86 protein-coding genes, 1 tRNA gene and 4 pseudogenes (2 of these 91 running past the window's edge) are annotated in these 115,343 nt (G+C 37.9%); 37 read left to right on the forward strand and 54 right to left on the reverse strand.

The window, feature by feature from the left end; translation table 11 throughout:
• Both J7R07_RS02975 and J7R07_RS02980 read right to left on the reverse strand, forming a co-directional pair.
• Nucleotides 1-745, reverse strand: partial view of an ABC transporter permease gene (locus J7R07_RS02975; protein WP_208435459.1) — the 5' portion only. Its footprint begins 152 nt before the window's first position; only the first 745 of its 897 coding nucleotides appear in the window; it begins with the start codon at nucleotides 743-745; the stop codon falls past the left edge of the window.
• A 62-nt stretch (nucleotides 746-807) separates the two neighbouring features.
• Nucleotides 808-1,776, reverse strand: a complete 969-nt coding sequence (locus J7R07_RS02980) for an ABC transporter substrate-binding protein (RefSeq protein ID WP_208435460.1) — start codon at nucleotides 1,774-1,776, stop codon at nucleotides 808-810.
• Nucleotides 1,777-1,970: 194 nt separating this feature from the next.
• On the opposite strand from J7R07_RS02980, the gene J7R07_RS02985 reads away from it, so the two are divergent.
• Nucleotides 1,971-2,045, forward strand: a tRNA-Gly gene (locus J7R07_RS02985).
• Between the two features lie 321 nt (nucleotides 2,046-2,366).
• On the opposite strand, the pseudogene J7R07_RS02990 reads toward J7R07_RS02985, so the two are convergent.
• The 3 genes and pseudogenes from J7R07_RS02990 to thiD form a co-directional block, all read right to left on the reverse strand.
• Nucleotides 2,367-2,750: pseudogene (locus J7R07_RS02990) on the reverse strand (hypothetical protein).
• Nucleotides 2,751-3,023, reverse strand: a pseudogene (locus J7R07_RS02995) (hypothetical protein); the annotation flags it as partial.
• A 434-nt stretch (nucleotides 3,024-3,457) separates the two neighbouring features.
• Nucleotides 3,458-4,315 (reverse strand): bifunctional hydroxymethylpyrimidine kinase/phosphomethylpyrimidine kinase, encoded by an 858-nt coding sequence (gene thiD, locus J7R07_RS03000; RefSeq protein ID WP_425489181.1) that lies wholly within the window; start codon nucleotides 4,313-4,315, stop codon nucleotides 3,458-3,460.
• A 149-nt stretch (nucleotides 4,316-4,464) separates the two neighbouring features.
• Here thiD and J7R07_RS03005 point away from each other — a divergent pair, with 149 nt between their 5' ends.
• The 3 genes from J7R07_RS03005 to J7R07_RS03015 all read left to right on the forward strand — a co-directional run bounded on the left by J7R07_RS03005 (nucleotide 4,465) and on the right by J7R07_RS03015 (nucleotide 8,072).
• The gene (locus tag J7R07_RS03005; protein ID WP_208435462.1) at nucleotides 4,465-5,259 is read left to right on the forward strand and encodes a lysophospholipid acyltransferase family protein; all 795 of its coding nucleotides are present in this window, start codon (nucleotides 4,465-4,467) and stop codon (nucleotides 5,257-5,259) included.
• Between the two features lie 639 nt (nucleotides 5,260-5,898).
• Nucleotides 5,899-7,005 (forward strand): D-alanyl-D-alanine carboxypeptidase family protein, encoded by a 1,107-nt coding sequence (locus J7R07_RS03010; RefSeq protein WP_208435463.1) that lies wholly within the window; start codon nucleotides 5,899-5,901, stop codon nucleotides 7,003-7,005.
• Between the two features lie 5 nt (nucleotides 7,006-7,010).
• A complete protein-coding gene (locus J7R07_RS03015; RefSeq protein ID WP_208435464.1) occupies nucleotides 7,011-8,072 on the forward strand; it encodes a CobW family GTP-binding protein in 1,062 nt (353 codons plus the stop codon).
• 424 nt (nucleotides 8,073-8,496) lie between these two features.
• Here the strand turns inward: J7R07_RS03015 and J7R07_RS03020 are convergent, their stop codons facing one another.
• The 3 genes from J7R07_RS03020 to J7R07_RS03030 all read right to left on the reverse strand — a co-directional run bounded on the left by J7R07_RS03020 (nucleotide 8,497) and on the right by J7R07_RS03030 (nucleotide 11,257).
• Complete coding sequence (locus J7R07_RS03020) at nucleotides 8,497-9,246, reverse strand: L,D-transpeptidase family protein (RefSeq protein ID WP_208435465.1); 750 nt, start codon at nucleotides 9,244-9,246, stop codon at nucleotides 8,497-8,499.
• A 36-nt stretch (nucleotides 9,247-9,282) separates the two neighbouring features.
• A complete protein-coding gene (locus tag J7R07_RS03025; protein ID WP_208435466.1) occupies nucleotides 9,283-10,239 on the reverse strand; it encodes an acetyl-CoA carboxylase carboxyltransferase subunit alpha in 957 nt (318 codons plus the stop codon).
• A 79-nt stretch (nucleotides 10,240-10,318) separates the two neighbouring features.
• The gene (locus J7R07_RS03030; protein WP_208435467.1) at nucleotides 10,319-11,257 is read right to left on the reverse strand and encodes a site-specific tyrosine recombinase XerD; all 939 of its coding nucleotides are present in this window, start codon (nucleotides 11,255-11,257) and stop codon (nucleotides 10,319-10,321) included.
• Nucleotides 11,258-11,511: 254 nt separating this feature from the next.
• On the opposite strand from J7R07_RS03030, the gene J7R07_RS03035 reads away from it, so the two are divergent.
• The 4 genes from J7R07_RS03035 (at nucleotide 11,512) to J7R07_RS03050 (ending at nucleotide 14,465) form a co-directional block, all read left to right on the forward strand.
• On the forward strand, nucleotides 11,512-12,144 hold the full coding sequence (locus J7R07_RS03035) for a shikimate kinase (RefSeq protein ID WP_208435468.1): 633 nt from the start codon (nucleotides 11,512-11,514) through the stop codon (nucleotides 12,142-12,144).
• The gene (gene aroB / locus J7R07_RS03040; protein ID WP_208435469.1) at nucleotides 12,119-13,252 is read left to right on the forward strand and encodes a 3-dehydroquinate synthase; all 1,134 of its coding nucleotides are present in this window, start codon (nucleotides 12,119-12,121) and stop codon (nucleotides 13,250-13,252) included. Before J7R07_RS03035 ends, aroB begins: the two co-directional genes overlap by 26 nt.
• A gap of 407 nt (nucleotides 13,253-13,659) precedes the next feature.
• Complete coding sequence (locus J7R07_RS03045) at nucleotides 13,660-14,055, forward strand: MliC family protein (protein WP_208435470.1); 396 nt, start codon at nucleotides 13,660-13,662, stop codon at nucleotides 14,053-14,055.
• A 17-nt stretch (nucleotides 14,056-14,072) separates the two neighbouring features.
• Nucleotides 14,073-14,465 carry an MliC family protein gene (locus J7R07_RS03050; protein ID WP_208435471.1) on the forward strand — a complete coding sequence of 131 codons (393 nt, stop codon included), beginning with the start codon at nucleotides 14,073-14,075 and terminating at the stop codon, nucleotides 14,463-14,465.
• Between the two features lie 18 nt (nucleotides 14,466-14,483).
• Here J7R07_RS03050 and mnhG read toward each other — a convergent pair whose 3' ends face one another.
• The 7 genes from mnhG to J7R07_RS03085 all read right to left on the reverse strand — a co-directional run bounded on the left by mnhG (nucleotide 14,484) and on the right by J7R07_RS03085 (nucleotide 21,254).
• Nucleotides 14,484-14,894, reverse strand: a complete 411-nt coding sequence (gene mnhG / locus J7R07_RS03055; protein ID WP_208435472.1) for a monovalent cation/H(+) antiporter subunit G — start codon at nucleotides 14,892-14,894, stop codon at nucleotides 14,484-14,486.
• Entirely contained in the window at nucleotides 14,891-15,172 is a 282-nt protein-coding gene (locus tag J7R07_RS03060) for a K+/H+ antiporter subunit F (protein WP_208435473.1), read from the reverse strand. The genes mnhG and J7R07_RS03060 overlap by 4 nt, the downstream gene beginning before the upstream one ends.
• Complete coding sequence (locus tag J7R07_RS03065; RefSeq protein ID WP_208435474.1) at nucleotides 15,169-15,654, reverse strand: Na+/H+ antiporter subunit E; 486 nt, start codon at nucleotides 15,652-15,654, stop codon at nucleotides 15,169-15,171. Before J7R07_RS03065 ends, J7R07_RS03060 begins: the two co-directional genes overlap by 4 nt.
• Nucleotides 15,651-17,273 (reverse strand): monovalent cation/H+ antiporter subunit D, encoded by a 1,623-nt coding sequence (locus tag J7R07_RS03070; RefSeq protein ID WP_208435475.1) that lies wholly within the window; start codon nucleotides 17,271-17,273, stop codon nucleotides 15,651-15,653. Before J7R07_RS03070 ends, J7R07_RS03065 begins: the two co-directional genes overlap by 4 nt.
• 2 nt (nucleotides 17,274-17,275) lie before the next feature.
• On the reverse strand, nucleotides 17,276-17,614 hold the full coding sequence (locus J7R07_RS03075) for a Na+/H+ antiporter subunit C (protein WP_208435476.1): 339 nt from the start codon (nucleotides 17,612-17,614) through the stop codon (nucleotides 17,276-17,278).
• Nucleotides 17,614-20,535: a monovalent cation/H+ antiporter subunit A gene (locus J7R07_RS03080; RefSeq protein ID WP_208435477.1), complete on the reverse strand. Its 2,922-nt coding sequence runs from the start codon at nucleotides 20,533-20,535 to the stop codon at nucleotides 17,614-17,616. The genes J7R07_RS03075 and J7R07_RS03080 overlap by 1 nt, the downstream gene beginning before the upstream one ends.
• Before the next feature lie 236 nt (nucleotides 20,536-20,771).
• Nucleotides 20,772-21,254: a BA14K family protein gene (locus J7R07_RS03085; RefSeq protein ID WP_208435478.1), complete on the reverse strand. Its 483-nt coding sequence runs from the start codon at nucleotides 21,252-21,254 to the stop codon at nucleotides 20,772-20,774.
• A 169-nt stretch (nucleotides 21,255-21,423) separates the two neighbouring features.
• Here J7R07_RS03085 and J7R07_RS03090 point away from each other — a divergent pair, with 169 nt between their 5' ends.
• A complete protein-coding gene (locus J7R07_RS03090; RefSeq protein ID WP_208435479.1) occupies nucleotides 21,424-22,521 on the forward strand; it encodes a carboxynorspermidine decarboxylase in 1,098 nt (365 codons plus the stop codon).
• A gap of 45 nt (nucleotides 22,522-22,566) precedes the next feature.
• A complete protein-coding gene (locus J7R07_RS03095; RefSeq protein ID WP_208435480.1) occupies nucleotides 22,567-23,808 on the forward strand; it encodes a saccharopine dehydrogenase family protein in 1,242 nt (413 codons plus the stop codon).
• Nucleotides 23,809-23,939: 131 nt separating this feature from the next.
• Here the strand turns inward: J7R07_RS03095 and lpdA are convergent, their stop codons facing one another.
• The 8 genes from lpdA to J7R07_RS03135 form a co-directional block, all read right to left on the reverse strand.
• On the reverse strand, nucleotides 23,940-25,346 hold the full coding sequence (lpdA, locus tag J7R07_RS03100) for a dihydrolipoyl dehydrogenase (RefSeq protein ID WP_208435481.1): 1,407 nt from the start codon (nucleotides 25,344-25,346) through the stop codon (nucleotides 23,940-23,942).
• Between the two features lie 32 nt (nucleotides 25,347-25,378).
• On the reverse strand, nucleotides 25,379-26,608 hold the full coding sequence (gene odhB, locus J7R07_RS03105) for a 2-oxoglutarate dehydrogenase complex dihydrolipoyllysine-residue succinyltransferase (RefSeq protein WP_208435482.1): 1,230 nt from the start codon (nucleotides 26,606-26,608) through the stop codon (nucleotides 25,379-25,381).
• 32 nt (nucleotides 26,609-26,640) lie between these two features.
• A complete protein-coding gene (locus J7R07_RS03110) occupies nucleotides 26,641-29,640 on the reverse strand; it encodes a 2-oxoglutarate dehydrogenase E1 component (protein WP_208435483.1) in 3,000 nt (999 codons plus the stop codon).
• A 157-nt stretch (nucleotides 29,641-29,797) separates the two neighbouring features.
• Nucleotides 29,798-30,700, reverse strand: a complete 903-nt coding sequence (sucD, locus tag J7R07_RS03115; protein WP_208435484.1) for a succinate--CoA ligase subunit alpha — start codon at nucleotides 30,698-30,700, stop codon at nucleotides 29,798-29,800.
• Nucleotides 30,701-30,703: 3 nt separating this feature from the next.
• Nucleotides 30,704-31,900, reverse strand: coding sequence for an ADP-forming succinate--CoA ligase subunit beta (sucC, locus tag J7R07_RS03120; RefSeq protein ID WP_208435485.1), 1,197 nt, complete (start codon nucleotides 31,898-31,900; stop codon nucleotides 30,704-30,706).
• A gap of 93 nt (nucleotides 31,901-31,993) precedes the next feature.
• Nucleotides 31,994-32,956, reverse strand: a complete 963-nt coding sequence (gene mdh, locus J7R07_RS03125; protein WP_208435486.1) for a malate dehydrogenase — start codon at nucleotides 32,954-32,956, stop codon at nucleotides 31,994-31,996.
• Between the two features lie 297 nt (nucleotides 32,957-33,253).
• Nucleotides 33,254-34,426 (reverse strand): cell division protein ZapE, encoded by a 1,173-nt coding sequence (zapE, locus tag J7R07_RS03130; protein WP_208435487.1) that lies wholly within the window; start codon nucleotides 34,424-34,426, stop codon nucleotides 33,254-33,256.
• A 99-nt stretch (nucleotides 34,427-34,525) separates the two neighbouring features.
• A complete protein-coding gene (locus tag J7R07_RS03135; protein WP_208435488.1) occupies nucleotides 34,526-35,071 on the reverse strand; it encodes an AprI/Inh family metalloprotease inhibitor in 546 nt (181 codons plus the stop codon).
• Nucleotides 35,072-35,304: 233 nt separating this feature from the next.
• On the opposite strand from J7R07_RS03135, the gene dapF reads away from it, so the two are divergent.
• From dapF to J7R07_RS03165, 6 genes are all read left to right on the forward strand, one after another.
• Nucleotides 35,305-36,156 carry a diaminopimelate epimerase gene (gene dapF / locus J7R07_RS03140; RefSeq protein ID WP_208435489.1) on the forward strand — a complete coding sequence of 284 codons (852 nt, stop codon included), beginning with the start codon at nucleotides 35,305-35,307 and terminating at the stop codon, nucleotides 36,154-36,156.
• The gene (gene mtaB, locus J7R07_RS03145; protein WP_208435490.1) at nucleotides 36,156-37,439 is read left to right on the forward strand and encodes a tRNA (N(6)-L-threonylcarbamoyladenosine(37)-C(2))-methylthiotransferase MtaB; all 1,284 of its coding nucleotides are present in this window, start codon (nucleotides 36,156-36,158) and stop codon (nucleotides 37,437-37,439) included. The genes dapF and mtaB overlap by 1 nt, the downstream gene beginning before the upstream one ends.
• A 14-nt stretch (nucleotides 37,440-37,453) precedes the next feature.
• The gene (gene ftsY / locus J7R07_RS03150) at nucleotides 37,454-38,701 is read left to right on the forward strand and encodes a signal recognition particle-docking protein FtsY (RefSeq protein WP_208435491.1); all 1,248 of its coding nucleotides are present in this window, start codon (nucleotides 37,454-37,456) and stop codon (nucleotides 38,699-38,701) included.
• Nucleotides 38,698-39,387 carry a septation protein A gene (locus J7R07_RS03155; protein ID WP_208435492.1) on the forward strand — a complete coding sequence of 230 codons (690 nt, stop codon included), beginning with the start codon at nucleotides 38,698-38,700 and terminating at the stop codon, nucleotides 39,385-39,387. The genes ftsY and J7R07_RS03155 overlap by 4 nt, the downstream gene beginning before the upstream one ends.
• A gap of 69 nt (nucleotides 39,388-39,456) precedes the next feature.
• Nucleotides 39,457-40,218, forward strand: coding sequence for a hydroxyacylglutathione hydrolase (gene gloB, locus J7R07_RS03160; protein ID WP_208435493.1), 762 nt, complete (start codon nucleotides 39,457-39,459; stop codon nucleotides 40,216-40,218).
• Nucleotides 40,219-40,220: 2 nt separating this feature from the next.
• Nucleotides 40,221-40,697, forward strand: coding sequence for a hypothetical protein (locus J7R07_RS03165; protein ID WP_208435494.1), 477 nt, complete (start codon nucleotides 40,221-40,223; stop codon nucleotides 40,695-40,697).
• Nucleotides 40,698-40,747: 50 nt separating this feature from the next.
• Here J7R07_RS03165 and J7R07_RS03170 read toward each other — a convergent pair whose 3' ends face one another.
• The 6 genes from J7R07_RS03170 to rho all read right to left on the reverse strand — a co-directional run bounded on the left by J7R07_RS03170 (nucleotide 40,748) and on the right by rho (nucleotide 47,740).
• Nucleotides 40,748-41,653, reverse strand: a complete 906-nt coding sequence (locus J7R07_RS03170) for a ParB/RepB/Spo0J family partition protein (RefSeq protein WP_208435495.1) — start codon at nucleotides 41,651-41,653, stop codon at nucleotides 40,748-40,750.
• Between the two features lie 48 nt (nucleotides 41,654-41,701).
• Complete coding sequence (locus J7R07_RS03175; protein ID WP_208435496.1) at nucleotides 41,702-42,502, reverse strand: ParA family protein; 801 nt, start codon at nucleotides 42,500-42,502, stop codon at nucleotides 41,702-41,704.
• A gap of 6 nt (nucleotides 42,503-42,508) precedes the next feature.
• Entirely contained in the window at nucleotides 42,509-43,156 is a 648-nt protein-coding gene (rsmG, locus tag J7R07_RS03180; RefSeq protein WP_208435497.1) for a 16S rRNA (guanine(527)-N(7))-methyltransferase RsmG, read from the reverse strand.
• A complete protein-coding gene (mnmG, locus tag J7R07_RS03185; protein WP_208435498.1) occupies nucleotides 43,156-45,024 on the reverse strand; it encodes a tRNA uridine-5-carboxymethylaminomethyl(34) synthesis enzyme MnmG in 1,869 nt (622 codons plus the stop codon). The genes rsmG and mnmG overlap by 1 nt, the downstream gene beginning before the upstream one ends.
• A 109-nt stretch (nucleotides 45,025-45,133) precedes the next feature.
• A complete protein-coding gene (mnmE, locus tag J7R07_RS03190) occupies nucleotides 45,134-46,441 on the reverse strand; it encodes a tRNA uridine-5-carboxymethylaminomethyl(34) synthesis GTPase MnmE (RefSeq protein ID WP_208435499.1) in 1,308 nt (435 codons plus the stop codon).
• Nucleotides 46,442-46,474: 33 nt separating this feature from the next.
• The gene (rho, locus tag J7R07_RS03195; RefSeq protein WP_208435500.1) at nucleotides 46,475-47,740 is read right to left on the reverse strand and encodes a transcription termination factor Rho; all 1,266 of its coding nucleotides are present in this window, start codon (nucleotides 47,738-47,740) and stop codon (nucleotides 46,475-46,477) included.
• 637 nt (nucleotides 47,741-48,377) lie between these two features.
• On the opposite strand from rho, the gene J7R07_RS03200 reads away from it, so the two are divergent.
• The 6 genes from J7R07_RS03200 to polA all read left to right on the forward strand — a co-directional run bounded on the left by J7R07_RS03200 (nucleotide 48,378) and on the right by polA (nucleotide 55,225).
• Nucleotides 48,378-49,199, forward strand: coding sequence for a pyruvate, water dikinase regulatory protein (locus tag J7R07_RS03200; protein ID WP_425489178.1), 822 nt, complete (start codon nucleotides 48,378-48,380; stop codon nucleotides 49,197-49,199).
• Between the two features lie 12 nt (nucleotides 49,200-49,211).
• The gene (locus J7R07_RS03205; RefSeq protein WP_208435501.1) at nucleotides 49,212-49,808 is read left to right on the forward strand and encodes a Maf family nucleotide pyrophosphatase; all 597 of its coding nucleotides are present in this window, start codon (nucleotides 49,212-49,214) and stop codon (nucleotides 49,806-49,808) included.
• Nucleotides 49,801-50,682: a shikimate dehydrogenase gene (locus J7R07_RS03210; protein WP_208435502.1), complete on the forward strand. Its 882-nt coding sequence runs from the start codon at nucleotides 49,801-49,803 to the stop codon at nucleotides 50,680-50,682. The genes J7R07_RS03205 and J7R07_RS03210 overlap by 8 nt, the downstream gene beginning before the upstream one ends.
• Nucleotides 50,679-51,266, forward strand: coding sequence for a dephospho-CoA kinase (gene coaE / locus J7R07_RS03215; RefSeq protein ID WP_208435503.1), 588 nt, complete (start codon nucleotides 50,679-50,681; stop codon nucleotides 51,264-51,266). The genes J7R07_RS03210 and coaE overlap by 4 nt, the downstream gene beginning before the upstream one ends.
• A 4-nt stretch (nucleotides 51,267-51,270) precedes the next feature.
• Nucleotides 51,271-51,978 carry a DNA polymerase III subunit epsilon gene (dnaQ, locus tag J7R07_RS03220; RefSeq protein ID WP_208435504.1) on the forward strand — a complete coding sequence of 236 codons (708 nt, stop codon included), beginning with the start codon at nucleotides 51,271-51,273 and terminating at the stop codon, nucleotides 51,976-51,978.
• A gap of 340 nt (nucleotides 51,979-52,318) precedes the next feature.
• Nucleotides 52,319-55,225 carry a DNA polymerase I gene (polA, locus tag J7R07_RS03225; RefSeq protein WP_208435639.1) on the forward strand — a complete coding sequence of 969 codons (2,907 nt, stop codon included), beginning with the start codon at nucleotides 52,319-52,321 and terminating at the stop codon, nucleotides 55,223-55,225.
• On the opposite strand, the gene J7R07_RS03230 is transcribed toward polA, so the two are convergent.
• The 7 genes and pseudogenes from J7R07_RS03230 to ihfB form a co-directional block, all read right to left on the reverse strand.
• A complete protein-coding gene (locus J7R07_RS03230) occupies nucleotides 55,222-56,091 on the reverse strand; it encodes an endonuclease/exonuclease/phosphatase family protein (RefSeq protein ID WP_208435505.1) in 870 nt (289 codons plus the stop codon). The two genes, polA and J7R07_RS03230, sit on opposite strands and share 4 nt — an antisense overlap.
• A gap of 116 nt (nucleotides 56,092-56,207) precedes the next feature.
• Nucleotides 56,208-56,981, reverse strand: a complete 774-nt coding sequence (locus J7R07_RS03235; protein ID WP_208435506.1) for a Bax inhibitor-1/YccA family protein — start codon at nucleotides 56,979-56,981, stop codon at nucleotides 56,208-56,210.
• 865 nt (nucleotides 56,982-57,846) lie between these two features.
• Entirely contained in the window at nucleotides 57,847-58,350 is a 504-nt protein-coding gene (lspA, locus tag J7R07_RS03240; protein WP_208435507.1) for a signal peptidase II, read from the reverse strand.
• Nucleotides 58,347-59,195: a TrmH family RNA methyltransferase gene (locus tag J7R07_RS03245; protein ID WP_208435508.1), complete on the reverse strand. Its 849-nt coding sequence runs from the start codon at nucleotides 59,193-59,195 to the stop codon at nucleotides 58,347-58,349. The genes lspA and J7R07_RS03245 overlap by 4 nt, the downstream gene beginning before the upstream one ends.
• 2 nt (nucleotides 59,196-59,197) lie before the next feature.
• Entirely contained in the window at nucleotides 59,198-60,130 is a 933-nt protein-coding gene (locus J7R07_RS03250; RefSeq protein ID WP_208435509.1) for a class I SAM-dependent methyltransferase, read from the reverse strand.
• 165 nt (nucleotides 60,131-60,295) lie between these two features.
• Nucleotides 60,296-60,612: pseudogene (locus J7R07_RS03255) on the reverse strand (DUF1049 domain-containing protein).
• An 8-nt stretch (nucleotides 60,613-60,620) separates the two neighbouring features.
• Nucleotides 60,621-60,899: an integration host factor subunit beta gene (gene ihfB / locus J7R07_RS03260; RefSeq protein ID WP_035009128.1), complete on the reverse strand. Its 279-nt coding sequence runs from the start codon at nucleotides 60,897-60,899 to the stop codon at nucleotides 60,621-60,623.
• A gap of 197 nt (nucleotides 60,900-61,096) precedes the next feature.
• Here ihfB and lptC point away from each other — a divergent pair, with 197 nt between their 5' ends.
• The 6 genes from lptC (at nucleotide 61,097) to rlmN (ending at nucleotide 67,682) form a co-directional block, all read left to right on the forward strand.
• Nucleotides 61,097-61,741: an LPS export ABC transporter periplasmic protein LptC gene (gene lptC / locus J7R07_RS03265; protein WP_208435510.1), complete on the forward strand. Its 645-nt coding sequence runs from the start codon at nucleotides 61,097-61,099 to the stop codon at nucleotides 61,739-61,741.
• A gap of 85 nt (nucleotides 61,742-61,826) precedes the next feature.
• Nucleotides 61,827-62,435 carry an LptA/OstA family protein gene (locus J7R07_RS03270; RefSeq protein ID WP_208435640.1) on the forward strand — a complete coding sequence of 203 codons (609 nt, stop codon included), beginning with the start codon at nucleotides 61,827-61,829 and terminating at the stop codon, nucleotides 62,433-62,435.
• Between the two features lie 6 nt (nucleotides 62,436-62,441).
• Complete coding sequence (gene lptB, locus J7R07_RS03275) at nucleotides 62,442-63,236, forward strand: LPS export ABC transporter ATP-binding protein (RefSeq protein WP_208435511.1); 795 nt, start codon at nucleotides 62,442-62,444, stop codon at nucleotides 63,234-63,236.
• Nucleotides 63,237-64,433: 1,197 nt separating this feature from the next.
• Nucleotides 64,434-64,898, forward strand: a complete 465-nt coding sequence (gene ptsN / locus J7R07_RS03280; RefSeq protein WP_208435512.1) for a PTS IIA-like nitrogen regulatory protein PtsN — start codon at nucleotides 64,434-64,436, stop codon at nucleotides 64,896-64,898.
• 1,003 nt (nucleotides 64,899-65,901) lie between these two features.
• Complete coding sequence (locus J7R07_RS03285) at nucleotides 65,902-66,411, forward strand: invasion associated locus B family protein (protein ID WP_208435513.1); 510 nt, start codon at nucleotides 65,902-65,904, stop codon at nucleotides 66,409-66,411.
• A 41-nt stretch (nucleotides 66,412-66,452) separates the two neighbouring features.
• Nucleotides 66,453-67,682 carry a dual-specificity RNA methyltransferase RlmN gene (gene rlmN / locus J7R07_RS03290; protein ID WP_208435514.1) on the forward strand — a complete coding sequence of 410 codons (1,230 nt, stop codon included), beginning with the start codon at nucleotides 66,453-66,455 and terminating at the stop codon, nucleotides 67,680-67,682.
• A gap of 2 nt (nucleotides 67,683-67,684) precedes the next feature.
• Here rlmN and J7R07_RS03295 read toward each other — a convergent pair.
• Nucleotides 67,685-68,321 (reverse strand): annotated as a pseudogene (locus tag J7R07_RS03295) (LysE family translocator).
• A gap of 182 nt (nucleotides 68,322-68,503) precedes the next feature.
• Between J7R07_RS03295 and J7R07_RS03300 the strand changes: the two are divergent.
• The 3 genes from J7R07_RS03300 (at nucleotide 68,504) to J7R07_RS03310 (ending at nucleotide 73,313) form a co-directional block, all read left to right on the forward strand.
• Entirely contained in the window at nucleotides 68,504-69,724 is a 1,221-nt protein-coding gene (locus tag J7R07_RS03300) for an argininosuccinate synthase (protein WP_208435515.1), read from the forward strand.
• 350 nt (nucleotides 69,725-70,074) lie between these two features.
• Entirely contained in the window at nucleotides 70,075-71,736 is a 1,662-nt protein-coding gene (locus J7R07_RS03305) for a lysine--tRNA ligase (protein ID WP_208435641.1), read from the forward strand.
• The gene (locus tag J7R07_RS03310) at nucleotides 71,736-73,313 is read left to right on the forward strand and encodes a peptide chain release factor 3 (RefSeq protein WP_208435516.1); all 1,578 of its coding nucleotides are present in this window, start codon (nucleotides 71,736-71,738) and stop codon (nucleotides 73,311-73,313) included. Before J7R07_RS03305 ends, J7R07_RS03310 begins: the two co-directional genes overlap by 1 nt.
• Nucleotides 73,314-73,413: 100 nt before the next feature.
• Here J7R07_RS03310 and trxA read toward each other — a convergent pair whose 3' ends face one another.
• The 14 genes from trxA to gyrB form a co-directional block, all read right to left on the reverse strand.
• Nucleotides 73,414-73,737, reverse strand: coding sequence for a thioredoxin (trxA, locus tag J7R07_RS03315; RefSeq protein ID WP_208435517.1), 324 nt, complete (start codon nucleotides 73,735-73,737; stop codon nucleotides 73,414-73,416).
• 109 nt (nucleotides 73,738-73,846) lie between these two features.
• Nucleotides 73,847-77,317: a double-strand break repair helicase AddA gene (gene addA, locus J7R07_RS03320; protein WP_208435518.1), complete on the reverse strand. Its 3,471-nt coding sequence runs from the start codon at nucleotides 77,315-77,317 to the stop codon at nucleotides 73,847-73,849.
• Nucleotides 77,314-80,436, reverse strand: a complete 3,123-nt coding sequence (gene addB / locus J7R07_RS03325) for a double-strand break repair protein AddB (protein ID WP_208435519.1) — start codon at nucleotides 80,434-80,436, stop codon at nucleotides 77,314-77,316. Before addB ends, addA begins: the two co-directional genes overlap by 4 nt.
• A gap of 553 nt (nucleotides 80,437-80,989) precedes the next feature.
• Entirely contained in the window at nucleotides 80,990-82,483 is a 1,494-nt protein-coding gene (tsaE, locus tag J7R07_RS03330; protein WP_208435520.1) for a tRNA (adenosine(37)-N6)-threonylcarbamoyltransferase complex ATPase subunit type 1 TsaE, read from the reverse strand.
• Between the two features lie 51 nt (nucleotides 82,484-82,534).
• Nucleotides 82,535-84,946 (reverse strand): sensor histidine kinase, encoded by a 2,412-nt coding sequence (locus tag J7R07_RS03335; RefSeq protein ID WP_208435642.1) that lies wholly within the window; start codon nucleotides 84,944-84,946, stop codon nucleotides 82,535-82,537.
• Between the two features lie 84 nt (nucleotides 84,947-85,030).
• Nucleotides 85,031-86,428, reverse strand: coding sequence for an adenosylhomocysteinase (gene ahcY, locus J7R07_RS03340; protein ID WP_208435521.1), 1,398 nt, complete (start codon nucleotides 86,426-86,428; stop codon nucleotides 85,031-85,033).
• A gap of 757 nt (nucleotides 86,429-87,185) precedes the next feature.
• A complete protein-coding gene (locus tag J7R07_RS03345) occupies nucleotides 87,186-88,184 on the reverse strand; it encodes a complex I NDUFA9 subunit family protein (protein WP_208435522.1) in 999 nt (332 codons plus the stop codon).
• Between the two features lie 43 nt (nucleotides 88,185-88,227).
• Nucleotides 88,228-89,547 carry a bifunctional folylpolyglutamate synthase/dihydrofolate synthase gene (locus J7R07_RS03350; RefSeq protein WP_208435523.1) on the reverse strand — a complete coding sequence of 440 codons (1,320 nt, stop codon included), beginning with the start codon at nucleotides 89,545-89,547 and terminating at the stop codon, nucleotides 88,228-88,230.
• A 4-nt stretch (nucleotides 89,548-89,551) separates the two neighbouring features.
• Entirely contained in the window at nucleotides 89,552-90,472 is a 921-nt protein-coding gene (gene accD, locus J7R07_RS03355) for an acetyl-CoA carboxylase, carboxyltransferase subunit beta (protein WP_208435524.1), read from the reverse strand.
• A gap of 595 nt (nucleotides 90,473-91,067) precedes the next feature.
• Nucleotides 91,068-91,787 (reverse strand): sulfate transporter family protein, encoded by a 720-nt coding sequence (locus J7R07_RS03360; protein ID WP_208435525.1) that lies wholly within the window; start codon nucleotides 91,785-91,787, stop codon nucleotides 91,068-91,070.
• 731 nt (nucleotides 91,788-92,518) lie between these two features.
• Nucleotides 92,519-93,916: a bifunctional phosphopantothenoylcysteine decarboxylase/phosphopantothenate--cysteine ligase CoaBC gene (gene coaBC / locus J7R07_RS03365; protein WP_208435526.1), complete on the reverse strand. Its 1,398-nt coding sequence runs from the start codon at nucleotides 93,914-93,916 to the stop codon at nucleotides 92,519-92,521.
• Nucleotides 93,917-93,985: 69 nt separating this feature from the next.
• Complete coding sequence (gene ubiB, locus J7R07_RS03370) at nucleotides 93,986-95,572, reverse strand: 2-polyprenylphenol 6-hydroxylase (protein ID WP_208435527.1); 1,587 nt, start codon at nucleotides 95,570-95,572, stop codon at nucleotides 93,986-93,988.
• A gap of 2 nt (nucleotides 95,573-95,574) precedes the next feature.
• On the reverse strand, nucleotides 95,575-96,357 hold the full coding sequence (gene ubiE, locus J7R07_RS03375; RefSeq protein ID WP_208435528.1) for a bifunctional demethylmenaquinone methyltransferase/2-methoxy-6-polyprenyl-1,4-benzoquinol methylase UbiE: 783 nt from the start codon (nucleotides 96,355-96,357) through the stop codon (nucleotides 95,575-95,577).
• Between the two features lie 117 nt (nucleotides 96,358-96,474).
• Nucleotides 96,475-98,907, reverse strand: a complete 2,433-nt coding sequence (gene gyrB / locus J7R07_RS03380) for a DNA topoisomerase (ATP-hydrolyzing) subunit B (RefSeq protein ID WP_208435643.1) — start codon at nucleotides 98,905-98,907, stop codon at nucleotides 96,475-96,477.
• An 866-nt stretch (nucleotides 98,908-99,773) separates the two neighbouring features.
• On the opposite strand from gyrB, the gene J7R07_RS03385 reads away from it, so the two are divergent.
• On the forward strand, nucleotides 99,774-100,658 hold the full coding sequence (locus J7R07_RS03385) for an ABC transporter substrate-binding protein (RefSeq protein WP_208435529.1): 885 nt from the start codon (nucleotides 99,774-99,776) through the stop codon (nucleotides 100,656-100,658).
• 12 nt (nucleotides 100,659-100,670) lie between these two features.
• Here the strand turns inward: J7R07_RS03385 and J7R07_RS03390 are convergent, their stop codons facing one another.
• Nucleotides 100,671-102,203: a YifB family Mg chelatase-like AAA ATPase gene (locus J7R07_RS03390; RefSeq protein WP_208435530.1), complete on the reverse strand. Its 1,533-nt coding sequence runs from the start codon at nucleotides 102,201-102,203 to the stop codon at nucleotides 100,671-100,673.
• Nucleotides 102,204-102,616: 413 nt separating this feature from the next.
• Here J7R07_RS03390 and J7R07_RS03395 point away from each other — a divergent pair, with 413 nt between their 5' ends.
• Nucleotides 102,617-104,578 carry an autotransporter assembly complex protein TamA gene (locus tag J7R07_RS03395; RefSeq protein WP_208435531.1) on the forward strand — a complete coding sequence of 654 codons (1,962 nt, stop codon included), beginning with the start codon at nucleotides 102,617-102,619 and terminating at the stop codon, nucleotides 104,576-104,578.
• Nucleotides 104,578-109,224, forward strand: coding sequence for a translocation/assembly module TamB domain-containing protein (locus J7R07_RS03400; protein ID WP_208435532.1), 4,647 nt, complete (start codon nucleotides 104,578-104,580; stop codon nucleotides 109,222-109,224). Before J7R07_RS03395 ends, J7R07_RS03400 begins: the two co-directional genes overlap by 1 nt.
• Before the next feature lie 1,293 nt (nucleotides 109,225-110,517).
• Here the strand turns inward: J7R07_RS03400 and J7R07_RS03405 are convergent.
• A complete protein-coding gene (locus J7R07_RS03405) occupies nucleotides 110,518-112,284 on the reverse strand; it encodes an ABC transporter ATP-binding protein (RefSeq protein ID WP_208435533.1) in 1,767 nt (588 codons plus the stop codon).
• A gap of 225 nt (nucleotides 112,285-112,509) precedes the next feature.
• The gene (gene infC, locus J7R07_RS03410; RefSeq protein WP_246464835.1) at nucleotides 112,510-113,028 is read right to left on the reverse strand and encodes a translation initiation factor IF-3; all 519 of its coding nucleotides are present in this window, start codon (nucleotides 113,026-113,028) and stop codon (nucleotides 112,510-112,512) included.
• Nucleotides 113,029-113,217: 189 nt separating this feature from the next.
• On the opposite strand from infC, the gene J7R07_RS03415 reads away from it, so the two are divergent.
• From J7R07_RS03415 to dapE, 3 genes are all read left to right on the forward strand, one after another.
• Entirely contained in the window at nucleotides 113,218-114,021 is an 804-nt protein-coding gene (locus tag J7R07_RS03415; RefSeq protein WP_208435534.1) for an alpha/beta hydrolase, read from the forward strand.
• A 9-nt stretch (nucleotides 114,022-114,030) separates the two neighbouring features.
• A complete protein-coding gene (locus tag J7R07_RS03420) occupies nucleotides 114,031-114,831 on the forward strand; it encodes a M48 family metallopeptidase (RefSeq protein WP_208435535.1) in 801 nt (266 codons plus the stop codon).
• A 158-nt stretch (nucleotides 114,832-114,989) separates the two neighbouring features.
• Nucleotides 114,990-115,343 carry the 5' end (the start) of a succinyl-diaminopimelate desuccinylase gene (gene dapE / locus J7R07_RS03425; protein WP_208435536.1) on the forward strand. 819 nt of this gene lie beyond the right edge of the window, so the window shows 354 of its 1,173 coding nt (coding positions 1-354); it begins with the start codon at nucleotides 114,990-114,992; its stop codon lies beyond the right edge, outside the window.

A 115,343-nucleotide genomic window follows, 5' to 3' on the forward strand; every position in this document is an offset into this window, starting at 1 on the left:
CCACAATACAGCTCACAATAATCCACAAAATATTACGCGTACGAAAAAGAGTTTCACCAATAATAACCGCTGCCAAACCGAAAACAATCGTACCAGTTCCACCGGTAATATCAGTGGCAATCGCAGTTTGAATATAAAGAGCACCACCAAGCGCAACACACGCATTTGAAAGCCCCATACCAAAATAAATTAAAGCTGATCTATGAATCCCTTGCGCCGTAGCCATACGTGGATTAGTACCCATTGCTCTCATAGCAAGGCCTATTTCACTCTCCAAAAAGCGCCAAATCAAAAATGCCAAAACCAGCAATACAGTACCAACAAAAAGAGGACGCACAAAGATATCAGACAAGCCAAACAGATTATAAAAGGGTGTTAAAGCAGTATCAGAAAGAGCCAAATTAATATTAGACCCTCCCATAATTCCCATAACACGAAGATTGATTGTATAAAGTGCTGACATTGTCAAAATGGAAGCCAAAAGATTCAAAATGCTAAAACGCAAATTGAGCAAAGCTGTTAATAAACCAGCCACCATACCTGCAAAAAAGGCGCATGCCATAGCGATCCACGCATTGAAACCTAAAAGAATCAAAACGCCACAAACACATGATCCAAGAAGAAAAGAACCATCAACAGTTAAATCAGGAAAATCCAAGACGCGAAACGAAAGATAAACACCTATGGCAACAAACGCATAAATAAGACCCAATTCTACAGCGCCAGAAAACGCAAATATACTCATTCAAAGACCACTCCATGAAAACTTAAGATACTTTCATTGTATCAACATCATATAATAAAAGACTATTGAATAATCTCTGTCGCACGTTCGATAACTGTCTGTGGGATAACAATACCAGCTTTTTTGGCTGCGTTCATATCGATTCTAATGTCATTATTAGCGGCCTGTATAATATCAATATCACCAGGTTTTTCACCCTTTAGAATACGTACGACCAGTTTCCCAGCTTCAAACCCTACATCGTAGAAACTCACACCCTGTGTCATAAAAGGACCACGTCCAATAGAATTAGCATCGACAGTAAATAAAGGTGTATTCGCTTCCCGTGTGACCTTCACTGCACCCTCTAAAACAGAAAGAACTGTATTATCAGCGGGAACAAAAATGATATCCACTTTCCCAACCAAAGCTCGTGTTGCCGCCTGAACATCAGAAGGTTTAGGTGCAGATGAAGGAATAACTTCAACTCTAGCTTTTCTTGCCGCTTCTTTTAGTACCTTAAGTGTTGAAACAGAATTAGCTTCCGAAGCATTATAAAGATAACCAATTTTTTTTAAATCTGGCTTTACTTCCTGCAAAATTTTAAGACTTGCTGCAACATCTAAATGATCAGAAGTCCCCGTCACATTGCTACCGGGTTTGGTAAGCGAAGACACTATTTTTGCTCCAATAGGGTCAGAAATTGCAGCAAAGACGATAGGAATTGTTTTTGTTGCTGCAAGCATTGTTTGTGCTGAAGTTGTACTAATCGCGACAATGACATCAGGTTTATCACCAACAAATTTACGTGCAATTTGCGTTGCTGTAGCGATATTGCCCTGTGCTGGTAAAAAAGTGAGTTCGAAATTTTCATCTTGCTTATAACCATTTTCTGCAAGTGCATCCATAACCCCTTTGCGGACAGCATCTGCAGCGGGATGTATCATAATTTGTGTAATCGCAACTTTAATGTGATCGCCTGCCTTTGCAAAACTATTCATGATAAAAATAGCTGCAATTGCAATCCATAATAAGTTTATTTTTTTCGACATTCTACTCCCCCCTCTTTTGCAATAATATAAAGAGGAAGCAATTTATTGAAGAGTACTTTTAAAATCAATCTTTACTTTTATTTTTGAAACATTTGCAAAATAAATCAAACTGAAATGTTATTTTTTTGTTGCAATTCAGAGAAGCCTACGCCATACAGGCAACATCTGAAGCAAAATATGTTTCGAATCAGTGAGCGGGTGTAGCTCAGGGGTAGAGCACAACCTTGCCAAGGTTGGGGTCGTGGGTTCGAATCCCATCGCCCGCTCCATGTAATCGGTTCATATGATTTTTTATTTATTGGTGTAGCTTGTCATCAGGTTTTGCACAATTTGACAGCAGGTTTTGCATCAGTTTATTTTTTTTCGAAGGGTTTTTAAGGGGCTCTCAAAGGGTCTTCAAAAATCATTTAAAACCTTTTTAATGAGTTTTTATTTTTCTCTCTTAAAGGTCGCAATTTTTGATGATAAATCATTGAGCTGGAATCATATTATTTGAGAAGCAGCGTATATAAGATGTGTTCACCTCTTTTAGCATAAATTGACTGAGAGTTTTTCTGTCTCAGCCAATTCAGCAATACGAAACCATTCCTTCATGGTTGTCCCTGTTTAATTTGCACTGGTGTTGCACGCATAGCTTTCAATCGCGCTGCAATCTCACGCTGTTCCTGCTGGAGCCGCGCAATCTCTGCTAAACGCGCCTCATCCCCTTGCAACAACAACAATCCATCTTCACTCACAACCTCGTCCTAGAGCCAATAGGCTTTTGTTGCCCGCACAAAGGCTTTAAAACGCGGCAGGGAAATATCAACCTGCTTACTTTCAGCAACATACGCATCCAAACGCGCCTTACTTAAGCAATCAATCCCTAAATAATGCGCCATACACTCAGCAATCTTACTGCGCTCATGCTGGTATTCTCTTAAAGCCCGTGCCATGGCTCGTTTGATGCGAGAGCAAAACCGCCCCAAATCAATCTACGCCACCGGTTCACGGCAAGGAAAAACAGGCTGTTGAGAACCATGCATCTTCGTGCCTACTCCACCCCCCCGTTCTCCTGCAAGGTAATCACAAAACCACGCCTTTGTCTGCGCATCTGCTCTCTGCCACACCCCCAACAATTGAGCAAAAATCCATTCCTGTTCATTGATTTGCGGTGGCGTATTAACTCCATTGACCAAATCAACAGCCCGCCGTAAATCCCTCTCAACCTGTTGCAAAGCAATCGCTACCCACCGTTGCGAAACCGGTCTTTTTTGATTTTTGGGCCATTTTTAATTGATTTTGGAGTCAATTGAACTTTTGGTTTGATTTTTTTCAAAGGGGATTCAAAGGCGGTTTTTTGGGCTTTCACAGACTTTTTAAAAATCTTCAAAGGATTTTTAAAGGCCTTTCAAAGCTTTTTTTCATTTTTGCTACAAAATTGCGATTTTTGCCGATTTTCGGTAATTTTCGCAATTTTAGGTTCAAAATCTAGTTTGACAAAACGCGCATTGCATTGAATAATAAAAATATAATGTAATAACAATGAATTATCACAACTTTTACCTAATCCTACTTTTTGTCACTGCATACAAAACTGCCAAACGACAGCCAGCCTTTGTCAGTATCGGTATAATTGCAAAACAACGCAGAACGATTCAAGAAAAAGCCGCAGAGTGAAAAGTTTTTCACATGAGTCGTTTCACGGATTCTTCCATAATGCATAAAAATGGTGCAATGGCCCTCGACCATTCCCCACATGTAAAGCGCTTGAAGCAGATAAAGCACCATTCAAATAGTCTTTTGCTTGTTTAACCGCCCAAAGCAAAGGCTGTGTAGGCAACAAAGCTGCAATCGCAGCTGAAATGGTACAACCTGTACCGTGATCATGCGTGGTAGTGAGGCGAGGCGCTTCAAGCATGACAAGATCTTCACCATCACAATAAAGATCTGGACTAGAAAAATCGTGATTCCCTGTACATTTGCTTGCAAGAGCACTCAAATGCCCTCCCTTCAAGAGAACTGCATGACACCCCAGCGCCAAAAGCTGGGGAGCATATTGATACAGAGCGTTTAACGACCATTGTATTTTACGTCCCAACAACAAAGCTGCTTCAGGTAAATTTGGCGTAATCAAAGTTGATATTGGCACAAGAACATCACGCATAACTTCAATCGTATCAGGCTTTAAAAGAATATCGCCACTTTTTGCCACCATAACGGGATCAAAAACAATAAAGCGCGCTTTGTGGTAAACAAGGCGTTCTGCTATAACCTGCGCAATCTGAGCATTTGCTACCATACCAACTTTAACGGCATCAACATGAATATCCTCAAAAACAGAATCAATTTGGTCAGCAACAAAAGAAGCATCTAACACCTGAAAAGCACGCACACCTTGTGTATTTTGTGCAACAACAGCTGTAACCACACTCATGCCATAGGTTTTCATAGCTGAAAATACCTTTAAATCCGCTTGCATTCCAGCGCCACCAGAAGGATCCGTTCCCGCAATCGATAAAATTCGTGGAATAAAAAGTTTGTCTTGGCCAACTTGCATTTTCATTAGCCTTTTTCCTTATGTTTTTAAATATCAGAAAATAGGTTTCTGAAAAAATAGATATTTGAAAAAACATAAAGATAGATGTTTTCTCATGTAAAGTACGTTATATACACGGTCTCTTTGCAGATATAAAATGGAAAATCATAGTGCTTATTCTTCGTTCTCTTCTTTTTACATTCGCTTTTTATATAACGACTTTTATACAAATGATTCTTTACGCTCCCTTCTATTTTCTAATGCCACGCAAAAAAGCGTGGATTATTCCTAAAACATGGGCGCGCGTTACTCTCTTTTTACAAAAATACATTGCTGGCACAAACTACGAAATTGAAGGATTAGAAAACCTCCCCAAAGGAGCCTATATCATTGCTCCAAAACATCAATCTGCATGGGAAACCTTTAGCCTTGTCCCCTATTTTGATGATCCTGCTCTTATCCTAAAACGTGAGCTGACGTGGATTCCATTTTTTGGCTGGTACATGGCAAAAACACAAATTATTCCCATTAACCGAACAACACCCATTAAAGCCTTAAAAACCATCATACAAAAAGCGAAAAAAAAAGCAAAACAAGGACGTCAAATTCTCATCTTTCCCGAAGGAACACGTCGACAGCCAGGTCAAGAACCAGATTATAAATCAGGGATTGTAGCCCTTTACAATGAACTAGAACTTCAAGTTGTTCCCATTGCACACAATGCTGGTTTATATTGGCCACGAGGCAATTTTCGCCGTTACCCTGGAACAATCCGCGTTCGTATCCTTCCTCCCATAGAAGCAGGTTTGAGCAAACGTGATTTCCTAGACCAACTCGTTGAAAAAACAGAAAAAGCTTGCGATGAATTGCTTTTATTAGCAGCCCAAGATCCTAGCCCTCCACCCATGCCCCCTTGTGCTGTTAAAAAGCTTGAAAAACTAAATCATCATGAATCAACACAGTGATATATAAAAATAATTTACCACTTTTTATACCGAATTGAGAATATAAAATAGGGAATATCTCTTTTCCTTTTTAGTAATAAAACCTCAAAAAAGTTTGTTTACAGCTGACAACAGAGAACAGCATGTATACAAAAAATATTTAAAAAAGAAATGAATTTACCTCTTATGAATGTTTTCAAATACACAAACAGTTGAAATATTGAAAGTTTGCAAATAGAGCACGATACCAATTTATACCTTTATAAACATAAAAAATGGTGGTGCCCTCATAGACTTTTGTTATACTATTTTCAGGAAGTAATAAAAGATAAAACTGGGGGAAGTAAAATATTTCTCTAAAAAATGTATATATAAGCAACATACTGGCATGTTGTTCTTTAAGAAAAGAATAATAAACAAAAAGTAAAATACTACATAATATCTATTATGGAAAAGATATTGCTGTAGAGATTTTTGCAATCAGCAAAGTTGTATTCAAGGGGGGGAAGTAAAAATAATCTTGATTTCATCACAAAATAAAAACCAAGACAGTATTAATTGTATTAACTATCTGCTCTCTACATCATAGACTTAAAAGTTTTGTGTCCTAAATGAGAACAGTTATTACTCACTAATCAGAATGAATTGAATTTAAACTTAATGCAACGACTCTTTATTTATCTATTTTTATCTTTTATTTTGAGTTTTAAAAGCACTCTTGCTTTGACACAACCTTTTATCTCTGTTGATGTTACAACTAAACGTATTTTAGAGCACAATCAAGCTTTTGAGCGTTGGTACCCAGCATCTTTAACAAAATTAATGACTGCTTATGTCATTTTCCGCGCCATGAGCCAAGGAGAAATTTCACCCAACAAACACATCACCATTAGCGAATATGCAGCAAAAGCTCCTGCGCACCGATCAGGTTATAGAGCCGGTTCTGTCCTTACACTTGATACAGCACTCAGTATTACTTTGGTAACTTCCACCAATGATCTAGCCATTGCTATGAGTGAAGCAGTTGCTGGTTCACAAGAAGCGTTTGTAAAAAAAATGAATGCTGAAGCTCAACGTTTAAGAATGTTTGGAACCCATTTTGCCAATGCAAGTGGATTACCAGACTTACAAAATTACTCTACAGCACGCGATATTGCTCTTTTAGCTATTCAGATTCGTCGTGAATTTCCTCAATATGCTCATTATTTTTCTATTCCTGCTATTGATTTTGGTAACAAACGAAAAATCCAGCCCAATTCAAACAATCTCATTGGTCGTTTTAATGGAATAGATGGCATGAAAACAGGCTTTATCTGTGCCTCTGGCTTTAATCTTGTCGCCTCTGCAACCCGCAATAAACGCACAATTATTGCTGTTATTTTAGGAGCTAACAATATAAGTGAAAGAGAAGAAAAAGCCGCCCAATTGCTTGAAACAGGGTTTTCACGTAAAGGTATGCCCCAATTAACACTGGCAACACTCAAACCCTATGGTACCAAGATGACACAAGTAAGTGATATGAGACAACAAATGTGCACTCCTGAAGCCATAAAAATTCATGCGAACTCTTATGATGATCAAGGAAAAATTATCCTCACCTCTCCTTTTATCACTGCTTCACCCTCTTTCGTACTTCCCTTACAAGTACGGCTCATTAGTGCACCACAGGAACCCAAAATCATAGTAAAACCACTAAAAAAACTTTATATTCCGCATAAAAAACCAACAAATAGCTCTATAAAAAAGGCAACAAATAGCAGTCGATGAGAAATATGAAAATAAAGCGCATTCCACTCACACTTATTACCGGCTTTTTAGGCTCTGGCAAAACAACTTTGCTTAACCGTATGCTGCGCGATCCTCTTTTGGCTGAGTCTGCTGTTATCATCAATGAGTTCGGCGAAATAAGTATTGACCATCTTTTGGTTGAAAAAACAACAGAAGGAATTATCGAACTTGCAAATGGTTGCTTATGCTGCAATTTGCGCAGTGATCTTATTGATACATTGACTGATTTAATAAATCGCATTCAAAAGGGCGATCTCAAACAACTCAATCACATTATCATTGAAACAACAGGGATGGCTGATCCAGCCCCTATTTTACAAGCTCTTTTAAGCCACCCACTTCTAACTCAAACAGTGTCTATCCACGCTGTTCTTGCCACATTTGATACATTAAATACGCTTTCCATACTCGAATGCTATCCTGAAATACACAAACAACTAGTACTTGCTGACAAAATTCTCCTCACAAAAACAGACCTTATTGATCCTAAAACGCTTTCAAACACACTCTCTAATACACTCAAAACAATAAACCCTACAGCGCAAATTATAGATCTTCACTCTGAGAATTGCTGTTCAAATGCATTAATAAGTAAAACATTATGGGATAAAAAAGAAGAAAACACACACCTTAAACAGTGGGGCGCTTTTGTTCCCCATGAGCATGCTCACAACTGGAGCATTCGTACTTTTTCATTAGACTGTGAAGAACCTATGGATTACGCTACGCTTGATGCTTTTCTTGACCTTTTAAAAAATCTTTATGGCGCAAAATTGTTACGTATTAAAGCAATTATCGCATTGCATGATAACCCGCACCGTCCTCTTGTACTACATGGTGTACAAACGTTTTTTCATCCCCCAAAAAGACTTCCAGCATGGCCGAAAGGAATCACACAAACGCGCTTCATTATCATTGCCGATGGTGTTGAAAAAGAAGAGATACAAAAACTCTTCAATGCTTTTTTTAACAAACCAGCAATAGATACAGCAGACAAAACTGCTATATTGAACAATCCCCTGATTATTCCAGGGATAAAATTCTAATTTTTCCTTCAATTTTCAAGGAAGAAAAATCTTTTATGAACAACATTTCTGTCTTTCGAACAGATCTTTATAACTTTTCACCACAAACGTTCATATACTATTTTAGCTTCTCATTACCGGCGAGGATTCTTACCTCCATCAAGTCTATAATCAGACTAATTAAGTTCTACCCGTTAACCACCATGTGACTCATTTCAGAGTCTCACTCAGCAAACATACCCTGCATATTTCATTTAACTACACATTTTGATATTTGGTTGATGCCAAAAAGAACATCAGACAGAAATGACATAGTATTTTCCAATATGTGCAAACGCACCTTCCATTGCCTTACTGAAAGACAACAATTAAAGACCTCATAAATAAAAGGCACAAAATACTCTAAAGAATTAGAGAGTACTCTACTTTTACGATAAAATGGTATTCATGGCATCAGAGCACGTGAAAACTTACCAAGGCCCTTATTGAAAACGTAACGTTTTTCATAAACATCAACTGTTGGAGGCACACGATTTTCTTCAAAAAAATCATAACCTTCCTTAAGCATAACCCAAAATTGATAATGAGGATCAGAGCGATGGTGCTCCATATTCGCATCAGTCATGCGGAAAGGAAAAGCCTGTAACTGAAATTCTTTCTGTCCACCTCTAAAAGCATCCCGTGCAAAAGCATAAATCTGTGCCATATTTTTGTCACTCATAGAATAACAGCCAGCGGAAAAGCAAGAACCATGTACCATAAGATTACTTCCTGTTCGACCATTGGCTCGATCATAAAAGTTAGGAAATCCTATATTAAAAGAAAGGTAATATTTTGAATAAGGATTCATTTGGTTTGCACGAATGGTATAAAAGCCTTCTGGTGTTTGAAGATCCCCCTCCTTATATTTAGGTCCAAGCTGGCCAGACCATTTGCAAATGCCGTAACGCGCTACCAACACAAAAGGCCCTGAACGGGACTGTTTCCAAATTTCAGCAATATTTTCTTGCTTAAAAAAGCGCATCATAATCGGCGCATATGGATCAATATTATAGTAGACCATTCTATTTTTGATTTCTTGAGGAAGTGGCTGCTCAACTTTAGCCCGGACAGAAGCTGGCAATCTTCCCTCACATGCTGTTAATATTCCCACTGCAAACAAAACACACGCTGTAAGAAACCTGTTGAATATCATCGAATAAAACTCCAATCGCCCCCTACAAAAAGTGAATTATGCTAAAGATCTACCAATTTGAAGATATTTTTCCCAACGATCTCGTTTAAGAGCTTCACCATCTTTTCCAGCCATAGTTTTTAAAGCCTCTGAAATAACATTACCTGCTTTATCAATCACAATTTCTTTACCTCGATGTGCTCCTCCTAAAGGCTCAGGGATAATGCCATCAATAATCTTTAACCGATATAAATCCTGAGCAGTGATGCGCATATTCATTGCGGCATCTTTTGCACGGGTTGGATCACGCCATAAAATAGAAGCCGCTCCTTCAGGAGAAATAACAGAATAAATCGCATGTTCTAACATATACACTTTGTTAGCCGCTGCAATTGCTATCGCTCCCCCTGATCCGCCTTCTCCAATAACAACCGAAACCACAGGAACTTTTAAGCGCAAAGTCGCTGCCGTTGATTGAGCAATTGCTTCTGCTTGACCACGTTCTTCAGCGCTCACACCAGGATAAGCACCTGCGGTATCAACAAAAGTAAGGAGTGGCAAACCGAAACGATCAGCCATTTCCATAATACGTACAGCTTTGCGATAACCTTCTGGACGCGCAGAACCAAAATTATAGCGCAAACGTGTTTGCGTATCATGACCTTTTTCTTGACCTATATATGCAACGGCTTCTCCTTGAAAACGTGCAAATCCGGCTTGAATAGCCTCATCTTCAGCAAACTTGCGATCTCCTGCTAAAGGTGTAACATCACTGAGCAAACGTGCAGCATAGTCCATAAAATGGGGACGATCAGGATGGCGAGCCACTTGTGTTTTTTGCCACGGCGATAACTTTTTATAAATATCATGCAATGCCGTTTGAGAACGTTTTTCAAGACGTGCAATCTCGTCTCTCATATCAAGACTGCCTTCCTCTTGAGAAATCTGTTTTAATTCAAGAATTTTCCCATCGAGATCAGCAACTGGTTTTTCAAAATCAAGATAATTATACATTGTACCTAACTTATTTTGTGTTATTTATACGCTTATATACTGTTTTATAAAGCATTTTTAAAAAACATCTCCTTTTTCTTTACTGAGCCTTCTGCTCATCGGCAAGTGGATGATGCTCATGAACTAAACGATAAAGGCCTGCTTCCAACACATGGGTATAAATCTGGGTGGTGGCAATATCAGAGTGACCTAACAAATGTTGAACGGCACGCAAATCAGCCCCGTGTTGCAAGAGATGACTCGCAAAAGCATGACGCAAGACATGTGGAGAAAAACTTTTACTTTTTATTCCTGCCCTTGTGGCAAGACTTTTCAACTCCCGTGCAACAAGTTGTCGAGCGATATACCCTGTCTCTGAATGTGCAGGAAAAAGATAAGGGCTTGCTGCATTTTTTCTTTGATCGCGCAAGTCCAACCACTGCGAAAGAACTTGGCATGCTTTTTTTGATAAAAGTACCACTCGTTCTTTCTTACCCTTACCGCGAACCAAAATACTATATCCTTTTCCTCGGACAACCTGTACTGGAAGACTCACCAACTCACTAATACGTAGCCCTGTTGCATAAAGCATTTCAGCTAATAGCTGAAGACGCAATGCACGAAAATGATCTTTTGACCCATAATCTGTTTGGTTCACTTCTAACTGTGCTAAATCAAGCAATTTTATCACCGCATCTTCACCGATAATTTTTGGCAAAGGACGTCCTTGACGCGGTGCATCAATATCATGAGAAGGATCATCCACCCTCAATCCTTCCGCATAAAGAAATTGATAAAATTGACGTAAAGTCGATAAACGACGCGCCTGTGAAGATGCTTTAAAACCAAGAGTATGCATAAGTGACAAAAGGCCAATTAAATCTTCTTTTTGTGCTGAAAAAAGTGAAACAAAGCGCAAAGACAATGCCTCTTGTGCCCACTGCAAATCACGTCGATAAGCCTCAAGCGTGTGAGCAGCAGCGCCTCGCTCAGCACTCATCATCTCAAGAAAACGATCTATCACAATATCACTTTTCATTGATTTACTTTCGAAGAAAGGCTCAATGAATCCAAAGGGACATCGATATACATATCCACGGTTACTGGTTTAACAAAAATCACAAGAGCGATCATTATACAGAAAAGGATAACAAATGAAATGAAAAGAATCATTAAAAACCTAGTTAATGTTGGCATAAGACAATAAACTCTCCCCCGATACTCAATTTTTTATTATGCTTTATAAAGATTAACAGGAATTGACTTTAAAACAGATAAATGCCGAAATAAGCTATGAAAAATAATCAACCTAAACATATTCCGATGACACAGATAAAAAATCAACTTTTATCATCTCTTAATAAACGCGCACTTGTATTTATTGGTCTGATGGGTGCAGGTAAATCGGTAATCGGAAAACGCGTCGCCACTATGCTCCATTTGCCGTTTTATGATTCTGACGAGGAAATTGAAAAAGCTTCAAAAATGACCATCATGGAACTCTTTAAAATTTATGGTGAACCCGAATTTCGCGCTCTTGAACAGCGTGTTATTCTGAACCTTATAAAAAAAAGTCCTCTTGTTTTAGCAACAGGAGGCGGTGCTTATATAAATCAAGACATCCGAAAAACTATTGACCAAAATGGTATATCTATCTGGCTCAAAGCCGATCTTGATATCCTCATGCAACGTGTTTCAAAGCGCAAAACGCGACCACTCCTTCAAACAGCAAACCCTCAAGAAATCATGCAAAAACTCATGGAACAGCGTTATCCTATCTATGCAAAAGCAAACTTAACAATTAACAGTCACAAAGAAAGCCGCCATACCGTAGCAAAAAATGTCATACGGTCTGTACAGTATTACCTGAAGACAGAAAATAACGATAGGAATAACAAGCATGCAAACCAAGACCGTTACAGTTAAACTAAACAAGCACTGTTATGATATCATCATTGGCCCAAATCTTATTACACAAGCTGCTTTGCAAATTAAACATTCTCTTCACCAAAAAGAGTATCATGAGATGCGTTTGGCAATTGTTACAGATACAAATGTTGCATCCCTCCATTTAGATAGATTGCAAACAGAATTTGAAAAAAATAAAATCCATACTGTTCCAATTATTGTCGAAGCAGGGGAACAATCAAAATCATTTCCCATTCTACAAACTGTTATCGATAAAATTCTTTCTGCACGTTTAGAGAGAGGTAATTGCGTTATTGCTTTTGGTGGTGGCGTAATTGGCGACCTAGGAGGATTTGCCGCAAGCGTTATACGGCGTGGCATGAATTTCATTCAAATGCCCACAACACTGCTTGCACAAATTGACTCCTCTGTTGGTGGAAAAACGGGCATCAACAGCAAATATGGTAAAAATCTTATTGGTACTTTTTATCAACCACGCTGCGTTATTGCTGATACTGGTATCCTTGATACACTGCCACCACGCGAATTTCGTGCCGGCTATGCAGAAATGGTAAAATATGGTCTCATTAACCAGCCTGATTTCTTTGAGTGGCTTGAAAAAAACGGGCAAAAAATCTTTTCCAATGGCTCAACACGAACGGAAGCTATTGTTCGCTCATGCCAATTTAAAGCCGGCATCGTAGCACGCGATGAATATGAAACAGGAGAACGTGCACTTTTAAATCTTGGTCATACATTTGGGCATATGCTTGAAACAGCAACTACTTATGATTCAAACCGTTTAATCCACGGTGAAGCCGTAGCAATTGGGATAATTCTAGCGCATCAATTCTCCGCTCAACTAAATTTAACAGATCCTGCACTCACACACCGTATAGAAGCACATTTCAAAGCCGTGGGTCTTCCTACACAACTAAAAGATATCCCAGGCCAACTACCAAACGCTGAAATGCTAATGGCTTTCATTGCCCAAGATAAAAAAGTTTCGCAAAACAACCTAACGTTCATCTTAACACGTGGACTTGGACAATCATTTATTGCAAAAAATGTTTCACCAGACGCAGTTTTAATCTTTTTGGAACAAAAATTAGCGGAAATTCGTTAATTCATATTGAATATAATTGATTCGTTTTTATACTTCCATTAAAGGAGTAAGTATGATGATGTCTGCGTAGCTCAGTAGGATAGAGCACAGGATTCCTAAAAATTGGGCGCCTTAAGGAGAAATCCTCAAAGTGGATCTGCTCAAATTCGGGGAAAGCTTCATAGGAAACTATATGCCAATCCCGAGCCAAGCCTCTCTTTAAATAGGAGGAAGGTGTAGAGACTGAACGGGCAGCACCTAAAGAGCACGAGCTTCAAGGTGAAGAGACAGTCCAGACCACGAACAGTCTATAAAACTGGCGGTGAAAATCGAAGTGGTATGAATCCTGGGGTCGCAGGTTCGAATCCTGCCGTAGACGCCATCGCATAAGTAAAATTATTTTTCTGCACAATATATAGGGAAGCATTATGAAAAAAACTCTACATATTTTAGGATTTTTAGCCGCTTCAAGTCTATCACTCTTTAGCTCAAGCAATGCTTTAGCTGGTTCTTTAATCCTTGAAGTACCAAACAACCCAGAACCACAAACACGAACTATTGTCTATCAATGCGATACCGGAATGAGCAAAGAGCGAGTTGAAGCAATCTACCTAACAGCTAATAATATTTCGTTGGTTGATTTCAAATGGAAAGGCGATCGCGTAATTGCTGCAAATATCATAGCCAACTCGGGAGTAAAATATGCAGGAGCCCAGTATATCTGGTGGGAAAAGAACAATGGGGTGACTCTTTACGATCTTATTAATGATCCAGAAGAGAAAAAGCCTATTCTTTGTAAAGATGAAAAAATGTTATTATTCTAAAGAACAAAGGAAATATTATGAAACAAACTTCTTTTACTCTGCGATTTTTCGCAATTTTAAGTTTATTATTCTTTGGTTCAGTCAGTGCTTTTGCGAATTCTTTAATCATTGAGGTGCCAGATGATCCAGTACCAACAACGGAAACTGTTGTCTACCAATGTGATATGGGAACAAGTAAAGAGCCTTTTGAAGCAACCTATCACAATGCAAACAATATCTCGCTTGTTGATTTAAAATGGAAAGGGAATCGTATCATTGGTTCCAATGTTATTGCCGCTTCTGGAGCAAAGTATGTAGGAGGGCCATATATTTGGTGGACACAAAGAAACGAAGCCATATTTTATGATCTCATAAATGATCCAAAAGAGGAAAAACCAATCAGCTGTGTAGAAAAAAAAGACGCGCAATAAAATAAAGACCATTGCATGTCAAGAATCGCGCTGGCTCTTATCGCATGATATTGTTTCTGATGTAGAAGTATGTTTTTGCGTTTGTTGCGATAGAAGAGTCAGCGGTATTTCTGGTTTGTTTTCTGAATGGTGTCGATAAGCTGCCGCTTGTGATATCAGTATGGAAGCTATGGGTATTGTTACGAGCAAGAAAAGCATTAACAATATTTCATGAAACACAAAATGATGGTCTACAAACGTGGAATAAAGAAACGAAGCAATGAGAATACTTCCAGCACCCCAACTTGTACTAAGTGAAAGCATATGTAAGCGTTTATAAAAATTGGAAAGACGTACTAACCCTATCGTTCCAATTAATGTGAGACCGGATCCCAATATCAAAAAAACTGTGACAGCAATAGCAACCACAAGCGATACATCATCATTCATTCAATAATTTCTCCGCGCATTAAAAACTTTGCCAAAGCAATACTTGAGACAGGACCTAACAACCCAATAATGAGAGCTGCGACAAAATAAATGGTTGTTCCTGAACGAATATCAAATGTAAGGAATAGCAGAATAGTTATTATATAAAGGGCATCTAAGCCTACAATTCGATCTTGCGCCCGTGGACCACGAATCAATCGAAACAACGCGAGAATCATTGCCAAACTCAAAAAAAACTGCGAAAGAGAAATTCCCCAATAAAGGATTATCATACTCATGAGAAGATCTCCAAAAGCAATTGCTCATACCGTTGTCTAATAAACTGTTGATAATTATATCCATCTTTAAAATTTAAAATATGAAGCAAAATTTCACTATTTTTTCTATTATAGGCAATCCAAACAGTCCCTGGAGTAACAGAGAAGATACATGCTAAAACAGCCAAAGCTGTACGACTCTCAAGCAAAAGAGGCATCACAATAAACCTAGACTGCTGCTTTTGAGATCTTTTTGTTAAAACAAAGCAAGCTACCGCAATATTTGAAATTATAGAATCGATTAACACGCGAAAAATCAGACAAAAAATTGCATGCCAACTTTTAATAGTGATCTTTTCCGGTTCAAGAAACCGCATTATCCAACCACTAAACAAAGCGATTATAATCCCTAAAAGCAATTGGCCTAAACTAAAACCATTTAAGGTCAACCACATAAAAACAATTGCCATACTAAAAAAGGGAAAAGGACAAAAATAATTCATTTCTTAATCTTTCGCTTTTCAAGAGAAAAATCATCTAAAACGCTTCCAATATAGTTTTGAGGATTATACAAAACTTTAGCTGTTTCAGACATATAATGGCTCACGGGACCAGCCATAATTGTTATAAGAAAGCACAGAGCAAGGAGGGTGGCAATAGGTGCAAATTCAATCACCAACACACGCGGAATTCTCTCTTCAAGAGAAGCCCAAAAAGTTCGAATACCCATTCGTGTCAAAGCAATTAAAGCAGCAAAACCAGATAAGATGACAAAAATAATAAAAAGCCAATCCTGATACACCGGTAGAGAATCAGACAAATTTTCCTTACTGTGGTTTAAGACCGCCATAAACATCATAAATTTAGCAACAAAACCGGAAAAAGGTGGCAAACCAATAATTAAAAGAGCACCGACACCAAAACAAGCGCCAAGAATTGCCAAAGTTACCGGTAAATATGTACCCACTTCATCTTCTTCTTCCTCTTCATCATCCCCATACACTTCCATTGTCACAGTCAAAACATTAGCAGCAACACCTTGACAACGTTCAACCAGTTCCACCAAAAGAAAAAAAGCGCCAAGTGCTAAAGTTGAAGAAACAATATAAAAGAGTGCGCCTGCTATCAGTGCTGTATGACCAATCCCTATTGCTGCTAACAACGTACCAGAAGAAACAAGTACACTATAAGCTGCCACACGTACTAAAACTTGGCTAGCCAAAATCCCGATAAAACCAAAAGCCATAGTAGCCAGTCCACCATAGAACAAAACCATATGACCAAAATGGCTAAAATACCCATTCTCAGGACCAAACCATAGCAATGTCAAACGCAGAATAATATAAATGCCCACTTTGCTCAAAAGTGCAAAAACAGCTCCAACGGGTGCTACTGCAGTACTATATGTCGGCATCAACCAAAAATTAAGTGGCCACATACCTGCTTTGAGTAAAAATGCGATACCCAAAAACGCAGCACCTATTTCAAACAAAACAATATCCGTCGAGGCTATATGCTTTATTTTTACGGCCAAATCAGCCATATTAAGAGTACCAATAACTCCGTAAATGAGTGCTGAACCAACCAAAAAAAATAATGAAGCAATAAGATTAACCACGACATAATGCAACCCTGCACGCACACGCAATTGGCAAGAACCATGTAATGCAAGCCCGTAAGAAGCCGTTAACATCACTTCAAAAAACACAAATAAATTGAACAAATCACCAGTTAAAAAAGCACCGTTTATCCCAACCATGAAAAATTGCATAAATGATTGAAAATGAGGACCAACTTTGTACCAATGCGCCTGTGCAAAAACCAACGCGGCAGCCATCAACAAACTTGAAAGTAAAAGCATCATAGCACTTAAACGATCAAGAACTAACACAATTCCGAAGGGAGAAGGCCAATTACCAAGTCGATAAATATCCGAAGCCGGTGCAAATTCAAGAGCACGCAGAATCAATAAAACAGTAATAACAACCAACAGTCCCGCAGAAGAAAGACTGATGAATGATTTAAGTTTTGCACGACGTTCATCATAAAAAAGAAGGAGTGCTCCAGTGATTAACGGCAAAAGAATAGGCAAAATAAGAAGATGATGCACACAGGCTTCCATTACTACACCTCACGCCCATCAACGTGATCTGAATCTGTTAATCCTCGTGAAACCAGAAGGATAACCAAAAATAAAGCTGTCGTTGCAAAACCAATCACAATTGCTGTTAAAACCAAAGCTTGTGGAAGAGGATCCACGTAATTCTCTGGATTGATCACTGTAGAGGAGTCAACAATCGGTGCAGCATTGCTACGCGGTCTGCCCATTGAAAACATAAAAAGATTGACACCATAGGAGAGTAAAGACAAACCAAGAATAACTTGAAAAGTTCGTGGACGTAAAATAAGCCAAATACCTGATCCAACAAGAACACCGATACCTAAAGAAAGAACAATTTCCATTAATTTTCCTTCTCTTTCAAAAAAGGTTTCTTACCGATTCGATAACTACGAATTGACTGGTGTGCCAGTGCAATTAAAATGAGTACAGTTGCTCCCAACACAACAGAAAATACACCAAAATCAAATAAAAAAGCAGATGCCACAGGAATCTTACCTACCAACGGAAGATGAGTATATTGAAAAAAGGAAGTTAAAAAAGGGTACTCAAAAAACCAGGCTCCTATTCCCGTTACAACTGATAACAACAAGCCAAAACCCATCCAACGTAAAGGCAAAACCCTCAAATGGCTTTCCACCCAACGAATATCACGTGCAAGATATTGCAAAATAAAACCTATCGCTAAAGTCACACCACCCACGAATCCGCCTCCTGGAAGGTCATGCCCTCGTATAAATAAATAAATCGAAAAAGCGACAATAACCGAAAAAAGCCACCCCATAACGACAGCAGGAACAGCGAGGTAGTTCAAGATTGTATCTCCCACATTCCGATCAGGCTGTACTGTATCAAAAGCTTTTTGAATACGCTGTTGAAAAGGAGCATCAATACTTTCAGGAGCAGGACGAAACCGTCGTAAAAGAGCAAAAACCGTAAGCGAAACAACACCCAAAACGACGATTTCTCCCATAGTATCAAAACCACGGAAATCAACCAATAACACATTTACAACATTACGGCCACCAGCACCACTGTAAGCATTTTTCAGAAAAAAATCGGAAATTGTCGGCCCCTGAGGACGCGTCATTATCGCAAAGGAAAGCCATGCCACACCAACACCTCCAACAAAGGCCAGAACGAAATCACGTACACGACGCAAATGCACAAAAAAACGAACAGGCATTGGAGCAGGATTGTACAAACGCTTAGGCAACCATCGCAAACCAAGCAATAATAAGACAACTGTCACCACTTCAACAACCAATTGTGTAATTGCTAAATCAGGTGCAGAGAGCCATAAAAAAGTTGCACAAGTCATAAGTCCTGCTCCGCTTAAGAGCATGAGTGATGCAAGGCGGTGAAATTTTGCTTGCCAAGCAACTAAAAGCGCACACAATCCGCCGACCACCCAGAGAGCAAGAAAAGGAATATCAAGCGGAAAAAGCGGTAAAGAACCTTTTGAAATAAAACCATCATACCAAAGCAAAAGACCAACAAATACAAAGCACAGCAAAAAAATCCAATGCAATTGCGTTTGCAAACGACGTGTTGATAAAGCAGATTCCACAGCCCGTGCCCATTTCCAAGAAATAATCACAAGAATGCGGTCAAAAATACGCGGCCCTTTAAAACGACGAAAAAAAGGAGGACCATCATCACAGGATAGAAAATAACGATACCCGATGTTATATAGCAATCCCCCTCCTAATAAAGCCACCAAACTCATTATCAAGGGCGTAGTAAAACCATGCCAAACAGCTAAACTATAAGGGATTGTCATCGGCCCTAAAACAGAGACAACTGCATTATCCAAAATAGGTCCTATTGTTAAATTGGGGAAAATACCAACTGCCAAACAAATAAATACCAAAAGTTCTATTGGTAAACGCATAAAGTGTGGGGGTTCATGAGGTATTTTTGGTAAATGAACAGGTTTTTCCCCTAAAAAAACACCATGAATAAAGCGTATAGAGTAGGTCACACTAAACAGGCTCGCCAGCGTTGCCACATACGGTGCAATCCAATCGAGCCATGATTCCATATGCATTTCAACTGCTTCAGCAAAAAACATCTCTTTCGATAAAAAACCATTTAACAAAGGAACCCCAGCCATCGCAGCACTCGCGACTAAAGCGAGAGTCGCTGTAACAGGCATAGAACGATAAAGGCCTGTCAACTTACGCATATCACGTGTTCCCGTCTCGTGATCAATAATGCCAGCAGCCATAAATAAAGAAGCTTTAAAAGTAGCATGATTAGCTATATGAAAGATCGCTGCAACACAAGCAAGTGAGCTACCAAGACTTAAAAGCGTAGTAATTAACCCGAGATGACTAATCGTTGAATAAGCGAGCAACCCTTTTAAATCTTGCTGAAACATAGAAAAATAAGCACCAAGCAGAAGTGTTGAGAGTCCTGAAAAACCAACCAGCCAAAACCAAGATTCTGTCCCAGACAGGACAGGCCATAAACGAATAAGCAGAAACAATCCTGCTTTCACCATTGTTGCTGAATGCAAATAAGCCGATACAGGTGTTGGGGCAGCCATTGCACCAGGTAACCAAAAATGAAAAGGAAACTGTGCACTTTTTGTCAATCCTCCCAGTAAAATACAAATGAGTATAGGATTATAAAGAGGACTTGAACAGATCACATCTCTGGACTGCAACACCTTATCTAAATCAAAACTACCAACAACGTAGCCAATTAATAAAACCCCAATAAAGAGAGCAAAACCACCAAAACCTGTGATCGTTAAAGCCATACGCGCGCCCTCACGCGCACTTGCATTATGGTACCAATAACCAATCAACAGAAAAGAAAAAATGCTTGTGAGTTCCCAGAAAATAACCAAAAAGATGAGATTGCCAGATAAGACTATTCCTGTCATCGATCCCATAAAGGCCAGAAAAAAAGAAAAAAACCGTGGTACAGAATCTGCCGGATCCATATAATAACGTGCATAGACAACAACAAGCAGTCCAATGCCTGTAATGAGCAAACAAAAAAGCCATGTGAGACCATCCATACGGAGGATCAAATCAACACCCCATTCTGGAAGCCAAGGAATATCTAAACGCACCACGCAGTTTCCACGAACTGCTGGATAAAGTATTATTGTAAAAAGAAGAGTAAAAAGTGCAATAATCCCAGCAAACCACGCTTCATTATTTTTTGCTGTCGAACGAAAGAAACCAATAACAGTGCTTCCCCCAAAGGGAAGCAAAACGAGCAATATCAACACTGCTTCCCGTATTGTCATTCTTTAAGCTCCATATTGCTCTTAAATATTTTATTATCAACAAAATAAAAATTTATATTTCCACCCCCTATTTTTGCACTTAACGATAATAAGATTTAACAAAACTTAAAAGTATTCAAAATTTTCAAAAAACAACTGTTGCGAGAAAAAACTCCGCAGCTTACAAATTACCTCTTTATTTTAAGGACGATAACGAATACGACAAGGTTTGATAGAAATTTTTCTACATTTTGCCCTTAAAAAAAGCGTGAAAGACACTGCTTACGAGATCCATGAAAAGGCTGATAGCTATTATCCTCTTTGTTATAGGAACGATAACGTGCGCGACAAGATTCAACGTGTTTTTTAAGCATCCATGGCTCCTTTTTTTCTAAAGAAGAAATTAAAATTGCTTTTTTCGTATCTGGTACAACTTTTAATGACGCACGTTTTTTGTCTGGATGTGATGATGTAAAAAAGGCGGCTTCAGGATACCACCAATTATCTCTATACTTACGATAACCTCGCCGATAATGATGATAACCCTTAAAACCATTCAGTTCTCTACGTCCTGTAAAAATCAAAGGCACCGAATGCTCGTCGACAAAAGCCTGAGAAATCTCTTTGGCTTCAACATCACTCTTATTTTGTGCCAAATTAACAATATTAGTTGTTATAATGAAAAAACTGCCAATGAAAACAAGAGCTAAAACATAACATAATTTTTTTTTCATAAACATAATGCAAATCTCAAAATACAAAAACAAAACGCAGTTACAGAAAACCTTTCTAATGCTAGACAGAAATAAATTCTTTTTCTAAGACTCTTTTTTCTTGAGACATTCTGTTGCTCTCTGTACTAAACGTTGATCTCAAGAATAAGATCCTTCAAAAGAGAATGGATAAAAAATGATAAGAACCCCTTATTATCTTATAGATAAATCTAAGCTCATAAAGAATATGGAAGCTATCGCTCACTTACGTGAAATGTCCGGAGCAAAAATTTTGCTTGCTTTAAAATGTTTTGCTACATGGAGTGTTTTTGATTTAATGGCCGAGTTTATGGATGGAACCACATCATCATCCCTTTATGAATTGCGTTTAGGAAGAGAAAAATTCGGTAAAGAAACTCACGCTTATTCGGTTGCTTGGGCAGATCATGAAATTGAAGAAGCTTGTAGCTACGCAGACAAAATTATTTTTAATTCTATCCAACAACTTCAACGTTTTGCTGACACAACAAAAACCATTCAACGAGGCATAAGGTTAAATCCAGGAATCAGTGCATCTAATTTTGATCTTGCCAATCCCTCCCGCCCTTTTAGCCGCTTAGGAGAAACCAATCAAAGTGCTATCAAAGAAGTTTTACCACTCATCAATGGCTTAATGATCCACAACAATTGCGAAAATGCTGATTTTAATCTTTTTAACCAAATGCTTGGGTCTATGGAAGAAAAATTCGCAGAACTTTTTACTGCAGTTGACTGGATAAGCCTTGGTGGAGGAATTCACTTTACAGCAGAAAATTATCCTCTAGAAACTTTTGCAGAACGCTTAAAAAATTTTTCAAAAACCTATGGTGTTACTGTTTTTCTGGAACCAGGAGAAGCTGCTATAACAAAAAGCACCACACTTGAAGTAACTGTTCTTGATACATTGTATAATGAAAAAAAACTTGCTATCGTCGATAGCTCGACTGAAGCACATATGCTTGATCTTTTAATTTATCGTGAAAGTGCCAAGTTAGAACCAAATCAAGGACCATATGAAATCATGGTCTGCGGAAAATCCTGCCTTGCCGGTGATGTTTTTGGGACATTTCAGTTTCCAAAACCTATTAAAATAGGTGACAGATTGTCTTTTCAGGATGCTGCGGGTTATACAATGGTTAAGAAAAATTGGTTTAATGGCGTTGCAATGCCTGATATTATTATCAAAGAATTTGATGGTACACTAATACTTCAACGCCAATTTACCTATTATGACTATCAAAAAAGCCTTTCATAAAAAATAGCCGTCATACAACAGTATTAAAAAGGAGATCAATTTACAATGAAGAAAAATATTCTCATTATTGGTGCTGGAGGTGTTGCACAAGTTGTTGCGCACAAATGTGCTCAAAACAACAATATTTTCGGTGAAATTCATATTGCTTCACGAACACTTAAAAAATGTGAAGACATCATTGCTTCCATTAAAGAAAAAAACGTAATGAAAGAACAAGGTGGTGTTCTTAAGAGTCATGCGCTCAATGCAATGAATATAGAAGAAACTGTTCAACTCATCCAAAAAACAAAATGCGAAATTGTTATCAATGTTGGATCTGCCTTTCTTAATATGTCTGTCCTTTCAGCTTGTATCAAAACAAAATGTGCTTATATTGATACTGCAATTCACGAAGACCCCTTGAAAATTTGTGAAACCCCTCCCTGGTATGGCAATTATGAATGGCCTCGGCGTCAAGAATGTGAAAAAGCTGGTATAACTGCTATTTTAGGTGCGGGCTTTGACCCAGGTGTTGTGAATGCCTATGCAGCGCTAGCACATGAATGCTATTTTGATAAAATCACCGATATTGATATTATTGATATTAATGCCGGAAACCATGGACGTTGGTTTGCCACAAATTTTGATCCAGAAATTAACTTTCGTGAATTTACAGGACAGGTGTGGTCTTGGCAAAACAAAAAGTGGGTTTCCAATAAAATGTTTGAAATCAGCCATGAATGGGACCTCCCTGTTGTTGGAAAACAAACAGCCTATATGACGGGACATGATGAAATTCATTCATTATCCAAAAATCTTGATGTGGAAAATGTTCGTTTCTGGATGGGATTTAGTGAACATTATATCACTGTTTTTACTGTTTTGAAAAATCTTGGCCTCTTATCTGAACAGCCTGTTAAAACAGCAGAAGGGCAAGAAGTTATCCCTTTGAAAGTCGTAAAAGCTGTCTTACCCGATCCAGCTTCTTTAGCACCAGACTACACAGGAAAAACCTGTATTGGGGATTTTATTAAAGGGGAAAAAGATGGAAAACCAAGAGAAGTTTTTATTTATAATATAGCCGATCACAAACAAGCTTTTAATGAAACTGGTGCACAAGGTATTTCTTATACAGCTGGTGTACCGGCAGCAGCAGCAGCTCTTCTTATTGCCACTGGTGAATGGGATATTAAAACCATGGCTAATGTAGAAGAATTACCACCGCAGCCGTTCCTTAGACACCTTGATAATATGGGACTTCCCACTTGGATGAGAGAACAAAAAGAAGAGAAAAAATTACAGTTTTAAACTCTTGATATATCACTAAAAGAGAGAAAACCGCCCCTAAAAGGGCGGTTTTTCTTAAAACATACAACGTGCAAATAGTAAAAACATCTTTTAAGCTTTTTTAAGAAGCGTTATAGAATTCTAAACGCGGTCTAGATATGAAGTGGTTTAGCAAACGTCGCTAAAGCTGCTTCCCGCACGGCCTCTGATAAAGTAGGATGTGCATGGCAACAACGCCCCAGATCTTCTGATGAACCACCAAATTCCATTAAAACTGCAATTTCATGGATCATTTCTCCCGCACCAAACCCAAGGATATGTCCACCAAAAACTCGATCTGTTTTTTTATCAGCAAGGATTTTAACAAACCCATCATTCCTTTGCATTGCACGTGCGCGACCATTGGCCATGAAAGGAAACTTCCCAACATTATAATCAATACCGGCAGTTTTAAGTTCTTCTTCTGTCTTCCCCACGCTGGCAATTTCCGGCTGTGTATAAACAACACTAGGAATGACATCAAAATTAACATGACCTTTCTGACCAGCCAAAATTTCCGCTACAGCGACACCTTCTTCCTCCGCCTTATGGGCCAACATTGGTCCTTTAACAACATCACCAATAGCATAAATTCCTGGAATATTTGTTTGCCAATGTGCGTCAATGTCAATAAAACCGCGCTCATCCACTTTCACACCAGCTTCTATTAAACCAAGACCTTTCGTATATGGAGAACGTCCAGTAGCAATGAGCACAACATCAGCATCTAAAGTCTCAGCTGCACCACCTTTGACCGCTTCAAAACACACCTGAGCCGCTGAACCAGATTTTGTAATAGCCGTTACCTTTGCACCTGTCTTATATTCAATCCCTTGTTTCTCCATTATTTTTTGGAACTGCCGTGAAACCTCACCATCCATTGATCCTAACACTTTATTAAGATATTCAATAATGGTTACCTTAGCACCCAAACGGCTCCAAACCGAACCAAGCTCTGAACCAATAACACCAGCTCCAACAACAATCATACGCGCTGGTACTTTCTCAAGAGCTAATGCTCCAGTAGAAGAGACAATAATCTTTTCATCAATTTCAACATTGACACCTGGAATACCCGAACTCTCTGAACCTGTAGCAATAATAATATTTTTTGTTTCAATCGTTTGTATACTATTATCACGAGCAACGATTTCAATTTGACCTGCGCCTAAAATTTTGGCTGTACCAAAAAAAGTCTCAACTTTATTCTTTTTCATCAAAAAAGAGATACCACTCGTATTAGCTGTCACAACAGCTTTTTTATGCGCCATCATCTGTTCAAGATTAAGTTTAGATTTGCCAATAGAAATACCAAGTGTCTCAAAGCCATGTTGTGTTTCAGCAAACACTTCTGACGCATGCAACAACGCTTTAGAAGGAATACAACCCACATTAAGACATGTACCACCTAGTGTCATACGCTTTTCAATAATTGCTGTTTTAAGCCCCAATTGTGCCGCCTTTATTGCTGCAACATAACCACCTGGCCCTGCTCCAATCACAACCACATCATAAGACATCCGTTTTTCCTTTCATCCTGAAAATTGTACTTTTACAAATCAAGAACAAGGCGTTCCGGATCTTCTAAACTTTCCTTAACACGCACAAGGAAAGTTACAGCTTCTTGGCCATCTACAATACGATGATCATAAGAAAGTGCTAAATACATCATGGGGCGGATTACAATTTGTCCCCCCACAACCATTGGGCGTTCTTTAATTGCATGCATTCCCAAAATACCAGACTGTGGTGCATTCAAAATCGGCGTTGACATTAACGATCCATAAACCCCCCCATTGGTGATCGTAAAAGTCCCACCTTGCATATCAGAAACTGCTAACTTCCCATCACGCGCAAGACGCCCCAAACGTCCAATCTCTTTTTCAATTTCTGCAAGTGACATTTGGTCTGCATCACGAACAACGGGAACAACAAGCCCTTTATCTGTTCCAACAGCAATTCCTGCATTGACATAGTTCTTGTAAATAACATCTGTTCCATCAATTTCTGCATTAACAGCAGGTAATTCTTTTAAAGCATGACAAACAGCCTTAGTAAAAAACCCCATAAAACCAAGCTTAACACCATGTTTCTTCTCAAAAAGGTCCTTATAACGTTTGCGTAAATCCATCACCGCCGACATATCGACTTCATTAAATGTGGTTAACATTGCCGCTGTATTCTGTGCATCTTTAAGACGACGTGCAATTGTTTGGCGCAGTTTCGTCATACGCACCCGCTCCTCGCGCATTTCCTGAACAGAAGCAGCTGAAGAGTTAGATACAGAAGCAGAGCTGGCTGTAGAGGTCGTGGGGGCAGAGGTTTTTATACCTTGTGTCAGCATATTAAGAACATCTTCTTTGAGAATTTGTTCACGTTTTCCAGAACCTGAAATATCGCTTTTTGCAATATTATTTTCTGCCATTAATTTTGCTGCTGAAGGTGCGGGAGGCATTATATTGCTCGGAGAAGACTGCTTCAATTTAGACGAAGCAGCAGACATAGATTCATCAGAAAACGGCAATGATTTGGAAACACCGGCTGCTCCAGCTTCAACCGCTCCCAAGAGCGCATTCACTTCAACCGTATCACCTTCCTTTGCAATGACTTCAGATAATTTCCCTGCAACAGGCGAAGGAACCTCAACTGTTACTTTATCTGTTTCTAATTCAACTAAGGGCTCATCCATAGCAACAGCTTCGCCAAGTTTTTTAAACCATTTACCAACCGTTGCTTCGGTAACCGATTCGCCCAAAGTAGGAACACGGATTTCAGTATTCATAATATCTTTCCATACATCAGAGTAGTCATAAATTAAGCGCCTAACGCGTCTTCAAGAAACGCAGCAAGCTGTTCAAGATGTTTCACCATCAGCCCAGAGGCCGGAGATGCACTTGCAGGACGCCCTGCATAACGTGCACGTGAATATTGCGCATTAATATGCGTCAAAACCCATTCCAAATAAGGCTCAATAAATGACCAAGCCCCCATATTCTTTGGTTCCTCTTGGCACCAAACAATTTCTGCTTGCAAAAAGCGCGACAACACATCCACCAAAGCTTTTGCAGGAAAAGGATAAAGCTGTTCAACACGAAGCAAATAAACATTATCAATACCCCTTTTTTCACGTTCTTCATAAAGGTCGTAATAAACCTTTCCTGTACAAAGAACGATACGACGAATTTTGTGATCTTTCTGCAATTTAATGACAGAATCGCTGAGACATTCTGCATCATCAAGCAACAAACGGTGAAAACTTGTTTTTGGTCCCATTTCATTGAGAAAAGAAACAGCTCTCTTATGGCGCAAAAGTGATTTTGGTGTCATTAAAATTAATGGTTTACGGAAATCACGTTTAATCTGCCGGCGCAAAATGTGAAAATAATTTGCAGGGGTAGTACAATTAGCAACCTGCATATTATCCTCTGCACAAAGTTGAAGAAAACGTTCCAAACGTGCTGAGGAATGTTCTGGCCCTTGCCCTTCAAAACCATGAGGCAACAAACACACAATACCAGACATACGAAGCCACTTACGTTCAGCAGATGAAATAAATTGGTCAAAAATGACCTGTGCACCATTAGAAAAATCACCAAATTGCGCTTCCCAAAGCGTTAACCCTCGTGGTTTGGCAAGGGAATATCCATATTCGAAACCAAGAACGGCTTCTTCAGAAAGCATAGAATTAACAACCTCATAGAGCGCCTGTCCCTTTTGCAAATTATTTAAAGGGATATAACGTGCTTCATTTTCTTGATCATAAAGAACTGAATGACGTTGTGAAAAAGTTCCGCGTTCAACATCCTCACCGGAAAGACGAACCGGTGCTCCTTCTAAACAAAGCGAACCAAAAGCTAAAGCTTCAGCCGTTGCCCAATCAACACCTTCACCGGTTTCAAAAATTTTAGCACGGTTGTTTAAAAAACGTTGAATAGTTTTATGAACGTGAAAACCTTCTGGAATCTCAACAAGTTTTTCACCAATTTCCTTTAAAGTTTTTAGCTCAACACCCGTTGTTCCACTATATTGTTCATCGGTGCTACTGGAAGCTTTTAGACCAGTCCAACTCCCATCAAGCCAATCAGCCTTATTAGGTTTATAAGAAGCGCTTGCTTCAAACTCAACTTCAAGCTTATCACGCCAGAGTTTTTCTTGCTGTTCAATCTCTTCCGAAGAAACCACTCCTTCTGCTATCAATTGATCACCATAAAGCTGAAGAGTTGTTTTATGACCACGAATAGCCTTATACATAAGCGGCTGTGTAAACGAAGGCTCATCTCCTTCATTATGTCCATAACGGCGATAACAGAACATATCAATCACCACCGGTTTATGGAAAATTTGACGAAATTCTGTCGCTACTTTTGCAATAAAGACAACGGCTTCAGGATCATCACCATTTACATGAAAAATGGGCGCATCGATCATTTTTGCCACATCCGATGGATAAGGTGAAGAACGCGAAAAGCGTGGATCTGTTGTAAAACCAATTTGATTATTGATAATGACATGAAGTGAACCAGCAACGTTGTAACCTTTAAGACCTGAAAGTCCAAAAGTTTCCTGAATCACCCCCTGCCCTGCAAAGGCAGCATCACCATGGATAAGTAATGGCAAGACTTTTGAACGTTCATTCAATGGGAGTTCATCACTGTGCGTCCACCCTACAAGTTGATCTTGTTTAGCACGTGCTTTTCCAATAACAACCGGATCAACAATCTCAAGATGAGAGGGATTGGCCAAAAGCGATAAATGAACTTTTTTACCATCAAATTCAAGATCAGCTGAAGTTCCCAAATGATATTTGACATCACCCGATCCTTCTACATCATCAGGCTTATAAGATCCCCCTTTGAATTCGTGAAAAATAGCCCTATGTGGTTTTGCAAGAACTTGTGAAAGAACGTTTAAACGACCACGATGCGCCATGCCTAAAATAACTTCCTGCACTCCTAAAGCACTACCGCATTTAATAATTTGTTCAAGAGCAGGAATCAGTGCTTCACCACCATCAAGTCCAAAACGCTTTGTTCCTTTATATTTTGTATCTAAAAACTGTTCGAATCCTTCTGCCTCAATAAGCTTGTTAAGTATCGCTTTCTTACCTTTCTGTGTGAAGGCAATGTGTTTATCTGGTCCTTCAATACGTTCCTGAAGCCAAGCTTTTTGAACAGGATCAGAGATATGCATATATTCCACACCGATCGTTGAACAATAGGTACGGTTGAGGATCTCAAGCATTTGTGGAATAGTTGCGTACTCCAACCCTAAAACATTATCAATAAAAATAGGTCGTTCATAATCAGCAGTGGTAAAACCGTAAGCTTCTGGAGAAAGCTCTTTGTAATCCTCAAGCTTTTCTGCCAATTGAAGAGGATCAAGCCGTGCATGAAGATGCCCCCGTGCACGAAAAGCACGAATCATCATGAGCGCATGGACAGAATCACGCGTTGCACGAATAATATCTTGTTCGCTAGAAGTTGTTCCTTTTTGTACAGCACCTTTTACTGCCTTTTCCTTTAATTTATCACTCACATGTTTTTCAAGAACAGACCAATCACCATTGAGAGCAGACACCAACTCACCATCTGCTTTTAATGGCCAATGATCACGTTGCCATGTTGCTCCTTCCGCATTTCTAAGAACATCTTCTTTTTTATCATGAATGTTTTCAAAAAAAGTACGCCACTGTGAATCCACACTGGTGGGATCTTTTTCGTATTCGGCATAAAGCTGATCTATATAATCCGCATTTCCACCATACAGAAATGACGTTTGTGCAAAAAGACTATTTATCTCGTCCTGCCTTGCCATATACCTCTCCGGAACATTTATTCCGTCTCCTTATATCTCTTTTTGTCTTTTCAATGCTTACAAAGCAAATAAAGGTACAAATATTCAAAAAAGTTTTACCTTTTTATACTAAAGTTTTTCCACCTGAATTAAGAAAATATTCTTATTAAATTTTCTTTTAGCCTTTCAAAACCGACATCAAAGTCTTACCTATCTGTGATGGCGAAGGAGACACACGAATTCCGGCAGCTTCCATTGCAGCAATTTTATCTTCTGCTCCACCTTTACCACCAGAAATAACAGCACCAGCATGCCCCATGGTACGTCCTTGAGGAGCTGTACGACCAGCAATAAAACCAACCACCGGTTTTTTACGACCTTTTCTTGCTTCATCTCGGAGAAATTGCGCCGCTTCTTCTTCAGCACAACCACCAATTTCACCAATCATAACAATAGACTGGGTTTCATCATCGGCTAAAAACATCTCCAATACATCAATAAATTCGGTACCCTTAACAGGATCGCCACCAATACCAATAGCTGTTGTCTGTCCCAGATCTTCCTGACTCGTTTGAAAAACAGCTTCATAAGTTAAAGTTCCCGACCGTGAAACAACCCCAACAGAACCTTTTTTAAAAATAGCGCCAGGCATAATACCAATTTTACATTCATTTGGCGTGAGAACCCCAGGACAATTAGGACCAATGAGACGTGATTCTGATTTTTCTAATCTCGCCTTTACTTTAACCATATCCGTAACAGGAATACCTTCCGTAATACAGATAATCAAAGGAATCTCTGCATCAATAGCTTCTATAACAGCTGCCGCTGCCCCCGCAGGAGGAACATAAATAACCGAAGCATCCGCACCTGTCTTTTCCTTTCCTTCTGCAACACTGGCAAAAATAGGAAGAGTTTCACCTTTTGAGCCTTCCCATGTCTCACCGCCCTTTTTAGGATTAACGCCACCAACCATTTGCGTGCTATGATAAGCAAGTGCTTGTTCTGTATGAAAAGTTCCTGTTTTTCCTGTAAGCCCTTGAACCAGAACTTTTGTATCTTTATTCACAAGAATTGACATTACTTAAGCCCCCTTCACGGCTGCAACAATTTTTTGAGCAGCATCATCTAAATCATCAGCAGCAATAACATTCAAACCACTATCACTGATAATCGCTTTACCTTGCTCAACATTCGTACCCTCAAGACGAACAACCAAAGGAACATTCAAACCAACTTCTCGAACAGCAGCAACCACACCCTCAGCGATAACATCACAACGCATAATACCACCAAAAATATTGACCAAAATGCCTTTAACACTCGGATCAGCAGTGATAATTTTAAAAGCAGCAGTTACCTTCTCTTTTGAAGCTCCACCACCCACATCAAGGAAATTTGCTGGCTCAGCCCCATAAAGCTTAATGATATCCATTGTTGCCATAGCAAGACCTGCACCATTGACCATGCAACCAATTGTGCCATCAAGAGCAACATAAGCAAGATCATGCTTTGATGCCTCTATCTCTTTTGGATCCTCTTCTGAAGTATCACGCAGTTCTAAAATGTCTGGATGACGGAATATAGCATTATTATCAAAAGAAACTTTTGCATCAAGAACACGCAAATGGCCATTTTTCATCACAATAAGCGGATTGATTTCAAGAAGGCTCATGTCTTTTTCACAAAACGCCTTATAGAGAATTGGAAAAAGCGTTTCACCATCTTTTCGTGTACTATCATGCAATTCCAATGCATCACAAAGCCTTGCACAATCGGCAGAGGTAACGCCCTGTACAGCATCAATGGGTAGAGTTAATATTTTTTCCGGTGTTTCTTCAGCAACCGTTTCAATATCCATTCCCCCTTCTGTTGAAACAACGAAAGCTACCCGACCAACACTACGATCAACCAAAAGTGAAAGATAAAGTTCTCGCTCGATATCAGCACCGTCCTCAATATAAAGACGATTAACCTGCTTGCCTTCCGGACCAGTTTGTTTGGTTACCAAAGTTTTACCAAGCATTTCTTGGACATTTGCAACAACTTCTTCAACGGATTTTGCAAGCCGAACACCACCTTTTGCATCAGGACCAAGTTCTTTAAACTTCCCCTTACCACGACCACCAGCGTGTATCTGACTTTTAACCACATAGAGTGGACCAGGCAATTTTTTTGCCCATTTTTCAGCTTGCTCTACAGAATAAACAGCAACACCATTTGCAACAGGTGCTCCATATTCATGAAGCAGCCGTTTGGCCTGATACTCATGGATATTCATGCATTTGTCCTTTTCTTTTAGGGATCACTTTCTTAATCCTCAAATCCTAATATTTTAAATACTCTATTTTAATAAACAAAATCCTTACTCAATTTATTTGAGACCAGGCACAAGCGCGATACAAGCTTCGCAAAGCTTCTTAACCGCATTCACTGAATGCTCAAAAGCATCTTTTTCCTCTTTATCAAGATCAATTTCAATGATCCGCTCAACACCACCCGCACCAAGTACAACGGGAACACCAACATAGGTATCATTAACCCCGTATTCCCCTGAAAGATAAGCAGCAACAGGAACAACACGCTTAGTGTCCTTCAAATAGGCTTCAGCCATAGAAACAGCAGAAGCCGCTGGTGCATAAAAAGCAGAGCCTGTCTTTAACAAACTAACAATCTCTGCACCACCATCACGGGTACGCTGGATAATTTGATCAATTCTTTCCTGTGTAGTCCAGCCCATATTTATAAGGTCAGGCAAGGCAATACCACCAACCGTTGAATAACGCACCAAAGGCACCATTGAATCACCATGTCCTCCTAAAACAAATGCCGTCACATCCTTAACAGAGACATTAAATTCCTCAGACAAAAAATAACGAAAACGTGCTGAATCAAGGACACCAGCCATACCAACTACTTTATGCACTGGAAGATCTGAAAATTTTTGCAATGCCCATACCATTGCATCAAGGGGGTTAGTAATACAAATAACAAATGCTGAAGACGCGTATCTTTTAATCCCAACACCAACTTGTTCCATCACTTTTAAATTAATACTTAAAAGATCATCACGGCTCATACCAGGTTTGCGTGCAACACCTGCTGTTACAATAACAACATCAGCACCATCAATTGCTTCGTAAGCATTAGCACCTTTTAAACTGATATCAAAACCGTCAACAGGTGAGGATTCCGCAATATCAAGCGCCTTTCCCTGTGGTATACCTTCTGCAATATCAAACAAGACCACATCACCAAGCTCTTTAAGTCCAATAATATGCGCTAAAGTACCACCGATCATACCCGAACCAATAAGAGCTATTTTTTTTCTTGCCATTTTACTTTTCCTAACATTAGATAACGCAGAATATACTTAACCAGCGCCAATATATTAAATATTTTCTTTTACTTTAGCCACATTTTTAACAATACCTTCACAAGCAAGATAAAATTCACCAACCTTTTTTACTTCATAGAAGTCAACATCCTCCACACAAAGGTTCTATTAGAAATTACTATAATGTACCGATAAAGTGAATTTTTAAAAAATACAACAGAATTATTACACTTCTTTTAAATTCAGGGAGTTATCGTTCTTACAGTCTACGTAAAGGTAAAGTTATAATCCGTTTTTTTATTTCAAAAGAAAACGTTCTGCCCACACTTTTAAATAATCCTGACTTTGCATCTCGAAAAGGCGTGATTGTGCTCTTTGAAATTCGAATGTTTCTGCAGTCTGAGCATGCCCCTTATACAAGTCTTCAAGTTTCGCTGCCGCCGACATAAATAATCTTATGTGGCGTTCATAAAGAACATCAATAAGTAAAATAAACCGTTTTGTTTCATTTCGGTGTGTATCATCCATCACCGGTACATTATCGATAAAAATCGTATGATAATGTTCTCCCAATGCTAAATACTCAGCTGCTGCTAAAGGTTTTGCACATAAATCTTGATAATCAAAACGTGCACAACCCCCCCCGGTGCGTGGAATATGCACAAGGCGGCCTTTTATAAGAAGTTCATCAGATGTTTCCTTCTGTTCTTGCAACACCAGAGACCATGCTTTATCCATGCATTTATTTGCCTGCGACCCTAACGGCGTTATATACACATGTTGAAGATTTGATTTTTCAAGACGATAATCTGTTTTTGCATCAAGATTGATAACACAAACATGTGCTTTCAAAACTTGAATAAAAGGCAAAAAGAGCTCTCGATTTAACCCATTATAATAAAGATTATCAGGAACAACATTTGAAGTCGCAACAAAGAAAACCCCTTTATCAAATAAAGAAGAGACAAGGCGACCAAGCACCATGGCATCAGCAATATCTGTTACCGTAAATTCATCAAAACAAAGCACTTGGGCTTCTCGTGCAAGATCCTCAGCAACGGCTAAAATAGGATTATCTTGTTTAGGTTTTATACGCCCAGATGCTTGACGATAAAAATTAATACGCTCATGCACATCAGTCATGAAATCATTAAAATGTGTACGTTTTTTACATTTTTGCGGTAAACAAGAAAAGAACAAATCCATCAGCATAGTTTTGCCTCGTCCTACTTCACCATAAATATACAACCCCTGAAAAGCACCACTCCCATCACTTTGTCTTGAACCATGAGAAAAAGTTCGTTTTTTTCTTTTGAAAAAATGCCAAAATGCTAGGGGATGGGAAATATTTTGTTGTGCAATTTCTTGTAATAAATTATCAAAATGCTCTGCTAAAGCCAATTGAGCTGGATCCAAACTTATTTCTTTTTTCAAGACCAGTTCTTTATAGCATGTTGAAACCAAAGTCATCCAAACAACCTTTTTTCAAACCGTTTTCAATAAAAAACATACATTTTCTTTACAAATTTTTACACATATTTCCCATTTTTATAAACGGTCCAAAATGATCTAACGGCTCAAAATAACTGGATGATCATCGAGTGTACGTCCCTCAAAACGGTCAGTATTGGAAGAATAAAGAGCAACGATAACGCGTCCTAAACTATTATAGAAATATAATCTTTTTCCTTTAATAGACCACGAACTTACCTGAGAAACGATTCCTGGACAATTTAGGGGACCAGCACGATATCCTTGTCCAAATTTTGTTTGTGGTGTTGCAATTCGGCAAACCTTCCCCCCCATAGAAAGACTCCACACTCCAGCAACATTTGCAGGAAACAAATCCACAGCATTGCCTGGCAATTCAAAGCTGGCCATTCGTTCATCACTCTGAGAATCTCCTCTCTCATACATCGAAACATCTGCTGTTCCAGATGCTGACAAACGAGAAGACGAAGGACCAGACATAACTTCTGTTGGTATTTGTTGAAGTGGATAAAAAACTTCTAATGTATTGCTACTATCATTACTGTTAAACCGCGATATTGAACACCCCCCTAAAAATGTTACAGTTGATAGTACAATGAAAAGTAAAATTTTTGAAAATGACATACCTATACTCTTTCCCAGGACAATAAATAAATTCACTCAAAAAATGGATGAATATTTGTTATATGGTATTTTACAAAGATACATTAACAAATTAAAAAAAATAGGATGAAAGTCACTTATTTTGAATAATAAATAATTTTTGCCACTCGTTTTATATCTATCAAGCACTAGAAATTTATAAGATTTTCAGTCATATATCTTTTGTGGACAATCACTAAAAATAGGGAAATTTCATGAAAACGCCATTCAGCAAAATGGAAGGACTTGGCAATCAAATCATTGTTGCCGATATGCGTGAAAGTACACATGCGCTTACACGGCAAGCAATTCTTGCCTTATCGGCAGATCCTCAAACCCATTTTGATCAAATTATGGCACTTCATCCAGCAACCCAAAAAGAAGCAGACTTCCGTATCGAAATATGGAATGCTGATGGTTCAATGGCAAATGCTTGCGGCAACGGCACCCGTTGTGTAATAGCATGGCTCACAGACAACAATCTTGGTGAGACCTTTCGATTAGAAACGCCCGCTGGGATTATTGAAGGTAAACGCCAAATCAATAACCTCATCTCTGTTGACATGGGATGTCCAAATTTCAATGCAAAAGAAATGCCTGTTTCACGTGAAATAATTGATACCAATCACGTCGAAATTACTGCTGGTCCCTTAAAGGATGCTTGTCTTGTCTCTGTTGGCAATCTCCATGCTATTTTTTTTGTTGAGGATGATATTCAACATATTCCATTAGAAAAATATGGACCAAAACTTGAACACGATCCCCTTTTCCCAGAACGGTGCAATATTTCCATTGTTTATGTTGTGTCACGAAAAAGTCTAAATTTACGCACATGGGAACGAGGAGCAGGGTTAACGCAAGCATGTGGGAGTGCTGCTTGTGCCAGTGCAGTGGCCGCCTATCGACGAGGGTTAATAAAACGCCATATTGATGTACACTTACCAGGAGGAACACTTAATATTTTCTATCGAGAAGACGATCACATTATTATGACAGGTCCAACCAATTATGAATTTAGTGGCTTTTTAAACCCTTTAACAGGGAGCTATAAAAAGGATCACTTTTGATGGCAATAGAAATTGTAACATTTGGTTGTCGACTAAACAGCTACGAATCAGAAATTATACGCAAAGAAAGCACTTCTTCAGGGTTAGATCAGCTCAAAGATGGGGCTATCATCTTTAATACCTGTGCTGTCACTGCCGAAGCCGTACGACAAGCAAAACAAGCTATCCGTAAAGCAAGACGTAAAAATCCTCATGCCCGCATTATTGTAACAGGATGTGCTGCACAAACGGAAGCGCAAAATTTTGCCTCCATGGCAGAGGTGGATCTTGTTCTAGGGAATGAAGATAAACTTCATGCGCATTCTTATCGTCAACTTCCTGATTTTGGTATCAACCATTCCGAGAAGTTGCGTATCAACAACATCATGGAAGTGCAAAAAATTGCTCCACATATGGTGAGTGCAATGGATGAGCGCACACGTGCCTTTGTACAGGTACAAAACGGATGTGATCACCGTTGCACATTTTGTATTATCCCTTATGGGCGTGGCCCATCACGTTCAGTCCCCATGGGTGCTGTTATTGAACAAATTAAACGGCTCATAGACAATGGTATTCAAGAAGTGGTTTTGACAGGTGTCGACCTTACAAGCTATGGTCACGATCTACCTGGAAAAGCTAATCTAGGAAAATTAACTGCAGCCATTTTGTATCACGTACCTGATCTACCTCGATTACGTCTTTCATCAATCGATTCTATTGAAGCAGACGAGGAACTCATCAATCTTTTAGCTTATGAAAAAAGAATCATGCCTCATTTGCATTTATCCTTGCAAGCAGGTGATAATATGATTTTAAAGAGAATGAAACGGCGACACTTACGTGAGCATGCAGTTCAATTTTGCCAAGACTTGCGTGCCAAACGTTCCACAATGGTTTATGGTGCTGATTTAATTGCTGGTTTCCCTACTGAAACAGAAGAAATGTTTCAAAATAGTCTCTCTTTGATTAATGATTGTCATTTAACACATCTCCATGTCTTTCCCTTTAGTCCAAGAGAAGGAACACCTGCCGCACGTATGCCACAAGTCAACCGTAAAATAGTAAAGGTGCGTGCAGAAAGATTGCGCAAAGCAGGTGAGGAGGCTTACCAAAAACATCTTGTTCATTTACAAAATAGCCAACAAACAATTCTTATTGAAAAAGATGGAATTGGACGAACAGAAGATTATACCCTTGTACAAGTTAAAGGCGCAAAAGCTGGAACAATTGTTCAAGCTCTTATTATTGATCATGATGGTGATAAGTTGGTTGCTGTCCTCCCAAAATTAAACGCAGCTTGAGCAAGGAAGCCCTTATGACAAAATCTTTTATCAAAAAAATATTTTCTTTTAAAAAATCTAAAGAACAAGAAATGGAACAAGTTTCCACTTCTTATGAAACCGATATAACAGAAGAAAGTGAATATAAAAGTAAAAATTCTAAAAATGAGTGGCTCTCTATAAATACAGAAAAAGAAGAACACATAGAAAATCAAAAGACAATATCTACAAAATGTAATGATAAAATTGCATCTCTTGAAGATGATTCTGGCAAAATTCCGCTTTCTGGCAAAGTAATCGTTACAGATACAATTAGTGAACAAATTGAAAAGTCTTCACCTACACCTTCTGTTGAACCGAAAAAAACAGCATGGATTGGTCGTCTAAAAAAAGGGTTAGCTCTTTCTTCACAACGCTTAAGTGAATCAATTGGTGACCTTTTTCTTAAGGGAAAGCTTGATGAAGATACATTGCAAAATCTGGAAGATATCCTTATTCAAGCTGATATTGGCGTGGAAACGGCTACAAACATCACTGAGATTTTAGCTTCCAGTCGTTATGGAAAAAATTTATCTCCAGATGAAGTTCATAGCATTGTAGCTGACGAGATAAAAAAAGTATTAGAACCTGTAGCGATTCCATTAGAACTTGATCTTAATCACAAGCCTCACGTTATTTTACTGGTCGGTGTAAATGGTACTGGGAAAACAACAACTATTGGAAAGCTTGCAGCAAAGCTCACCGCAGGAGGGTTAAAAGTTATGCTGGCTGCTGGTGATACATTTCGCGCTGCTGCTATTGAACAATTACATATTTGGGGTGAACGCACAGGATCTCCTGTTATTTCAACCAAACTCGGTGCAGATGCTGCAAGTTTAGCATTTGACGCTTATGAAAAAGCAAAAAAAGCAAACAGTGATGTATTGATTATTGATACAGCTGGACGTCTGCAAAATAAAACTGAGTTGATGGATGAATTAGCAAAAATTATTCGTGTTTTAGGCAAACAAACCCCCCACGCACCCCATACAGTTCTTCAAACACTTGATGCAACCACCGGACAAAATGCACTCACTCAAGTGAATATCTTCCGTGATATTGCTGGTGTTAACGGTTTAATTATGACAAAACTTGATGGTACTGCACGAGGAGGAATTCTTGTTGCTGTCGCAGCAAAATACAAATTACCCGTTTATTTTATCGGTATAGGAGAAAACATTGATGATCTTCAACCTTTTTCTGCCTCCGACTTTGCCGAAACTATTACAGGAAAATACGCATGAAAAAATCTTCACTTAGGAATCATTCGCACAATAATCGCAATTTGGAGAATATGGATGATAACCGAGAAAAGTCTCTTTCACCAACATTTAAATTTCTCTTAGAAATGGGGCCATTAGTTACCTTCTTTCTTGCCAATTACAAAGGTGAATGGTTGTTAAACAATATTGGTATCTTTAAAAATTTTAGTAAGCCTATTTTCCCTGCAACAGCTATCTTCATGGTAGCAATTATTATTGCACTAAGCTTATCATGGATTCTTGCACGAAAAATTCCTATAATGCCTCTTATTTCAGGTATATTCGTTCTCGTCTTTGGATTTTTAACTCTTTGGCTCCATAACGATACTTTTATCAAAATGAAACCCACAATCATCAATAGCTTATTTGCTGTTATTCTTTTTGGTGGTATGTTTTTTAAAAAACCATTGCTGCGTTACGCTCTAGATTCTACTTTAAAACTCGATGATTTGGGATGGAGTAAACTAACCTATCGTTGGGCATTTTTTTTCGTTTTTCTCGCTTTTTTAAATGAGATAATTTGGCGCAATTTTAGCGATAATTTTTGGACAAGCTTTAAAGTATTTGGTGTTATGCCTCTAACCGTTCTTTTCATGCTTATCCAAATGCCTCTTATACTTAAACACTCACAGGGACTTTTTATAGAAGAAGAGAAATCTGATTCTTAAACAAAATATACCCATAATTATAGATTACTTTTTGTCCTTATCGTCGCATACTGTTCAGGGAGAGGAAATATGTTGATTGAACAGTTTATATGCCGAGAAGATAATTTTGGTGTGCTCATTCACGACGAAAAAAGTGGTATGACAGCCGCAATAGATGCTCCTGAAAGTAAAGCTATTCACAATGCTTTAAAACGCCGTAATTGGACACTTAACACTATTTTTGTGACTCACCATCATTATGACCATGTAGAAGCCCTTGCAGAATTAAAACAAGTTTACAACGCTATAGTTGTAGGACCAGCAGCAGAAAAAGATAAAATTCACCATCTTGATCAAATACTTCAACCTGATGAGAAGCTTATCTTTGGTTCTCACACGCTTTTAGCTCTCTCAACACCTGGCCATACGCTAGGAGCTTTGTCCTATTACCTTCCTGAAGAAAATTTACTTTTTTCTGGAGACACACTTTTTTCACTCGGCTGTGGACGTCTTTTTGAAGGAACACCTGCACAAATGCTAGATTCTTTAAAAAAGCTTCGTCAACTGCCTGATGAAACGCTTCTTTATTGTGGGCATGAATATACCAAAACCAATGCTCTTTTCGCACTGACGGTTGATCCACATAATCAAAAACTTCATCAAAGAATAAAAGATATTTTTCTGTTGAGTGAAAAAAACGCTATGACATTACCTGTCACTTTAGGGCAGGAAAAAGCGATTAACCCTTTTCTTCGTTGGGATGATAAAAATTTGCGAGAAAACCTTGCAATGAAGGATGCAACAGATGAAGAAGTCTTTTCTGAAATCAGAAAAAGAAAGGATAATTTTTAACCATGTTTAAATCTCTATTGCCTTTATTTTTCCTTTTTACTTTTGTAATATGTACTAAAGGAATAATAGCAAAAGAAACAGAACATCAGTTTGAGTTTCCCTATATTGTTGCAAATTATTCTTTAACAGAAAATTTTCTCTTAAAAATGGAAAAAATTACAAAAGAATGTGAGAATTTACCCCCTGAACTAAAAGCTACCAATACTATATACAACCATAGTATTGAAGGGATTATAGATTTTATCTCTCATAAGCCAAAACTAATGTATATTTTAAGAAAAAACGATATTACCCCAAAAGAGTTTGCTATTGGCTCTTTGGCACTTCGAGCAACATTAATAATACTTACCAGAGATATCTCTTTTGAAAAAGAAGGCATTTCTTTTGATGAAAAAAATGCTGTTGTTTTAGATAATTTGGAATTTGGAAAAAAACATATGTACAGAATATTTAGCGTTTTAGGAAAAAGTTGTGAATAGAACTTATGCTATTTTAAACTATTGTCTCATTTAGGATTTGCAAACGCCCTTTAATTTTGTAAACGTCGACAAATATCATCCAATTGTTCTAATGAGGAATAGTGTATTTTTAAATCACCACCTTTTTTACCATGTCGAATAATGACTTTCATTCCAATGACATCTGCAAGTAGTTTTTCTAAAGATTTCGTCTCTGCATCTTTCTCTACAGAAGTTTGTTTTTTGACCTTAGGATTTGCCTGTTCATATACAAGTATTTCTGTTTGGCGTACCGAGAGACCTTCACGAATAATTTTTTCAGCTAAATCTTGTGGATTATCAACAGTTATAAGACAGCGTGCATGACCAGCGGAGAGTTGTCCATCAACTAAGAATTGCTGTACTTTCGATGGCAATTTTAACAAACGAAGCGTATTTGCAACATGACTTCGACTTTTTCCAATCACTTGTGCTAAATCTGCTTGCGTATAACCGTGCTCATTTAGCAAAATTTCATATCCTATTGCTTCTTCAACAGGATTAAGATCAGCACGTTGAACATTTTCAATAATTGCTAATTCTAAAGCCGTTTTATCATCTACATCACGAACAATTACCGGCAATTTACTTAAATTAGCACGTTGTGCAGCACGCCACCGCCGTTCACCTGCGATTAATTCAAATCTATGAGGATGATCGCGTGAAGGTCTTACGATAACAGGTTGAACAACACCATGTTGACGAATTGATTGCGCTAAATTATCAAGTTCTGATTCGGTAAAATGGCGTCGTGGATTATGTGGATTACACAAAATAGATTCAAGTGGTACAAACCGCTCAGAAAGTGTAGAAGCTGTACTGAACTCTGTTAATTTTTCAGCATTTTGTGAACGTGTAATACTATTGTTTAAATTGATATCGCCAATCAATGCTGCCAATCCACGTCCTAGTCTTTTTTTTGATTGATCATCATTCATAATTTTACTCTTTGTGTTTCCTGTATAAAAATTATTTTTCCTATATTTCTAAGCAGCAGCAGCGCGTGCTTGTTTTTCACGTTGAATCACTTCCGATGCTAAGCGCAAATAAGCCTGACTACCTGCGCACTTGAGATCATAAAGCAATACTGGTTTACCAAAAGAAGGAGCCTCTGATACACGCACATTTCGTGGAATCACAGTACGGTAAACTTTATCTCCCATAAAAGAGCGTACATCTTCAACAACTTGATTTGAAAGATTATTACGTCCATCGTACATTGTTAAGACAATACCTTGAATTTCTAAAGATGGATTAAGTACGGAACGCACTTGTTTTACTGTTTCAAGCAATTGACTTAAACCTTCAAGTGCTAAAAATTCACATTGCATAGGCACCAGAACAGAATCTGCAGCTCCCATAGCATTAAGCGTTAAAAGATTAAGTGATGGAGGACAATCAATTAAAATATAACTAAATTTTTTTTCCATTTTTGGATCATCATAGAGTGCCTTACGTAACCGTTGAATGCGATCTTTCGATGAAGAAATCTCCATTTCTACACCTAAAAGATCAAGCGTAGAAGGTACAATATGAAGATTGGGTACAGCTGTTTTTAAAGCTGCTTTTGTGACTGAAATTCCTGAAACCAAAACATCATAAGAGGACAAAGGACGGCTATTACGATCAATTCCCAATCCCGTACTAGCATTACCTTGTGGATCAACATCCATAATAAGAACATCCTCCCCAATAGCTGCTAAAGCTGTTGCAAGATTAATTGCTGTAGTTGTTTTTCCCACCCCACCTTTTTGGTTTGCAATAGCGATAATCCGTGTTTCGCCCATTTTGCTCTACCCTCTACATGATCGAACATGAGAAATTTCTAAAATAACAGAATTTTCATCAATTTTACTCTTATGTTTTAACAGATCAAACTGCCAATTGGCAGAGGCATTTTTTATTTCTATGGCGTAATCCCGTCCTTTTTGCAAAAGGGCTATTGTTTTTTTTGTTAATAGCGGAAAAATAAGCTGTAAAAGAGTGTCAAGAGGAGCTAATCCCCGTGCTGTTATAACCTCTGGTGCCACTATTTTTTTGTATACGTCCTCAATTCTACAGTGATAAACTGTTGCTGGAAGATTCAATTGAGTAATGACCGTTCGTAAAAAAGCGACTTTTTTCCCATTACTTTCAACAAGATCGATATGCCCTGTTTTTTTTTCTTTCAGAAAAATAGCAATGACAATTGCAGGAAATCCACCACCTGATCCAAGATCACACCAACGCATAAAATCACTGCGTAAAGGATATATTTGTGCCGAATCCAAAATATGACGCGTCCACAGAACTGGTATTGTTGTATTGGACACCAAATTAATATGCATATTCCATTGCATAATTAAAGTTTCAAATTGTATCAAATCATCTATAGTTTCACGTGAAACAGAAGGAATAATATCTAAAAGTGCTTTATATTTTTGTTCTGTAGAAATTTCCATTAAGCTGTTTTAGCCTTTTCACGTCGTTGACGTTGAATATATGTAATAATAAGCGATAATGCTGCTGGTGTCATACCATCAATTTTTTGAGCATCCGCAATTGAACGCGGTGATATTTCTTGAATTTTTGTTTTTAATTCATTTGAAAGACCGGAAATTGACTGAATATCGAGAGAAGAGGGAATTTCCAAACGTTCATCGCGCTGAAGAGCAGCAATATCTTGTGCCTGTTTATCTAAATAAACTGCGTACTGTGCTTCAATTTCTAAGGATTCAACACTCTTAGAGTCTATAGATTGTAATTGTGGCCAAAAATGTGAAAGACGTTTTATAGTCATATGAGGATAAGCAAGAAGATCATAAGCCGAACGCCGAATTCCGTCGTGATTTACTTGTAATCCATATGCAGAAGCTTCATTAGGTGTTAGAAAAAGTTCCTTACACATTAATCGTGCTTGATTAAGACGTTGTTGTTTTTCTGTATAACAGTCCCACCGTACTTTACTTACAATCCCCCATTGCTGTGCTAAAGGTGTTAAACGAGCATCAGCATTATCAGATCGTAGAGACAAACGAAATTCAGCACGTGATGTAAACATCCGATAAGGTTCACAAACACCACGTGAGACTAAATCATCTACCATAACACCAATATAAGCTGTAGAACGACTTATGAGTATTTCCTCTAACTTTCCTACTTTACGGGCAGCATTTAAGCCAGCCAAAAGACCTTGTGCTGCAGCCTCCTCATATCCTGTTGTACCATTAATCTGACCAGCTAAAAACAACCCTGTCAAAGAACGTAATTCTAAGGTTTTAGTCAATTGTTGTGGATTAACAAAATCATATTCAATTGCATAACCAGGTTGTAAAATTTTAGCATTTTCCAATCCTTCAATAGTTTTAAATAAAGAAATTTGTACATCTTCCGGAAGAGAAGTAGAAAGACCATTTGGGTAAATAGTATCATCATTTAATCCTTCTGGTTCCAAAAAAATCTGATGCCCATCACGTTCACCAAATTTAACAATTTTATCTTCAATAGAAGGGCAATAACGTGGTCCTAATCCTTCAATATTTCCAGAATATAAAGCAGATCGATGAATATTTTTACGAATAATTTTATGTGTTTGTGTATTTGTACGTGTTATCGCACATTCAATTTGTGGCTGTGTAATTTTTTCTGTTAAAAGAGAAAAGGTGGTTGGATCCTCATCTGCTTGCTGTTTTGGAAGACACTCCCAACGAATTGTTTTTTTACTAAGGCGCGCAGGCGTTCCTGTTTTTAATCTCCCAAGCTTGATGTTATATTCTTTTAAACGTTCAGCAAGTTGTATACTTGACTGATCCCCCATACGTCCAGCAGCCCATGTTTTATCACCAATATGAATAAAACCGTTCAAAAATGTACCTGTTGTTAAAACAACAGCACTAGAACAAATTTTTCCTCTATTTTTTAAAACTACACCTGAAACACAACAGTCTTTAACAATCAGATCAACAGCCTCATCTTCAATAAGAATAAGATTATCTTGTTCTTTCAAAAGTTTTTGAATTGCTTCTTTATAGAGTTGCCTATCAGCTTGTGTACGTGGTCCTCTTACTGCTGGCCCTTTACGTCTATTAAGCAGCCTAAATTGAATTCCAGCAGCGTCTGCTGCGCGTCCCATGAGACCATCCAAAGCATCTATTTCACGCACCAGATGTCCTTTTCCGAGTCCACCAATAGCAGGATTACACGACATTGTTCCTAGTGCTGTTATTTTATGTGTCACAAGAGCTGTCCGCGCTCCAACACGCGCTGAAGCTGAAGCAGCTTCACAGCCAGCGTGTCCACCCCCAACAACAATAACATCATATAACTGCATCAGAATTTATCCCATAGAGAATCTAATCTCAAGTTTCACGTGAAACATAATATAAAATACATGATCTTTTAAATCTGTCTATGAAATAATCAATGTTTCACGTGAATCATTATTTTCCTATACAAAATTCTGAAAAAATAATATCAAGCAAATCCTCAACATCTACGTCACCTGTAATTTTCCCAAGAAAATCACAAGCACGACGAAGATGTTCTGCACGTAAACTTAAATCAAGAGAATTATAACGCACAGAAGCCTCAATTTCTTTAACAGCCTCTTTTAATAACTGAAGTTGCCTTTTACGTGCTGTAACGAGATTTCCAATTTCAGCAGCACGACGTAAACAAAATGACTCAAGTTCTTTAATAAAACAGTCGAAATTTAAACCAGTTAATGCTGAAAATTTTATAAACCAATGCGCTTTATTTTCTTCATAAAGATCAAGCTTATTACCAACATGCCATATTTCAGCTGATGTTTCTGGTAAATCTACCTCTTGAGGATTTCCTATATCATAAACTAAAATAACTAAATCAGAATCTCTCACATGCTGCTTGGCAACTTCTATCCCTAATTGTTCTATTTTATTTTCTGTTTCTCTAAAACCAGCAGTATCTGTTAAAAAAATTGGTAAACCACCGAGAACAAGTCTAATCTCTAAAGCATCACGGGTTGTACCTGCTTCTTCCGTTACAATAGCAACAGGCCTATTGGCCAAACGATTTATAATGCTTGATTTTCCAGAATTCGGAGCACCCGCGATAACAATTTTTAATCCATCACGCAAAATACTCGCGCGTTCTCCTTCATCAATATGTTTTTGAAGAGAAGTACAAAGATTTTCTAAATCTTTCCAAACTTTGTTAGATACCGAATCGGGGATATCAGTTTCATCAGCAAAATCAAGTTCTGCTTCAATAAAAGCGCGTGCCCTTATAAGTTTATGGCGCCAATTACGATAAAGTGTTGTTAAACGGCCACTTGTACCCATAACCGCTAAACGACGCTGACTCTCCGTTTCTGCCTCTATTAGATCAGCAAGACCTTCCGCTTGAACAAGATCTAATTTTCCTTCCATAAACGCACGACGCGAAAATTCACCTGCTTCTGCAATACGACATCCATAAAATGTAGATAATTCATCAAGAAAACGATTAACAACTGCTTTACCTCCATGCAGATGAAATTCTGCACAATCCTCTCCCGTAAAACTATGAGGAGCAGGAAAAAAAACAGTCAAAGCAGAATCTAAAAAACTACCATCACGAGCAGTAAGATCCCCATAATGCATAAATCGCGCTTTAGGTAAAGAACCACAAAGCGTTTTAACAATATTCATAACATGAGGACCAGAAAGTCGAATGACTGCAACCCCTGAAGGCAACAACCCACTCGAAACAGCAAAGATTGTATCCACAGGATGTATCCTAATCAAAAAAACTTAATATTTCTATGTATTCATTGAATCAAAGAATTCACTGTTATTTTTCGTCTGTTTTAACTTATCAATCAAAAATTCAATAGCATCTGTTACATTCATAGGTGCTAAAATACGACGAAGTACAAAAATTTTATGTAAGTCTTGCCGTGCTACTAGAAGTTCTTCCTTACGCGTTCCTGACTTCAAAATATCCATAGCAGGAAAAATACGTTTATCAGCAACTTTACGATCAAGAACAATTTCTGAATTACCTGTTCCTTTAAATTCTTCAAAAATAACTTCATCCATACGGCTGCCGGTATCAATCAAAGCCGTTGCAATAATTGTTAAAGAACCACCTTCTTCAATGTTGCGAGCTGCACCAAAGAAACGTTTAGGGCGCTGCAAAGCATTTGCATCTACACCACCTGTTAAAACCTTACCTGATGAAGGAACGACTGTATTATACGCACGACCCAAACGTGTGATAGAATCAAGAAGAATAACAACATCACGCCCATATTCAACGAGGCGTTTTGCTTTTTCAATAACCATCTCAGCTACCTGTACATGACGTATAGCTGGTTCATCAAAAGTAGAAGAAACAACCTCTCCTTTTACAGAACGTTGCATGTCAGTGACTTCTTCTGGTCGTTCATCAATTAAGAGAACAATAAGATAACATTCAGGATGATTAGTCGTAATAGAATGTGCAATATTTTGAAGTAAAACCGTTTTTCCTGTACGAGGAGGAGCTACAATTAATCCTCTTTGCCCTTTTCCCAATGGAGATATCAAGTCAATCACTCGTGATGACATATCCTTTTCTGTAGGATCTTGTATTTCCATTTGAAAGCGTTCATTTGAATAAAGAGGAGTAAGGTTATCAAAGTGAATTTTATAGCGAATTTTCTCAGGATCTTCAAAATTAATTGTATTAATTTTGAGAAGGGCGAAATAACGTTCTCCTTCTTTTGGACTACGTATAGGACCTTCAACGGTATCACCTGTTTTTAAAGAAAAAGATTGAATCTGCGCAGGCGAAAGATAAATATCATCAGGTCCTGGAAGGTAATTAGCATCGGCAGATCGTAAAAATCCAAATCCATCTTGTAAAACTTCAACAACTCCCTCACCGATAATTTCCACATCTTGCAAGGCAAGTTTTTTCAAAATAGCAAACATTAACTCCTGTTTGCGCATTAAAGAAGCATTTTCAACTTCTAATGTTTCAGCAAAAGAGACAAGTTCAACAGGATTTTTACTTTTAAGTTCTTGTAGTTTCATTTCTTGCATGAAATATGCTCTTTAATATATGGGGGATTGTCCTTGAATTAATTTATAGAAAAATAAAAGAATGGAACATTCTCGTAAAGAAAAAATATTCTACACTCAATTTTTTTAATCTGCAAGCACCATTTATATGAACTATCTTCGTATAATATTTAATTAATTATATGAAAAAATCAATTATGTAAACTTAAACACTAAAAAATGAATAATTTTATAAAACATTTGAATAATATTTAAAGAAAATCACGGAAAATATCATTTTTTATAAAATAAATATAAACTTATTTTAAATATTCTTACTAGATATGAATCTAGTTTATATCATAAATAAATCAATATCTAAAAATATTTTTAAATTAATAAATTTAAAGAGAAAAGGATTATTCTTATTTAAATCTGTGTTTAGTGTGAATTATTTGTTATATTTGACTTATCCTCAATTTTATCCACAAAGGAAAAATAAAAAAAATAAATATAACATTATATTAAAGACATTATCCCCGTTTTTTTCTCATAAAAAGAATTCAATTATCACAACCATTCAATCTGTGCATAATAATCGGGAATTTTTCCTAAATTTTAGTTTTATAAAAATCAACGAGGATATATACACATTTGTTAACAAGGAGTTAAAATTTTTGTGATAAAAAAAAAATTCTTTCATTTGCATATGCTTTCTGATGCAACAGGAGAAACATTAATCTCTGTTGGGAGAGCTGTTGCATCACAGTATACAATGAATCAAGCTATAGAGCATATTTATCCGATGATTCGTAATGAAACACAGCTACAAAGAGCTCTTGATGAAATACAACAGGAGCCGGGTATTGTTCTTTACACAATTATTGATAAAAAAATTAAACTCCTTCTTAAGAAAAGATGTGAGAAAACAAAAGTTCCTTGTATTGACATATTGCATCCTGTTTTGGATGCTTTTCAGTCGTACCTTGGTATACCAACAAATTTACGTGTAAGTGCGCAACATGATCTCAATGCAGATTACTTTCGCCGTATTGAAGCATTAGATTTCACAATAGAACATGATGATGGACAGTCTTCCAATGATTTATCAAATGCAGATGTGATACTTATAGGAATTTCAAGAACCTCTAAAACACCTACTAGTATTTATTTAGCAAATCGCGGAATTAAAACAGCTAATATTCCTCTTATTCCGGGTATTGATCTACCAGAAGCTCTTTTCAAAGCAAAAAATACTTTGATCATTGGTTTAATTGCTTCAGTTGAAAGAATCTCACATATCCGTCAAAATCGCGCATTGGGAGATAGTTTTGCTATTGAAAGTTATACTGACCGTATCAGTATAGCTGAAGAGTTGATTTATACAAAACGCATTTGCGAACGTTTTGGTTGGCCTGTTATTGATGTTACAAGACGCTCTATTGAAGAGACAGCAGCAGCAATATTTGAACTTTTATCGCGATTCGGTGAAGGAAAATAAAAGAAAAATTCCATGGCAGCAAATAAGTTAATACTAGCATCTCTTAGTTTTTATCGTGCACAATTGTTGAAAAAAGCAGGCTTGAGTTTTTTTATTGAAGAAGCATCTTTTGATGAAAGGGAGGCAGAAAAAACAGGAGGAATAAAGGATCCTAAAGAACTCAGTTGTTTTCTTGCAAGTGCAAAGGCAAAAAATGTATCCGATCGTTTTCCTAATGCTTTTGTTATTGGTTGTGATCAAGTACTTGATTTAGAGGGAGAAGTTCTTCATAAAGTCACAAGTAAAAAAGAAGCGCATCAACGTTTATGTGATTTATCAGGAAAAACTCATTTTCTTCATAGTGCGGTAGCTTTATTTCAGAATGGCCAAGAAATTTGGGTAGAAGCTTTTAGTGCAGATATGTCAGTACGTCTTCTCTCATCAGATTTTATTGAACGTTATTTAGTACGTGTAGGAACAGACGTTTTTAACACTGTAGGAGTATACCAAATTGAAGGGGAAGGAATCCATCTTTTTGAAAGAATTGACGGGGATTTTTTTACCATTGTTGGTTTACCTTTATTACCCCTATTGATAAAACTGCGCCATTTGGGGGTTATTGATGATTAATTTAACAATAAAGTGTCAGCAAACAATCTTCCCACGTGCTTTTGTTATTGGCACTCCTATTCACCATTCAAAATCGCCAAAAATTCATAATTTTTGGCTTAAACAATATGATCTACAAGGTGAATATTTGGCACAAGAAGTAACACCTGAAGAATTCAGAGATTTTTTCATATCCATACAAAAAAGAGGTTTTTGTGGAGGTAATGTTACTTTACCTCATAAACAGAAAGCTTTCCATTTGGTGAAATATAAAGATGATGTAGCAACAATAATTGGTGCTGTTAATACGCTTTGGTATGAAGGAAATAAACTTTGTGCCACAAACAGTGATGCCTATGGTTTTAGTGCTAGTCTTGATGATTCTGCTCCTGACTGGGGAGGGGAAACAGCACTTGTTTTTGGTGCGGGCGGTGCTGCACGCGCTGTTCTATATGCCTTAAAAGAACGAGGATTTGAACGTATTTTCTTAGTTAATCGTACAAAACAACATGCAGATAATCTAGCGGAACATTTTGGAAAACCTATTGAGGTCCATGATTGGCATAATATACATGAGATACTTCATCAAGCTGATTTAATTGTTAATACGACTTCTGTAGGTATAACAAATCTGTGTGAGAAAGAGAGTGCTTCTTTTTTTTGTGATTTTCACCAGGCGAAGACAACAGCATTAGTAACAGATGTTGTTTACACGCCATTAATAACGCCCTTTTTACAACAAGCAAAAGCATGTGGTTTAAGAATTGTTGATGGACTTGGTATGCTTTTGCATCAAGCTGTTCCTGGTTTTGAGCGATGGTTTGGAATAAGGCCACAGGTTACAAAGGCGTTACGAAAAGCAATTTTAGAAGATATAGGTGAAGAAAAGGAATGAGAATCATAGGGTTGACGGGATCAATTGCCATGGGAAAATCAACAGTTGCTAATTTTTTTAAACAAGCGGGTATTCCCGTTTTTAGTGCTGATGATATAGTACACAAACTTTATGAAAGTGAGCCAACTTTGTCTCTTATAGTAGGTGCGTTTCCTAATGTTGTCGAGAATGGTAAAGTTAATCGCCTAAAACTTTCTGAAATTTTGCTGAATGATAATGAAAAATTACAGACCTTAGAAGAAATAATTCATCCTTTAGTTCGAAAAAAAGAAAAAGAATTTATTGATATGGCGCGCCGACAAGGAAAAAAATTAGTTGTTCTTGAGATTCCACTTCTTTTTGAAACAAAGAGTGAAAAACGTGTAGACAGTGTGATAGTTGTTTCTGCTCCACGAGCAGTACAAAAAAAACGCGCAATGATTCGCCAAAATATGAATGAAAAAAAATTTTCTTTTATTAGTGCTAGGCAGATGTCTGATGAAAAAAAACGGGAATATGCTGATTTTATTATTGATACAGGAAAAGATTTAGAGAATACACGTCAGCAAGTTTTTGATGTGATAAAAAGCCTATTAAAGAATTAAGGTAATGCGTGAAATTATTTTTGATACGGAAACGACAGGTTTAGATAAAGAGAAAGATCGCATAATTGAAATTGGTTGTGTAGAGATGATTAATCGTTATCTTACAGGACGACGATTTCATGTTTATTTAAACCCGCAAGGCGTTATTATTCCTGATGAAGTTGTAGCAATTCATGGTTTAACCAATGAACGCTTAAAGAATGAAAAGAACTTTGGTGATATTGCTGATGAATTTTTAGAATTTATCGATGGTGCAACAATGATTGCACATAATGCAAGTTTTGATGTTGGTTTTCTTAATGCAGAATTAGGACGAATAAATAAACCACTTATCAGTGTTGATAATATTCTTGATACGCTGGCTATAGCACGGCGTAAATTTCCTATGGGTCCTAATTCTCTTGACATTTTGTGTAAACGTTTTGGAATTGATAATAGTCATCGTATTCTTCACGGTGCTTTACTTGACGCCGAGATTCTTGCTGATGTTTATATTGAACTCATTGGTGGAAAACAAGGCGTACTAGGCTTCAATAACAGGGACAATGTTGATAATAATACCTGGAATGATAAAAGTGGTCTCTACCCAGTTAAACTTCGTCCACAGGCATTACCTTCAAGATTAAGTACGCAAGAAAGAAATATGCATGCTGATTTTATCAATAAAATGGGTGAAAAAGCTCTATGGAACAATTTCAAAATCTCTGAATAGTTTATCTCTCTTTTTCCTGAAAAGATTTTTAAGAATCTGGGAAGAAAAAAATCTTTTAGAATTATTGTTTCCAAAAATATGGTCGTTGTGGGGAGGGGAACACCACAACGACCCTGTCGCTACTAGTACCTCAGCTATCATAGGAGGAGCAAAATGAAAGCTATTATATCCTGTAACAGCAAAGAAAAGCTCTAGGTACTAAACATAGATCATAGCGACTCTATGCTTTATGAAAATAAAAAATGGCTTTTTAGGGGCAGTTTGATAAATTTTTAAATAAGAGTGAAAAAATATATAAAAGCAAATTATTTTTTGAATGAAATGGAGAAATGAAATTGTCATGAAAGCAACAGATCATCTGTTTTTAGTTGATGGATCGGGTTACATTTTTCGTGCTTACTATGCCTTACCACCTTTAAAGCGTAAAAGGGATGGGCTTCCCGTAGGGGCTGTGGCTGGTTTTTGTAATATGTTGTGGAAATTGCTCTGTGATGCGCGTAATACAGCTACTGGCGTTGTTCCAACGCATTTTGCTGTCATTTTTGACTATTCATCCGATACATTTCGAAAACAAATTTATCCACAATATAAAGCAAATCGGGCAACACCTCCTGAAGATCTTATTCCTCAGTTTGCATTAATACGGCAAGCAACAAAGGCTTTTAATTTGCCTTGCATTGAAAAAGAAGGATTTGAGGCAGATGATTTAATTGCTACTTATGCACAATTGGCAACAAATTTTGGAGCAAAGACGACTATTATCTCTTCTGATAAAGATCTTATGCAATTGGTGAATACGCATGTATCCTTGTATGATGGAATGAAAGATAAATATATTGGTATTTCCGAAGTTGTGGAAAAATGGGGTGTTGCACCTGAAAAAATGGTCGATTTGCAAGCTTTGATTGGAGATACGACAGATAATGTACCAGGTATTCCAGGTATTGGTCCTAAGATTGCAGCACAATTATTGGAGCAATTTGGTTCTCTTGATCTTTTGTTGCAGCATGTAACAGAAATTAAGCAGACAAAACGGCGTGAAAATATTCAAGCTTATAGTGAACAAGTAAAAATTTCTCGTGAGCTTGTTCGGCTTAAAACAGATGTGCCTATAGACAATGATTTTGATGATTTTATTTTAGAACCCCAAGATGGACCACGTTTAATTGCTTTTCTTAAAGCTATGGAATTTTCAACACTAACACGCCGTGTGGCAGAGGCAATGGCATGTGATGCAGCGGTTATTGATGCACTTGATATAGATTTTGAATGGCAGAAGCCTGGATATGAGCATGATATTAACATGAAGAAGGTCGATAGCACACTTCCACATGACTTTTCTGAAAATTCTCCACAACGGTTAGCACAAAAACGTATAGATCAAGCACTGGCTCAAAAAATTACAAGAGAAGCTTATACAACGATTCTTGATGAAGAAATTTTGAGAGAATGGTTACGGGAAGCAGAAGAGCAAGGCTTTTTTGCTTTTGATACTGAAACAACATCACTTGACCCATTGCAAGCAAAGCTTGTTGGTTTTTCATTAGCATTACAGCCGAACAAAGCGGCCTATATACCCCTTGAGCATGTTGAAGGGGGAGATGATCTTTTGAGTGGTGGACGCATTGTCGAACAGATTGAGACACAAAAAGCTTTAGCACTTTTAAAGCCGATATTAGAAAATCAAGCAGTTTTAAAAATTGGTCAGAATATAAAATACGATTGGTTAGTGATGAAGCAATACGGCATTGTCATACGCTCTTTTGATGATACCATGCTTTTATCGTATGTTTTAGATGCTGGAACTCTGACACATAATATGGATGATTTATCTAAGCGTTGGCTTGGGCATAAACCGATTGCCTACAAGAATTTAACATATAACGGAAAAAAGATCACTTCTTTTGCAGAGGTAGATTTGGAACAGGCAACTCTTTATGCTGCCGAGGATGCTGATGTAACGCTTCGTTTATGGCAAGTTTTGAAACCGCAGCTTGTAGCTCAGGGGATGACAAAAATTTATGAGCGCCTTGATCGACCACTGATAGAAGTTCTTGCAAGAATGGAAGAACGTGGGATTCTTATTGATAGACAAATTTTATTGCGTCTTTCAGAAGAGTTAGCGCAAGCTGCCTCTGTTCTAGAAGAAGAAATTTATCAGCTAGCTGATAAGAAATTTAATATTGCTTCACCAAAACAGTTAGGTGATATTCTTTTTGGCAAAATAGGATTGCCTGGAGGAACTAAAACCAAGGGAGGACAGTGGTCAACTTCTGCACAAACTTTAGAGGAATTGGCTGCTGAAGGTCATATTTTGCCGCGTAAAATTATTGATTGGCGTCAGCTTGCAAAACTAAAATCTACTTATACAGATGCTCTTCCCTCTTATATTTTACCGAGGACAGGACGTGTACATACAAATTATTCTTTGGCAATAACATCAACAGGGCGGTTGTCATCGTCAGAACCAAACTTACAAAACATTCCAGTGCGGACCGCTGAGGGGCGTAAAATCCGCACAGCTTTTATTGCTCCAAAAGGACATCTACTACTTTCAGCTGATTACAGCCAGATTGAATTACGTATTCTTGCACATATTGCCGACATTACGGCATTAAAAGAAGCTTTTGCTAGGGGTCAGGATATTCATTCTATAACGGCATCACAAATGTTTGGGGTTTCGATAGAGGAGATGGACTCAGATGTACGAAGACGGGCAAAAGCGATTAATTTTGGTATTATTTATGGTATTTCAGCTTTTGGATTAGCCAATCAATTGGGGCTTTCGCGGCAGGAAGCAGGGCATTATATTCAACTTTATTTTGAACGGTTTCCAGGAATTAAAGATTATATGGAAATAACAAAGACCTTTGCGCGACAAAATGGTTATGTAGAGACAATTTTTGGACGTCGTATCCATTATCCAGAAATAAAAACATCTAATGTACAAGTTCGTTCTTTTAATGAAAGGGCTGCCATCAATGCACCCATTCAAGGATCTGCAGCGGATATTGTTCGCCGTGCTATGATTCAAATGGAAGATGCTTTGGAAAGAGAAAAACTGTCAGCAAAAATGTTGCTACAAGTACATGATGAATTAATTTTTGAGGTACCAGAAGACGAAAGTGAAAAAACCATGGCTGTTGTTAAAAAGGTTATGGAAAATGCTGCAATGCCGGTTCTCTCTTTATCGGTACCGCTTGAAGTAAAAGTAATGGTTGCACAAAATTGGGATGAGGCACACTAGCCCTTTTCGTTTACTTTGTTTTTAAGAAGTTTCATAGCATTGGCAAGGTCAAGATACGCTTTGAGAGGCAAATGATCTGAGGCAATACGTGCAAGGGGTGAATGATGCGTTTCGATACTTGTTACTAATTGATGAGGAAAAGCAAAAACTCTATCAAGAGCCAGAAAAGGAAACCGAGAAGGAAAGCTTGGAACAATCCCAAATGTGCTATCGAAATAGGAGGAAAAATTGTTTAAGGATGAGCCTTTTCCCACCCGCCATTCGTTAAAGTCCCCAATAAGGAGAGTCGGCATAAGGGAGCGTTTTTGCAAGAGTGCAAGAAGCATTTTTGTTTGCTGGTTGCGAGAATGGCGTAATAAGCCAAAATGAGCAGCGATAACACGGATAAGACCTGCTTCCATTTCCAACTCTGCAATCACAGCGCCACGCGGTTCAATACCAGGAAGAGTAACTTGTAAAACATCGCATATACGTCCTTTTCGCATAAAAAGAGCATTACCATGCCAACCATGACCATAAGGTGACGTGGGATTCAGAGGTATGCGAGTCAAACCTGTTTCGTTTTTTAACAGTTGAAGATCAATTAAGCCAACGCGTTTACCGAAACGTTTATCGACTTCTTGAAGGGCGAGAATATCGACTTGTAGTTCATTAATAATACGTACAATACGTGCAGGATTAAAAATTTTATCAACACCTACACATTTATGAACATTATAGGAAGCGACAGTAAGATCATAATGATTATTCTGTTTTATTATTTTTGTCCGAGGATCAAAACGGCTGGAAATAGCTTTTAAAAGAGAACTATGGAACTTTTTTTGGATAAATGTGGTAAATTGAGGGAATTTTTTCTTATAAGGCATATTTATCGTTTTTTGAAGTGGATGTGCCAAAAAGGTAAAAAGTAAAGGTTTGTACTAAAAAAGAAACCTTGTTTCTCTCAAGAAACAAGGTTTCTTTTAAGCTATGACTCTTACAATCAGTCACGGTTTGAACCAAGAAACTGTAGCAGAAAGACGAACATATTGATGAAATCAAGATAAAGACTGAGTGCTCCCATGATAACTTTACGACCTCGGGTATCAATACTATCTCCTTCATAATACATTAATTTGATGTTCTGTGTATCGTAAGCTGTTAAACCAGCAAAGATAAACACGCCGATCACAGAGATAGCAAATTGCAAAGCGCTTGATCCAAGAAAAATATTCACAATCATAGAAAACAGCAAACCAATCAAACCTATAAAAAGGAATGAACCTATAGCCGTAAGATCACGCTTTGTTGTATAACCATAAAGCGAAAGAGAACCAAAAGCCGCGGCAGTAATGACAAAGGTTTGTACAATACTTTCTGTCGTATAACGCAAAATGATCGAGGACAATGAAAGCCCAATGAGAGCAGCATAACCAAAAAAGAGACTACGAGCCGCACTAGTACTCAATGTATTAATTCTGAAACTGAGGAAGAATACCGCCACAAGTGGTGCAAACATAACAATGTAGGAGAGTGGCGATGTGTAAAACGTCACCCCGAATGGAGTCAAGTAAACACTTTTACTGATCTGAGCGGCTGCCTGGCCCATATCTGTCGTCGTTGCTAATGATGCAATTACATAAGCAGCAGCGGCCGTAATAAGCAGGCCAACGGCCATTGTATTATAGATGCCCAGCATATAACTGCGTAATCCTTGATCAATTGATGCATCGGCATGGGAAACAGACGCCGAACGTAAATTTTTAAAATCAGCCATAATATAAGTCCTTTAGCATATGTTCCACCAGATGTTGGGATTAAAAAATATCTACACCATATAAAACTGTAAGCTTGCATAAGCTCTACCTTGGCAGATACGAACAACCCCAGGCGCCGCTGGCGGAATTCCAGCATACCTTCCCCTATTATGGAGATTTATTTTAAAATTACAAGAGACTTATCTTGGGAATAAACCTTACAAATTGGTAAGAAAGATGTTTATTGCCGATAAAGTCATTAAGTCTTTTTTATAACATTTTTGCAAGGGAAAAGGTTAAAATTTGCGTTTTGCTTTGTTGCTCATAAATAATGTAATACCGAATCCATTAGGTACTCTTTTCATTTCTAAAGCTATAGATAGCACCAAATCATTATATTTACTTCCTAATATTGCATTTACAAGCTTCAGCAGATGGATATTGTGTTGTTTAAACAGCATTTTCAAGACATATATCAATTCACCTATTGATTTGTTATTGAATGTTTTTGCTGTTTTAGAATAAAGCAGGGTGAAACAGTAAAATTCTACAATATCAAGGAGTCTGAATTCAATAGGAAAAATGGTTATTTGTATTTAAAATCAATGCATTAACTTTATAATTCTAAAATATGTAAAAAAAGATAGAAATGAAATTATAAAAAGAGTTGATGAAAATATTTTAGTATAACAATTATAATCATTAAAGAAGTAACGCGAAAAAATACTGTTTTTCACTTTAAAAGCATAGCTGTAAAGATAACAGAACGGAACATTTTTAACAAAAATATAACGAAAATTCGTAAGAAATGATTTCCAAAATATAATATACGAAAATGTGCATATCTTATCAAAATGCGACTATTTTTAGCGAATAAACAAACTTTCATTCAGAGAGTTTACAATTTGAAGAACGTTTTGTTTTTACAAAAATGTGTAATTCTTCAAGTAGAATAGCAATAACGCCAAGTGTGATAAAAGTGTCTGCAAGATTGAAAATAGCAAAATAAAAAATATCATCAATATGGAAGAGGATATAATCAGTAACATGGTGAAAACGAATACGGTCAATAAGATTACCGATTGCTCCACCGATGATAAGGGTCAGACCAAAGCGCGTTAAAGACTTATTATGTTCAACTTTTTTCCAGAGCCAGAAAAGAAAAACAATAATAACAAATGTAATGGTGATGAGTCCCCAATGAGAAAAGGAGGCAAAAAATGAAAATGCAATACCAGAATTACGCACATGGTAGAGGGAAAGAAAAGGAAGAAGCGGGCTTGCTGTGCCTAAGGGCATAGTGTATCTAATCCAGTATTTAACTGCTTGATCAAGCCCTATTGTAAGCACCAAGCCAAGGAGAAACAAAGGCAGTGATTTACGTATCATATTCTATCCCCACATGTTTCTAGTTTTAAATAAGGACGACGGATTTCATAAAGCATGAGAGCCGTTGCTATCGCTAAATTAAGCGAATCAGCGCGTCCACTTTGTGGAATACGTGCAAGTTTATCACAACGACTCGCAATAATATCTGGTAAACCTTGTTTTTCATTTCCCATAAGGAGTATAATAGGGCCATTTTTAAAATTAATTGTGCGATAATCGGTAGATCCTTTAAGATGGGTGCCAACAACTGTGCCGTTTAAATTTTGAGACCAGTTTAAAAAGGTGCTTTCATCACAGCGGTAAAGTGGTATGGAAAAAATTGATCCCATTGTTGCTCGTACTGTTTCAGGTGAAAAAGGATCTGTTGTTTCGCCAATCAAAATAACACCCTTGGCTCCTACGGCATCAACAGTACGAATAATAGTGCCAAGATTTCCAGGGTCACGTACCCGATCGAGTGCAACATAAACATCTTCGATTTGTCCTGCTATTGTTTCAAGTGGTTGCCATTGTTGTTTAAAGATACCAATAACCGTTTGTGGGTTATCGCGGCGGGTAATGGATTCCATCACCTTTTGTGAAGCTTTAATGACAAAACCGCCATTAGCCACAGTACGTGCTGCAGTGTTTTCAACAGCGGCATTACCAATTGTGCTTTTGGAAAAAATAAGTGTCTGTATTGTCCAGCCAAGATTGAGAGCATCAATTACCAATTTCAATCCTTCTGCCATAAAAAGACCTTCTCGATTACGGTTTTTCTTTTGGCTGAGTGCTCGAAGATCTTTGATAGTGGGATTGCTAAGGGAGGTGATTTCTTTAACCTTACCGGTTTTTTGTATACACATATTCAGGCAACCCAACGGCTAAAAAGAGAAGTAGAAAGGGCTCGTTCAGCAGCTTCTTCACGCAAGATCAATTCTCCTGATTCGACTGTACCGCCAAAATTCATCAATTCATCGCGCATTAAAGCATGAAGCGCATAGAAAGAAGCGCGAATAGAATAAGCTGTAAGTACAATAGAAAGAGGTTTATCAGAAAGAAGTTTACAACAGTTGGTAATCATAGCCGGTAAATGATCGAACAATTGCCAAATTTCTCCATGGGGTCCACGCCCATATGCAGGAGGATCAAGAAGAATCATATCGTAAGTCTTTTTGCGACGCAGTTCACGCTCGACAAATTTTACGGCATCATCGCAAATCCAACGAATAGAGTGATCTGATAATCCTGCTTTTTCTTGATTGGCTTTTGCCCAAGCGATGGCTTTTTTAGAAGCATCAACATGTGTAACATTTGCACCCGCGCGTGCGCCGATCAAAGAAGCAATGCCTGTATAGCCAAAAAGATTGAGCAGTTTAATTGGGCGTTTTTCTTTAATAATTTGTTCTTCCATAAAGCGCCAATGAGCATCTTGTTCAGGAAAGACCCCCACATGACGAAAGGAAGTAAAACGACCTAGAAAAGACAGTCCATTCCAAGCAAGTGGCCAAGTTTCACCAAGTGGTTTTTTGGGAAAATGCCAACGACCAGCCCCCTCTTCATCAAGGTTCCCTGTAAAAATAGCATCAACATTTGTCCATTGCTTTTGTGATAAAGCGGGTTTCCACAGTGCTTGACCTTCTGGTCTAATAATGCGGTAAGCTCCATAACGCTCTAATTTTTGCCCATTACCAGAGTCAATAAGAGCATAATCCCTACTTATACCTGTCTCTAAAATGAGAGGTAACTTTTCCTGCGGATATCTATCATTGCGGTGAGGTTGAAAGCATTGTGCAGGCATGTTTACTATTATAATACAGTATTTTAAAAATTGATATTAAAAAGCTCTTAAATTTCTCACAAGGATGCAAAAGCTTAAAATCAATTAAAGCATGTATAACAAAAAAGAGAAAGGGCTCCCTTAATTCTGTGTTAAAAACAGTTAGAAAATTCCTCTAAAGTACTATTACACCATACTTGTAATTAATGTTTTCAATTTTTCTAACTCAGCTTTGCTTTTTTTGAGAGCTTTTTTGCATTTATGGTATGCAAACCAATTTACTAAACTCCCCACTAAAATACCAAAACCAAAAAAATAAAGAGCCATATAGAAAAAATAAAGAGCCAGATAGAAAAAGAAGCGTTATAAGTAAAATTTTCAGAATTTGTCTGAAAAAGATCAAGAGTTAATGCAACCATTTGACGATTAGCTACGATAAAAGCAACCAAAAGTACTGTAGGAATCAGCCAAATAATTGTTAAAAGGATACGTTTAATTGTCATAAGTTTGCTCATTGATTAAGTCGATCACGCAAATCTTTGCCAGTTTTGAAAAAAGGAATCCATTTTTCTTCAACGACGACGGCTTCACCTGTTCGTGGATTACGGCCGTTACGAGCTGAGCGGCTTTTGACAGAAAAAGCTCCAAAACCGCGAAGCTCAACACGATTACCATTTGCAAGTGCTGTTGAAATTTCCTCAAAAATGGCGTTTACAATATTTTCCACATCGCGTTGAAAAAGATGTGGGTTCTGACGGGCGATAATTTGCACAAGTTCTGATTTAACCAAAATAGCCTCGCTTTCACATAAAAAAATTCTCTATAATTATAATTGCACATTTTATGCACACACACTACAATATATAAACGGGTGAAAACAAAATAAAACTAAGAAAAAACAAATTGCAAGAAACAAAATTTGAAAATACCTCTTATAAGGGGTATACAGATTAAAAAAACACGGAATATTTAAGAGATTAGAGTGGTATGTCCGTACGCAATCATTATGAAGTCTTTTCAACAAAATCATCTTTTGGGGATATTTTAAAAAAAACATCCCGTCATTCGCGTCGTATTCTCATATTAAAATTTTTCTTACCTTTCTTAGCATTGGTTATAGCACTCGTTTTTTGCTGGTTTACATTTTTCTTTGTTCCCGTTGGTTCTGGCCCTTTGACTGTGAATAATGAAGAGGGAGAGCTAGCAAAATTGACGATGCTCAATCCGAAACTAGAAGGTTATACGCGCTCTCATGAACCTTATTGGCTTAAAGCAGAAAGGGCATTTCAAGATCGTACACGTACTGGAGTAATTAGACTACAGAACATTACAGCTGAAACGCTTTTAGGCAAAAAAAGACGGGTTTTTCTCGATGCTGAAGGGGGGATTTATGATAATATGAATGGTTACTTGCAATTGGATAAGCCATTTACTATTACCACGAATGACGGAATGATTGCGCAATTTATGGCAGCAAATATTAATTTATCTGAGGGGCAATTACAAACAGATAAACGTATTAATATCCAGCGTGCGGGTTTTCATCTTATAGCAAATGCTTTGCAAATTCGAGAAAAAGGGCAAAACCTGTACTTTCATGATGGTGTGCATTTATTGCTTGGCAAACACTGAGAGAGTATCGATACGAATCTTTAAATGACTGTTATGTAAAGAGAAGTATTGTGTGTATGTGAACAGAAGAACTGAGAGTAATGGGATGAAGCCGAGGAGATCATACAGAAAATGGAAGGGTATTTCTTTGGCCTTAAGCGTGGGAATGCAAGGGTTTTTAACAGTTTTTGGATATGCTGAAGTGGCTCATTTGGGAATAAGTTTATCAAACGACAAAGAACCAGTGGAACTCTATGCAGATTCTTTAGAAATACGTGATAAAGAAGGAATAGCGCTCTTTAACGGTGATGTTTCGATAATCCAAGGTGACCGTGTTTTGCGAACAGCAAAATTAGTTGTTTATTACGATAAAAAGTATAAAGAAGCTGATAGAAGCCAAGAAGATATGAAGGCATCATCACTTACCTGGTTTAGTTCGACGGGTATTAAGAAAATGGAAGCATTAGGAAAGGTTTATATAAAAATTGCTACGCAAATCGCTACGGGTGATAAAGGCATTTTTGATGGAAAGTCAAAAATAATAAGCTTAACAGGCAATAATGTTGTATTAACCGATGGTGATAATGTGGCGAAAGGATGTAAACTAATAGCAGATATGAAAAATGGAAAGACTTTTTTAGAAGGTTGCGAGACGTCTAAGAAAAAGGGCCGTGTTTCTATCATTTTTAAACAAAGTCAAAAGAATGGCCATTAAGATTTCATGTTTGGAATCAAGAGAAAAAAACAGACAGATGAGTATGCTTTTGCAAGTGAAGATTTAAGAAAACGCTTAAAGGGGACTTTAATTGCCAGTCATTTGATTAAAGTTTACCGTGGAAGACAGGTTGTTAAGGGTGTTTCTTTTGGTATTCGTACTGGAGAGGCTGTCGGCATTTTAGGCCCCAATGGTGCGGGAAAAACAACTTGTTTTTATATGGTTACGGGCCTTATTAAATCTGATGGAGGATCCATTAAAATTGATGGATTTAATATCACCCATCTTCCGATGTATCGACGTGCGCGTTTGGGCATTGGGTACCTGCCACAGGAAGCTTCTATTTTTCGTGGTCTTTCAGTAGAAGATAACATTAAAGCTGTTTTAGAGGTTGTTGAAAAAGATCGCTTTAAACGGCGTGAAGAGTTGGATGGCCTTCTGCACGAATTTAAGATTGAACATTTACGGAAAATGCCTGCACTTTCCTTATCAGGAGGTGAGCGTAGGCGGTTGGAAATCGCACGTGCTTTGGCCTCTCGTCCAAATTTTATGTTACTTGATGAGCCATTTGCAGGAATTGATCCTATCGCCATTTTTGATATTCAGCAGCTTGTTCGTTATTTAACTAAGCGTGGAATTGGTGTTTTGATAACGGATCATAATGTGCGTGAGACACTGGGGCTTGTCGATCGTGCGTATATCATTCACGCAGGACAAGTATTAGTTCACGGTTCTCCTAAAGATGTTATCAACAATGTTGATGTACGCAGAATTTATTTGGGAAATCAATTTTCTCTCTGATTTTATGTCCTTTTATAAGTTCTGGTTTAAGTTTACATAAATTAACTTGATGAACAGAAACATCATTTCCGTATACTTGGTTGCTTAAACTCATTCCACAAAAGTGGATGAATTTTGTTTTGATTTTTTGTTGGGTATTTCTGTTATATGATCAAGAATAGGAGTTATTCCATTGCAAAAACTGTGACGATGTTGTTAAAAGCTTCGAGGCAAATGAGAAGATACAGTGTAATTTTTTAGATGTAAAAGGAAAAAAATATCTATTTTTTAGAGGAGAGAGTAATAAGATATTCTCTGGAGTTTCCGTTTATAGTGTTATTTCTGGGAAGCTCCTTATTTATGCCAAAGCTTTTTTTAATGATCGCGACTTTAGACTGAATTTTTGCTGAGTATTGAAAAAGGATTTCATAAAGATGAGATAGTTTTATTATTTTATCGGTTTAGTTCGCTTTTGATTGTACCGTGAAAAAGATATCACTAGATTAACCTGATAATGAATGGTAAACGAGGCATGAATGAATGCGTGTGTTGTTGGAAGGTATATAAATATTAAATATTTTTCTTTGTTGAATCAAAAACATATTTATGATGCTATTTCAGATATTTTTGTGGTAATACCATGAATTATATGTCTTACAGTTATCAAATAGGGTTTGTTGTATTTTGTTGGTTTGCATTATGTATTTAAAAATTGATGCATAACTGCGGATATAAGGATAAGTCTGTGAATTTTTTTAAAACAGCCGTTGAATGATTTAAAGCTTTTAGATCATTGTGGTCAGATAGCACTAAAACCACACAGTTATTTTATTGTCAAAATAAAGTGCCATTTTCCTCGATACGCTTCTCACTTCACAGGGGCTAATTCTTAAAAGAAAGAGTAAGATCTGATGAAAAATTGTACACTAACTCTTATAACGAAAAGGTCGATAAATTTATGAATGATGGTATTTTCTGGTATCGTAGGGGAATTAATTTTATGGACAACGTCATTTCCTTTTTTCTCATGCTGTTAATTAGGAGCTAAATAACTATCTATTTTTACGCCGAGAGTGATATTGAATGAATTGAATCATCGCCCGTTGTAAATTGAAAAGTAAAATCACATGTGATGATGCAAGAAAGTGAAAGACTTTAGATAACGCCGTTTGCAAGTTTATAGGTGAGCATTTGAGCGTGTAAAAGGAAAATTAAAATATGAATTTGAGTGAGTTAATTGCACCGGAAGCAGTTATTCCGGCTCTTAAGGCGAATTCGAAGAAACAAGTTCTACAAATTTTAGCGGAAAAAGCGGCTAGACTGACAGGTCTTAGTGAGCATGTAATTTTTGATATTATTTTGCAACGTGAAAAGCTAGGTTCAACGGGTTTGGGTGGTGGAATAGCGATTCCTCATGGAAAATTGTCGGATATTGACCGAATCGTTGGTGTATTTGCACGCCTTGAAAGCCCAGTTGATTTTGAAGCTCTTGATGACGAACCAATTGATCTTATCTTTCTTCTTTTAGCACCTGAGAATTCTGGTGCAGATCACTTAAAGGCTTTATCACAGATTGCACGTGTTTTACGCCATGCTGATGTTGTACAAAAGTTGCGCAACACCCATGATGCCAATGCGCTTTATGCTTTATTAATTCAAAATTCAGAATCAAATGCAGCTTAAAGAACAGTGTGATGTACTATTGCCGATGACACACTACAGAGCGCGGTTACAAAATAATATAATCTACGCTTGAGGAATTTAAACCACTGATCGCATCGTATGGTTTTAAAGAAATTGCTTCCAAAGAAATTTTCATTTCAGAGAAAAGAAACAAATTCTGGCTTTGTTTATTTTTTATGTATGAAACATCCACTATCATGCTTTTTAATTTCTTGATTTTGGATGTTAATCCGTGAGTTGGTTTTTTTGGGGTGAAGGCTGGTTCAATGGGAGTTTTATCGAATAAAAACAAGATAACGATATTTTTCCAAATGAATTACTCAGAATTTTTTTGTGAAAGAGAATGGAGATTATCGAGTATATTAAAATAAGATAATGAAGTTTACGAAAATCACTTAAAAAATTGGCGATAAAAATGATGAAGCAGATGACGGGAGTAAACGGGATAAAAGGAGGAAAATTTATACACACGGAGGTTAAAGCGAACATTATATATTCTAAGGATTTAAGATTATGAAAAGGTAGTATCTAGATGATATTGAATACGAAGTAGGGACACACTCTAATTTGTAAAAGAGAGAGTATTTTAAGATTTTTGTTAACGCAAATGTATTGGGCGTGTTGAGTTTATAGGATGCATTTCCAAAATTTTATAATAAATTGCTTTCGGTAGAAAAGTATAGTTTATTTCTTAACAGGGTGGTGATATACTAACACTTTGTTTTGAATTCCAATTGCTTCGAAAAATAGATTTTTATATGAGAACCAAAATTTATCACATAAAATCAAAATGTTGTTTCTTTTAACCTGGTTATTGAATAAAAAGTTCATATTTTAGTAATGGCTAAAAGGTCACAATTAAATGTAAGGAAATTTTTTTTCATTAACATGAAAATATTTTTCTTGTTGAAAAGATTGGAACAATTGCACTAGGGTATTAACGTGTTTTTGTAGAACTTTTCCAATGAATAGAATCTTATTAGAGATTAGAGAAGTGAGCTAAATGAAGATATTTGAAAAGACTATTATTGCTGCATCTGTAATGATTTTGGTTATTTCCGGGTCAGTGTATGCACAAACGCCAAGCCGTTTAAATCAATTTGAAGCTTGGGGAGCCTATTCTTATAAATCTCCAGAAAACACAATTTGCTATGTATTGTCAGTACCTTTAGAGTCACTTCCAACAACAGTTAATCACGGCGATAATTTCTTTTTAGTTACCAAGCGTTCTCATTCGCCTGTCTCATTTGAACCACAATTTATGGCTGGTTATACACTTAAAGAAGGGTCAAAGGTTACCGTCACCATCGGAGATAAAAATTTTGATTTTTTCACGAAGGATTCGTCTGCTTGGTTGGCTTCGTCAGAGCTAGAAAAGCAGCTTGTTTCTACTATGCGTTCTGGGATGAATATGACAGTAAAGGCCATATCAAAACGGGGAACTTATACAACCTATACCTATTCCTTAAAAGGAGTCACTGCTGCATTAAATGCAGTCCAGAAGTGCCATTAAGGTCCCTATAATTCTCAACGAGTGATACAAATTGGAAAACGATGGCTATTTCCTATGACCTTAAACCTGTTGGTTCATATTCAGCACGAAAAACAGATAATTTTGTTGTAAAGGAGAGCTCTAAGCTCTCTTTAATTGGCTTATCACAAGGTGAAATGATACAAGCTTTAAAGACAGTTGGTATACCGGAACGCCAAACGCGTATGCGTGTACGTCAACTTTGGCATTGGCTTTATGTACGTGGCGTTTCAGATTTTGATGAAATGCTGAATATTTCTAGACCAATGCAAGAAATGCTTAAAAGTCATTTTTCTATTGCCCGTCCGGAAATTGTTGGAGAACAAATATCAAAAGATGGTACGCGTAAATGGCTTTTACGCTTTCAAGCACGTGGAGCAGGAAGGCCTGTCGAAATTGAAACGGTTTATATCCCTGAAGAAGGGCGTGGTACTTTGTGTCTTTCATCGCAGGTAGGGTGTACATTAACTTGTTCTTTTTGCCATACGGGAACACAAGTACTTGTTCGCAATTTAACAGCGGAAGAAATTTTAGCACAATTATTGGTTGCGCGTGATTGTTTGGGTGATTTTCCTGATAGAGATACGCCTGATGGGGCAATAGTTCCGGTTAAAGGGCGTAAAATCACCAACATTGTTATGATGGGAATGGGAGAACCACTTTATAATTTTGAAGAAGTTAAAAAAGCTTTATTGATTGCATCTGATGGAGAGGGGCTTTCTTTATCAAAACGTCGGATTACGCTTTCAACCAGCGGGGTGGTTCCTGGAATTATTCGAACAGGAGAAGAAATTGGTGTTATGCTAGCGGTTTCACTTCACGCAGTACATGATACACTACGAGATATGCTTGTTCCGATCAATAAAAAATATCCGCTTGCTCTGTTAATGGATGCGTGCCGTAATTATCCTGGTCTTTCTAATGCCAAACGAATTACGTTTGAGTATGTTATGCTAAGAGACATAAATGACAGTTTGGATGATGCTAAGCGATTGGTACAGCTATTGAAAGGGATTCCAGCGAAGATCAATTTGATTCCTTTTAATCCATGGCCGGGGAGTAATTATCAATGCTCTGATTGGGAACAAATTGAGCGGTTTGCTGATGTAGTTAATCAAGCAGGCTATGCTTCTCCTATTCGGGTACCGCGTGGGCGCGATATTTTGGCTGCATGTGGTCAACTTAAATCAGCTTCAGAGCGTTTACGTAAATCTGAACGTTTGAAACTTGAAGGTGCCGTTGGCAGTCAATAAATTCAATTTTCAGCGATGAGGAGATGGAAAGCAAAGCTTGTAAAAGCACCCACAATAAGCCAATTAAGAAAGTGCAAAAAGGACTTTTCTTGAGGATTTTGAGAAGTTTATGCGCCATAAAAACCGCAAAGATTGTAATGGGGAGAGAGATAGGAATATAAGAAAGTCCTAAAATAAGTAGCTTTTGTGTCGCCATAGGATCGTTAGCGTTGATAAATTGCGGTAAAAAGGTCACGTTAAAGAGAATGATTTTTGGATTTAAAAGATTAATTCTAATATCAACAAGATAGTTACGTTTAGAACTTTTGTATTTAGGTGTTACCTGTTCAATAAAAAATGTTAGATTTTTACGTAATGCTTGGATAGCAAACTATAAAATATAAAAGGCTCCAGCAATTTTAAGAAGAACAAAAGCACGCGGTGAAGCAAAAATAAGAACTGATAAGCCGAGGGCTACAGTGGTAACTTGAATGGCAAAGCCTATTGTACTCCCCTAAAGCACACATAACTCAAGTTTTTTTGTTTTGTGTAATGGTTCATCCTATAGGGAGCATTATATCAGATCCTGGAATAAGTGCTGAAATCAATGATGCTACAGAAAATTGTAGTTAAAACAGACCATTCGGGAAGAAATGACATGTAAACCTCTTTATTGTTATGTAAAGAGGTCCAAACAACTTACACCTCTCACCAAAAAATGCTCTTTACATTTTCTCGTTTTTTTTTGCATCTTTTAAATTTTTCAAAAGGATTTTATTTTCACTGTTTGTATAGTTTTTAATTTCTAAACTCCAAGAAAATGAATACGGTGTAATTCTAAAATGAAAAAATGGCACAATGTTAAAAAAGTTGTTTTGGCGTATTCAGGGGGGTTGGATACGTCAATTATTCTTAAATGGTTACAAAGTGAACTAGATACTGAAGTTGTAACTTTTACAGCTGATTTGGGGCAGGGGGAAGAGCTAGCACTTGCCCGTCGTAAAGCTGAGATGCTTGGTGTTAAAGAGATCTATATTGAAGATTTACGCGAAGAATTTGTGCGTGATTTTGTCTTTCCGATGTTTCGAGCGAATGCAGTTTATGAAGGGACCTACCTTTTGGGGACCTCAATTGCTCGTCCGCTTATTTCAAAACGCCTTATTGAAATTGCTAAGGAGACAGGAGCAGATGCAATTGCTCATGGGGCAACAGGAAAAGGCAATGATCAAGTACGCTTTGAGCTTTCTGCTTATGCACTTAATCCTAATATCAAAATTATCGCTCCATGGCGTGATTGGTCCTTTAAAAGTCGGACAGATTTGCTTAACTTTGCGTATGCACATCAAATTCCGATAGAGAAGGATAAGCAAGGCGAGGCACCTTTTTCGGTTGACGCAAATTTATTACATTCGTCATCAGAAGGAAAAATTTTGGAAGATCCAACCACTCCTGCTCCTGAATATGTACACATGCGCACCCTTTCGCCGGAAGCTGCTCCAGATCAAGCAACCAGAATCACTATTGGCTTTAAAAAAGGTGATGCTATTTCGATCAATGGGAAAAATTTATCTCCCGCGAATTTACTCTCTGAATTGAATAATTATGGACGAGACAACGGTATAGGCCGATTAGATTTGGTAGAAAATCGTTTTGTCGGTATGAAATCACGTGGTATTTATGAGACACCAGGAGGAACCATTCTCTTGACTGCTCATCGGGCGATGGAATCTTTGACACTAGATCGGGGGGCTGCACATTTAAAAGATGAATTAATGCCACGTTATGCGGAACTTATTTATTATGGTTTTTGGTTTTCGCCTGAACGGAAAATGTTGCAGGCTGCTATTGATTTGTCCCAAGAAAATGTTGAAGGTGAAGTTACATTAAAGCTTTATAAGGGTAATGTGATCGTTGAAGGACGCCAAAGCAAAAAGTCGCTTTATTCCGATAAATTGGTAACCTTTGAGGATGATGAAGGTACTTACAATCAAAAAGACGCTGCCGGCTTTATTAAATTAAATGCCTTGCGTTTGCGCACATTGGCAGCGCGTTCGTCAGAGTAAATAAAAAGCTCCATAAATACGCTTTCTTATAGGTGTTGGTGAAAGATTCTTTGTTCAATTTTTAATTCAATGTAAGAGACTCTTTTCTTGCTGATAAGTTTAGTGAGAAAAGCCGAGAATAATGGCAATTAAAACACCGGTAATCGCAATGAGCAAATTACGGTTCTTAATTCTTATACTTCATTAATATAAAAATAAAAGAAAATACACTGGAAAAAATAGGGTAGAGACTATGGTCATAACAAAAGCATGATAGAAGATTTTGAAAGCTTTTCGTTTGCTGTTATTGACGAATAAATTCAAGAACCATACACCATACTATTAAAGAGTCTAATTTTAGGATAAAGATGATGATGCGTGATCAGTGTGATGCCCTTAGCCTTACGCCAGAATTAAGAGATGCAGCTCTTCAATCGAGAACTTGGCCATTTGAAGAAGCACGTAAGATTATTAAACGCTATGAAAAAACAGGTTATCCAGAGAGTATAATATTTGAAACAGGTTATGGACCGTCTGGTTTACCGCATATTGGAACCTTTGGGGAAGTAGCACGTACAACCATGGTTCGCCATGCTTTCCATATTCTCACGGAGAATAAAGTTAAAACAAAACTGCTTTGTTTTTCTGATGATATGGATGGTTTGCGCAAAGTTCCTGACAATGTACCTGACCGTGAGAAGATGGAAAACTATCTTGGTAAACCTCTTAGCCGCGTACCCGATCCTTTTGGCGATATTTATCCTTCTTTTGGAGCAGCCAATAACGCGCGTTTACGTGCTTTTTTGGATCATTTTGGTTTTGATTATGAATTTGCAAGTGCCACAGATTATTATAGTTCCGGTCGTTTTGATGAAACACTTTTAAAGATACTTGCCTGTTATGATAAGGTAATGGCAATTGTTCTGCCAACATTGGGTGAAGAACGACGCGCTACCTACTCACTCTTTTTACCTATTTCTCCATTTTCTGGCAAAGTATTACAGGTTCCGATGATTGCTCGCAATGTTGAAAAAGGCACTGTTATTTACATTGAGCCCGAAACAGGAGAAACCATTGAAACGGAAGTTACAGGGGGAAAAGTCAAATGTCAGTGGAAGGTAGATTGGGCGATGCGTTGGAAAGCGCTTGGCGTTGATTATGAAATGGCGGGAAAGGATCTTATTGATTCCACCAACCTCTCTTCTAAGATATGCAAAGTGCTTGGTGGAAATCCTCCAGAAGGATTTAATTATGAGCTCTTTTTGGATGATAAGGGGCAGAAAATTTCCAAATCTAAAGGAAATGGCTTAACCATTGATGAGTGGCTAACGTATGCTCCAACGGAGAGTCTCGGGCTTTATATGTTCTCGAAACCTAAAACAGCAAAACGGCTTTATTTTGATGTCATTCCAAAAGCCGTTGATGAATATTATGCACATCTTTCAGCCTATAGTCGTCAAAAGTGGCAAGAACGGCTTAGTAATCCTGTATGGCATATCCATAATGGCTGTCCTCCGCAGGTTGATTTGCCTGTACCCTTTGCTATGCTCTTGAATTTGGTAAGTGCTTCAAATGCAGAGAATAAAGAGGTTCTTTGGGGTTTTATTTCTCGCTATGCTAAAGGAGCAAATGCACAAACTTATCCAGAACTTGATCAATTGGTGCAATTTGCCCTTAAATATTTTGATATTTTTGTTAAGCCTAACAAGAAGTTTAGAGCAGCAGATGACGATGAACGGGCAACATTAGCACAAATCGATAAAAAATTAGCCAGTTTGCCTGAAACTGCTGATAGCAATATGATTCAAAATGCACTTCTTGATGTTGCGCGTTTAATAGAACGCTATCAAGATCATAGTAAAAAAAGTCCTGAAGGGGGCCCGGGTGTTTCCAATGTCTTTTTTCAAATGCTCTATGAAGTTCTTTTAGGGCAAGAACGAGGACCACGATGGGGATCATTTATTGCCTTGTATGGAATTAATGAAATGCGTGCACTGATTGCTGAAGCACTTGCGCGATCTGTGGGGGAATAATGGAAAAGAGAGTGCAAGAAGTAAAGCGGCGTCGTACATTTGCGATCATTGCTCACCCAGATGCAGGAAAAACAACGCTAACAGAAAAGCTTTTATTATTTGGTGGAGCTATTCAGCTTGCTGGTGAGGTAAAAGCAAAAAAAGATCGTATTCAAACCCGTTCCGATTGGATGCATATTGAACGTGATCGCGGTATTTCGGTTGTGACATCGGTTATGACGTTTGAATATGAAGATCATATTTTTAATCTGCTAGACACTCCAGGACATGAAGATTTCGCCGACGATACATATCGTACTCTCACAGCTGTTGATAGCGCTATCATGGTGCTAGATGGTGCACGTGGGATAGAGTCCAGAACACTAAAATTGTTTGAGGTGTGTCGAATGCGGGATATTCCTATTTTTACTTTTATCAATAAAATGGATCGTGAGGCGCGTGATCCTATAGAACTTTTAGATGAAATTGAAGAAAAACTTGCCCTTGATACTGCACCAATAACCTGGCCAATTGGTACGGGTAAAGATTTTGTTGGAACATTTGATTTTCATCATAATCGTTTTCGTCAAAAAGATGATGAGGTAACACAACAAATGGTTTCTGGATCAGATGAGGTTGCAAACTTGCTTCCTGAAAACCAACGCCTGTCTTTTGTCGAAGGGGTAGAACTTGCGCGAAGTGCCTGCAAAAATTTTGATCTTCAAGCTTTCCGTGAAGGATATATGACACCGGTTTATTTTGGTTCGGCTTTGCGAAATTTTGGTGTTCGTGATTTGATCAATGCGCTTATTGATTTTGGTCAAAGTCCTCGTGATCAGGGTGCAGATCAACGCAATATCACAGCAACGGAATCTAAAATGACAGGGTTTGTTTTTAAAATTCAGGCTAATATGGACCCTAATCACCGTGATCGTATTGCATTCTTTCGGGTATGTTCAGGAACACTTGAACGTGGCATGAAGACAAAGTTAGTACGAACAGGAAAGTCCATGACCCTTTCGGCACCACAGTTTTTCTTTGCACGTTCACGCCAAATTGCTGATCAAGCCTATGCCGGTGATATCGTAGGGATTCCTAATCATGGCACGTTGCGTATCGGTGATACCTTAACGGAAGGAGAAGATATCCTTTTTAAGGGTGTACCTAATTTTGCACCAGAAATTTTGCGCCGTGTATGTTTGGGTGATCCGATGAAAGCAAAAAAACTGAAAGAAGCTTTGCAACAAATGGCTGAAGAAGGGGTTGTGCAGCTATTTATCCCCGATGATGGGTCACCTTCTCTTATTGGTGTGATTGGTGCTTTGCAAATTGATGTTCTAAAAGAACGACTGAAGGTAGAATATGGTTTGCCAGTGAGTTTTGAACCGGCACGCTTTAATGTATGCCGTTGGATTTCGGCGCAGAGCAGAGATGATCTGCAAAAATTTCTTACCAATCACCGTTCTGCCATTGCGCATGACCTAGAGGGCGATCCAGTTTTTTTAGCAGAAAATCATTTTTCATTGAATTATGAAGCAGAACGTGCGCCGAAAATAAACTTTGCATCTTTTAAGGATTATCAAATACGTTCTGAATAAGCAGATACTTTTTTGCGAAAAAAAAAGAACTATTAAAAAATCAAGCAAAGAAGAGAGGCAAGGCCCCTCTCCTTTTTAAAAAAAATCACTATAAGTGGGTTTAAGAAAGCCCCTCTTTAATCCATTCAGAAACACGTCCTTTAGAAGCAGCACCAACCATATTCGAGGAAACATTTCCATTTTTGAACATCAATAAGGTAGGAATTGAGCGCACTCCATATTGAGTAGCCAATTCCGGATTTTCATCAATATTCACTTTGGCAATTTTAACTTGATTTTGCATTTCTGTTGAAATTTCATCCAAAATTGGGGCAATCATTTTGCAAGGGCCACACCATTCTGCCCAAAAATCAACTACAACAGGAGTGGAAGAGGTTAGAACTTCGCTTTCAAAATTGCTTTTATCAACTTTTATACATGTCATTGATTTATCCTTTATATTCGCTTTTATAGATTGGTACGATAGCGCTTCATATCAAGTTATTGCAAAGATAAATTATAAGATGCTTTGTGGGAAAAGATTTTTTGGTTTATCAAGCAATTTCATCAAGAAGAGCATCGAGCTTTTCCGGATGAAGTTTAAAAACTTTCACTTCTTTGCTGTAGACAAGAAGGGCTTGAACATCTTTGTCAGGATGAATAGTTTGCAGCAATTTTCGGTAAAGAGCCATTTGCAGCAAATAATGTGGGTCAATAGAGGCTTCATCTTCTGGTGGGATTCCCGTTTTAAAATCCGCAAAGATAATCCTGTTTTGTGTGATGTATAGACGATCAATTTGACCGGAAATTGCTTGTTTTTTTCCACGAATTTTTACAATACCTGTTAAAGGAACTTCAGCATGCGATTGTTCAGAAAAGAGGGGAGCGAGGTAGGAATGATCTAAAATCTGCAAAACATGACAAAGTGCTTTTTCTTTTTGGGCTTCTTGCCAATGAGAAGCTTTGGTTTTGAGATAGTGTTGGGCATAATCGCGACGTTTTTCGTGAGAGCAATTGGGCAAATGTTGCAGTAATCGGTGAACAATATTACCATATTCAATGAAAAAAGCTCTGTTGGTGTTTGTTTCTCCTAAGACAGGTGAAATACTCAGATATTTTGGATTGGAAGAAATGTCAGCATCATCTTCAATAGAAAGGTAAGCAACAGAAGGCCTCAACGGTTTTGGTAGGGGTGGTTCTGGTGGTATTTTATGGGAGAAAAAAGCCGGTAAAGATTGGAATGTTTGACACGCAGCACAAGAGATTTCTTGGTTTATAGGGGAAGAAGAAGATGTAATGCAATAACGCCAAGCCTCAATATCTTCTACTGGACCTTTTATAGCAACTGCATGCGGTTTGAGAGCTTTCTTTATCAATTGGAGCCATGTATGAGAGGAGGTTCGCTCACTGCTATATCCGCAGACAAACAATCGATCTTCAGCGCGCGTCATTCCGACATAGAGAAGGCGTTTGTATTCTTCTTCTGCACGCTCTTTTAAATACGAAAGTGCTTTTTCGGAGATTCTTGTGTTAAATTCTTTATTGGGACGCCAGATAAAAACTTGTTGATCACTTAATTGTGTGTTGTTTAAGGGAACTTTAAGAAGATGCGGTGCATGTTGAGGATGCCAAATAGCACTTCCTGGATCAATCAGAAAGACAACAGCAGCTTCCAGTCCTTTAGCCGCATGAACAGTCATAATACGAACTTCGTCATGGTTTTGATCAAGCTCTCGTTTAATTTCTGGTTCGCTTACACTTAATGTTTCCAAAAAAGCTTGTAGCCCTGGTAGACCAGTTTTTTGAATGGTGAGGGTATAATCCATAAAAGCATCAAGTACGTCATTTACTTCAAAGCCTAAACGGGCTAGAATTTTTTGTCGTCCTTTATCGTTGTTTAAAATATGGCTATAAAATTCGAAAACTGGTATTTTATCTACGAGAGTGCGATAGTGGTTTAAGATTTCAAAGGCATGTTTCAAAGATTCATGGAATGATGCATGCAAACAAAGGCTCTGCCAAAGCGAGCCTGTACGGTGTGCTGCAATCTGATAAACTTCCTCTTCGGTAAACGAAAAAAGTGGACTTTTTAAAACACAAGCAAGAGAAAGATCGTCTTGTGGTTGTAAGACAAAACGTGCAAGCGCCATTAAATCACGTACACTAATATGATTGGTGAGTTGTAAACGATCAGCACCTGCAACAGGAATATTACGTTGTTTAAGTGCACGAGAAAGAGCTAAAACAAATTGATCACGTTTGCGAACCAGAATCATAATATCACTGGCTCGCATTAAGCGTCCTTTTGCTGGAAGTATTTCTCCTTTATGTAACCACTCAGCGATGGTTTCAGCAATCTTTTCTGCCAAGCGTACTGCTGGTGTGTCTAAATGGTCAACAGTGACATGCCAATCGTCAGGAAGTTTACTTGTTTCTTTAGAAAATGCGTCCCATACAATAACCTCACCTGGGCTATGAACACGAATAGCTTCGTGCACCGTTTTCGTATTTTCTGCTGAAAGTCCTTTGTAATTTTCTGGTGTTTCAAAGACAAGATCAACGCTTTTCAGAACATCAGCTGTAGAGCGAAAAGAATAATTCAGCTGTATTTTTTCAAATTTTTGTTTTGTTTGCTGCGCTTTTTTTTGAATTATTTGTCCATTTGTGGCAAAATTTTCTGGTACAGCGCCTTGAAAAGAATAGATGGATTGTTTTTCATCTCCAACAGCAAAAAGAGTACGTGTGTTTGTACGTTGGCTGTATCCTGTAAAAAATTCTTGTGCCAAAAGTTGAATAATTTGCCATTGCTCAGGGTTGGTATCTTGTGCTTCATCAAGCAAAATATGATCAAGGCCATTATCAAGTTTATAATGCACCCATTGGCTCGCTCCTTTACGCTGTAATAAATAGAGTGTGCGTTCAATGAGATCATCAAAATCTAACAGACCATTGGCTTTTTTTAAATTTGCATAGATTTTAAGATACATGCTACAAAGCTGGAAGGCAGCCATATTGAGTGTGAAGCTTTTTAAGCATTGATATTTTTCTAGAAGAACAGAAAGCTTGCTTTGTTGATCTTCAAGCATTTGTTGAATAAAAGGCCAAATTTCATCTGATTTTTTACAAGATAAACGTGAGAAACTCCTTGGTTTTCCTGTTGTTGTAAAATAGATATCGGAAATGATATTGATAATATCTGTTTCATCACAAATCTCTGCCAAGCGGGAAAATTTCGCGATCATATCCTTAAGGTGTTTGTTGCCGTGGGTTTGGCAGTGTGTGAAAGCGTAAAGAGGCAGACGAGCAGTTTGTTGAATGTTTTCTAGCAACCGCTCATTTGTTTCATCGGGGGTTAAATGAAAGAGTGCACGCAATTGTGCTTCCCCATTTTCAGACAAAATGGAGGATAAAAAATCAGACAATTTATGTTGTTTTTCCGTTGTTTCATACAGCAATTGATTAAGAGTGTGCTCACTGACAACTTGAAGCAACAGTTTCAAAGCGGACTGTACATCCTTATGCTCCAAAAGTTGGCGACGGGATTCGTGTAGTAATTTTTTTCGACTGATATCGTCGAGCAGTTCAAAATGTCCAGCAATATTGGCTTCTAGCATAAATTGATGTAAGAGGGATTCACAAAATGCATGAATAGTTTGGATTTTTAAGCCCCCTGGTGTTTCGAGAGCACGAGCGAAGAGTTGACGCGCATAGGTTAATTTTTGCGCATTAACGGGCTTCTTTTCAAGCTGTGATAAGGTTTTTTGCAGCTGTGTATCATCAAGTTCATTCCAGCTGGAAAGTGTGCGAAAAATCCGCGATTGCATAACAGCTGCTGCGGCTTTTGTATAAGTAAGACATAAAATACGTGCTGAAGGAGTACCGTTTAAAAGCAAACGAATAACACGTTCGCTTAAAACGTGGGTTTTTCCAGATCCTGCATTTGCAGAAACCCATACATTTGTTTTTGGATGTGTTGCCGTTGCTTGTGCATCAAGGGCTGCTTCAGGAATAGAAAAAAAAGTCATGATTGATCTGCTTTATGGAAACCGCTTGACCACTCCCACAAGCGTGCAAGATGGTCATAGTCCCCTTCACATCGTTTTGCCATGGGGACTGCATGTGAAAGATAACCTTGTTGTGGATTTTGATAATAATTCATTAGTGCGAGAAGATGTTCCCATGCTTTTTCACCAAGATTTATTGCGCTTTGGTGTTCTTTTTCTCCTTTCTTTAAGAGAATTGATTGGGGCATAATTTTACCTTTTTCATTAAGGGGAATGTAAAATAAATTTGAGGGAGTAAGATCTTGAAAATCTGTAAAGGCACCTTGCATAAGCAAAGCTGTTTCCAATGCCAATTGTGGAAACAATAAATCACGAACCTGTTTTGATGAGGGGGGAGTGTTGGTTTTAAAATCAAAAATCTCAACCATTTTATTTGGCAATACATCAATACGATCTGCACGTCCTGAAAGGGTTACACCTGTGGTACCTATAGATATTTTTTGCGATACGACTTCGGCATATCGTTCTCGAGGCCCTAAGCTTTGCTCCCATTGGAGTAAAAACGGAGCAAGATTTTCAAAATGAATCCACCAAATTGCTTCAATATCGGCAGGTAAATCGCACTTATCAAATTCTTGACGTCCAATGGTGAGGAGTGCATCTAGAGCATTTGCAGCATTTGGATTTTTTATTTGTGTACAAAAATCAGCAAGGATAGCGTGATAAAGCGTTCCACGTTCAGCAGCACCAGGATTATGAATGAGCTTTTTAAGCGGTTTGAGGCGCAAGATTTTTTTAGCATAAATGGCGTAAGGGTCATACCGCAAGGTTTCTATTTCAGTGACAGAAAAATGACGTGGGCGCATCTTAAGGGGTGGTATAGGACAAGGGCGGGCTACACAGCCAATCATATTTGTATTGTCAAGCATTTTTGCCCAATGAAGAAATTTTTCACCTCGGGCACGTATTTGTTGCCAAACTTGCTTTCCTATGACTGTTTCTAGGCGTTGTAACCAGCGTGAAGGAAGTGAAGGAGCAAAATTGACCCGTAGTGCTCGGCTCATCACCACTTTATTCATTCCCATAGCCCATTGAAAATCATGTGCAGAAAGACCAATACGCTGCTCAGGTGGTTCAAGCGTTAACATCATTTTCATAGGACGCGATAAAAAAGCATCATTGCGGGTTGTAATTGGCCATGATCCTTCATTAAGACCGCCAATAACCACGGTATCAACCGTTTGCAAACGTGATTCCAAAGTACCCCAGATGAATAAACGTGGATGACCTCCGGGGGAGGGCGTGACAGAATGAGTCGCTATCAGAGCTGAAAACATAGCGGGCCACTCACGAAGATGAAATTTTAATCCTGATTGATCACTCACCAATTCACGCAAAAAAGTTAGGAGAGTTTGTCCTGCTTCATGTTGATAAAGATGGGCAAGCGAATTGTTTTCATCACGGCCAAAATTTTCAAAAACTTCAACTGTTGCTATCGCGGCTTCATTGATGGTGCATTCTTTCTCTTGTTTCATGAGAAATGCTAAAGGCTCAACAGCTTTGACCAAAAGATGACAAAGCAAATGTGCTTCTTCGCTTTTCTGTTGATCAAAAATGTTATTGTCAGAAGTGTTTTGGAAATGTGTTTTTATCCACTTTTCAAGAAATTTGTCACATTCGAAAAGATTAATATAGCCCGTGTTTCCTCGAAGAACAAAGAGTTCAAAATTTTCTGCCATTTTGCGTAAACGGTGCCGGTTTTGTCCTAGCGTTGTAAATGGATGTTTGAGAAGGGAAAGAAAAGCAACAGGATCATAAGGTTGAAAGACATTTTCTAAAAGAAGTCGTAAAAGAGTTGAAGGGAGTGTTTGTGCAAGCGGTACCTCGCCTGAATCATTTGCTTCAATACCAAAACGTTGTAATTCAGCTGAGACACGGCGTGCTAAATTACGGTCATGTGTAATAAGAGCGGCGGTTTTTTGAGGTTCTTCAATGGCATTACGTAAAGCAACAGCAATAGTGAGAGCTTCTTCTCGCTCATTTATAGCTTCAATGAATGACCAATCTGCACAGATGTTTTCATAATTATCACGGATAATTTTTACCCAACGATCTGTCGTAGAGGCTGGTCGGAGTGCTTCTGATAAGAGAGCAGCGCGTTTTTTCTTTATTGCATTTTGTGGGCCAATTTCGCGAACATGAATACGGTGACATTTCATGAGAGAGAGAAGTTTTTTTAAATGGTATTGAGGATGACTAAAAACATTCGCTGCTTGATCTAAAAAATCATAAGTTGTTTTTTCTTCATTGATTGTGCCTAATGCCTCCCATTGATCTTCATCCATATCAAGATCAAGCCCAGGAAGGACAACAGCTCCTTTTGGGAGGGAGGCAATTACCTTTAAGAGATGAGAAACTGCGGGAATAGAACCTGATACGCCAGCCGCAAGTATAGGTTTATGAGGTTGTGTGTGGTGTAGAATCTCAGCATACATTTTGAGTACTTGATTGCGCCATTCAGCGGGATTGCTACATTGTCTTTCTTTTAAGATTTTCGGCCAACTTTGTGTGATAATAGTAAGGAAATCGAGAGTGATTTGCCACCATTCGGCAACCATATCGGGGGCAATTTCTTTCAGTTTTGACCAATCTGCTGCTTCTGTTTCGATTTCATCCATCAGCCTTGCTAAATCTTGAGCTAGCCAAATTGCATCGGCAGTATGAGCAGGAATAAGCACATCTTCTGTGCCAAACATGGCACGCAAATGTTCCGGTAAATTTTCACGCCAGGGACGAATAAGACGTGCTAAAAGCAGGAGGCGTTCTGTATCTCCAATGGGAGGATTGAGAGTGTAGGTATGGTTTTCAACAAAAAGAAAACTCTCTTCGTCTAGATCTCCTAGAGCGCGAATGGTTGGTAAAAAGGTTGATTGAGTATCACTTCTTTCGACAAAGGCTGTACGTAAAGCGCGGGCAGCACGGCGTGTTGGTACATAAATGAGGGTATCGGCAAGGGCTATTTGGATATCTCCATTTGGTGCAAAGTTATCAATAAGCGTTTCAGAGAGCAATGCCTCAACAAAATGCGGTAGAAAAGCAGTTCCCGGAGAAATAGAAAAAACACGTGGTTTATGGGTCATATGATCTCGTTTGGGATACGTAGAAAATTCCGTTTATTGATTATTTATACCATTTCTACTGTATACAATTTTTAAAAAGGGGCAAACTGAAAAGCGATATCTATGCATGAAGTTTTTAATTTGTCCTTATAAAAAAATATTGAAATACATCATATATTTTAATTTTTTGCACAAATTTATAAAGAAATATTCTCATAGTTTTATACAGAGAATGGACGATAATTTATTTTCTAATTCAAATAGGCAATATAAAGAACAAATATTGTTTTAAAAGACTTGATATTTATAAGTATATTGGAAATTATTGGAGTTAATAAATAACAGATTTATTATACGTTTTACACGGTACAATATGAAAATACTTTTTACAGATGACATTGTTTTAAGAAAAAATTGACTCATGGACTTGTGACGCTTAAAGAGCCAGTTTTATAAAGAATATTCACCCATTCTCATCAAAGATTTGGGAAAATAAAAATAGGTATAGAGTTATTTTCATATTCTATAGGTAATTTTTATAAAAAAAGTATTGCGAAGATCGCAGTGCAAGTTTCTATCCTACTTTTGGAAGGAGCCCTATTTTTTGATAAAATCTTTGTAAAGGTGCAAGCATTGGCTGTGAGAGATTGCGAGCAAGATAGTCTTGCACATGAGGGAGATATTTAAGATAAGATGATTTTCCATCACGCTGATGGAGGCGTACAAAAATTCCTAAAATTCTCGAAGCACGTTGAGCACCTGCAAATGCGTAAAGTTTGCGGAATTCATTTTCATCAAAAGATCGTGGTGCTTTATGACGTGCATTGCAATAGGCATCGAGGATTTTCGCTTCAAGTGTTGGGGAAATAAAGACGCGTGCATCCTGTGCTAAAGAGACAAGGTCATAGGCCGTTGGACCTTGTAAACCATCTTGAAAATCAATCAGACCAATGCGGGCAATTCCCTCTTTATGCACACGCCAAAAAATATTGGGTGAATGATAATCACGCATAACAAAGGTATTTTCTCCTTGAGTGAGACTATCGAGATAGGGTTGCCAACACGTAAAAAAGCCTTCACGATGTTTTTGATTTAAGTTTTTTTGTGTTTGGAAGGGCAAATACCAATCGAGCAACAAAGAGAGTTCTGATTGTAATGCTTGGTAATCATAGGAGGGGATTTGGAGCAAAAATGTTGCAAATTGTTTTTCGAAAGGCCATGACTTTTGGTGAAAGATGGCCAGCAATTCGCTACAAGCGATATAACGCTCTTCTATAGGATTACCACTTTGATCCAAAATTCCTTCACATCCAAAATCTTCTAAAATCAAGAGACCTTGTTCAAAATCTGTGACAAAGATATGGGGGGCAGAAAATCCATTGTCTAAAATGATTTGATTAATTCCTACAAATTGGCGGATATCTTTTGCAAGGTGTGTCATTGTTACGTAAGCAAGATCTGCGCTTTGTTCCATTTGCATGGTCGGTGCATCCATAAGAACTTCTCGATGCTGTCCATCATCTAGAAGTTCATAACTGCGTGAGGAGGCGTTACCAGCCAAAAGATAACGGTGAACGTAACCGCGCCCATGGGTTTTTAAAAATGTGCGGATTGCAAAAGAACGTTGTAGGCGCTCAGTGGAATGATGTGATGAGGTAAGAGTCACATGGCGTCCATGTTCTTCATATTGTAAAATGAGTGCAAAGGTAATCGGTCCTAAAAGATAAGCACCTTTTTCTGGCCATTCAATGAGTAAAATGCTTTTTTCACGCGCTTCATAAAGTCCTAATTCATCAATTTCTTCTGCCATAGAAAGACGATAAAGATCAGCATGGATAATTTCAAATTTTGGAAGTTGATAGCTTTGAACAAGAGTAAAAGTAGGACTTGGAACATCCAGAGTATTGTCGTTTGCAAGTGTATGAATGATTGTTCGTGCAATGGTTGATTTTCCTGATCCAAGATCACCTTGTAGTGTCACAAGATCACCTGGCTTTAGAGCAAGAGCTAAATCTTGCGCAAAAAGTTTAGTCGCTTCTTCATTTTCAAGAAAAAAACTAAAATTCATAAACAGTTCCGTGCAATGGATGAAAAATTTTTTTAAGTAGAAAGGAAGAGATTAAAAAACTTTATCTCCTTTGGGAATTGGGAAAAAACATTTAACCGTTGTTCCTTGTCCTGCACCGGTAAGAATTTCAACATGTCCACCATGGAGCTCAACAAAGCTTTTAACAAGGGACAAACCAAGACCCGCTCCAGCGCGTCCACCATGGTGTGAATGGGAAGAAAAACGTTTGAAAATGCGATCAAGAATATCTTCTGGAATGTCAGATCCCTCATTGTGGACACTGAAAACAATGTGATCATCTTGTTCATCGGCACAAAATTCGATTGTGCTTGCTTCCGTTGCAAAATTAATGGCATTGCTAAGAACATTCACAAAGATTTGGTGTAAACGTGTTGCATCAGCAGAAATAAAATTTAAAGAAGGAGAAATCTGCTGTAAAAGCGTAATATAACGTCCGTTAAGGCGCTCTTCTACGCGTGCTACTGCTTGTACCATGGCATCAGCAATATTAACTGGCTGTATGTCCAGTTCCATGATGCCCGCATCGAGGGTTGCAAGGTCAAGAATATCATTAACAATATTTAAAAGAGTGCCTGATTCTGAGTGAATGTGCCCAAGATATTCTTTTTGGCGTTCATTGATAGAGCCAAAAATTTGATCCCGTAAAATATCAGAAAATCCAATAATATTGGTGAGAGGTGTACGCAATTCATAGGAAACGTGTTGGACAAATTCATTACGCAAACGATCAGCACTTTCTAAGGCTTCATTTTTTTCTTGAAGAGCACGCGCAACATAAACAGTATCTGTAACATTAACGAAAGTAAGCATCGTTTCTCCATTGGGAAGTGGAACCAGTGTATAGTCAATAATCATTCCATTTTTGAGATCCATACGACCTGAATATGTATCACGTTTTTCAGCAAAACCTGTAATAAATTTGGTAAACTGATCCCATTCTTGTCTCAAAGTTAAGTTCGAACAATGGCTTTGTAATTGGGTAATATGAGTGCCTTCTACCAATAAATTATAGGGGAGAGACCATAATTTCGACAAAGCTGGGTTGGATAAACGAAGACGTCCATCCGTGCCAAAAACCGCTACGCCTTCTGAAAGTTTATCAAGGGTTTCGCCTTGTATTTTAATGAGAGTGTTATAGCGTCGTTCAAGATCAATTTTTTCTGTAAGATTTTCATAAAGCCAAGTGACACCTCCTTGTGGGTGAGGGCTGGAAATAACACGTACTGTGCGCCCATCTGGAAGATTCCAAATTTGTTGATTCGATTCCGTTTGTTGGTAGGCTTTAAAAAGTTCTTCTTTCCATGCACGCCAATCAGGGTGTTCAGCAATGAGTCCTTTTTCACGCATGTGTTCAAGCAACAATGTATGACTTGGTTCACTTTCTAAAAAAGAACTCTCCAACGGCCATAAAATTTTAAAAGCATGGTTGCAGAATTTTAATTTTTGGTCGGTATCGAAAACAGTGACAGCTGTTGAGATTTGGTCAAGTGTTTCACAATGGCTTTGCAGAACACGTTTTAGTTCATTAGCAAGATTTTCATATGCGCTATCATCGTGTGCAAAAGCTGCCATTCCTTCGGCTGTCGTAATCCGTGTGAGGTGAAAACGATGCCGTTCTCCATCAATAACTGTATGAACATGCTCTTGAAAAATCGTTTCTGTCTCATCTGTTTTGCGTTGCGTTGTTTCATTGAAAAGATCATTCACTTCATTGCTGCCTTCTTGAAAGCTTGTCACTTCTCTAAAGGCGTGATTAACAAAACAAACATTTCCTTGGCAATCTCGTATCCATACAGGTTCTTTAATACAATCAAGAAGATTGCGTTGCATTCTTAGTTCGATAAGGATTTTTGTGATATCTTTCTGTAAACGCGCATTTTCGCTCTGCTGTGTTGAAATGTCTTGAAAGCGTGCAATAGCTACTGTTCTAGCAATGACTCCTGTAACTTGTAACAACATATTGTTTGTGGTGGTAACAGAAAGTTCAAAAGGATGAGACTTGTAACGTAATTGCGTTAACGCATGGTCAAGTTCTCGCAGAGAATTTTCTTCAAGCCAAAGTCCAAAATGCTGAAAATCTTGCTGGGGAATTCCTGTTTTTTGTAAAGTGGAAACATTACCAACCACACGGGGTGAATCTGTTGGATTCTCCCAAATAAGAAGGAACTGCCCTGTTTCTTCCAGAAGCCATTCATAATATTTAAGTTTTTCAGAAAAGTCTGCTTGAATTGTTGACAGAGGTTTCCATGAAGCTTTTTTTGCACGCATAATAACTGTTATACACGTGAGAAGTGAAGCACAAAAAATCCCTCCACACAAAGCTAAAAGAAGCCATGGACCATCCGGCAAAGTAAAGTCAAATGGGAAATGCATTTCCAATGACTGAGCAACAACGTACGTCGGAAAAAAAAGGCAAAAAATATATGTAGAAATTCGGATCATTTTTTGAGTTTTTTCTTTTAGGTCATAATCACCTACAGGAGAGCGCAATGCCTTTTCCTTTTTCTTTTAACCCAAGGAAACAATTTAGTAACGATAATGATTTGGTTTATAGGGTCCTTGTTGTGTAACTCCAATATAGGCAGCCTGCTCTTCTGATAAAACAGTTAGTTTTATTCCTAACCGATCCAGATGAAGGCGCGCAACTTTTTCATCAAGATGTTTTGGTAAAACAGCTACTTTATTTTTGTAGTGTTCTGAACGGGTAAAAAGCTCAATTTGCGCTAAAACTTGGTTTGTAAATGATGCCGACATAACAAAAGAGGGATGTCCCGTGGCATTACCAAGGTTCAGTAAGCGTCCCTCAGAGAGCAAAATAATGCGTTTTCCATCGGGAAAGGTAATCATATCGACTTGAGGTTTAATATTCGTCCATGGTAAATTTCTAAGAGTAGATACTTGAATCTCATTATCAAAATGGCCAATGTTGCCAAGAATACACATATCTTTCACTTGCCGCATATGGTCTAAGCGGACAATATCTTTATTGCCTGTTGTTGTGATGATAATGTCGGCACTGGAGGCGGCTTCATCTAAATGAACAACTTCATAACCATCCATAGCTGCTTGAAGGGCACAGATTGGGTCAATTTCTGTCACTTTAACGCGTGCTCCAGCACCTGAAAGCGAGGCTGCTGAACCTTTACCTACATCCCCATAACCACAAACAATGGCTGTTTTACCAGCTATCATAACATCTGTTGCACGTCGGATACCGTCTACGAGTGATTCTTTACATCCATATTTATTATCAAATTTTGATTTCGTAACACTATCATTGACATTAATGGCAGGAAAAGGCAAAAGCCCTTTCTCTTGTAGGTGATGAAGGCGATGTACGCCCGTTGTTGTTTCCTCACTCACACCTTTGATTGCTGCGCACTGACGTGTAAAAAAGCCTGGTGTAGCGTCCATACGCTTTTGGATTTGTTTGAAAAAGAATTCTTCTTCTTCTGTATTGGGATGAGCCAAAATATCTTTATTTTCTTCTGCACGACATCCCATCAAAATATAATTTGTAGCATCTGCTCCATCATCCAAAATAAGATTTGAAAGATTGCCATCAGGCCATTGGAAAATAGCATCTATATAAGTCCAATATTCTTCAAGCGTTTCACCCTTTACTGCAAAGACAGGAGTACCTGTAGCTGCAATAGCTGCTGCTGCATGGTCTTGTGTAGAAAAAATATTACTGGAACTCCACCGTACATCAGCCCCAATCGCTTTCAATGTTTCAATTAAAACAGCTGTTTGAATCGTCATATGCAATGAACCAGAAAGCCGTGCTCCCCGTAAAGGTTGGCTAGAGGAAAATTCTTTACGACAAGCTATTAAACCTGGCATTTCTGTTTCAGCGATATCAAGCTCTTTACGACCATAGGCAGCAAGTGCGATGTCTTTGACAACATAATCTGGAGTTGCCATTCTTTATTCCTTTAAAAATATTTTTCCGAACGGTAGGAGAAATTAAAAAAAAATGCAAGAGAATAGAAAAACTTCTTTGTAGATCTCTATACCATCCATCCCCGCAAAAAATAAACATCAATACATTAAATGCTGATAGGATTGATAGGGTAAGGAATCTTAGAAGAAATTCTATTGCGGATAAAGCTTATCAACATTTGCTTGTTTTAAAGCTATGATAAAGGAGGAATAACAAAGAGAACTGTTCTCTATTCTGAAAAAAGAGTAAGACATATAAGTTTCATCAAGATATTTACTGTTTCTTTTTATAAAGTAGAAATGAATTTGATGATAAAAAATACACATTTACGAAAAATAGCACGTTTCATGTGTTTATTTTAAAAAGACATTTCACCTTTCTTCTAATCTCATTTTCTCATACTGCCTATAAAGATTACAATGCAAAATTCACAGAGTATCAGCATTTTGACGCTTATAAAATAATAAAAAAAAACCATCATTATGTTTCTCAATTTTCATTGTTTTTTGCGTTTTTACATTGAGACAATTTATGAAAAATATATTGAGTCTATTTTCGAACGATCTTTTTTCATACTTCAATGTTTCATGTAATGTGTGAATAAGTGGTTTTTCGATTTTGAATATAAAAAGTTGAAGTAAGAAAATATGACTTTGTTCGGTATGCTCATTTCCAATATGGAAAAAACAACAAATTATTATAAATCAATATCTTGTCTAAGACTTGAGAGAATATGCACTAAGCTAGTAGATTCTTGGAAAATTGACCTTGTGGACGAAATCTCCAGAGATAGCTTGGCAAAAGAGCACACATTGCTCTAGGGGTAATGCCTACGCCCTCTAAAGTGTATCCATTTTCTATAGCCTCTTGAGAAACAATGTTATCTATTTGTAGGAAATGTATCTGATTTGTTGTCACAAGTGTTGGTACGAAAGGCAATTTACCGATAGTTCCAAAAAAAACACCACCCAAGAGTCCTAAGGAAAGAGGCACAGAAAGCGTTACTTTCTTACGGTAAATGATTTTTAAAACCTTTTCAAGGGCATTTTTGAATGTGATAATCTGTGGGCCACCAAGATCATAACTTTTTCCAGAGAGAACTTGTCCTTCTAAAGCGCGTACAACAAATTCAGCGATATCGCCAACATATACGGGTTGCAATTTGCTTTGACCACCTCTAAAAAGGGGCATAATTGGTAAAAAACAAGAAAAGTTTGCTAAGGTGTTAAAGAAACAATCTTCTGGACCAAAAATAATGGATGGGCGCATAATAATTGCTTTGTGATGTGTATTCTGAACGATTTGTTCACCCATAGCTTTAACGCGTGCATAAAGAAATGAAGCGTTTTTATTGGCTACAAGCGCTGACATGTAGATAAGTGGAATACCTGCTTTAGCTGTTAACTCAGAGACATTTCGTGTACCATCGATTTGTATATTTTGAAATTTTGATTGATTCGCTTGCGCTAAGCTACCAGGAAGAAATACTGCACCATCTGCTCCAAGCAATGCACGTGCAACAGAGGCACGATGCTCGATATTGGTTTTCAGCATTTGGGTTTGTCCGACTTCTCCTATTTGGAACATATAGTAAGCTTTTTGTGGACAGCGAACAGCAATGCGAACACGATAACCCCGTTTGGTTAAAGTTTCAACAACATACCGCCCCACAAAACCAGAACCGCCGAATACAGTAATAAGTTTAGGATGTTGATAAAGTGCATAATCGAGTTGCATGATCAGAAGGTCTATCTTTTAAAGCTCCATGAGTGATCAATTTCTAACATGGTGGTGTTTTATTGTCACGTAAAATATCGCCGGCAAGATAAAGGGAACCACCAATAAGGACAATAGCATCTTTATGCTCTGTGTTAATTTTATGTAAGGCATCTTGTAGCCGTGCTTGCGGGGTAGCAGAAAGTCCTGCTTTTTGAGCGGATTCAGCTAAAATTTTTGGACAAGTACCAGCACTATTGTTTGTTAATGGGATCGTGTAAACTTTGTTTATGAGGTTTGCTAGAGGGCAAAAATAACCGACAGCATCTTTGGTATTGAGCATACCGGCAATCATGATAAAAGGACGTTCTGTTTTTTTTCTCCACAGCGTAAGCTCTGCTGCAACGACTTTTCCAGAAGCGGGGTTATGGCCACCATCTAACCATATATCAATACTAGGAGACAGCCGATCAATCAAATGTCCATGAGTCAGATGTTGCATCCGTGCTGGCCAGTAAACATTTTGCAAAGCGTGACTTATTGCTTGTTCTGAAAGTTGAAAACCTGCTTGATGTACTGCTTCAAGAGAAGCTCCAGCATTAGCAATTTGGTGGGCCCCCATAAGGTTAGGAAGGGGAAGGTCCATGAGGCATCGAGTGTTTTGAAAGACCATACGTCCATATTCTGTATAGCTTTGATAATCTTGATCAAACAGGGAATAAGATGCTTTATTTTTATCTGCAATGGTTGTTAAAATCGAAAGAGTTTCTTCATGATCTTGTTTACCTATAACCACTGGAACGGTTGGTTTGATAATTCCCCCTTTTTGAAAAGCGATTTGTGCGATTGTGTTTCCAAGAAAAATTTCATGATCATAGTCGATAGGCATAATAAGCGATACAGCTGGTTTTTTGATAACATTGGTAGCATCAAAACACCCTCCTAATCCAACTTCTAAAATCACGACATCAGCTGGATGAATACTAAACAACATAAAGGCAGCTGCTGTTAAAATTTCAAAAACAGTGATTGGTTCTTGATGATTCGCTCTTATAACTTCACGAATTGTCTCAGCCAATTGGTTTTCTGTAACAAGTTGGCCTCCTCCTTTTTGACCGAGCCTACAACGTTCATTCCAATTGACCAGATGAGGTGAGCTGTACATATGAACCTGGTAGCCAGCACTTTCCAAAAGAGCACGACAAATTGCTGAGGCAGATCCTTTACCATTTGTTCCAGCAATGTGAATAACAGGTGCAAGTCTTAAATGTGGATTACCAAGATGTTTTAAAAGGCGAAGAATACGTTCTAAAGAAAGATCAAATTTTTTTGGATAATTTTTTAGTAGATTATCTATCATCCTTTGTACTTGGTTTTGTTCCATAAAGTTAAGCTGCTTTTGTCGTAGAAAGCGATGTTTGAGAATTTGTTGGGGATGAATTGGAAGGGTTAACAGTTGCGGGATATTTCATCATCAAACGCAGAAGTCTTGCAATGGTTTTTTTCATTTCTAAGCGTGATACAACCATATCAATCATACCATGTTCAAGCAGATATTCACTACTCTGGAAACCTTCTGGTAAAGTTTCACGTATAGTTTGTTGAATCACACGCGGTCCTGCAAAACCGATCATAGCACCGGGTTCGGCAATGTGAATGTCGCCAAGCATAGCGTAAGAAGCAGTAACGCCACCGGTAGTCGGATTGGTAAGAACAACAATATAGGGAAGATTTGCTTCTTTCAGCATTTCAATGGCTACGGTTGTACGGGGCATTTGCATCAATGAGAGTGTTCCTTCTTGCATGCGTGCACCGCCAGAAGCGGAAAAAAGAACCAAGGGACATTTTTCGGCAATAGCAGTATCAGAAGCTTTGATAATGGCTTCTCCTGAAGCCATACCAAGTGATCCACCCATAAAGGCGAAATCTTGAACGGTGGCTATAATAGGTAAGCCCTCAATAGTACCGCGTGCACTCAAAATATTGTCATCAACTCCAAGTTTAGAACGATAATCTTTTAAACGGTCGATATAGCGTTTTTCATCGCGAAACTTTAAAGGATCTGTTACAACTTTTGGGTTTTCCATAGTCGTATAAATACCATCATCAAAAAAATGCATGAGACGATCTTTAGCGCTGATGCGCATGTGATAACCAGAACTAGGAATTACATATTGATTCATCTCCAGATCTTTATGGAAAACCATTTCGCCACTGGTGGGATCTTTAATCCATAGATTATCTGGAATTTCACGACGTCCCAATATCGAGTTAATTTTAGGACGAACATAATTTGTAATCCAGTTCATCTTTATAGCCTCTCTTTAAAATATTGTATAATTTTAAAATATTGTATAATTTTCCACGATTTGAAAGAATATAGGACCCAAAATAATCACACTTGTCTTACTGAATGAATAAACAAGCCTCTTTATATCTTTATGCGTATGCGCAGAGCTCTCACTCTATTGTCCTTTAATTTTCTATTTTTTCAATATCACAATAATTCTCTCCCTTAAGAGTATTCCTTACAACAAGCCTCTCAGCAGTTTCGACATTTAAGAACTGACATTTTTTATTTTTTTACTTTGATATCAAAACCCATTCCTTATGCTGGTTGGCAAATTCCTCATTTGCTTCTAATAAAAAAATATATTCGATCAACCATTAACACCAACATCTGTAAAGCAGAGAGACCTCACAACATAATATTAATAAGACTATAATAATCCAAAAAACAATGGACATGATCGCATTATGTTAACGAAATGCCGGCATAAGGGCAAGGTTTTTTTCAAAGGGTTTCCTTAATGAGAGGAATGAAAGCAGTCATTTAGGGTACAAAGTTTGTTTTATACTTCCTTTTTCTCGTGAGCTCTTTTATTGAGTTTTAGGGAAATATCATCATTTTTGTATGACACGTGCGGCAGTCTTTTGGGAAAGCATCTTATGTAAGTGTGTCATAAGGGCAGCTGCAAAAAGCGGCGATGCTAAATTAAGAATGGGAATCGAAACAAAAAGCGCGATCAACAATCCTGCGCCAAAAACTGTTGCGTAATGCGTATGTAAAAAGGCATGTGCCTCTTGTTCAGAGCGGAAACGATAAGCGGTAAACATAAAATATTCACGACCAAGCAAGAAGCCATTAATAACATAAAAGGCAATCAAATTAATACCTGGCACGAAAAACAAAATAAAAGCGATTCCATTGCCTAAAAGGCTTAAAAAAACAAATTGCAAGGAAAGGATAAGAGAACGCCCAAATGGCAGAGCATGTCCAATAGGTTCATTTGGATAATCTTCTTTTTCAATAATTTCAGCAGCAGAGTCAATGAAAAAACCACCAATCATAGCAGTGATTGGAGCAATAAAAAAAGCCATCAGCAAAGCTAAACCAAAATTAAAAACAATAAGCATGCCAAATCCCAACCATCCTGTCCAACTGGGTAATCCAGGAAGAAAATCAGCAACCCAAGGCCAAAAGTAGGATATAAAAAACTGACGCACACATAACCATAAAATAGCGAGCACAACGAAGGTAATTCCCAATGCTTTTAAGATCATCGTGCGATATTGCAAGGTTATAAGCCGTTGTAAAGAACGATAGGCAGCAGTAAAAATCATAACGATTTAGTAAATAAGAAAAAAACAGTGAAAACAAGAGAGAAATTGGAAAGTGCTTTTAAATATGCATGTAATTTCATAAATTCTACAATTTTGTTGATAAAGAATAGATAGTCAAAAGGGAGCATTTCCTACAGTTCTGTAAAATATTTTCTTTAGCGCAATGATATAAAGTGCATTCATGTATATTGAAAAAGACAATGTCATCTTTGTTTGATTTCAGTTTTCTTTTGTATCAAACAAATACAGCAGTGCGAATTTGAAAAGAATATTTAATCTAGAACTTTACCATAGAGTTTATAAAGTGAAATCTATAAGTGATCAGCAGATGAGATTTTCTCGAGAAAAATCAATCAGATGACAGATTAGTGCAGGTTAGTAAACTTCATCTTTTAAAGCGGTGATGGGGGAGATCTTTGTACATACATGGCAGAAAATCACCAGAAGATTTTTCTGTAAAGCGAATGAAGTGAACAGTATACGCGCGTGGCAATAAAAGTCACCAATGTTAATCATTTTATAAATAGACTAAAATACAGAGGAGTTTTCTTCTCTTTTGTGAGGAAGTGGTTGCTTTTTGTCCAAAGGTACTTGTGTCTCAATGAGAATTATCGTCCAGATGGTTTTACGTAATTTGGTCGATGCGTTTAATTTTTGCTTTGTGTTGCATTTTAAAGGTATTCAAATGTCTAATGTCTGGCAGTTTTTATTTGAAAGAAGGCATCTTTTTCTTATGGATGAGCAGGGTTGTGAAGCTCAAAAAATGACACAATAACCTTTGCTAATTTTTGTGCTACTTGCTGTTTACTCATGTACGGCCATTGTTCAACAATTTCTTTACTGACAAGACAAACTTGATTTGTATCAGCGCCCATAACATTTGTGCCATCAGCATGAAGAGAAACGTCATTGGCGAGAATGAAGTCTGCACCTTTTGCAACACATTTTTTTTGTGCATTTCCAATGAGGTCAGAGGTCTCAGCAGCAAACCCAATCACCAACGGCGGTCGGTTTGGAGCATGTCCAATTGTTGCTAAAATGTCAGGATTTTCAACTATATGCAAGGATGGTGGTGTTTTATGGTTACTCTTTTTGATCTTGTGTAAAGATTGCGTTTGGCTTCGCCAATCGCAAACAGCGGCGACAAAAATAGCTCCATCAGCAGGTAATGCCGCTTGAACAGCTTGTAACATTTGGTGCGCTGTTTCAACATGAATGGTTTTCACCTCTTGTGGATCGGCAAGATTCACTGGTCCACAAATCAGTGTCACTTTAGCGCCTAAATGTGCTAAAGCTGTTGCAATGGCATGGCCTTGCTTTCCCGAAGAGCGATTAGCAAGATAACGCACAGGATCAATTGGTTCATGGGTAGGACCAGAAGTAACAATGAAATGGCGCCCAGAAAGTGGTTTTTCCTGCACACCTAAAAGAGACTCCACTGCTGCTACAATGGTTAGGGGTTCACTCATGCGTCCACAACCCGTTTCATCGCGCTCAGCCATTTTGCCAATTTCTGGCCCTACTATATGAACACCATCTTTGCGCAATTGAATAACATTGCGAACAGTTGCTGGATGTGCCCACATCGTTGGATTCATGGCTGGTGCAATTAAAAGTGGACAGCGTGCTGCTAAAAGCACACAATCAGCCAGATCATCTCCTATACCGTTAGCTATTTTTGCGATGCGATTGGCGGTGGCGGGCGCTAAAATAATGAGATCAGCATTACGTGCCAAGCGGATATGTCCAATATCATGTTCTTCTTCGCGTGAAAATAAATCGCTATACACGGTACGACCGCTTAGAGCTTCAGCTGCTAAAGGTGTAACAAATTTTTGCGCTGCTTTTGTTAGGATAATGTTTAAATGCGCTCCACGTTCTTGTAAACGGCGAATCAGGTCAAGCGCTTTATAAGCTGCAATACTCCCACCAATAATAAGAAGAAGTGATTTTGATTGCAATGATTGCGCCTCAAGAACACTTACTTGAGGGAGTGGTAAAGTTAGAATGTCAGCATTGCTTAAAAGACGGCGAACTTCCTCTTCCATAGAGATGCCATTTTTTGCGGCACGTATGCGTAAAGCTTCTTTGATTTCAGGAGAGAGATTACGAACGGTAAGACTAGCCATAAAATACCTCCAAGAAATAAGATGATTTCAATGATTGCATAATTGATATTTTTTAGCATATTGAGCAGACTAGAAAAGATGAAAAAGGTAAAAAGTAATGCAAGCGCAGCAAAACGCAATGATGAACAGACTATAACGGCCATAACGATTGGTGCGACTTTGTTCGGCAGCAAGTTGCTTAAGGGTTGTGGGGGAAAGATTAAATCCTTTTTCTCTGATTGTATTGAGGTCTTCTTCCATACGTTGGAAATTTTGTATCAATTGCGGTGTTTTGCGGGCTAATGAAAGGAGTGATTGCGCCCCTTCACTAAAGTCTTTTACTATTCCTACAGGTCCTAAATTTTTGCTAATCCATTCCCTGACAACAGGTTCAGAAGCTTTCCACATATTAAAATAAGGGTCCAATGTGCGCGCTACACCTTCAACAACAACCATCGTTTTTTGTAGCAATAGAAGTTCAGGTCGTGTTTGCATGTCAAATAATTCAGTGACTTCAAACAACAATGTGAGCAACTTAGCCATAGAAATGCTATGTGCAGATTGCCCATGAATTGGTTCACCAATGGCACGATTGGCTTGAGCAAAGCTTTCAATATTATGGTGTGGAGGCACATATCCTGCTTCAAAATGAGCACGTGCCACCCGATGGTAATCGCGAGTAATAAAGCCGTAAAGAATTTCAGCAAGAAAATGCTTTTCTTTTTTACCAAGTCGCCCTGTAATTCCTAAATCAATAGCAACAATACATCCTTTTGAATCTACAAATAAATTACCAGGATGCATATCGGCATGAAAAAAACCATCACGCAATGTATGACGAAGGAAAGATTGAATAAGCGTAACTGCGAGCGCTTGCAAATCAAAACCAGCTTCTTTGAGGGCAGAAATTTCAGATATCCTTATGCCATCAATCCATTCCATTGTTAAAACATTACGCCCTGTTCGCTCCCAGTCAATTTTTGGAACCCGAAAGCCTCTATCATTTTGAATATTTTCAGCCATTTCTGATATGGCGGCTGCTTCTAATCGTAAGTCCATTTCGATACGTGTGCTTTGTGCCAAAGTATCAACAACACAAATAGGGCGTAGTCGTCGAGAAGCCGGTATATAACGTTCTTGTAAACGAGCAACAAGATAAAAGCCTCTAAGATCTTTAGAAAAACGCCTTCTGATATTGGGACGGATGACTTTAACAGCACATTTTTTTTTGTGACCGGTTTCATCAACATATTCAGCTGGATGAACTTGGGCAATAGAAGCGGCAGCAATAGGTGGATAAAAGTTTACGAATAAATCACTGATAGAACGACCAAGCGAATTTTCAATTTGGGCAATAGCAGCAGTACAGGGAAATGTTTCGACACGATCTTGCAGTTTTGCTAAATCTTCCGCAATATCACGTCCAACAATATCGGGTCTGGTAGCAAGAAACTGACCAAGTTTTATGTAAGAAGGACCGAGCTTATTGATGGCATAAGAAATATTTTCAGATCTTTGTTTTTTTTTCGTTTTGCGTCGCGCTAAGGCACCTGCGATACGATGACATAATGCTGGAAATCCTTGGAGATTATCGTGAGGAAGAGCCTTCAAAACGCCTTCACGCGCTAAAACCCATCCCGCGCGCATCAATTGAAAGTAAGTGGAAATTTGCACCATTTTTAAATTTTCCAACCTGAATGCAGTGCTGCGATAGCACCGGTGAGATTGCGGTACGATACCCGTGAAAAACCTGCACGATTGATCATATGGGCAAAATCATCTTGTTTAGGAAATTTACGAATAGATTCAACCAAATAACGATAAGCATCACCATTATTTGCAATGATTTGTCCAAGCTTAGGGATGGCATGAAAAGACCAAATGTCATAAAGTTTGTCGAGTAGAGGCATTTCAACATTTGAAAATTCTAAACATAAGAAACGTCCTCCCGGTTTTAAAACACGAAAAGCTTCTCTAAGTGCTTTATCGATATGGGGCACATTGCGGATTCCAAAAGCAATAGTATACGCATCAAAACTTTTATCTTCAAAAGGGAGCTGTTCTGCATTGGCTTCAACAAAATCAATTCGGGAATCAAGACCATTTTTTTGTGCGCGCTTTTTACCGACACTGAGCATTGAGCCATTAATATCAAGCACTGTAGCATGGGCTTTTTGGCGTGAGGCATTAAGAATGCGAAAAGCAATATCACCAGTACCGCCAGCCACATCCAGAACTTTCCAATTGGAAAATGCTGGGGGAGAAAGCCACGCAACCATAGAATTTTTCCACACACGGTGTAGCCCTAACGATAAGATATCATTCATCTTATCATAGTTTTCAGCGACAGAGTGAAACACACCATCAACCATGGATTGTTTTTGCGTTTCATCAACCCTTGTAAAGCCAAAAGAGTACTCCATACCACCTTTGGCTCCTACGCGTTCTGTTTCAGCTGTCATGTGCATGGCCTTCCTTGTTTTTCTTTTATCGTAAATGAAGTATAGAGAGAATATTTAAATACGAAAAATACCTTATAAGACTGCGACATCTATACAGCTAGAAACAAAAGAGTACCTTTAAATATCAAGATTGGCAACGCTTAAAGCATTGTCTTGAATGAAAATGCGTCTAGGTTCAACTTCATCACCCATTAAACGAGAAAACAGTGAATCTGCGTCGGTTGCGTCATTGATTTTAACTTGTAAAAGAGAACGCGTTTCAGGATCAAGGGTTGTTTCCCAAAGTTGTTCAGCGTTCATTTCTCCAAGACCTTTATAACGTTGGAGAATGATACCTTTTTTAGCGTTCGCAAAAATGCTTTCTAAGAGACTCATAGGTCCAAAAATGCGCTCTGATTTGTCCTTGCGATGAAGGAGAGGTGGAGGGCTATATATTTCTGTGAAGCTTTTAGAAACACGATCAATTTGACGTGCGTCAGCTGAATTCATAAGGCCTGCATCCAAAGTAATAACATCTTTAACGCCGCGTAAAATACGTTCAAAACGTAAACCTCCTTCTGTTGTGTACTCACCACTCCAACCGCGTTCTATATCATCAGCAATTAAATCAAGACGATTTGCCACTTTATCCGCTGTTTTTTGTGCTTTTTCGGGTGTCGAAAGGCCTTCAGAATTAAAAACACCAACAATTGCTGCTTGCTCAACAACCGTGCGATTATAGCGTGTATGAAGACCATTTAAAAGTTGGCGTAATATACGTGCATCTTCAGCAAGCTGACGCAAATCAGCACCTGTACGTATCTCACCTGTTGATAATTCTAATCTTGTCTCTTCCAGACCGCTCTCAATGAGAAATTCTTCGAATGCTATCTCGTTTTTAATGTATTGGGAAGATTTGCCTCGCGACACTTTATAAAGGGGAGGTTGAGCGATATAAAGGTGTCCACGCTCAATCAATTCAGGCATTTGTCTAAAAAAGAAGGTGAGAAGAAGGGTCCGGATATGCGCGCCATCAACATCTGCATCTGTCATGATGATAATTTTATGATAACGCAGTTTATCTGGTGAAAATTCATCTTTACCAATGGAAGTTCCAAGAGCGGTGATAAGTGTTCCAATCATGTCAGATGAAAGCATTCGGTCGAATCGTGCTCGTTCAACATTGAGAATTTTACCACGTAGGGGTAAAATCGCTTGATTTTGACGGGAACGTCCACTTTTTGCTGATCCACCAGCCGAATCTCCCTCGACAATAAAGATTTCTGATTTTGCTGGATCACGTTCTTGGCAGTCGGCAAGTTTTCCCGGTAGAGAAGTTATATCAAGCGCTCCTTTTCGTCTTGTAAGCTCACGTGCTTTACGTGCTGCTTCACGCGCTGTTGCAGCTTCTACCACTTTACTAATGAGAAGTTTTGCCTCATTAGGATGTTCTTCCAACCATATTGAAAGACCTTCATTTACCAAATTTTCAACAATGGGACGCACTTCAGAAGAGACTAATTTATCTTTTGTCTGTGAAGAAAATTTAGGATCGGGAACTTTTACTGAAAGAATAGCTGTGAGTCCTTCACGACAATCATCACCCGTTAAGTTAACTTTTTCTTTTTTAGCAATACCTGAAGATTCAGCATAACCATTAATTTGCCGTGTTAAAGCGCTTCGGAAACCTACTAAATGCGTTCCACCATCACGTTGAGGAATATTATTTGTAAAACATAAGACTTTCTCATGATAGGAATCATTCCACCATAGAGCAACATCGACATTCATTCCGTCCTTTTCACTTGTAATGTAAATAGGAGTGTCAAGCAGTGCTTTTTTTGTTTGGTCAATGTATTTGACAAATTCAATCAATCCACCTTCGTAATGTAATTCAACGGATTGAATATCAGCATGACGTTCATCAACAAGAAGAATATGTATGCCAGAATTCAAAAAAGCGAGTTCACGCAAACGGCGTTCTAACGTTTCAAAATCAAATTCAACCATAGTAAAGGTTTCCGAACTTGGTAAAAATCTGATTTCTGTTCCACTTTCTGTATCGCAATCGCCAACAATTTTGAGTGGAGAATCAGCAACTCCGTGAGTAAATGACATTTTATGAACTTTACCATTGCGTTTGATTTGCAATTTAAGCCAAACTGATAATGCATTTACAACAGAGACACCAACACCGTGTAGTCCACCTGAAACTTTATAGGAATTTTGATCAAATTTTCCACCTGCATGAAGCTGTGTCATGATAACTTCAGCTGCCGAAATACCCTCTGTCGGATGGATCTCCGTTGGAATTCCACGTCCATTATCACGAACAGAGCAAGAACCATCAGCATGGAGTGTGACATTTACAAGAGTGGCATAACCAGCTAAAGCTTCGTCAATAGCATTGTCTACGACCTCATAGACCATATGGTGCAAGCCTGAGCCATCATCTGTATCACCGATATACATGCCAGGACGTTTGCGTACGGGGTCAAGACCTTTAAGGACTTTGATGGAAGCAGCACCATAGTTATTATGCTGTGTCGGTGAGGTTCTTTCATCACTCATAAGTTCATCCATTTCTGTATTCAATGTGTGATATTTCATAAATGCTTTCGCAGTCTGACATTCTAGCCAATTATCTATAGAATAACCACATTAAAAATTTACCGTATATCAAATCTATATTCAACATTTGTCAGTAGAGAATAGAAAGAATGATTTTTGCATACACAACCCATGGAGAGTTATTACGTTGCGTTTTGGCTAAATGAAGAGAACAGTGACAATTGAGGTGGTGAAATTTCTCTCCATGAGTTGGGAATAACCAATGTTTGAGATGGTATTGTTATTTGAAATTTGTAATTACGCGAAGAATAAACCGTTGTTTATTTTTGGATTAAGAATAAAACAAAATTCTTAAATTTTTGATAAGTATTATTTGTAAGATATATAATAAATAACTTCATAAGACGATGTAATTTTTTCTTCTTCTTGAAGAATATTTAAAAACTGATGAAATTGTTAGATGAAGTTAAAGCTGTGTACAAATTATCATTATAGAAGAAAAATCAAGATACTTTTTTTAAGAGCAAAATTTTACGTTTTTTTGAAAAAAAACACGCGAAATGTTTTTTATTTAATGAAGTCTTGAGAAGAGAATAAAGCTGATAAGAGGAGAGAATTTTATTGACAATTTACGCTAAAGAAATAGCTTTTCTCACAAACAGTTTCCTGTTATATGTTTATGTAAGGGACTTTGCACCAAAATTCTGATACTCCTAGTATATTTTGGAAACTATAGGGAAACTGTTAAATTTTTTGACAGTTTAAAGAGATTTCATTCATTAAAGTAGCAGATATTTCCGCGAAGTGCGTTAGATATTACGCCTGAAAAGAGTTGTCTATTCGCTTTGAAAATGGGGGATAAGATTTTGAAAATAAGAAAACCTATATATAGGTTCAATGCTTTTTTGGGGGGGATCGTTGTGGTGTGGGGATTTCTGTTTTCTTCTTTCTCAGAAGTTAAAACGGCCGATAGGCTCCCTTCTTTTTTTAATTCATATAAATATTTGGTGCAACTTAATACGAAAGATATAATGCGTTTGCGTTTTATAACAACGTTTGATTTTCCCCCCTTTAACTTTCTTGATCAAACAGGGCATCTTGCAGGCTATAATATTGATTTATTGCGCGCTATTTGTTCAAAATTAAATTTAGAAAAAGTTTGTGAGGTAGAAGTTGTTCCTTGGGAAGAGCTCGTAGAGCATGTCAAAAATGGTGGTGCAGAAGTCATTATTGCAGGTTTAAAAGAAACAATTAAAACGCATCAAGACCTTGTTTTTACAAGGTCTTATTTGCGTTTTCCAGCTCGGTTTGTTGCATCTCAATTTATTGCAGATCAGCTTGTGAATTTTGATGAATCAATAAGCGATAAGCTGACATATTTAAGTAGTGGATTATTGCTCAAAAGCGCTCACGAAAAGCTATTCCATAGTTATTTCCCTAAAGCTAAATGGCAAGGATTTAAAGATAGGGCGGAGCTTTATCAAGCGCTACAGGATCATAAAATTGATCTTATTTTTGATGATGGCTTTGCATTATCTTTATGGTTAAATAATCAAAAATCTGCTGATTGCTGTCATTTTGTTGGAGGAGCATATATGGCTCCGCAGCTATTGGGGCCAGGAATGCGACTTGCTGTTGCAAAAAAAAATGAAAAATTAATTGATATACTCAATTATGCTCTAAAATCTTTAGAAGATGATGGCAAGCTTATAGAACTTTATCTGCGTTATTTTCCAATTGGTTTTTATTAATCACTGTTTTTCTTAAGAAAGCGCTGTTAATCTTTCAGTGCCTAGTCGGTAAGAAATCGCTTCCGCAAGATGATGGCGTGCAAGATGGTTTGCTTCCTCGAGATCAGCAATAGTGCGTGCAACTTTGAGAATACGATGATAGGTACGGGCAGAAAGATGCATCTTTTCACTCACATCCCGTAAAAGTTTAGCAGCGTTTTGGTCAGGAATGGCAATTTGTTCAATGATTTTAGCAGGACAATCACCGTTAGTGCGAATATGATCAAACCCTAGTGCTGTGAAGCGTTTGGCTTGAATCATACGACACCGTGCGACGCGTTTCGCAACATCACAACTTTTTTCTGATTGTTCTGGTTGCATAAGATCCATAGCTGTTAAAGCAGGGACATCAATTCGTAAATCAATTCGGTCGAGTAAGGGGCCAGAAATACGGGATTGATAATCGATTTGGCAGCGTATTCCTTTTGCGCAAACATAATCTTTTTCTCCTGCCATCCCGCATCGACAAGGGTTCATTGCGGCGATAAGTTGGATGCGGGCGGGATAGCTGATATGGTGGTTTGCACGGGCGATAACGCATTCTTCACTCTCTAAAGGTTGACGAAGGGAATCGAGGACTTGTGGAGAAAATTCAGGTAATTCATCAAGAAATAAAACGCCATTATGTGCAAGTGAGACTTCTCCTGGTCGTCCTTTAAGACCACCACCGATCATTGCTGCCATGGAAGCAGAATGATGTGGAGCACGAAAGGGGCAGTGTCGTGAAATGGTATTGTTGATTGTTTCTCCTGTGATAGAGGCAATCAGAGAAACATCTAAAAGTTCACGGCTATCAAGAGGCGGCAAAATAGAAGGCAAGCGTTGGGCTAACATAGATTTTCCTGCGCCAGGAGGACCTACAAATAAAAGGTTATGTCGCCCAGCTGCGCAAACTTCTAATGCACGTTTGGCAGTTTTTTGTCCTTTAATTTCGCAAAGGTCTGGAAGTTCAGTTTGAAGCGTATATTGGCGTGGTTTTGGACGTTTTTGAATTTGGGTTCCTTTAAAATGATTGACCATAGTAAGAAGAGTCTCGGGGGCGAGAATATTCATCTCTGCATTTGCCCATGCTGCTTCAGGGCCGCATGTATGGGGACAAATGAGCCCTTTATCGAGCGATAAAGCTGTCATTGCGGCTGGTAAAACACCATTAACAGATGTGATAGAACCATCCAATGATAATTCACCTAAAATGACGTAATCTTGTGCGACTTCAGGAGGAAGAATACCCATAGTAAGCATTAAACCTACAGCAATGGGCAAATCGTAATGTGATCCTTCTTTAGGTAAATCAGCTGGTGCAAGATTAATAGTAACACGTTTATTGGGCATAGAAAGCCCACAGGCATAGAGAGCTGCTTGCACACGTTCACGACTTTCTGCGATTGCCTTATCGGCTAATCCAACAATAGCCATTCCTATTTTGCCGGAGGCAACCATAATCTGTACATCGACAGGTACTGCTTCTAGACCGCGAAAAGCAACAGTTGTGACACGCGCGATCATTAGCTTATTCCCCCCTTTTTAACTTAAAAGAGACAAACATATCTGTACATAAAAATCAAGAAGTCTCTATGTGGCTTTTGGGAGAAAGAGATCTATATAGGTAAGCAAGATTTTGGAGTGCAGCTGGGGAAAATAATTTGCATAAATTTAACCATGATTATATGCGGTTAAATAAAATATTTATAGTACGCTAAATGAATGTGTTAGGAAAAAGAAACAAGGCTGTTTTTGTTGTGCGGTGGTGCAGGATTTTGTGAATATAAAACGAGGAGATGTTATGCATCGCAAGAAATAGAGTGTTATTTTATGTGATAAAACGTAGGAAATCTCAAGAATAGGCATATTTATCTTTCTTGTTTGATGTTATTTATAGTACAAAGTAATACGAAGTATATTATAAGGTATCTGATTTGATGGTATACCAGATGGGATTTTTTTCAAAATCAGGAGCCATGCGCAGTGTGTTCATAAGTTTATGTTTCATCTGTGCTTTTCCTCAGCCACTTGCAGCATTTGATTTTTTCGGCATCCCCCTTTTTGGCCAAAAGAAAAAAAATTCCTCTTCATATAATGTCAGTGATATGGAAAAATTTTATAAGGTTGATGTCGTTGCACCACCAGGGGCACCATCAGAAGGTGTTAAAATAGTTAAAATTGTTTCTTCTCTTGTTGCTGATAAAGATAAAGCATTTAGTTCTTCTGGTTTGTTAGCTAAAGCTCGTTCAGATTATCGAGCAATTCTTTCTGCTCTTTATGCTGATGGACGTTATGGAAGTACAATTAGTATTAAGATTAATGGTTTAGAAGCTGCCGATTTAAGTCCAGTAACTCAACTCCCAGCACAGTCCAATATTGTTATTACCATTGATGCTGGCCCACAATATGTTTTTAGTGTTGCAGGTATCGATAAAGTTACTCCATTCATAAAATATAAAACCAATAAAATGCCTACAATTGAAAGATTGGGTTATAAGGTTGGGGCTATTGCCAAATCTGAAACTATTCTGAAAGCAGAAAAATGGGCGATTGAAGGATGGCGTCGACAAGGTTACGCAAAAGCTAAAATTGTTAAGAGTGAAGTGGTTGCTGACCATGCTGCACGTCTTATTGATGCGCGGATTGTTGTTGATCCTGGACAAAAAGCTTATTACGGCCCTTTAACTGTGCGTAATGTTGGTAAGAAGCCAAGCGTAGATTCAGCATATATTGCATGGATGACAGGATTGAAGGTAGGCCAAAAATACGATTCTAATGCATTAGCCAAAGCGGATGAAAGACTTGCACGACTTAGCGTTTTCCGTTCTATAAGTATACGTGAGGCTGATACAATTAATCCGGATGGTAGTTTACCGCTTACGCTTGTTGTAGAAGAACGTAAACCACGTCGTTTTGGTGTAGGTGGTAGCTATTCAACGTTAGATGGTGCTGGTTTTGAAGCTTATTGGATGCATAACAATCTTTTTGGCCATGCAGAACACTTGAAAATTGAGACGAAAGTAAGTAGCATTGGCAGCCACAAGAAAAAGTCGTATAATCTGAGAAATTTTGATTATCTTTTCTGTGGCACATTTATAAAGCCGGGTATATTTACTCCTGATACAGACTTTAGGACAAAATTAAAAATACAACGAGATGTGCTAGAAAATTATACAACAAAAGCCATCAAAGGAACATTCGGTATAACACATATCTTTAATGGTACTCTATCGGGACAGGTTGCTGTAGAAGTTTCTAATGGTTATTCACGTGATGCTTATTTTGGGAGCCGTCATTTTACAACAATTGGGTTACCCAGTAGTTTGATTTACGATAGTCGTAATAATAAATTTAATGCGATAAAAGGTTTATACGGTGAAGTGAGTGTTGAACCTTTTTATGAAATACGCTCTAATAATTTTGTAGCAAAAATGACTGTAGAAGGTCGTTCTTATTGGGCATTGGATGAAAAGGACCATTTTGTTTTTGCAGCGCGGGCAAAGCTTGGCACAATTCTTGGGAGTGATAAAGGACAAATACCTTCGGATACGCTCTTTTTTGCTGGTGGTGGTGGATCTGTTCGTGGTTATGCTTATCGTAATATTGGTATCAAAACAGATACTGATGCTGTTGTTGGTGGGCGGTCACTTGTTGAGGGGGCGGCAGAGTTACGTTTCTCTTTAAATGACAAGATAGGACTTGTTAGTTTTCTTGATGGGGGGATTGTAGGGGAAAAGGCGCATTTTGATTTTTCTCAAAAAATAAAATGGGGTGCAGGTATTGGGGGGCGCTATATGACAGGTCTTGGCCCTTTACGGGTTGATTTAGCTTTTCCTCTTAAGCGAGAGAAAGGTGATCCTCATATTAGTTTTTATGTGGGTATAGGGCAAGCATTTTAATGAAAAAAACTGTATGTTTATCGGCTTTCTTATTTGGATTTTTGGTTCTTCTTGTGAGTGCTCTTATTTTTGTGCAGAGAAGTAATTTGCTCTCTAGCGAGGCGAGAGCCGATGATCGTTCGTGGTTTGTTTCTTTAATTGAAAACGGGCTTTCAGCACCTAATCGCCAAGTTCGTTTGCATAATGTGCAGGGGGCGCTGTCTTCTCAAATGTCAATTGATTATATCACTGTGAGTGATAAAAAAGGCGTTTGGCTGAAAATTACCAATGCTAAAATGGATTGGAATCGTCTAGCATTGTTGAAGGGACGTGTGGATATTAATCAGCTTTCGATGGAACAGATTACACTTTTACGCAAACCACAAAACAGTTCTTCCCTTGTTTCTTTGCTTGAGTCGGGGAAATTATCTTTACCAAAATTGCCACTTGCTATTTCTATCAATTCACTTACCGCTCAACATGTGGCGTTTGAAGAGGATCTTTTGGGTTTTTTTGCTGGTGTATCCTTAAAGGGAACTCTAGCCTTGGTGGATGGTAACTTTAATATTGATATAGCAGCGCATCGTTTAGATGCACCAGGATCTTTTTCTGTTTTAACAAAGATATCTGATAGCAACCGTACAGCTAAGATTGATATTTCTGTTGATGAGCCGCAAAATGGAATTTTGGCCAATATTTTGAAAATTGAAAAGCACCCTGCATTAAATTTTGCTATTAAAGGTAATGGTACTTTTGATGATTTGGTTGTCCAACTTTATTTGGAAGTCGATCACCATCCTATTTTAGATGGCAATGTTATTTTTGCAACTGTTGAAGAAGGACACAGTTTTTCCACTACATTAGTGGGAACATTGAGTCCTTTAATGCCTCTTCAATATCGTTATCTTTTCCAATCTGATGTTACGTTGAAAGCAGAAGCAAGAATGACAAAACAAGGCGTAACACATCTTGATCATATGGTGCTTCAGAATAAAGCAATGAATGTTACGGCCAATGCTGAAATAACAGCAGATGGATTTTTGCGGCAGCTTTTTGTTGATGGCAAAATAGCTCTTGATAAGGAAAATGGGAGCACACATTCAGCGGCATCAGAAGTGCCAATGCATGTGAAAGATCTCACTTTAAATATTGATTATGGCCGTGAAGGGAAACAATCCTGGAATGGACGGCTTGTTGTACATCATGTAAGCAATAAAAACATTCGTATTCGCGATGCAATTTTTGATATGGGGGGAGTGAGCGAAAATCTTGATAATGCAGCTTCTCGTCATGTTGGTGTTCAGATTAAGGGAACGCTTCGAGAGATAAAAAAAAATACAGACACATTGGAAAAAGAGGTAGGTCAAACGGTTCATGTCCATCTGGATACGGATATTTTTTCTAGAAAGCCCATTTTGATTCATGATTTTAGTGTTACAGGTCAGGGTTTTTCTGCTTGGTTAAAAGGAAAAATAGATCATTTTGTTTTTAAAGGTGATCTTGGTTTAAAAACACAAACTCTTGCTCCTTTTAATCTGTTGAATCAACAACCACTCTCTGGTAGTGCAGATGTTAAAGCTACAGGAACGATCGGTTTAATGAGTCGCACTTTTGACCTTGAGTTATCAGGGACGGCTGACAATATGAAGATAGGCATGGAGCCTTTTGATCGTTTCTTTAAAGGCAATTTTACTCTTTCAGGTGGTGCTGCTTATGACACAGCGGGTTTGATTTTGCGTCGTTTGGATTTGAAGAATCAATACACAAACATAAAAGCGGATGGATATTTTTCAGGTGAGAGAGCTAAAATGGATTTCTATGCTCAAATATCTGATCTTGCCAAATTGGATTCAAGAATAAGAGGTGCGCTTACAATTCAAAGTACGGCTAGAGGGCACAATAACCTTATAAAGCTTAACACACATGCCAATGTTGCTGAAGCATTTTTAATGGGTAAAAAGTTACAAAACACAACACTTACGATAAAAACACTTGTGGATAATACAGCGCATGTTACTTCTTTTACGGGCTCTGTAAAGGGTGAAGGAACTTTTGCTAAGGAGCCATTGTATTTATCGGCTTCTTTTAAGGATTCTCATCAGATTCGAAAGTTTGAAGATATCAATATAAAAGGAGGAAACACAAAAATAACTGGTAATCTTTCTCAAACGAAAGGTTTTATTAAAGGTGCTTTGCATATTGATTCTGATGATATTTCAGTGCTTTCCGCGTTATTTTTGCAGGAAGGCAGTGGAAAAATAAAAGGAGATTTCGTTTTTGATGAGCAAAATGGTAGACAAAAAGCCAATCTAAAAGCGTATGTTGACTCTTTAAATTTTGCAAAGAATAAAATTAAAAAGTTGGAAGTCAAAGCAGATATATTTAACCCTTTTAGTATGACACAGTTTGAGGGTTTTATCAATGCAGAGTATATCCAAACACCTTTGATGATGATTAATCGTTTAAAAGCTCAGGCCAATGGTAAAAATGGGCAAACAGTTTTTACTGCTCAAGCGATGTTGCCTAATAATACAAATGCACAACTTTCTGGCCGTATGGTTGCGGTGAGATTTCCAGAAGGCATAAAACGAGAAGTGCAGATTGAAACCATCGATATTAAACAACGCAATCTTCACGCAACATTACCTAAAATGGCTACGGTTATTTTTGATAAAAATGGAGTGACAATAAATGAATTAGGAATTGCGATGAATGGAGGAAAAGTTATGCTTGCAGGGAATGTGCAAGATACTCTTAATTTGCATATTACAATGGATGCGTTACCTGCTGCTTTAATGAATCTGTGGAAATCTGATCTTGGAGCATCTGGTACTGTAACAGGGCAGGCTATGATTCGTGGTAGTTTTCAAAAGCCTGATGTAACGTATGATATAAAAGGGGAAGAGCTGACAACCGTTGCTCTTCAAGATAAAAAAATAACGCCTTTTATGCTTACTGCTACAGGTAAAACAGTAGACAAAAATCTAACTTTAAATGCAAATTTAACAGGAAAAGGAGTACAGGCACAAGCACAGGGTCGTATATCTTTAGATCAAAACAAGCTTGATCTTCATGTTAATTTGCAAGATTTTCCTGTACGTTTGGTTAATAGTTTTGTTGAAGGGCAAGCGCTTGGAGGAACGATTGTAGGTAAGGTCGATATTGATGGAACAATAAAGGATCCATCTGCTTCTTTTGAGCTTTCTAGTCAAAACTTGACCGCTATGACGCATAAAGGCCCTATGTCGTTCAATATGAATACGCGTGGTTCTTACAAAAAGGCAACTTTTCACATTGAAAATATGGTGGCAACTGGAGATAAAGGATTAGATCTCTCCATAAATGGGCCTGTTTCCTTAAATGGCGCAGAAGTTAATTTAAATGTTAAGGGAACAACGCCTCTTACTTTCGTTGATTTGTTTTTAGCTAAGCGCGGTGCATATATAACCGGTACAGCAAAGATTGATGCAGCTTTCAAAGGTACATTCCTTCAGCCACAGTTAAGAGGAGATCTTTCGATAGTTAATGGCAGTTTTTTTGATTCAAAAATAAATTTAGGATTGAACAATATAACCATTGAAGGCAAACTAAATGGCGATCACATTCTTATAGAGAAAGCTTCAGCTTTTTCATCTGAGGGTGGGCTGGTTTCCGCTTCAGGCCGTATTTCTAATGATCTACAGCCAGATTTGGTATTTCACCTTGACCACGCTAATTATAATGATGGTTCTATGATCCTTGCAACGTTGTCAGGAAAGATGACGATGACAGGTCATTTTGTAAATAACCTTGTTATTGGTGGTGATATCACAGTTGAAAAAGCTGAAGTTTTTGTTCCGGATCATTTTCAAAATGCAAAATTTCTTGATGTTAAAAATAAGAATTTAACCAAATCGATTCAAACAACACTTGAACGTGCTGATGTTAAAAATACTAATACCAGTTCTAATGTCTCTCAAGAATCTTCCTCTGTTATACTGTCAAATATGCGTATTACGGCACGCAATCAGTTTTTTGTACGTGGACGAGGGTTAGATACTGAATTAGGGGGACGCATTAACATAGCAGGTCCATTAAATGATGTACACCCAGTTGGTGAGTTTCAGATGATTCGTGGACGTTTTGATATTCTTTCACAGCGTCTTAATTTTGATCAGGGACAAGCAAGTTTCAGTGGTAATCTTAATCCTACAGTTTATTTTGTGAGCAACAATAATAGTGGTGATATTCGTGTCACTGTAACTGTAAGTGGAACGATTGATAATATTGATGTTCGTTTTTTCTCACAACCGAATTTGCCGCAGGATGAAATTTTAGCGCGTTTGATTTTTAATCGCTCTCTTAGTGAGTTATCACCATTTCAGGTTGCTCAGCTTGCGGCAGCGGCAGCTGATCTTGCGGGTGCTTCTAATACATCTTTATTGAACACTCTACGGGCTAAAATTGGTCTTGATGATCTTGATGTTGTTGTTGATGGAAAAGGGAATACGGGTCTACGTATTGGACGCTATATACACAATAATATTTATTTAGGTTTTGAAGCAGGGTCAGATGGAACCACGAAAGGGACAATTAACTTAGACATTTCCCGTCATCTCAAAGCTAAAGGCGCCATAGGAAATGAAAAGAATTCCAGTGTTGGTATATTTTATGAAAAAGATTATTAAGAATTGAAATTCCAATTTCTTAATTTTTATGCACTTAATTCTTTAAGCCATAGAAAAAACGAAGTATATACCAAAGATTCCATACAAAGAGGAGGCTTTTTTACAAAATCGTGAGAAGAGACGTTTAAAGTATTTGTTTTTTGTTGATCATGTTTTCTCATGGGATAAAGTTTTTCACGGAGAATAGAGTATCCTTATACTTTTCATTCATACACTTAACATACACTTAATTTGATATCTCTGTTTGCTCTCATTCTTTCTTACAGCGCTACCTATGAATGGTAAAATGGAAATCTATTGGGCACCGTTATTTTTTACGTTTATGAAGATAAAAATTGACATCATCATTTTTTGGCGGATCTAAATGTTGTGATTGTTTTTGCATTGAGATGATGTATGAGAGGCATCTTTAATTCCTTTTTAAACGATTTTGTCTACACACCAATTCCATTTGTGATGTGTAAGTGAACGATCTTTTCTGGTTCATCATAAGAGAGTTTGCAATAAAAAATCTTATAGTATTTCAAGCACACATTTAAGTTGCAAAGTAATGAATTATTATAAATCAAAATATTGCATTTTTTGAACAAGCCTTCAATAAAATGGCTTTCTTTATAAAGATGTTTGTCATAGTTATGTGGTGTTTTTCTGTTTGAATAATAAAGAATTATAAGAATAGCATTTTGTTTTCTCATCCATTTTCTTCATGCATCTAAATCATAATTTTGATAGATTCAACAATAACATGTATATTTTCATATTCTTTAAAGGATTGAGGTATTTAAGTAATAGAAATTATAATTCCTAGATATAAGAATGAAATACAAAACTTGATCTCGGATATTCTTCGCAGCATGGAGTTCTATAAGATATTTTTTTGCTTTTTTCTAACACTATTTTTAATTTACACGTGTAATGCATAGATCAGCACGGAAAAAGGCGGCATCAATTAACAGCTCCACTATCTATAACTCTTAGCAAGTTCTTTCAAAACCTGGTGTTATCTTCTTTTCTGCATATGAAAAGCATACCATTTAAAAATGCTACGTTACTTTTTTGAAGAATGGGGAAAACTCCTGCTATTGAACTCCTGTTTTTAAAATAAACAGTCTCAAGAAAACAACGGGGAAATTTTTTAATCGCGAGCTTAGATATTTATTTTATTAAACTGTACATCTTTTGTTAATCACTGCACGTAATGTACTAACTCTCCATGGTATTTCACTATTCTTTACAAAGAAACAATATTAATTATCCACTTATTATCTCAAATATTACTTAAATACTGAGAAACTAGGATGTGTGCTTCTTGAATTGCATATTATAGAGTTTTTTGTAAAAACTATTTTCTTTTTCCAACAATTCCTTTTGGCTACCTTGTTCAATTAGTTGACCATCTTGTATGATAACAATTTTATGGGCGTGAGCAATTGTCGAAAGGCGATGGGCAATAACGATAATCGTACGCCCTTTGGGGAGATGGTGAAGTGCTTCATTAATTTGCGCTTCAGTGTGGGAATCTAAAGCACTTGTTGCTTCATCAAGGATAAGAATTTCACTGTCATGAAGCATTGCTCTAGCAATCGCGAGTCGCTGTTTTTGCCCACCTGAAAGATTACAGCCATTATCACCGATTTGTGTATCATAGCCATTTGGTAGATCCATAATAAAGTCGTGTGCATTAGCTGATTTTGCTGCTTTGATAATTTCATCATCACTCGCTCCTGCTTTTCCAAGTCCGATATTATATTTGACCGTTCCTTGAAAAAGAAAAGTATCTTGTCCCACGTAGGTTATCAGACTTCTAAGAGAGCGAAATGTAGTGTAGCGGATGTCTTGATCATTAAACAATATGCGCCCTTTTGAGGGGTCATAGAGGCGCATAATGAGGTTGATAAGAGTTGATTTTCCCGAACCTGATGGCCCCACCAATGCTGTCATTTTTCCAGGCTCTATTTCTAGATTGATATCTCTCAACACCATTTGGTCATCCGTATATGCAAAAGAAACATCTTCAAAACGGATAGTTCCCTGTGTTTTATCTAGATCTTTAGCATTTTCATGTTCTACAATTGTTAGAGGATGATCGAGAATTTCAAACATTGTACGGACATTGACTAATCCGGCTTCAATTTTAACACGCACATTTGCGAGCCTTTTCGCAGGTTCGTAGGCGAGAAGTAAAGCAACAATAAAAGACATGAATTCACCTTGAACGCCTGCACGTTGCGTTGCAAGATAGCCGGAAAAACAGATAATACCCGCAATAGCAACACCAGCAAGTGTTTCCATAATTGGACTTGTAATGGCTTGAAGCTTTGCAATAGTATTTGCTTGTTTTTCAACATCACCAATGGCTTTATCCATACGTTTTTTCATGATTTCTTCTAATGAGAAAGCTTTTATAACGCGAATACCAATAGAACTTTCTTGTACAATTTTGATAATTTCACCAAACGAAAGAAGTTCTTTTTCTACAAGGCGACGAACATGTTTTGAAGCCATTCGAACCCCTAAAAAAGCCAGTGGTCCCACTATTAAAGTAATGGCGATTAACGTAAAGTTTTGAATAAACATGACGAGCAGTAGGCCACTAACGGAAAGCAAATCACGCACAAAAGTTGTAATAATTGTATCAATGATATTACGTACTGCTGTAGCGTTGTGGGTTACGCGGACAAGAAGATCAGATGAAGTATGATGGTGGTAAAAAGAGATTCCTTGTTCCATAAGGCGTGCATAAATTTTGCGCTGTTGTTCGGCAACAATGCTGTTGCCTGCTTTGCTCAAAAAGTAAGTTTGGGAAAAAGTTGCAATCCCTTTGAGAATAAAAATAAAAGCAATGATGCTGGAAATCGAAACAATCATGCTAAAATTTTGCGCATCAATAATATAATTGACAACATCACGCATAATCCACGCGCTGGCTGCGGTTGTGCAAGCAATGATGATCATTGAAAAAACAGCAGCACTGTACCAACATGCATGTTTATGAAAATTTTCTCGCAAGAGACGGATGATAAGATATTTATCAAAAGCAGAAATTTGTTTTTTTATCATGAAGCGCTTCTCTATTTTATTTATCGTTGTCTTCTGCAAATTTGAAGCACTCTCTTTAAAGACATCTAGTCTCTAAGATAAAAAGAGCATTCTCTTAAATAAAGAAATTGGTACACACCCCCACACACCTAAAAGCACCACACCACCGCCCTATGATGCTTTTAAAGCATATCCAATATACTCGACTCTAGATGGTTTGCATTCTCTCCATAGTTCCAGTGAAAACTATTTAGCTGCTATCACCATCATCATTTGACGGCCTTCGAGTTTTGGTTCAGATTCGATTTTGGCAATTTCACTTGTATCTTCTTTAACCCGTTGAAGAAGTTTCAATCCAAGATCTTGGTGTGCCATTTCACGACCACGAAAACGCAAAGTAACCTTTACTTTATCACCATTACCAATAAAGCGATGAATAGCTTTGAGTTTTACACCATAATCATGAACATCAACATTTGGACGCATCTTAATCTCTTTGATTTCGATGATCTTTTGTTTTTTACGTGTTTCAGCCGCCTTTTTTTGGGTCTGATATTTTAATTTGCCCAAATCAATAATTTTACACACGGGCGGTTCTGCATTTGGCACAATTTCAACCAAATCAAGCCCCGCGTCTGCAGCCATAGCAAGTGCTTCTTGTATCGCAACAATTCCCTGATGTTGTCCTTCATCATTGATAAGTTGAACATGAGGAACCCTAATATCCTGATTTGAACGTGGCCCGTCTTTCTGGGTAGGTGTCATTTTGAATGGTCTACGAATGGTCCATGCTCCTTAGTTCTGATTCATCTACATGTAATTTAATATACAATTATACACAGAAAAACAATAAGAATTCGTGCTTTTTCATATTTGATTTATGACTTTGAGGTTTGGTTTGGAAAATAAAAATTTTTCTTTTATAATAAGAATGTTTTATAAAGGAAAAATATAATGGATCAAAATGTTTCTCTCCAGTTTTTTTCGTTTGAAGATACTGCTCTTGCGGTACGTTATCGCAAGGGAAAACGTTCTCCTGGTTTAGTTTGGCTTCCTGGTTATCTATCTGATATGTTAGGGGATAAGGCGGTGTTCGTTGATAATTTTGCTCAAGATCATGATTTGTCCTGCTTACGTTTTGATTATTCTGGGAATGGAGAATCGGGAGGTGATTTTTTTCAAGGGACAATTTCACGTTGGGTTCAGGAAAGTTTAGCGATTTTTGAAGCTTATTGTGTAGGACCACAGATTTTAATTGGTACCTCTATGGGGGGATGGATAGCTTTAAGGCTTGCTAGGTTGCTAGCGCAGAGAAATAAGAGTCTTGCGGGTATGGTTTTGATTGCACCTGCTGCTGATTTTACAAAAACATTAATAGAATCAGGAACAGGTGTGAAGAAGTGGAAAATTCTCGATGAAACAGAGCATATTGACCGATCTGAAATTAGTTATACAGAGCCAGTTCCTTTTACAAAAGTATTTATTGAAGATGGCAGAGACAACTGTGTTATGAAAGGATGCATTGATACCGGATGTCCAGTCCATATTTTACAAGGTATGGAAGATGTGGAGATACCCTATCAGCATACATTAACTTTACTGAATCATTTGCCGTTACATGATGTGACATTGACTCTTGTTCGTGATGCAGATCATCAGTTTTCACGTCCACAAGATTTAAAGTGCCTTGCAACGGTTTTGAGTTCATTGATTGATCGAATTAGTGCAGGGGAAGAGTCGAATTCGTTGATGATGTAGACGTGGTGTATGACAGTTTATGAACAGCTTTTTTTTTCTGATCGCGTTGTGCCTATACGGGTCCGGGAACATAAGTGTGCACGCCGTCTCACATTGCGTATTGATACGAGCGGCCAAGGAATTTGCGTAACAACACCACCAGCGATTAGTCTTTGTTCAGTTCAAACTTTTATTGAAAAGCACCGATCCTGGATTGAGGCACGCCTTGCTCGCGTACATATTTCTCATGAAAATTCTTATCTCAAAGAGGGGACAACGGTACCTATATTGGGTATTGCACACACTATAAAGCATAAAGCAGGGCGTGGAATAACAGAAATCGTTGCAGGAGGTGTGGGACAAGATCCTCAAATTATTGTTTATGGTCAATTAGAATATTTGCCAAGACGTGTTGCCGATGTTTTAAAAAAACAGGCTGCGTTCGTTATGACGCCATTGGTAGGATATTATGCACATAAAGTAGAGCGTAAAGTAAAATCAATTTTTTATAAAGATACGAAAAGCTGTTGGGGTTCTTGTTCACGAGGAGGACGTCTCTCCTTTTCTTGGCGTCTTGTTATGGCACCTAGAGAAATTGTTGAATATGTTGTCGTCCATGAGGTTGCTCATCTTATTGAAATGAATCATGGACCGAAATTTTGGGCTCTTTGTGAAAAACTTTGCCCCAAAAGTAAAACATCTCGTGCTTGGTTGAAGGAAAATGGTCATATGCTACAAGCGATCAATTTTCATTCCTATAATTGGAAATATGAAGAAAATTTTGCAAGAGGGAATATTCACCGGAACTTTTTACGAGGTATTTCATTATAAATGTGCTTCATCACCTGATGAAGAATTCATTGAAGCCTCAGCAATATTATCTTCCCCTATTTTATTTGCTGAGTGTCTTCAATGTTTTTGCTTTATCTTTTTGGGAATTCAGCTTAATAATCTTTGATAATTCTTAAGTTCAAATGGGAAAAGCACCTATGCCTGTTCTTACAGATCCACTTCAGCTCTTACAGGCGCTTATTCGGTGCCCTTCTGTTACACCTCATGAAGCGGGTGTTTTATCAACTTTAGAACAATTTTTAACAAAAATAGGGTTTTGTGTTGAGCGTCCTATTTTTTCAGATAAAAATACAGCAGATGTTGAAAATCTTTATGCAAAGATAGGGAGAGAAGGACCGCATCTTATGTTTGCAGGCCATACAGATGTTGTGCCACCAGGAGCACTGGAAGACTGGAGGTATCCTCCTTTTGAAGCTGTCATAGATCAGGGCAAGTTATACGGGCGGGGCGCTGTTGATATGAAAGGTGGCATTGCTTGTTTTGTTGCAGCA

The organism is Bartonella phoceensis (genome assembly GCF_902825145.1).
GTDB lineage: Bacteria > Pseudomonadota > Alphaproteobacteria > Rhizobiales > Rhizobiaceae > Bartonella > Bartonella phoceensis.

What these genes read in the sequence shown, in the direction of transcription:
- J7R07_RS03390 (WP_208435530.1), bottom strand. Translation starts at nt 102,203, where the DNA reads ATGATCGCGCGTGTCACAACTGTTGCTTTTCGCGGTCTAGAAGCAGTA.
- J7R07_RS02980 (WP_208435460.1), bottom strand. Translation starts at nt 1,776, where the DNA reads ATGTCGAAAAAAATAAACTTATTATGGATTGCAATTGCAGCTATTTTT.
- J7R07_RS03050 (WP_208435471.1), top strand. Translation starts at nt 14,073, where the DNA reads ATGAAACAAACTTCTTTTACTCTGCGATTTTTCGCAATTTTAAGTTTA.
- coaBC (WP_208435526.1), bottom strand. Translation starts at nt 93,916, where the DNA reads ATGGCTAGTCTTACCGTTCGTAATCTCTCTCCTGAAATCAAAGAAGCT.
- infC (WP_246464835.1), bottom strand. Translation starts at nt 113,028, where the DNA reads ATGACACCTACCCAGAAAGACGGGCCACGTTCAAATCAGGATATTAGG.
- rho (WP_208435500.1), bottom strand. Translation starts at nt 47,740, where the DNA reads ATGCAAGAAATGAAACTACAAGAACTTAAAAGTAAAAATCCTGTTGAA.
- J7R07_RS03030 (WP_208435467.1), bottom strand. Translation starts at nt 11,257, where the DNA reads ATGAAAAGTGATATTGTGATAGATCGTTTTCTTGAGATGATGAGTGCT.
- J7R07_RS03090 (WP_208435479.1), top strand. Translation starts at nt 21,424, where the DNA reads ATGATAAGAACCCCTTATTATCTTATAGATAAATCTAAGCTCATAAAG.
- rlmN (WP_208435514.1), top strand. Translation starts at nt 66,453, where the DNA reads ATGGCTATTTCCTATGACCTTAAACCTGTTGGTTCATATTCAGCACGA.
- zapE (WP_208435487.1), bottom strand. Translation starts at nt 34,426, where the DNA reads ATGACTTTGGTTTCAACATGCTATAAAGAACTGGTCTTGAAAAAAGAA.
- aroB (WP_208435469.1), top strand. Translation starts at nt 12,119, where the DNA reads ATGCAAACCAAGACCGTTACAGTTAAACTAAACAAGCACTGTTATGAT.
- J7R07_RS03250 (WP_208435509.1), bottom strand. Translation starts at nt 60,130, where the DNA reads ATGCCTGCACAATGCTTTCAACCTCACCGCAATGATAGATATCCGCAG.
- dapF (WP_208435489.1), top strand. Translation starts at nt 35,305, where the DNA reads ATGAAAACGCCATTCAGCAAAATGGAAGGACTTGGCAATCAAATCATT.
- tsaE (WP_208435520.1), bottom strand. Translation starts at nt 82,483, where the DNA reads ATGAATTTTAGTTTTTTTCTTGAAAATGAAGAAGCGACTAAACTTTTT.
- ubiE (WP_208435528.1), bottom strand. Translation starts at nt 96,357, where the DNA reads ATGACAGCTGAAACAGAACGCGTAGGAGCCAAAGGTGGTATGGAGTAC.
- J7R07_RS03305 (WP_208435641.1), top strand. Translation starts at nt 70,075, where the DNA reads ATGATGCGTGATCAGTGTGATGCCCTTAGCCTTACGCCAGAATTAAGA.
- J7R07_RS03230 (WP_208435505.1), bottom strand. Translation starts at nt 56,091, where the DNA reads ATGCCTTATAAGAAAAAATTCCCTCAATTTACCACATTTATCCAAAAA.
- J7R07_RS03405 (WP_208435533.1), bottom strand. Translation starts at nt 112,284, where the DNA reads ATGATAAAAAAACAAATTTCTGCTTTTGATAAATATCTTATCATCCGT.
- addA (WP_208435518.1), bottom strand. Translation starts at nt 77,317, where the DNA reads ATGACTTTTTTTTCTATTCCTGAAGCAGCCCTTGATGCACAAGCAACG.
- J7R07_RS03420 (WP_208435535.1), top strand. Translation starts at nt 114,031, where the DNA reads ATGACAGTTTATGAACAGCTTTTTTTTTCTGATCGCGTTGTGCCTATA.
- J7R07_RS03020 (WP_208435465.1), bottom strand. Translation starts at nt 9,246, where the DNA reads ATGATATTCAACAGGTTTCTTACAGCGTGTGTTTTGTTTGCAGTGGGA.
- mnmG (WP_208435498.1), bottom strand. Translation starts at nt 45,024, where the DNA reads ATGCAGTTATATGATGTTATTGTTGTTGGGGGTGGACACGCTGGCTGT.
- J7R07_RS03170 (WP_208435495.1), bottom strand. Translation starts at nt 41,653, where the DNA reads ATGAATGATGATCAATCAAAAAAAAGACTAGGACGTGGATTGGCAGCA.
- J7R07_RS03155 (WP_208435492.1), top strand. Translation starts at nt 38,698, where the DNA reads ATGAAAAAATCTTCACTTAGGAATCATTCGCACAATAATCGCAATTTG.
- mnhG (WP_208435472.1), bottom strand. Translation starts at nt 14,894, where the DNA reads ATGAATGATGATGTATCGCTTGTGGTTGCTATTGCTGTCACAGTTTTT.
- odhB (WP_208435482.1), bottom strand. Translation starts at nt 26,608, where the DNA reads ATGAATACTGAAATCCGTGTTCCTACTTTGGGCGAATCGGTTACCGAA.
- J7R07_RS03335 (WP_208435642.1), bottom strand. Translation starts at nt 84,946, where the DNA reads ATGATCCGAATTTCTACATATATTTTTTGCCTTTTTTTTCCGACGTAC.
- J7R07_RS03205 (WP_208435501.1), top strand. Translation starts at nt 49,212, where the DNA reads ATGGCAGCAAATAAGTTAATACTAGCATCTCTTAGTTTTTATCGTGCA.
- J7R07_RS03110 (WP_208435483.1), bottom strand. Translation starts at nt 29,640, where the DNA reads ATGGCAAGGCAGGACGAGATAAATAGTCTTTTTGCACAAACGTCATTT.
- J7R07_RS03360 (WP_208435525.1), bottom strand. Translation starts at nt 91,787, where the DNA reads ATGATTTTTACTGCTGCCTATCGTTCTTTACAACGGCTTATAACCTTG.
- J7R07_RS03060 (WP_208435473.1), bottom strand. Translation starts at nt 15,172, where the DNA reads ATGAGTATGATAATCCTTTATTGGGGAATTTCTCTTTCGCAGTTTTTT.
- ubiB (WP_208435527.1), bottom strand. Translation starts at nt 95,572, where the DNA reads ATGGTGCAAATTTCCACTTACTTTCAATTGATGCGCGCGGGATGGGTT.
- J7R07_RS03400 (WP_208435532.1), top strand. Translation starts at nt 104,578, where the DNA reads ATGAAAAAAACTGTATGTTTATCGGCTTTCTTATTTGGATTTTTGGTT.
- mtaB (WP_208435490.1), top strand. Translation starts at nt 36,156, where the DNA reads ATGGCAATAGAAATTGTAACATTTGGTTGTCGACTAAACAGCTACGAA.
- lspA (WP_208435507.1), bottom strand. Translation starts at nt 58,350, where the DNA reads ATGATACGTAAATCACTGCCTTTGTTTCTCCTTGGCTTGGTGCTTACA.
- J7R07_RS03025 (WP_208435466.1), bottom strand. Translation starts at nt 10,239, where the DNA reads ATGTATAATTATCTTGATTTTGAAAAACCAGTTGCTGATCTCGATGGG.
- J7R07_RS03415 (WP_208435534.1), top strand. Translation starts at nt 113,218, where the DNA reads ATGGATCAAAATGTTTCTCTCCAGTTTTTTTCGTTTGAAGATACTGCT.
- addB (WP_208435519.1), bottom strand. Translation starts at nt 80,436, where the DNA reads ATGACCCATAAACCACGTGTTTTTTCTATTTCTCCGGGAACTGCTTTT.
- sucD (WP_208435484.1), bottom strand. Translation starts at nt 30,700, where the DNA reads ATGTCAATTCTTGTGAATAAAGATACAAAAGTTCTGGTTCAAGGGCTT.
- J7R07_RS03285 (WP_208435513.1), top strand. Translation starts at nt 65,902, where the DNA reads ATGAAGATATTTGAAAAGACTATTATTGCTGCATCTGTAATGATTTTG.
- lpdA (WP_208435481.1), bottom strand. Translation starts at nt 25,346, where the DNA reads ATGTCTTATGATGTGGTTGTGATTGGAGCAGGGCCAGGTGGTTATGTT.
- lptB (WP_208435511.1), top strand. Translation starts at nt 62,442, where the DNA reads ATGTTTGGAATCAAGAGAAAAAAACAGACAGATGAGTATGCTTTTGCA.
- J7R07_RS03095 (WP_208435480.1), top strand. Translation starts at nt 22,567, where the DNA reads ATGAAGAAAAATATTCTCATTATTGGTGCTGGAGGTGTTGCACAAGTT.
- accD (WP_208435524.1), bottom strand. Translation starts at nt 90,472, where the DNA reads ATGAACTGGATTACAAATTATGTTCGTCCTAAAATTAACTCGATATTG.
- polA (WP_208435639.1), top strand. Translation starts at nt 52,319, where the DNA reads ATGAAAGCAACAGATCATCTGTTTTTAGTTGATGGATCGGGTTACATT.
- J7R07_RS03035 (WP_208435468.1), top strand. Translation starts at nt 11,512, where the DNA reads ATGAAAAATAATCAACCTAAACATATTCCGATGACACAGATAAAAAAT.
- J7R07_RS03310 (WP_208435516.1), top strand. Translation starts at nt 71,736, where the DNA reads ATGGAAAAGAGAGTGCAAGAAGTAAAGCGGCGTCGTACATTTGCGATC.
- J7R07_RS03350 (WP_208435523.1), bottom strand. Translation starts at nt 89,547, where the DNA reads ATGGAACAAAACCAAGTACAAAGGATGATAGATAATCTACTAAAAAAT.
- ahcY (WP_208435521.1), bottom strand. Translation starts at nt 86,428, where the DNA reads ATGGCAACTCCAGATTATGTTGTCAAAGACATCGCACTTGCTGCCTAT.
- J7R07_RS03075 (WP_208435476.1), bottom strand. Translation starts at nt 17,614, where the DNA reads ATGGAAATTGTTCTTTCTTTAGGTATCGGTGTTCTTGTTGGATCAGGT.
- J7R07_RS03135 (WP_208435488.1), bottom strand. Translation starts at nt 35,071, where the DNA reads ATGTCATTTTCAAAAATTTTACTTTTCATTGTACTATCAACTGTAACA.
- ftsY (WP_208435491.1), top strand. Translation starts at nt 37,454, where the DNA reads ATGACAAAATCTTTTATCAAAAAAATATTTTCTTTTAAAAAATCTAAA.
- J7R07_RS03165 (WP_208435494.1), top strand. Translation starts at nt 40,221, where the DNA reads ATGTTTAAATCTCTATTGCCTTTATTTTTCCTTTTTACTTTTGTAATA.
- J7R07_RS03235 (WP_208435506.1), bottom strand. Translation starts at nt 56,981, where the DNA reads ATGGCTGATTTTAAAAATTTACGTTCGGCGTCTGTTTCCCATGCCGAT.
- J7R07_RS03070 (WP_208435475.1), bottom strand. Translation starts at nt 17,273, where the DNA reads ATGGAAGCCTGTGTGCATCATCTTCTTATTTTGCCTATTCTTTTGCCG.
- thiD (WP_425489181.1), bottom strand. Translation starts at nt 4,315, where the DNA reads ATGCAAGTTGGCCAAGACAAACTTTTTATTCCACGAATTTTATCGATT.
- mdh (WP_208435486.1), bottom strand. Translation starts at nt 32,956, where the DNA reads ATGGCAAGAAAAAAAATAGCTCTTATTGGTTCGGGTATGATCGGTGGT.
- J7R07_RS03085 (WP_208435478.1), bottom strand. Translation starts at nt 21,254, where the DNA reads ATGTTTATGAAAAAAAAATTATGTTATGTTTTAGCTCTTGTTTTCATT.
- J7R07_RS03045 (WP_208435470.1), top strand. Translation starts at nt 13,660, where the DNA reads ATGAAAAAAACTCTACATATTTTAGGATTTTTAGCCGCTTCAAGTCTA.
- coaE (WP_208435503.1), top strand. Translation starts at nt 50,679, where the DNA reads ATGAGAATCATAGGGTTGACGGGATCAATTGCCATGGGAAAATCAACA.
- ptsN (WP_208435512.1), top strand. Translation starts at nt 64,434, where the DNA reads ATGAATTTGAGTGAGTTAATTGCACCGGAAGCAGTTATTCCGGCTCTT.
- J7R07_RS03065 (WP_208435474.1), bottom strand. Translation starts at nt 15,654, where the DNA reads ATGAATTATTTTTGTCCTTTTCCCTTTTTTAGTATGGCAATTGTTTTT.
- J7R07_RS03245 (WP_208435508.1), bottom strand. Translation starts at nt 59,195, where the DNA reads ATGTGTATACAAAAAACCGGTAAGGTTAAAGAAATCACCTCCCTTAGC.
- gyrB (WP_208435643.1), bottom strand. Translation starts at nt 98,907, where the DNA reads ATGAGTGATGAAAGAACCTCACCGACACAGCATAATAACTATGGTGCT.
- lptC (WP_208435510.1), top strand. Translation starts at nt 61,097, where the DNA reads ATGTCCGTACGCAATCATTATGAAGTCTTTTCAACAAAATCATCTTTT.
- dnaQ (WP_208435504.1), top strand. Translation starts at nt 51,271, where the DNA reads ATGCGTGAAATTATTTTTGATACGGAAACGACAGGTTTAGATAAAGAG.
- trxA (WP_208435517.1), bottom strand. Translation starts at nt 73,737, where the DNA reads ATGACATGTATAAAAGTTGATAAAAGCAATTTTGAAAGCGAAGTTCTA.
- sucC (WP_208435485.1), bottom strand. Translation starts at nt 31,900, where the DNA reads ATGAATATCCATGAGTATCAGGCCAAACGGCTGCTTCATGAATATGGA.
- J7R07_RS03010 (WP_208435463.1), top strand. Translation starts at nt 5,899, where the DNA reads ATGCAACGACTCTTTATTTATCTATTTTTATCTTTTATTTTGAGTTTT.
- gloB (WP_208435493.1), top strand. Translation starts at nt 39,457, where the DNA reads ATGTTGATTGAACAGTTTATATGCCGAGAAGATAATTTTGGTGTGCTC.
- J7R07_RS03080 (WP_208435477.1), bottom strand. Translation starts at nt 20,535, where the DNA reads ATGACAATACGGGAAGCAGTGTTGATATTGCTCGTTTTGCTTCCCTTT.
- J7R07_RS03300 (WP_208435515.1), top strand. Translation starts at nt 68,504, where the DNA reads ATGAAAAAATGGCACAATGTTAAAAAAGTTGTTTTGGCGTATTCAGGG.
- J7R07_RS03210 (WP_208435502.1), top strand. Translation starts at nt 49,801, where the DNA reads ATGATTAATTTAACAATAAAGTGTCAGCAAACAATCTTCCCACGTGCT.
- J7R07_RS03270 (WP_208435640.1), top strand. Translation starts at nt 61,827, where the DNA reads ATGAAGCCGAGGAGATCATACAGAAAATGGAAGGGTATTTCTTTGGCC.
- J7R07_RS03015 (WP_208435464.1), top strand. Translation starts at nt 7,011, where the DNA reads ATGAAAATAAAGCGCATTCCACTCACACTTATTACCGGCTTTTTAGGC.
- rsmG (WP_208435497.1), bottom strand. Translation starts at nt 43,156, where the DNA reads ATGGAAATTTCTACAGAACAAAAATATAAAGCACTTTTAGATATTATT.
- J7R07_RS03395 (WP_208435531.1), top strand. Translation starts at nt 102,617, where the DNA reads ATGGTATACCAGATGGGATTTTTTTCAAAATCAGGAGCCATGCGCAGT.
- J7R07_RS03345 (WP_208435522.1), bottom strand. Translation starts at nt 88,184, where the DNA reads ATGCAACTCGATTATGCACTTTATCAACATCCTAAACTTATTACTGTA.
- J7R07_RS03175 (WP_208435496.1), bottom strand. Translation starts at nt 42,502, where the DNA reads ATGGGCGAAACACGGATTATCGCTATTGCAAACCAAAAAGGTGGGGTG.